Source organism: Ramlibacter sp., from assembly GCF_035655895.1.
In the GTDB taxonomy this organism is placed as follows: Bacteria; Pseudomonadota; Gammaproteobacteria; order Burkholderiales; family Burkholderiaceae_C; genus Ramlibacter.
In genome coordinates this window covers 55,770-167,283 of the sequence record NZ_DASRTN010000011.1, presented here as the reverse complement: position 1 = coordinate 167,283, position 111,514 = coordinate 55,770, and the positions used below count along the sequence as shown (strand labels likewise).

The 111,514-nt window shown below is 68.8% G+C and carries 106 protein-coding genes and 2 tRNA genes (2 of these 108 only partly in view); 65 read left to right on the top strand and 43 right to left on the bottom strand.

Annotated features, from left to right (window positions below; all coding sequences use genetic code 11):
• Window positions 1–633, top strand: partial view of an MFS transporter gene (locus VFE82_RS13185; RefSeq protein WP_325000778.1) — the 3' portion only. It extends 537 nt beyond the left edge of the window; only the last 633 of its 1,170 coding nucleotides appear in the window; the start codon falls outside the window, past its left edge; the stop codon is at window positions 631–633.
• On the opposite strand, the gene VFE82_RS13180 is transcribed toward VFE82_RS13185, so the two are convergent.
• The gene (locus VFE82_RS13180; protein ID WP_325000777.1) at window positions 621–1,484 is read right to left on the bottom strand and encodes a TIGR00730 family Rossman fold protein; all 864 of its coding nucleotides are present in this window, start codon (window positions 1,482–1,484) and stop codon (window positions 621–623) included. The two genes, VFE82_RS13185 and VFE82_RS13180, sit on opposite strands and share 13 nt — an antisense overlap.
• Window positions 1,485–1,564: 80 nt before the next feature.
• On the opposite strand from VFE82_RS13180, the gene VFE82_RS13175 reads away from it, so the two are divergent.
• Window positions 1,565–2,239: a hypothetical protein gene (locus tag VFE82_RS13175; RefSeq protein WP_325000776.1), complete on the top strand. Its 675-nt coding sequence runs from the start codon at window positions 1,565–1,567 to the stop codon at window positions 2,237–2,239.
• On the opposite strand, the gene VFE82_RS13170 is transcribed toward VFE82_RS13175, so the two are convergent.
• From VFE82_RS13170 to efp, 3 genes are read right to left on the bottom strand one after another with little or no spacing between them, the layout of a single operon-like run.
• Window positions 2,233–3,120, bottom strand: a complete 888-nt coding sequence (locus VFE82_RS13170) for an AEC family transporter (protein ID WP_325000775.1) — start codon at window positions 3,118–3,120, stop codon at window positions 2,233–2,235. The two genes, VFE82_RS13175 and VFE82_RS13170, sit on opposite strands and share 7 nt — an antisense overlap.
• Complete coding sequence (locus VFE82_RS13165; RefSeq protein ID WP_325000774.1) at window positions 3,120–3,923, bottom strand: heme-dependent oxidative N-demethylase subunit alpha family protein; 804 nt, start codon at window positions 3,921–3,923, stop codon at window positions 3,120–3,122. The genes VFE82_RS13170 and VFE82_RS13165 overlap by 1 nt, the downstream gene beginning before the upstream one ends.
• Before the next feature lie 58 nt (window positions 3,924–3,981).
• On the bottom strand, window positions 3,982–4,536 hold the full coding sequence (efp, locus tag VFE82_RS13160; protein WP_325000773.1) for an elongation factor P: 555 nt from the start codon (window positions 4,534–4,536) through the stop codon (window positions 3,982–3,984).
• A 179-nt stretch (window positions 4,537–4,715) separates the two neighbouring features.
• Here efp and VFE82_RS13155 point away from each other — a divergent pair, with 179 nt between their 5' ends.
• Both VFE82_RS13155 and VFE82_RS13150 read left to right on the top strand, forming a co-directional pair.
• Entirely contained in the window at window positions 4,716–6,341 is a 1,626-nt protein-coding gene (locus VFE82_RS13155; RefSeq protein WP_325000772.1) for a phosphoethanolamine--lipid A transferase, read from the top strand.
• Entirely contained in the window at window positions 6,338–7,027 is a 690-nt protein-coding gene (locus tag VFE82_RS13150; RefSeq protein ID WP_325000771.1) for a phosphatase PAP2 family protein, read from the top strand. The genes VFE82_RS13155 and VFE82_RS13150 overlap by 4 nt, the downstream gene beginning before the upstream one ends.
• 5 nt (window positions 7,028–7,032) lie before the next feature.
• On the opposite strand, the gene earP is transcribed toward VFE82_RS13150, so the two are convergent.
• On the bottom strand, window positions 7,033–8,073 hold the full coding sequence (earP, locus tag VFE82_RS13145; protein ID WP_325000770.1) for an elongation factor P maturation arginine rhamnosyltransferase EarP: 1,041 nt from the start codon (window positions 8,071–8,073) through the stop codon (window positions 7,033–7,035).
• A 23-nt stretch (window positions 8,074–8,096) separates the two neighbouring features.
• Between earP and uvrC the strand changes: the two genes are divergently transcribed.
• The 4 genes from uvrC to VFE82_RS13125 are packed head-to-tail and all read left to right on the top strand — an operon-like array spanning window position 8,097 to window position 12,304.
• Window positions 8,097–10,319, top strand: coding sequence for an excinuclease ABC subunit UvrC (gene uvrC, locus VFE82_RS13140; RefSeq protein WP_325000769.1), 2,223 nt, complete (start codon window positions 8,097–8,099; stop codon window positions 10,317–10,319).
• Complete coding sequence (locus VFE82_RS13135) at window positions 10,306–10,785, top strand: hypothetical protein (RefSeq protein ID WP_325000768.1); 480 nt, start codon at window positions 10,306–10,308, stop codon at window positions 10,783–10,785. Before uvrC ends, VFE82_RS13135 begins: the two co-directional genes overlap by 14 nt.
• A 44-nt stretch (window positions 10,786–10,829) precedes the next feature.
• Window positions 10,830–11,396 (top strand): CDP-diacylglycerol--glycerol-3-phosphate 3-phosphatidyltransferase, encoded by a 567-nt coding sequence (gene pgsA / locus VFE82_RS13130; protein ID WP_325000767.1) that lies wholly within the window; start codon window positions 10,830–10,832, stop codon window positions 11,394–11,396.
• Window positions 11,397–11,401: 5 nt separating this feature from the next.
• On the top strand, window positions 11,402–12,304 hold the full coding sequence (locus VFE82_RS13125) for a DMT family transporter (RefSeq protein ID WP_325000766.1): 903 nt from the start codon (window positions 11,402–11,404) through the stop codon (window positions 12,302–12,304).
• Here VFE82_RS13125 and VFE82_RS13120 read toward each other — a convergent pair.
• Window positions 12,258–13,223 carry a LysR substrate-binding domain-containing protein gene (locus tag VFE82_RS13120; RefSeq protein ID WP_325000765.1) on the bottom strand — a complete coding sequence of 322 codons (966 nt, stop codon included), beginning with the start codon at window positions 13,221–13,223 and terminating at the stop codon, window positions 12,258–12,260. The two genes, VFE82_RS13125 and VFE82_RS13120, sit on opposite strands and share 47 nt — an antisense overlap.
• 59 nt (window positions 13,224–13,282) lie before the next feature.
• Between VFE82_RS13120 and VFE82_RS13115 the strand changes: the two genes are divergently transcribed.
• The 8 genes from VFE82_RS13115 (at window position 13,283) to VFE82_RS13080 (ending at window position 19,938) form a co-directional block, all read left to right on the top strand.
• Entirely contained in the window at window positions 13,283–14,182 is a 900-nt protein-coding gene (locus VFE82_RS13115; protein ID WP_325000764.1) for an alpha/beta hydrolase, read from the top strand.
• On the top strand, window positions 14,179–15,264 hold the full coding sequence (locus VFE82_RS13110) for a tartrate dehydrogenase (protein WP_325000763.1): 1,086 nt from the start codon (window positions 14,179–14,181) through the stop codon (window positions 15,262–15,264). Before VFE82_RS13115 ends, VFE82_RS13110 begins: the two co-directional genes overlap by 4 nt.
• A 343-nt stretch (window positions 15,265–15,607) precedes the next feature.
• Window positions 15,608–15,880: an HU family DNA-binding protein gene (locus VFE82_RS13105; RefSeq protein ID WP_013901776.1), complete on the top strand. Its 273-nt coding sequence runs from the start codon at window positions 15,608–15,610 to the stop codon at window positions 15,878–15,880.
• 17 nt (window positions 15,881–15,897) lie between these two features.
• A tRNA-Val gene (locus VFE82_RS13100) sits at window positions 15,898–15,973 on the top strand.
• Window positions 15,974–16,046: 73 nt separating this feature from the next.
• Window positions 16,047–17,966 carry a SurA N-terminal domain-containing protein gene (locus VFE82_RS13095; RefSeq protein WP_325000762.1) on the top strand — a complete coding sequence of 640 codons (1,920 nt, stop codon included), beginning with the start codon at window positions 16,047–16,049 and terminating at the stop codon, window positions 17,964–17,966.
• 44 nt (window positions 17,967–18,010) lie between these two features.
• A tRNA-His gene (locus VFE82_RS13090) sits at window positions 18,011–18,086 on the top strand.
• Between the two features lie 103 nt (window positions 18,087–18,189).
• The gene (locus VFE82_RS13085; RefSeq protein ID WP_325000761.1) at window positions 18,190–19,395 is read left to right on the top strand and encodes a DUF6538 domain-containing protein; all 1,206 of its coding nucleotides are present in this window, start codon (window positions 18,190–18,192) and stop codon (window positions 19,393–19,395) included.
• Between the two features lie 6 nt (window positions 19,396–19,401).
• Window positions 19,402–19,938, top strand: a complete 537-nt coding sequence (locus VFE82_RS13080) for a hypothetical protein (RefSeq protein ID WP_325000760.1) — start codon at window positions 19,402–19,404, stop codon at window positions 19,936–19,938.
• A gap of 91 nt (window positions 19,939–20,029) precedes the next feature.
• Here VFE82_RS13080 and VFE82_RS13075 read toward each other — a convergent pair whose 3' ends face one another.
• Complete coding sequence (locus VFE82_RS13075) at window positions 20,030–20,602, bottom strand: hypothetical protein (RefSeq protein ID WP_325000759.1); 573 nt, start codon at window positions 20,600–20,602, stop codon at window positions 20,030–20,032.
• A gap of 1,242 nt (window positions 20,603–21,844) precedes the next feature.
• Between VFE82_RS13075 and VFE82_RS13070 the strand changes: the two genes are divergently transcribed.
• Window positions 21,845–23,350 (top strand): DUF3987 domain-containing protein, encoded by a 1,506-nt coding sequence (locus VFE82_RS13070; protein WP_325000758.1) that lies wholly within the window; start codon window positions 21,845–21,847, stop codon window positions 23,348–23,350.
• 129 nt (window positions 23,351–23,479) lie between these two features.
• Here the strand turns inward: VFE82_RS13070 and VFE82_RS13065 are convergent, their stop codons facing one another.
• Window positions 23,480–24,256: a hypothetical protein gene (locus VFE82_RS13065; protein ID WP_325000757.1), complete on the bottom strand. Its 777-nt coding sequence runs from the start codon at window positions 24,254–24,256 to the stop codon at window positions 23,480–23,482.
• Between the two features lie 647 nt (window positions 24,257–24,903).
• On the opposite strand from VFE82_RS13065, the gene VFE82_RS13060 reads away from it, so the two are divergent.
• The 5 genes from VFE82_RS13060 (at window position 24,904) to VFE82_RS13040 (ending at window position 33,121) form a co-directional block, all read left to right on the top strand.
• Window positions 24,904–26,490: a class I SAM-dependent DNA methyltransferase gene (locus VFE82_RS13060; RefSeq protein WP_325000756.1), complete on the top strand. Its 1,587-nt coding sequence runs from the start codon at window positions 24,904–24,906 to the stop codon at window positions 26,488–26,490.
• On the top strand, window positions 26,480–27,817 hold the full coding sequence (locus VFE82_RS13055) for a restriction endonuclease subunit S (protein ID WP_325000755.1): 1,338 nt from the start codon (window positions 26,480–26,482) through the stop codon (window positions 27,815–27,817). Before VFE82_RS13060 ends, VFE82_RS13055 begins: the two co-directional genes overlap by 11 nt.
• Entirely contained in the window at window positions 27,814–31,029 is a 3,216-nt protein-coding gene (locus tag VFE82_RS13050) for a type I restriction endonuclease subunit R (RefSeq protein ID WP_325000754.1), read from the top strand. Before VFE82_RS13055 ends, VFE82_RS13050 begins: the two co-directional genes overlap by 4 nt.
• A gap of 423 nt (window positions 31,030–31,452) precedes the next feature.
• The gene (locus VFE82_RS13045; protein WP_325000753.1) at window positions 31,453–32,055 is read left to right on the top strand and encodes a hypothetical protein; all 603 of its coding nucleotides are present in this window, start codon (window positions 31,453–31,455) and stop codon (window positions 32,053–32,055) included.
• Window positions 32,018–33,121, top strand: coding sequence for an ImmA/IrrE family metallo-endopeptidase (locus tag VFE82_RS13040; RefSeq protein ID WP_325000752.1), 1,104 nt, complete (start codon window positions 32,018–32,020; stop codon window positions 33,119–33,121). The genes VFE82_RS13045 and VFE82_RS13040 overlap by 38 nt, the downstream gene beginning before the upstream one ends.
• A 25-nt stretch (window positions 33,122–33,146) precedes the next feature.
• Here the strand turns inward: VFE82_RS13040 and VFE82_RS13035 are convergent, their stop codons facing one another.
• From VFE82_RS13035 to VFE82_RS13020, 4 genes are all read right to left on the bottom strand, one after another.
• Entirely contained in the window at window positions 33,147–33,809 is a 663-nt protein-coding gene (locus VFE82_RS13035; protein ID WP_325000751.1) for an NADAR family protein, read from the bottom strand.
• Complete coding sequence (locus VFE82_RS13030) at window positions 33,775–34,776, bottom strand: phosphoribosyltransferase-like protein (RefSeq protein WP_325000750.1); 1,002 nt, start codon at window positions 34,774–34,776, stop codon at window positions 33,775–33,777. Before VFE82_RS13030 ends, VFE82_RS13035 begins: the two co-directional genes overlap by 35 nt.
• Window positions 34,777–35,195: 419 nt before the next feature.
• Window positions 35,196–35,903 (bottom strand): SOS response-associated peptidase, encoded by a 708-nt coding sequence (locus VFE82_RS13025; RefSeq protein WP_325000749.1) that lies wholly within the window; start codon window positions 35,901–35,903, stop codon window positions 35,196–35,198.
• A gap of 171 nt (window positions 35,904–36,074) precedes the next feature.
• Window positions 36,075–37,421 (bottom strand): MFS transporter, encoded by a 1,347-nt coding sequence (locus VFE82_RS13020; protein WP_325000748.1) that lies wholly within the window; start codon window positions 37,419–37,421, stop codon window positions 36,075–36,077.
• Window positions 37,422–37,635: 214 nt separating this feature from the next.
• Here VFE82_RS13020 and cyoA point away from each other — a divergent pair, with 214 nt between their 5' ends.
• The 7 genes from cyoA to VFE82_RS12985 are packed head-to-tail and all read left to right on the top strand — an operon-like array spanning window position 37,636 to window position 44,328.
• Window positions 37,636–38,610: a ubiquinol oxidase subunit II gene (gene cyoA, locus VFE82_RS13015; RefSeq protein WP_414708764.1), complete on the top strand. Its 975-nt coding sequence runs from the start codon at window positions 37,636–37,638 to the stop codon at window positions 38,608–38,610.
• A gap of 53 nt (window positions 38,611–38,663) precedes the next feature.
• Window positions 38,664–40,655, top strand: a complete 1,992-nt coding sequence (gene cyoB, locus VFE82_RS13010; RefSeq protein ID WP_325000746.1) for a cytochrome o ubiquinol oxidase subunit I — start codon at window positions 38,664–38,666, stop codon at window positions 40,653–40,655.
• A gap of 13 nt (window positions 40,656–40,668) precedes the next feature.
• A complete protein-coding gene (gene cyoC / locus VFE82_RS13005) occupies window positions 40,669–41,292 on the top strand; it encodes a cytochrome o ubiquinol oxidase subunit III (protein ID WP_325000745.1) in 624 nt (207 codons plus the stop codon).
• Entirely contained in the window at window positions 41,289–41,705 is a 417-nt protein-coding gene (gene cyoD / locus VFE82_RS13000) for a cytochrome o ubiquinol oxidase subunit IV (RefSeq protein ID WP_325000744.1), read from the top strand. Before cyoC ends, cyoD begins: the two co-directional genes overlap by 4 nt.
• Before the next feature lie 14 nt (window positions 41,706–41,719).
• The gene (locus VFE82_RS12995) at window positions 41,720–42,481 is read left to right on the top strand and encodes an SURF1 family protein (protein ID WP_325000743.1); all 762 of its coding nucleotides are present in this window, start codon (window positions 41,720–41,722) and stop codon (window positions 42,479–42,481) included.
• On the top strand, window positions 42,462–43,802 hold the full coding sequence (locus tag VFE82_RS12990) for an ATP-binding protein (protein WP_325000742.1): 1,341 nt from the start codon (window positions 42,462–42,464) through the stop codon (window positions 43,800–43,802). Before VFE82_RS12995 ends, VFE82_RS12990 begins: the two co-directional genes overlap by 20 nt.
• Window positions 43,792–44,328, top strand: coding sequence for a response regulator transcription factor (locus tag VFE82_RS12985; protein WP_325000741.1), 537 nt, complete (start codon window positions 43,792–43,794; stop codon window positions 44,326–44,328). The genes VFE82_RS12990 and VFE82_RS12985 overlap by 11 nt, the downstream gene beginning before the upstream one ends.
• A gap of 27 nt (window positions 44,329–44,355) precedes the next feature.
• Here the strand turns inward: VFE82_RS12985 and VFE82_RS12980 are convergent, their stop codons facing one another.
• Window positions 44,356–45,333 (bottom strand): NADPH:quinone oxidoreductase family protein, encoded by a 978-nt coding sequence (locus VFE82_RS12980; protein ID WP_325000740.1) that lies wholly within the window; start codon window positions 45,331–45,333, stop codon window positions 44,356–44,358.
• A 103-nt stretch (window positions 45,334–45,436) separates the two neighbouring features.
• Between VFE82_RS12980 and surE the strand changes: the two genes are divergently transcribed.
• The 5 genes from surE to VFE82_RS12955 are packed head-to-tail and all read left to right on the top strand — an operon-like array spanning window position 45,437 to window position 49,734.
• On the top strand, window positions 45,437–46,201 hold the full coding sequence (gene surE / locus VFE82_RS12975; RefSeq protein WP_325000739.1) for a 5'/3'-nucleotidase SurE: 765 nt from the start codon (window positions 45,437–45,439) through the stop codon (window positions 46,199–46,201).
• On the top strand, window positions 46,198–46,971 hold the full coding sequence (locus VFE82_RS12970) for a protein-L-isoaspartate(D-aspartate) O-methyltransferase (protein ID WP_325000738.1): 774 nt from the start codon (window positions 46,198–46,200) through the stop codon (window positions 46,969–46,971). Before surE ends, VFE82_RS12970 begins: the two co-directional genes overlap by 4 nt.
• 14 nt (window positions 46,972–46,985) lie before the next feature.
• On the top strand, window positions 46,986–47,930 hold the full coding sequence (locus tag VFE82_RS12965) for a peptidoglycan DD-metalloendopeptidase family protein (protein WP_325000737.1): 945 nt from the start codon (window positions 46,986–46,988) through the stop codon (window positions 47,928–47,930).
• Between the two features lie 2 nt (window positions 47,931–47,932).
• Window positions 47,933–48,931 carry an RNA polymerase sigma factor RpoS gene (gene rpoS, locus VFE82_RS12960; RefSeq protein ID WP_325000736.1) on the top strand — a complete coding sequence of 333 codons (999 nt, stop codon included), beginning with the start codon at window positions 47,933–47,935 and terminating at the stop codon, window positions 48,929–48,931.
• A gap of 17 nt (window positions 48,932–48,948) precedes the next feature.
• Window positions 48,949–49,734, top strand: coding sequence for a 3'-5' exonuclease (locus VFE82_RS12955; RefSeq protein ID WP_325000735.1), 786 nt, complete (start codon window positions 48,949–48,951; stop codon window positions 49,732–49,734).
• A 27-nt stretch (window positions 49,735–49,761) separates the two neighbouring features.
• Here the strand turns inward: VFE82_RS12955 and VFE82_RS12950 are convergent, their stop codons facing one another.
• Window positions 49,762–50,178: a VOC family protein gene (locus tag VFE82_RS12950; protein ID WP_325000734.1), complete on the bottom strand. Its 417-nt coding sequence runs from the start codon at window positions 50,176–50,178 to the stop codon at window positions 49,762–49,764.
• A gap of 48 nt (window positions 50,179–50,226) precedes the next feature.
• Here VFE82_RS12950 and rlmD point away from each other — a divergent pair, with 48 nt between their 5' ends.
• Window positions 50,227–51,621 (top strand): 23S rRNA (uracil(1939)-C(5))-methyltransferase RlmD, encoded by a 1,395-nt coding sequence (gene rlmD / locus VFE82_RS12945; RefSeq protein WP_325000733.1) that lies wholly within the window; start codon window positions 50,227–50,229, stop codon window positions 51,619–51,621.
• Window positions 51,622–51,757: 136 nt separating this feature from the next.
• Here rlmD and VFE82_RS12940 read toward each other — a convergent pair whose 3' ends face one another.
• The gene (locus tag VFE82_RS12940) at window positions 51,758–52,450 is read right to left on the bottom strand and encodes a Bax inhibitor-1/YccA family protein (RefSeq protein WP_325000732.1); all 693 of its coding nucleotides are present in this window, start codon (window positions 52,448–52,450) and stop codon (window positions 51,758–51,760) included.
• Window positions 52,451–52,575: 125 nt separating this feature from the next.
• Here VFE82_RS12940 and VFE82_RS12935 point away from each other — a divergent pair, with 125 nt between their 5' ends.
• Entirely contained in the window at window positions 52,576–52,983 is a 408-nt protein-coding gene (locus VFE82_RS12935; protein WP_325000731.1) for a heme-binding protein, read from the top strand.
• Between the two features lies 1 nt (window position 52,984).
• On the opposite strand, the gene hemP is transcribed toward VFE82_RS12935, so the two are convergent.
• From hemP to ppsR, 12 genes are all read right to left on the bottom strand, one after another.
• Window positions 52,985–53,179, bottom strand: coding sequence for a hemin uptake protein HemP (hemP, locus tag VFE82_RS12930; RefSeq protein ID WP_325000730.1), 195 nt, complete (start codon window positions 53,177–53,179; stop codon window positions 52,985–52,987).
• A complete protein-coding gene (locus VFE82_RS12925) occupies window positions 53,176–53,589 on the bottom strand; it encodes a biopolymer transporter ExbD (protein WP_325000729.1) in 414 nt (137 codons plus the stop codon). The genes hemP and VFE82_RS12925 overlap by 4 nt, the downstream gene beginning before the upstream one ends.
• Before the next feature lie 4 nt (window positions 53,590–53,593).
• Complete coding sequence (locus VFE82_RS12920) at window positions 53,594–54,304, bottom strand: MotA/TolQ/ExbB proton channel family protein (RefSeq protein ID WP_325000728.1); 711 nt, start codon at window positions 54,302–54,304, stop codon at window positions 53,594–53,596.
• A gap of 10 nt (window positions 54,305–54,314) precedes the next feature.
• On the bottom strand, window positions 54,315–55,019 hold the full coding sequence (locus VFE82_RS12915) for an energy transducer TonB (protein WP_414708763.1): 705 nt from the start codon (window positions 55,017–55,019) through the stop codon (window positions 54,315–54,317).
• 93 nt (window positions 55,020–55,112) lie between these two features.
• Complete coding sequence (locus tag VFE82_RS12910; protein WP_325000726.1) at window positions 55,113–55,349, bottom strand: (2Fe-2S)-binding protein; 237 nt, start codon at window positions 55,347–55,349, stop codon at window positions 55,113–55,115.
• An 80-nt stretch (window positions 55,350–55,429) separates the two neighbouring features.
• Window positions 55,430–56,503, bottom strand: coding sequence for an alpha-hydroxy acid oxidase (locus VFE82_RS12905; protein WP_325000725.1), 1,074 nt, complete (start codon window positions 56,501–56,503; stop codon window positions 55,430–55,432).
• The gene (locus VFE82_RS12900; protein WP_325000724.1) at window positions 56,500–57,174 is read right to left on the bottom strand and encodes a Fe2+-dependent dioxygenase; all 675 of its coding nucleotides are present in this window, start codon (window positions 57,172–57,174) and stop codon (window positions 56,500–56,502) included. The genes VFE82_RS12905 and VFE82_RS12900 overlap by 4 nt, the downstream gene beginning before the upstream one ends.
• Before the next feature lie 13 nt (window positions 57,175–57,187).
• Window positions 57,188–59,521 (bottom strand): TonB-dependent siderophore receptor, encoded by a 2,334-nt coding sequence (locus VFE82_RS12895; protein ID WP_325000723.1) that lies wholly within the window; start codon window positions 59,519–59,521, stop codon window positions 57,188–57,190.
• Window positions 59,522–60,051: 530 nt separating this feature from the next.
• The gene (bfr, locus tag VFE82_RS12890; RefSeq protein ID WP_325000722.1) at window positions 60,052–60,528 is read right to left on the bottom strand and encodes a bacterioferritin; all 477 of its coding nucleotides are present in this window, start codon (window positions 60,526–60,528) and stop codon (window positions 60,052–60,054) included.
• A gap of 103 nt (window positions 60,529–60,631) precedes the next feature.
• Window positions 60,632–62,197: an alkyl hydroperoxide reductase subunit F gene (gene ahpF / locus VFE82_RS12885; protein WP_325000721.1), complete on the bottom strand. Its 1,566-nt coding sequence runs from the start codon at window positions 62,195–62,197 to the stop codon at window positions 60,632–60,634.
• An 88-nt stretch (window positions 62,198–62,285) separates the two neighbouring features.
• Window positions 62,286–62,858 carry an alkyl hydroperoxide reductase subunit C gene (gene ahpC / locus VFE82_RS12880; RefSeq protein WP_325000720.1) on the bottom strand — a complete coding sequence of 191 codons (573 nt, stop codon included), beginning with the start codon at window positions 62,856–62,858 and terminating at the stop codon, window positions 62,286–62,288.
• Window positions 62,859–63,038: 180 nt separating this feature from the next.
• Window positions 63,039–63,860: a posphoenolpyruvate synthetase regulatory kinase/phosphorylase PpsR gene (ppsR, locus tag VFE82_RS12875; RefSeq protein WP_325000719.1), complete on the bottom strand. Its 822-nt coding sequence runs from the start codon at window positions 63,858–63,860 to the stop codon at window positions 63,039–63,041.
• Window positions 63,861–64,047: 187 nt separating this feature from the next.
• Between ppsR and ppsA the strand changes: the two genes are divergently transcribed.
• The 7 genes from ppsA (at window position 64,048) to rplI (ending at window position 70,510) form a co-directional block, all read left to right on the top strand.
• Window positions 64,048–66,441: a phosphoenolpyruvate synthase gene (gene ppsA / locus VFE82_RS12870; RefSeq protein ID WP_325000718.1), complete on the top strand. Its 2,394-nt coding sequence runs from the start codon at window positions 64,048–64,050 to the stop codon at window positions 66,439–66,441.
• Window positions 66,442–66,507: 66 nt separating this feature from the next.
• On the top strand, window positions 66,508–68,571 hold the full coding sequence (locus VFE82_RS12865) for a VC_2705 family sodium/solute symporter (protein ID WP_325000717.1): 2,064 nt from the start codon (window positions 66,508–66,510) through the stop codon (window positions 68,569–68,571).
• A 46-nt stretch (window positions 68,572–68,617) separates the two neighbouring features.
• Complete coding sequence (locus tag VFE82_RS12860; RefSeq protein WP_325000716.1) at window positions 68,618–68,962, top strand: DUF4212 domain-containing protein; 345 nt, start codon at window positions 68,618–68,620, stop codon at window positions 68,960–68,962.
• Window positions 68,963–69,066: 104 nt separating this feature from the next.
• Window positions 69,067–69,432 carry a 30S ribosomal protein S6 gene (gene rpsF / locus VFE82_RS12855; RefSeq protein WP_325000715.1) on the top strand — a complete coding sequence of 122 codons (366 nt, stop codon included), beginning with the start codon at window positions 69,067–69,069 and terminating at the stop codon, window positions 69,430–69,432.
• Between the two features lie 28 nt (window positions 69,433–69,460).
• The gene (gene priB, locus VFE82_RS12850) at window positions 69,461–69,748 is read left to right on the top strand and encodes a primosomal replication protein N (protein ID WP_325000714.1); all 288 of its coding nucleotides are present in this window, start codon (window positions 69,461–69,463) and stop codon (window positions 69,746–69,748) included.
• A gap of 12 nt (window positions 69,749–69,760) precedes the next feature.
• On the top strand, window positions 69,761–70,042 hold the full coding sequence (gene rpsR / locus VFE82_RS12845; RefSeq protein WP_325000713.1) for a 30S ribosomal protein S18: 282 nt from the start codon (window positions 69,761–69,763) through the stop codon (window positions 70,040–70,042).
• A gap of 15 nt (window positions 70,043–70,057) precedes the next feature.
• A complete protein-coding gene (rplI, locus tag VFE82_RS12840; protein ID WP_325000712.1) occupies window positions 70,058–70,510 on the top strand; it encodes a 50S ribosomal protein L9 in 453 nt (150 codons plus the stop codon).
• Between the two features lie 287 nt (window positions 70,511–70,797).
• Here the strand turns inward: rplI and VFE82_RS12835 are convergent, their stop codons facing one another.
• Window positions 70,798–73,035, bottom strand: a complete 2,238-nt coding sequence (locus tag VFE82_RS12835; protein WP_325000711.1) for a trehalose-6-phosphate synthase — start codon at window positions 73,033–73,035, stop codon at window positions 70,798–70,800.
• Window positions 73,036–73,228: 193 nt separating this feature from the next.
• On the opposite strand from VFE82_RS12835, the gene dnaB reads away from it, so the two are divergent.
• Window positions 73,229–74,641: a replicative DNA helicase gene (gene dnaB, locus VFE82_RS12830; RefSeq protein WP_325000710.1), complete on the top strand. Its 1,413-nt coding sequence runs from the start codon at window positions 73,229–73,231 to the stop codon at window positions 74,639–74,641.
• 10 nt (window positions 74,642–74,651) lie between these two features.
• Here the strand turns inward: dnaB and VFE82_RS12825 are convergent, their stop codons facing one another.
• The 5 genes from VFE82_RS12825 to VFE82_RS12805 form a co-directional block, all read right to left on the bottom strand.
• Window positions 74,652–75,875 carry a DUF3443 family protein gene (locus VFE82_RS12825; protein ID WP_325000709.1) on the bottom strand — a complete coding sequence of 408 codons (1,224 nt, stop codon included), beginning with the start codon at window positions 75,873–75,875 and terminating at the stop codon, window positions 74,652–74,654.
• The gene (locus tag VFE82_RS12820; protein WP_325000708.1) at window positions 75,872–76,309 is read right to left on the bottom strand and encodes a DUF2844 domain-containing protein; all 438 of its coding nucleotides are present in this window, start codon (window positions 76,307–76,309) and stop codon (window positions 75,872–75,874) included. The genes VFE82_RS12825 and VFE82_RS12820 overlap by 4 nt, the downstream gene beginning before the upstream one ends.
• Before the next feature lie 61 nt (window positions 76,310–76,370).
• Entirely contained in the window at window positions 76,371–78,044 is a 1,674-nt protein-coding gene (locus VFE82_RS12815; protein ID WP_325000707.1) for a PhoH family protein, read from the bottom strand.
• A gap of 184 nt (window positions 78,045–78,228) precedes the next feature.
• Window positions 78,229–78,705 (bottom strand): peroxiredoxin, encoded by a 477-nt coding sequence (locus tag VFE82_RS12810; RefSeq protein ID WP_325000706.1) that lies wholly within the window; start codon window positions 78,703–78,705, stop codon window positions 78,229–78,231.
• Window positions 78,706–78,806: 101 nt separating this feature from the next.
• Window positions 78,807–79,184 (bottom strand): Mth938-like domain-containing protein, encoded by a 378-nt coding sequence (locus VFE82_RS12805; RefSeq protein WP_325000705.1) that lies wholly within the window; start codon window positions 79,182–79,184, stop codon window positions 78,807–78,809.
• 115 nt (window positions 79,185–79,299) lie between these two features.
• Here VFE82_RS12805 and VFE82_RS12800 point away from each other — a divergent pair, with 115 nt between their 5' ends.
• From VFE82_RS12800 to VFE82_RS12770, 7 genes are all read left to right on the top strand, one after another.
• Complete coding sequence (locus tag VFE82_RS12800; RefSeq protein ID WP_325000704.1) at window positions 79,300–80,526, top strand: pyridoxal phosphate-dependent aminotransferase; 1,227 nt, start codon at window positions 79,300–79,302, stop codon at window positions 80,524–80,526.
• A gap of 82 nt (window positions 80,527–80,608) precedes the next feature.
• Window positions 80,609–81,919: a homoserine dehydrogenase gene (locus VFE82_RS12795; RefSeq protein ID WP_325000703.1), complete on the top strand. Its 1,311-nt coding sequence runs from the start codon at window positions 80,609–80,611 to the stop codon at window positions 81,917–81,919.
• The gene (gene thrC / locus VFE82_RS12790) at window positions 81,919–83,334 is read left to right on the top strand and encodes a threonine synthase (protein ID WP_325000702.1); all 1,416 of its coding nucleotides are present in this window, start codon (window positions 81,919–81,921) and stop codon (window positions 83,332–83,334) included. Before VFE82_RS12795 ends, thrC begins: the two co-directional genes overlap by 1 nt.
• 7 nt (window positions 83,335–83,341) lie before the next feature.
• Window positions 83,342–83,875, top strand: coding sequence for a molybdopterin-guanine dinucleotide biosynthesis protein B (mobB, locus tag VFE82_RS12785; RefSeq protein WP_325000701.1), 534 nt, complete (start codon window positions 83,342–83,344; stop codon window positions 83,873–83,875).
• Window positions 83,872–85,095: a gephyrin-like molybdotransferase Glp gene (glp, locus tag VFE82_RS12780; RefSeq protein WP_325000700.1), complete on the top strand. Its 1,224-nt coding sequence runs from the start codon at window positions 83,872–83,874 to the stop codon at window positions 85,093–85,095. The genes mobB and glp overlap by 4 nt, the downstream gene beginning before the upstream one ends.
• Window positions 85,092–85,343 carry a MoaD/ThiS family protein gene (locus tag VFE82_RS12775; protein WP_325000699.1) on the top strand — a complete coding sequence of 84 codons (252 nt, stop codon included), beginning with the start codon at window positions 85,092–85,094 and terminating at the stop codon, window positions 85,341–85,343. The genes glp and VFE82_RS12775 overlap by 4 nt, the downstream gene beginning before the upstream one ends.
• A gap of 1 nt (window position 85,344) precedes the next feature.
• Window positions 85,345–85,836 (top strand): molybdenum cofactor biosynthesis protein MoaE, encoded by a 492-nt coding sequence (locus VFE82_RS12770; protein ID WP_325000698.1) that lies wholly within the window; start codon window positions 85,345–85,347, stop codon window positions 85,834–85,836.
• On the opposite strand, the gene VFE82_RS12765 is transcribed toward VFE82_RS12770, so the two are convergent.
• Window positions 85,837–86,352, bottom strand: a complete 516-nt coding sequence (locus tag VFE82_RS12765) for a MarR family transcriptional regulator (protein WP_325000697.1) — start codon at window positions 86,350–86,352, stop codon at window positions 85,837–85,839.
• Window positions 86,353–86,424: 72 nt separating this feature from the next.
• Here VFE82_RS12765 and VFE82_RS12760 point away from each other — a divergent pair, with 72 nt between their 5' ends.
• Window positions 86,425–87,423, top strand: a complete 999-nt coding sequence (locus VFE82_RS12760) for a tripartite tricarboxylate transporter substrate binding protein (protein WP_414708762.1) — start codon at window positions 86,425–86,427, stop codon at window positions 87,421–87,423.
• 13 nt (window positions 87,424–87,436) lie between these two features.
• The gene (locus tag VFE82_RS12755; protein WP_325000695.1) at window positions 87,437–88,684 is read left to right on the top strand and encodes a flavin-dependent oxidoreductase; all 1,248 of its coding nucleotides are present in this window, start codon (window positions 87,437–87,439) and stop codon (window positions 88,682–88,684) included.
• Here the strand turns inward: VFE82_RS12755 and VFE82_RS12750 are convergent.
• Window positions 88,681–89,250, bottom strand: a complete 570-nt coding sequence (locus tag VFE82_RS12750) for a hypothetical protein (protein WP_325000694.1) — start codon at window positions 89,248–89,250, stop codon at window positions 88,681–88,683. The two genes, VFE82_RS12755 and VFE82_RS12750, sit on opposite strands and share 4 nt — an antisense overlap.
• Before the next feature lie 102 nt (window positions 89,251–89,352).
• Between VFE82_RS12750 and clpB the strand changes: the two genes are divergently transcribed.
• The 4 genes from clpB to VFE82_RS12730 all read left to right on the top strand — a co-directional run bounded on the left by clpB (window position 89,353) and on the right by VFE82_RS12730 (window position 93,786).
• The gene (gene clpB / locus VFE82_RS12745; protein WP_325000693.1) at window positions 89,353–91,974 is read left to right on the top strand and encodes an ATP-dependent chaperone ClpB; all 2,622 of its coding nucleotides are present in this window, start codon (window positions 89,353–89,355) and stop codon (window positions 91,972–91,974) included.
• 176 nt (window positions 91,975–92,150) lie between these two features.
• Entirely contained in the window at window positions 92,151–92,426 is a 276-nt protein-coding gene (locus VFE82_RS12740; protein ID WP_325000692.1) for a hypothetical protein, read from the top strand.
• A gap of 35 nt (window positions 92,427–92,461) precedes the next feature.
• Window positions 92,462–93,442: an MDR family oxidoreductase gene (locus tag VFE82_RS12735; RefSeq protein ID WP_325000691.1), complete on the top strand. Its 981-nt coding sequence runs from the start codon at window positions 92,462–92,464 to the stop codon at window positions 93,440–93,442.
• 95 nt (window positions 93,443–93,537) lie between these two features.
• The gene (locus VFE82_RS12730) at window positions 93,538–93,786 is read left to right on the top strand and encodes a hypothetical protein (RefSeq protein ID WP_325000690.1); all 249 of its coding nucleotides are present in this window, start codon (window positions 93,538–93,540) and stop codon (window positions 93,784–93,786) included.
• 8 nt (window positions 93,787–93,794) lie between these two features.
• On the opposite strand, the gene VFE82_RS12725 is transcribed toward VFE82_RS12730, so the two are convergent.
• Entirely contained in the window at window positions 93,795–94,214 is a 420-nt protein-coding gene (locus VFE82_RS12725; RefSeq protein WP_325000689.1) for a J domain-containing protein, read from the bottom strand.
• A 177-nt stretch (window positions 94,215–94,391) separates the two neighbouring features.
• On the opposite strand from VFE82_RS12725, the gene VFE82_RS12720 reads away from it, so the two are divergent.
• The 4 genes from VFE82_RS12720 to VFE82_RS12705 all read left to right on the top strand — a co-directional run bounded on the left by VFE82_RS12720 (window position 94,392) and on the right by VFE82_RS12705 (window position 101,176).
• Complete coding sequence (locus tag VFE82_RS12720; RefSeq protein WP_325000688.1) at window positions 94,392–96,386, top strand: S9 family peptidase; 1,995 nt, start codon at window positions 94,392–94,394, stop codon at window positions 96,384–96,386.
• Window positions 96,387–96,464: 78 nt separating this feature from the next.
• Complete coding sequence (locus tag VFE82_RS12715) at window positions 96,465–98,357, top strand: TonB-dependent receptor plug domain-containing protein (RefSeq protein WP_325000687.1); 1,893 nt, start codon at window positions 96,465–96,467, stop codon at window positions 98,355–98,357.
• A 6-nt stretch (window positions 98,358–98,363) separates the two neighbouring features.
• A complete protein-coding gene (locus VFE82_RS12710; protein WP_325000686.1) occupies window positions 98,364–98,933 on the top strand; it encodes a YfiR family protein in 570 nt (189 codons plus the stop codon).
• Window positions 98,930–101,176, top strand: coding sequence for an ATP-binding protein (locus tag VFE82_RS12705; RefSeq protein ID WP_325000685.1), 2,247 nt, complete (start codon window positions 98,930–98,932; stop codon window positions 101,174–101,176). Before VFE82_RS12710 ends, VFE82_RS12705 begins: the two co-directional genes overlap by 4 nt.
• Window positions 101,177–101,237: 61 nt before the next feature.
• Here VFE82_RS12705 and VFE82_RS12700 read toward each other — a convergent pair whose 3' ends face one another.
• Both VFE82_RS12700 and VFE82_RS12695 read right to left on the bottom strand, forming a co-directional pair.
• Entirely contained in the window at window positions 101,238–101,696 is a 459-nt protein-coding gene (locus tag VFE82_RS12700; RefSeq protein WP_325000684.1) for an NUDIX domain-containing protein, read from the bottom strand.
• Window positions 101,693–102,541, bottom strand: coding sequence for a helix-turn-helix transcriptional regulator (locus tag VFE82_RS12695; protein ID WP_325000683.1), 849 nt, complete (start codon window positions 102,539–102,541; stop codon window positions 101,693–101,695). Before VFE82_RS12695 ends, VFE82_RS12700 begins: the two co-directional genes overlap by 4 nt.
• A gap of 71 nt (window positions 102,542–102,612) precedes the next feature.
• Between VFE82_RS12695 and VFE82_RS12690 the strand changes: the two genes are divergently transcribed.
• The 3 genes from VFE82_RS12690 to VFE82_RS12680 are packed head-to-tail and all read left to right on the top strand — an operon-like array spanning window position 102,613 to window position 106,472.
• A complete protein-coding gene (locus VFE82_RS12690) occupies window positions 102,613–103,842 on the top strand; it encodes an MFS transporter (RefSeq protein ID WP_325000682.1) in 1,230 nt (409 codons plus the stop codon).
• A gap of 55 nt (window positions 103,843–103,897) precedes the next feature.
• Window positions 103,898–105,727: an AAA family ATPase gene (locus tag VFE82_RS12685; protein ID WP_325000681.1), complete on the top strand. Its 1,830-nt coding sequence runs from the start codon at window positions 103,898–103,900 to the stop codon at window positions 105,725–105,727.
• Window position 105,728: 1 nt separating this feature from the next.
• Window positions 105,729–106,472, top strand: coding sequence for a general secretion pathway protein GspB (locus VFE82_RS12680; protein ID WP_325000680.1), 744 nt, complete (start codon window positions 105,729–105,731; stop codon window positions 106,470–106,472).
• Between the two features lie 6 nt (window positions 106,473–106,478).
• On the opposite strand, the gene VFE82_RS12675 is transcribed toward VFE82_RS12680, so the two are convergent.
• Window positions 106,479–107,168 carry a hypothetical protein gene (locus tag VFE82_RS12675; protein WP_325000679.1) on the bottom strand — a complete coding sequence of 230 codons (690 nt, stop codon included), beginning with the start codon at window positions 107,166–107,168 and terminating at the stop codon, window positions 106,479–106,481.
• Between the two features lie 198 nt (window positions 107,169–107,366).
• Here VFE82_RS12675 and VFE82_RS12670 point away from each other — a divergent pair, with 198 nt between their 5' ends.
• Window positions 107,367–107,885 carry a polymer-forming cytoskeletal protein gene (locus VFE82_RS12670; protein WP_325000678.1) on the top strand — a complete coding sequence of 173 codons (519 nt, stop codon included), beginning with the start codon at window positions 107,367–107,369 and terminating at the stop codon, window positions 107,883–107,885.
• A 49-nt stretch (window positions 107,886–107,934) separates the two neighbouring features.
• Here VFE82_RS12670 and VFE82_RS12665 read toward each other — a convergent pair whose 3' ends face one another.
• The 4 genes in view from VFE82_RS12665 to VFE82_RS12650 are tightly spaced (at most 56 nt apart) and all read right to left on the bottom strand, a layout consistent with a single transcriptional unit that may run on beyond the window.
• Window positions 107,935–108,813, bottom strand: coding sequence for a sugar phosphate isomerase/epimerase family protein (locus VFE82_RS12665; protein ID WP_325000677.1), 879 nt, complete (start codon window positions 108,811–108,813; stop codon window positions 107,935–107,937).
• 5 nt (window positions 108,814–108,818) lie between these two features.
• Entirely contained in the window at window positions 108,819–110,003 is a 1,185-nt protein-coding gene (locus tag VFE82_RS12660; RefSeq protein ID WP_325000676.1) for a dihydrodipicolinate synthase family protein, read from the bottom strand.
• Window positions 110,004–110,013: 10 nt separating this feature from the next.
• Window positions 110,014–111,177: a Gfo/Idh/MocA family oxidoreductase gene (locus tag VFE82_RS12655; RefSeq protein WP_325000675.1), complete on the bottom strand. Its 1,164-nt coding sequence runs from the start codon at window positions 111,175–111,177 to the stop codon at window positions 110,014–110,016.
• 56 nt (window positions 111,178–111,233) lie between these two features.
• Window positions 111,234–111,514 carry the 3' portion of a tripartite tricarboxylate transporter substrate binding protein gene (locus VFE82_RS12650; RefSeq protein ID WP_325000674.1) on the bottom strand. Its footprint extends 691 nt past the window's final position, so only the last 281 of its 972 coding nucleotides appear in the window; the start codon falls outside the window, past its right edge; it ends in the stop codon at window positions 111,234–111,236.

Here is a 111,514-nt window from a genome sequence, read left to right as displayed (position 1 = left end):
CGGGGGGCCAAGGAGCTGCCGCCGGTGCAGGTGCCGCCCGGGAGCCGGCCGGGCACCGCCTGGGACCTGCTTGGCGAGCCCATGTTCCGGCGCCTGCTGCTGGTGAACTGGCTGCTGTCGTCGTGCTGGGACGTGCACACCTTCGTGGTCCCGGTGCTCGGCCACGAGCGCGGTCTGTCGGCCTCGGTGATCGGCTCCATCCTGGGCGCCTTCGCCATCGCGGCGGTCTCGGTGCGCCTGGTGATGCCGATCATGGCCGCGCGGCTGAAGGAGTGGGCGGTGATCATGGCCTCCATGGCCGCGACGGCGCTGCTGTTCACCGCCTATCCGCTGCTGCACGCACCGCTGGCGATGGGCGCGTGTTCGGTCCTGCTCGGGGTGGCGCTGGGAACGGTCCAGCCGATGATCATGAGCACGCTGCACCAGATCACGCCCGAGCACCGCCACGGGCAGGCCGTCGGGCTGCGGCTGATGGCGATCAACGCGTCGAGCGTGGCGATGCCGATGCTGTTCGGCGCGGCCGGCGCGGTCATCGGCATCGCCGGCGTGTTCTGGACCGTCGCGGCCGTGGTGGCCGGCGGCACCCGGCTGGCCTCAGGGCTGCGCGAGGCCGACGCCGCTCACAGCCGGTAGAACGCCTTGATGATGTCCCAGGCCGCCTGGGGCTCGTCGGCGTACTGGAACAGGTCCAGGTCGGCCGGCGAGATGACGCCCTCGTCCATCAGGGCCTCGAAGTTGACGACCTTCTTCCAGTAGTCCGAGCCGAACAGCACGATCGGCACCTGCCGTGCCTTGCGTGTCTGCACCAGCGTGATGACCTCGAACAGCTCGTCGAGGGTGCCGAAGCCGCCCGGAAACGCCACCAGCGCCTTGGCCCGCATCATGAAGTGCATCTTGCGCAGGGCGAAGTAGTGGAACTTGAACGACAGTGCCGGCGTCACGTACGGGTTGGCCGCCTCTTCCATCGGCAGCGCGATCGACAGGCCGACGCTGACGCCGTCGCCTTCGTAGGCGCCGCGGTTGGCCGCCTGCATGATGCCCGGTCCGCCGCCCGTGCAGATGAACAGCATGTCGCGCGGCTCCTTGCCCTTGCTGTACTCGGCCACCAGCTTGCCGAACGCGCGCGCCTTCTCGTAGTAGCGGGCGTTGCGGGCCAGGGCGCGGGCCCGCCGGATCACCGCCTCGTCGCCGCCGGCCTCGGCCGCGGTGACCAGCGCGGCGGCTTCCTCTTCGCTGCGGAACCGCGCGCTGCCGAACACCACGATGGTGTTCTCGATGCCGTGGGCCTGCTGCTCCAGGTCGGGCTTGAGCAGCTCCAGCTGGAAGCGGATGCCGCGGGTTTCGCGGCGCAGCAGGAATTCCGGGTCGGCGAAGGCCAGGCGGCTGGCATCGCGATCCAGCGGCAGCCCGGCGTCCGAATGCGACTGGAGCGTGGCCCAGGCGTCGGCCAGGCGTTGGTCGTGGATGTTGCGGTTCGAAGACATGGGGGCATTTTGACGGCAACGCGGGACTTTCCGGCGTTATCCTTCCGCCGGGCCAAGAACAACAACGAGGGGCGAGCTTCATGGAGCTGAGCGAGCCGCGGTTCCACGTCGTGCTGGACGGTCGACAGGTCGGCCCCTACGACCGCCGCACGATCGTCGGCATGCGCATCCGCAAGACGCTATCGAGTGCCGACGTGCTGCTCGGCGCCGACGGCGCGCGCCTGACCGTCGCCGACCTGATCGGCCGCTGGCCGCGCAGCCGCGATTTCAACCCCACCCGCAGCGGCAGCTACTCGATCGTGCACGCCACCTACCCGGCGAGCGTGCGGTCGGTGCAGGGTCGGGGCCTTGCCATCCCGCCTTTCCGGGGCGAGGTCGAGGCCCGCGTTCAGGCCGACGTGCTGCGCATCGCCGGCCGCTTCCGCCAGGGGCTGCGCTGGCGCGACGACCGCGTCAAGCTTCCCTTGCACGACATCGTCCATGCCGGGCTGCACGGCTCGGAGGTCGAACTCGGGCTGCGGGTGGCCGGCGAATCCGAGCCGCAGCGGCTGCGGCTGGAGCTGTTCACCCCGGAACTCGCCGGCGAGATGGTCGACTGGCTGCCCAATGCAGCGCCGTGGCCCGCCCGCAGCCAGGCCGCCGCACCGGTCGCGCCCGGCCAGGTCGGGCCGGTCATGCTGTGGCTGTCCGTGGCCGGCGGGATCCTGGCCGTCGGCCTGGTCCTGCTGGTCCTGCTGGTGCGCCGCGCCTACTGATCTCCCAGCGCGAGGGCCAGGGCGAGCGGCACGAAAATCACGGCCAGCGCATTGCCCAGCAGGATCATCGCCGCGACCCGCTCGGGTTCCTGCCGGTAGCGTTCGGCCAGCAGGAACTGCATCACTGCCGGCGGCAGGGCGCCGAACAGGATCAGCTGCTGGCGAGTCGGCCCGGTCAGCCCGAGCGCCCAGGCCAGGAGGAGTGCCAGCGCGAGCCCGATCGCGGGCCGCGCGAACGCGCCCAGGAGCCCGCGCGGCACGTCCTGCGGCTGCAGCGCGGTGAGCCGCACGCCGAGGGCGAAGAGCATCAGCGGCAGCATGGCCTCGCCCATCAGCCGCATGCCCGTCATGAGCAGGTCCGGCGGCCGCACGCCGGTCGCGGCGCTGGCGAACCCGAGGGCGGCCGAGAGCATGAGCGGGCTGAGCAGCAGGTCGCGCGTGCGTGCGTGCGCGCTGGTGATCCGTGCGCCGATGGAGAAGTGCAGCAGGTTGCTCACCGAGAACAACGCCACGGCCGCCCCGAAGTGCGAGGGGCCGAACGCGAGCAGGGCGAGCGGCAGGCCCATGTTGCCGCAGTTGTTGAACATCACCACCGGCACCAGGCTGCGCGGCTGGGTGCCCGTGGCGCGCGAGAGGGCCCAGGCGGCAGCGCCGCTGCCCAGGATCAGCATCGCGCCCGCGGCGAGCAGCGGCCCGTGGTCCTGCAGCTGGAACTCCTTGGCGGCCAGCGCGGTGTACACCAGGAATGGCGACATCACGTCGAGCACGATGCGGTTGAACCCGCCCAGGTCCGGCCGCGCCCGCCGTGCATAGGCGAACCCCACTGCGACGATGAAGAACACCGGCACGATCACCTGCGCGATGCGCAGCAGCAGCTCCATCAGGCAGTTCGCGCGGCCAGCCACTGCAGCAGCGGCTCGCGGGCGTCCTCCAGGCCCTTGTAGCGCAGCACCTCGGGGCTCATCGAGGCGAGGCCGGCCTGGAGCAACTGCGCCTTGCGTGCGGTGTCGACGGCCACCGCGAGCGGCTCGAGCATCACGCGGATCGTGAACACCGCCTGCCGGGTGCCCCGCCCGACCGGGAAGAAGGTCTGGCGTTCGGCCCGCAGGAAGCAGGCATTGGCGAAGGCCTCCACATCGGCGGTGTCCGGCCACGGCGTGCGGGGTTGACGGCGCGGATGCTGGTCATGCCGCCCCGACGGACTGATGGTCCACACGTGCCGCTCCCAGCGCTCGCCGGACGTCGCCAGCGACACGAGCTGGCGACCGGCGCCGATCAGCAGCCGGTTGTCGGCCACCGGCCGGTGCACCGAGGCGAAGTCGAGCCCGAGCTTGTCCTCCGGCGACCAGTGCGACGGCAGGCACACGCACAGCCAGGGCAGGGTGCCCGTGTCCCCATCGAGCACGGCGAGGTCTTCCTCGACCGCGAGTTCGGGAAACACGGTGGCGGGCGAGTCCGGCACGCCGTCCAGTGCAGCCTGGTCGCGCACGGCGGCCAGGGCGGGCGCTGGATCGAAGCCGGCGACGGCCAGGCGCGCGGTGCCGCCCTGCAGCACCTGCCGCTTCTCCCGGGCGATCGCGCTGTCCGCACGCAGCGGCGTCAGGTGACGGTCGGCGACGGCGAGCCGTCGCAGCCCGGGCTGCATCCGGAAGGGCGAGGCGATCAGCTCGAAGTCGAAGTCCACGGTGGGCCAAGAAAAAAGGCTCCTTGCGGAGCCTGGGTCGCACTCGGATCGCGGGCGATCAGACGCGGCGGCGGTACTCGCCGGTGCGCGTGTCGATCTCGACCTTGTCGCCCTGGGCCACGAAGATCGGCACGCCGATCTCGAAGCCGGTGGAGATCTTGGCGGGCTTGAGCACCTTGCCGGAGGTGTCGCCCTTGACGGCGGGCTCGGTCCAGGTGATCTCGCGCTCGACGCTGGTGGGCAGTTCCACCGAGATCGCCTTGCCTTCGTAGAACACCACCTCGGCGGGCATGCCTTCCTCGAGGTAGTTCAGGGCGTCGCCCATGTTCTCGGCCTCGACCTCGTACTGGTTGTACTCGCCGTCCATCCAGACGTACATCGGGTCCGCGAAGTACGAGTACGTGCAGTCCTTCTTGTCCAGGACGATCTGGTCCATCTTGTCGTCGGCCTTGAAGACGACCTCGGTGCCCTGGTTGGACAGCAGGCTCTTGAGCTTCATGCGGACGGTGGCGGCGTTGCGGCCGCCGCGGGCGTATTCGGTCTTCAGGACGACCCAGGGGGCGCCGTTCTGCATGATGACGTTGCCGGCGCGGATTTCTTGAGCGATTTTCATCGGTACGGGGTGCGAAGGTAGGCCACCGGAGGGCGGCGGTAGGCCGGCACAGGAGCGGCGGAACGCGCAAGAGGCCAGGGACCCGGTCGACTCGCGCAAAGCCCGGTATTTTAGCGGCTTTCTGGAGGTGGCCTGCCGGGTTCAGCTTCCCTTAAGGAGGGGTGGGGGATGCTCGGTCGATGCCACTTCGCCGTCCCGCGCTGCACACCGAGACCCTCGTCTTCCTGTGCGCCCTGTACCTGCTCGCGGCCTGCAACCTGCCGTTCTGGCGGGCGGTGGTCGCCGGGCGCTCGTGGACTGCGCCCGGCACCCTGTCGCTGCTGGCGTCGCTGTCCTGCTCGTTCGTGGGCTTGTACGTCGCCGCGGGTTGCGCCCTGGCCACGCGGTGGACGGTGCGTCCCCTGCTGTCGGCGCTGGTGCTGGTCTCGGCCGCGCTGTCGTACTACATCGACCGCTACCACGTGTTCTTCGACCGCAACATGCTGCGCAACGTGCTGGCCACCAACGTGGGCGAAGCGCGGGAGTTGCTCGGCTGGCAGTTCGCGGCCCACATGCTGCTGCTCGGCGCGCTGCCGGCCGCACTGCTGTGGTGGCCCCGGCTGACCAGGCGTGCGCTGGGCCGTGCCGTGCTGGCGCGCGCGGGGTGGATGGCGGGCGGCCTGCTGGTGGCGATGCTGGCGCTGCTGCCGGTGTTCGCCGACTTCGCTTCGGTGATGCGCAACCACCGCGAGCTGCGGCACCTGCTCACGCCTGGCAACGCCATCGCCGCGGCCGTCGGGACGGCGTTCGCCCACGGCGGGCGGCCCGACCACCTCACCCCCATCGGACAGGACGCCCGTCCCGGTCCCGGCTGGGAAGCCCGGCGGCGCACCCTGTTCGTGCTGGTCGTGGGCGAGACGGCCCGGGCGCAGAACTTCTCCCTGAACGGCTACGGCCGCGACACCAATCCGGAGCTCGCGCGGCGCGGGGTGGTGAATTTCCCGCACGCGACGGCGTGCGGCACGTCGACCGAGGTCTCGCTGCCGTGCATGTTCTCGCCCTACGGCCGCCACGACTACGACGAGGGCCGGATCCTTTCGCACGAGTCGTTGCTGCACGTCCTGCACCATGCCGGCATGCAGGTGCTCTGGCGCGACAACCAGTCCGGCTGCAAGGGCGTCTGCGCCGGCCTGCCGCTGCAGGAAATGGCGCGCACCGTCTCCGCCGAGCGCTGTCCCGACGGGCAATGCCCCGACGAGGTGCTCCTCGAAGGACTGGACCAGGCGGCGACCGACGCCCGCGGCAACGTGTTCGTGGTGCTGCACCAGCTGGGCAGCCACGGTCCGGCGTACCACAGGCGGTACCCGCCCGCGTTCAAGCGCTTCGTCCCCGCCTGCGAGCAGGACGAGCTGCGCCGCTGCAGCACGTCCGAGATCGTCAACGCCTACGACAACACGCTGCTGTACACCGACCACGTGCTGGGCCGGCTGATCGACCTGCTGCGCCAGCAGCAAAGCTACGACACGGCAATGCTCTACGTGTCCGACCATGGCGAGTCGCTCGGCGAATCCGGGCTCTACCTGCACGGGGTCCCGTATGCGATCGCGCCGGACGTCCAGAAGCACGTGCCGATGGTCGCCTGGCTGTCGCCATCGTTCGCCCGCAGCGCCGGGCTGGACACGGACTGCCTGCGGGGCCGCGCCGACCAGCCGGTGAGCCACGACAACCTGTTCCATTCCATCCTCGGCGTGCTGGACGTCGAGACCGGCGTGTACGACCCGGCGCGCGACCTCTTCCGCCCGTGCCGCCGCCCGCCGCCCGCATGACCGCGGTCCTGACGGTGGTCCGCCCCCGCAGCGCATGGGCGTCGGTGCTGCTGGGCCTGGTGCTGGTGGCGGCCTGGGATGCCAGCGGCCTGGACCTGCCGCTGGCCCGGCTGGCGGGCGATCTCCACGGCTTTCCGCTGCGGGATCACTGGCTGTTCACCACGGTGTTGCATGCCGGCGGCAAGGCGGTCGCCTGGGCGGTGCTGACCTGGCTGCTGCTGGGGATCCGCTGGCCCAGCGGTGTGCTGCTGTCCCTGCCGGTGGTGCGACGGGTCTGGCTGGCGGCCGCCACGCTGGGGGCCATGCTCCTGGTGACCCTCCTCAAGCACGGCAGCACGAGCAGCTGCCCGTGGGACATGGTCGAGTTCGGTGGGCTGGCGCACTGGGGCCCGCACTGGTTCTGGTGGCGGCACGACGGCGGACCGGGCCAGTGTTTCCCGGCCGGCCATGCCTCGGCCGGTTTCGCCTGGGTCGCCGGCTACTTCGCCTTTCGCGATCTCCGCCCGGGGCTTGCCAGGGCCTGGCTGGCCATTGCGCTCACCGCGGGCACGCTGCTCGCGCTGGGCCAGCAGGTGCGGGGCGCGCATTTCGCGAGCCATTCACTCTGGACGGCGTGGCTGTGCTGGGCCTGGGCGTGGGCCTGCAGCGGCTGGCTGCGGCCCGGGGCCGTCGTGCGGCTGGCCTGACCGGCTCAGCCGGCGGCCACGAACCGCATCAGCTGGGTGGTCAGATCGTCCTGCTGCAGCAGGCGCTGCAACGCCGCGCTGGCGGCCGGGCGCCAGCCTTCGATGTCCAGATGCGGCAGGGCGCCACCGTCGTTCCAGGCCTGGTGGAAGGCGCGCAGCCCGGGCGGGGCGTCCATCCAGTCCAGGAAGGCCTGCAGCTTGGCGCGGTGGGCGCCGTCTTCCTGCGGGTAGATGTTCCAGACGGCGGGCACCCCGGCCCAGAGGGCACGGACGATGGAGTCTTCGCCACGGACGAAGTTGAGGTCGCAGGCCCAGAGCAGGTGGTCGAACTCGCGCTGGGGTACCAGGGGCAGCCGGTCGATCGACAGGGTGCCCGTCGGGTGGCCCCGGTCGAGCCACGCTTGCACTGCCGCCGCCGCCCGTCCCGCCGTCACCAGCAGGCGGGTGGGCCGCGGATCGGCGGCCAGATCGGCGAGCAGCGTCGTCAGACCCGGCGGTTCGTAGCAGAAGAGGCTCAGCACGCGCTCGCCCGCGAAGGGGATGCCCATCGCCGACAGCCAGGCCGACCGGTCGAAGCGGCTTCGCCTGGCAGGCAGGTCGGGCTCGCGCAACAGGCCGCCGGTGCGCGCGGTGAATCCCGGATAGAAGAACCGCTTGACCAGGCCCTGGCCGGCGCCCGACAGGACGGGGGAGGGCAGGCCGTGGCAACGCTCGGCCCAGGGTTCGGCGGAGAGGTACTCGAGGTTGATCCAGGCGGGCGCGCGGCCGGCCTTCGCCTGCGACGCCATGCCGGCCACGAAGACCTGGTCGAGCTCGCAGCCGAAGGCCTCCACGACGACGTCGCCGGGGGCCTCGGTCGCGGGGGCGGTCCATGGGAGCACCTGCACCCCGGGCGCCCCCGCGGGGGCCAGCCAGGCCAGCGCACCGGGCGCGTCGACCCACAGCCGGACGGTTTCGCCGCGGCCGGCCAGATCGGCGGCCAGGCGCCAGCACACGCCGATGTCCCCGTGGTTGTCGATGACCTTGCAGAAGATGTCCCAGCGCATGGTGCCGGGATAATACGCAGCCTATGTCTTCCGACCGTGCAGTGCATTCCGACCAGCTGCTGGCCGAGGTGGCCGCGCTGCCCCAGCTGCCCGGCGTCTACCGCTACTTTGATGCCGAGGGCGGCGTGCTCTACGTGGGCAAGGCCCGCAACCTGAAGAAGCGCGTCTCGAGCTACTTCCAGAAGAACCACGGCGGCACCCGCATCGGCCACATGATCTCGCGCATCGCGCGCATGGAGACCACGGTCGTGCGGTCCGAGGCCGAGGCGCTGCTGCTCGAGAACAACCTGATCAAGGCGCTCAACCCGAAGTTCAACATCCTCTTCCGGGACGACAAGAGCTATCCCTACCTCAAGATCCACGGGGCGCCCGACAAGGTGGGCTTCGACGACGGGCAGGCCGGCGGGGCGCACTCGGCCGCCGTGTTTCCACGCGTGGCGTACTACCGCGGCGCGGTCGACCGCAAGCACCGGTATTTCGGCCCGTACCCGAGCGCCTGGGCCGTGAAGGAGTCGATCCAGCTGCTGCAGAAGGTGTTCCGCCTGCGCACCTGTGAGGACACCGTGTTCGCCAACCGCACGCGGCCCTGCCTGCTCTACCAGATCAAGCGCTGCTCCGGGCCGTGCGTCAACCTGGTGTCGGCCGACGACTACCGGCACGACGTGAAGAACGCCGAGGCCTTCCTGCGCGGTGACACGCAGGCGGTGCTGTCCGAGCTGGAGTCCCGCATGCTCGGGCATGCCGAACGGCTCGAGTTCGAGCAGGCCGCCGAGCTGCGCAACCAGATGGCCGCCTTGTCCAAGGTGCTGCACCAGCAGTCGGTCGACACCGGCTCCGACAAGGATGCCGACATCCTGGCCGTCAAGGTGCAGGGCGGCAAGGCTTGCGTCAACCTGGCCATGGTCCGTGGCGGCCGCCACCTGGGTGACCGTGCCTATTTCCCGACCCACGTCGAGGACGCGACGGTGGTGCAGGACTTCGACGACTCCCAGGACCAGGCGCCGCCGCAACCGGTCGAGGTGCAGGTGCTCGAGGCGTTCATCGCGCAGCACTACATCGGGGTGCCGGTGCCGCCGGCACTGATCACCAGCGTGCCGATCGCCCGCGAGCTGGTCGAGGCGCTCACCGAGCAGACCGGAGTGAAGATCAGCGCGGTGCACAACCCGCGCGAGCAGCGCCGGCTGTGGCTGGAGATGGCCGAGAAGAACGCGGCAATCCAGCTGGCGCGCCTGCTGGCAGAGGAGGGGTCGCAACAGGCGCGCACCCGTGCGCTGGTCGAGGCGCTCGACCTCGCGCCCGACGACCTCGAAGGCTTCCGGGTCGAGTGCTTCGACATCTCGCACACCGCCGGCGAGGCGACGCAGGCGTCGTGCGTGGTGTTCCACCACCATCGGATGCAGAACGCCGAATACCGCCGCTACAACATCGAAGGCATCACGCCGGGTGACGACTACGCGGCGATGCGGCAGGTGCTCACGCGCCGCTACGCGCGGCTGGCGGTGGCGGGGCGCGACTCGCCGGAAGCGTCGCCGCCCGCGGGCGCGCCGGGGCCGGACGGCCAGGCGGTCGATCCGGAGACGGCCGCCGAGGCTGTGGCAGACGTGCCGCCCGCCGGCACGCCATCGGACGACATCCGGACCGCCGACCTTCGGTCGACCGTCGAGTGCTCCGCGGAGAGCCAGACCCAGGACGTGCAAGTGACGGGCAGTGCCTCGGCCGACTCGGCAGCGGCGGCTGCGCCGTCCGCGGCCGGCGAGCCGGCGCCGCCGAAGAAATCTGCGCGTGGGGGCGCCACCCGCCTGCCGGACCTGGTGCTGGTCGACGGCGGCCGCGGGCAGGTCAGCATGGCCCGGGAGGTGTTCGCCGAGCTCGGTCTGGACCTGTCGGTCATCGTCGGCGTCGAGAAGGGCGAGGGTCGCCGGGTCGGCCTGGAGGAACTGGTGTTCGCCGACGGCCGCGACAAGGTCTACCTCGGCAAGGATTCCGCCGCGCTGATGCTGGTGGCCCAGATCCGCGACGAGGCGCACCGGTTCGCCATCACCGGAATGCGGGCCCGGCGCGCCAAGGTGCGCGTCGGCGGCAGCAAGCTGGAGGAGATCCCGGGCATCGGCGCCAAGAAACGGGCGCGGCTGCTCCAGCGGTTCGGCGGCATCCGGGGCGTGGCCTCTGCCGGCGTGGACGACATCGCCGCGGTCGAAGGCATCGGCCGCGACCTGGCAGAGGAGATCTACCGTGCGCTTCACTAGTGTCGTGCCGCTGCTGGCGGCGGCCTTGCTGGGTGCCTGCAGCACGCCGGTCGGCCCACCCGGCGGCCCGGGCGCGCCGGCCTCCGTTGCGGGTCTGGGACTTCCAGCAGGGGCGGCCTCCGCCGGCCCGTCCCGCAACTGGCAGGAGTACAGGTTGCGGGCCGCCCGGCGCATCCACGAGACCAGCGCCGGTGAAACCTTTGCCGGGCCGCTGCCCGATCCGCTGCAATCGATCCCGGTGCTGCAGGTGCAGCTCCATCGCGACGGCAGCATCCGGGACATCCTGGTCCTGCGCGTGCCGGGGCAGTCGCCGCAAACCGTGGACATGGCCATCCGCGCGATCCGCCGCGCCGCGCCGTTCGAGCCGGTCGCGCACCTGCCGCGCCCCTGGCAGTTCAGCGAGACGTTCCTCTACGACGCCAGCCTGCGCTTCCAGCTGCGCACGCTGGTCGAGGCGGCTCCCTGACCGCATCGCACGACGCGTCCTGCCGCCGTGCCAGAATCGCGCCCATGTTTTTCACAGTTCCGACGGTCCTGACCTGGACGCGCATCGTCGCGATTCCCTTGATCGTCGGCGTGTTCTACCTGGGGCTGCCGCACCCGGTGCAGAACCTGGTGGCCACCACCATGTTCATCGCCTTCGCCCTGACCGACTGGCTCGACGGGTTCCTGGCGCGGCGGCTGAACCAGACGTCGGCGTTCGGGGCCTTCCTGGATCCGGTGGCCGACAAGTTCCTCGTCTGCGCCTCGCTGCTGGTGCTGGTGCACCTGGGCCGTGCCGACGTGTTCGTGGCGCTGATCATCATCGGCCGCGAGATCGCGATCTCGGCGCTGCGCGAATGGATGGCCCAGATCGGGGCCTCGCGCAGCGTGGCGGTGCACATGCTGGGGAAGGTCAAGACCACCGTGCAGATGGTGGCGATCCCGTTCCTGCTGTTCGACGGCCACCTGTTCGGCCTGATCGACACCGGCCTGTGGGGCCACTGGCTGATCTGGATCTCCGCGATCCTGACCGTGTGGTCGATGGTGTACTACCTGCAGAAGGCCTTGCCGGAAATCCGCAAGCGGGTGAAGTAGGCGCGATGGCCTCCACCTCCCGCCAGGACGCGCTGGTGCGGGCCATGCCCGCCGTCTTCGTGCTGATCTGGAGCACCGGCTTCATCGTCGCGCGCTACGGCATGCCGCATGCGCCGCCGATGAAATTCCTGGCGATGCGCTACGCGTGCTCGGTGGCCGCCTTCCTGGTCTGGGCAGCGCTCGCGCGGGCTGCCTGGCCACGCGAGCGCCGCCAATGGGCGCACCTCGCGGTCACCGGCATCTTCATGCACGCGGGCTACCTGGGCGGCGTGTGGGCGGCCGTCAAGATCGGCATGGGCGCCGGCCTCGCCGCGCTCGTGGTCGGCTTGCAACCCGTCCTCACGGCATTGTGGGTCTCCATGCAGGGCGGCGCCGTGGCACGCCGGCAGTGGGTGGGCCTGGCGCTCGGGCTGACCGGACTGGTGCTCGTGGTCTGGCAGAAGCTGGGGCAGGGCGAGGTGCACGTGCAGAACATGCTCTACGCCGTCATCGCCCTGCTGTCGATCACCGCAGGCACCCTGTACCAGAAGCTGTTCGTCGCGCCCTGCGACGTGCGCACCGCCAACCTGGTGCAGCTGGCGGCGGCCCTGGTCGTGACGCTGCCGCTCGCGCTGCTGGAGTCGGAGACCGTCCGCTGGGCCCTGGCCGGCGGCGGCCTGAACCTCGAACTGGCCGGCGCACTGGCCTGGTCGGTCCTCGGCCTGACCTTGGGCGGCAGCTCGCTGCTGTACGTGCTGATCCAGCGCGGGGCCGCCACCACGGTGACCAGCCTGATGTACCTGGTGCCACCGACCACCGCGGTGATGGCCTGGGCGCTGTTCGGCGAGCCGATCACCCTGCTCGTGGTCGCCGGCGTGGCGTTCACCGCCGCGGGCGTGAGCCTGGTCGTGCGGCCGGCAAGGGCGTGACCTTCCAGGGTTCGTTGCGGAACCGCTCGAGCAGGAAGTCCACCAGCAGCCGGATGCGCTTGGGCGTCGATGGCGTGTGCGGCGCGAGCCAGTGGATGTCGGCATCCACCATCGCGTAGCCGGGGAGCACGCGTACCAGCTGGCCCCTCGCCAGCGGACCCGCGATGTCCCAGAGGCTGCGCAGCATGATGCCGTGCCCGGCCAGGCACCAGTCGCGCACCAGTTCGCCCGAGTTGCTGGACAGCCGGCCTCCCACCCGCACGCGCACCTCGCCGCGGTCCCGCTCGCGCTGCAGCCGCCAGGTGTCGAACTGCTCGTGTTCCTGCACCACCAGGCAGTCGTGGGCGGCCAGTTCCTCGATGGTCGTCGGCGTTCCGCGTCGACGCAGGTAGTCGGGCGACGCGACCAGCACCCGCTGGTTGCGCGCCAGCCGGCGCTCGGTCCATTCGCGCGCCTGCCGGCCCCGCACGCTCCACAGCCAGACGGCGCCGTCCAGGCCTTCGAGTGCCAGGTCGGGCAGTTGCTCGGTGAGACGCAGCTGCACCTCCAGCTGGGGATGCCGGACCTGGAAATCAGCCACCGCGGGGCCGAGCCACGCGCGCCCGAAACCGAAGGTCGCGGCCAGCCGGATGCGGCCGACCGGCTCCTGCTGGCGCTCCTGCAGCTCGGCCTCCATCGCCTCGAAGCCGGCCAGCAATCCGAGGCCGCGCTCGCACAGCGTCTCGCCATCGGCGGTGGGCACCACACGACGGGTGGTCCGCTGGAACAGCTTGAACCCCAGGCGCGCCTCGAGCGCGGCCAGCCGCTTGGTGACCACGGACGGCACGACGCCGGCCGACGCCGCGGCCGCCGCAAGGCTCCCGTGCTCGCGGATGGCCAGCAGCAGTTCGAGGTCGGATCGGTCGAGGTGCGGCTTCATTGATTCCAATGTGGAAAGAATCGCTTGCCGGATTATTGCTTGTTGGGATGAAGGGCGCGATGCAGAATGCCGCCATGCTGGACGGCTTCGAAACACTGCGGCTCGAGCGCGACGGGGTGGCGCTGAACGTGCGCCGTGCGGGCGCAGGCGCGCCATTGCTGCTGCTGCACGGCCACCCGCAGACCCACGCGATGTGGCACCGGGTCGCGCCGCAGCTGGCGCACGACTTCTCCGTGGTGCTGATGGACCTGCGCGGCTACGGCGACTCCGGCCGGCCCGTGCCCGGCGAGCACTCGGCGGCCTACGCCAAGCGCGAGATGGCCGCCGACGCCGCGGCGGTCATGCGGCAGCTCGGTCACGAGCGCTTCCAGGTGCTGGCCCATGACCGTGGCGCACGCGTCGCGCACCGCCTGGCGCTCGACCACCCGGCCGCAGTCGAGCGGCTGATGCTGCTGGACATCGCGCCGACGCTGGCCATGTACCGCCAGACCACGGACGCCTTCGCCCGCGCGTACTGGCACTGGTTCTTCCTGATCCAGCCGCCGCCGCTGCCCGAGGCGTTGATTGGTTCGGACCCCGGCCGCTACGTGCGCAGCGTCATGGGGGCGCGCCACGCCGGCCTGCAGGCGTTCGCGCCCGAGGCGCTGTCCGAGTACGAGCGTTGCGCTGCAATCGCCGGCACGGCCGACGCCATCTGCGCCGACTACCGGGCCTCGGCGGGCATCGACCTGCAGCACGACCAGGCCGACCTCGACGCCGGCCGGCGCATCACTCAGCCGCTGCGCGTGCTCTGGGGCGAGCACGGCACCGTGGGCCGCTGCTTCGACGTGCCGGCGATCTGGCGGCCCTACACCGCCGACCTGACCGCCCGCAGCCTGCCGTGCGGCCACTACATCGCGGAAGAGGCCCCGGCCCTTCTGCTGGACGAAACCTCCAATTTCTTCAGGAAGCAAGCATGAGCAAGAAACGCATCGCAGTCATCGCCGGCGACGGCATCGGCAAGGAAGTCATGCCCGAGGGCGTGCGCGTCATGGAGGCAGCGGCCAGCAGGTTCGGCATCGACCTGGCGTTCGACCACTTCGACTTCGCCAGCTGGGAATACTGCGAGAAGCATGGGCAGTACATGCCCGAGAACTGGAAGGACCTGGTGGGTGGCCACGACGCGCTGTTCTTCGGGGCCGTGGGGTGGCCGGAGAAGATTCCGGACCACGTGTCGCTGTGGCAGTCGCTGCTGCTGTTCCGCCGCGAGTTCGACCAGTACGTGAACCTGCGTCCTGCCCGCCTCATGCCCGGCATCATCGCGCCGGTGGTGCGCCGCGACGGCAGCCGGCGGCAGCCGGGCGAGATCGACATGTACATCGTGCGCGAGAACACCGAGGGCGAGTATTCCAGCATCGGCGGCCGCATGTATCCCGGCACCGAACGCGAGATCGTGATGCAGGAGACGGTGATGTCCCGGCACGGCGTCGACCGGGTGCTCAAGTTCGCCTTCGAGCTGGCCCAGTCACGGCCCAAGAAGCACCTGACCAGTGCGACCAAGTCCAACGGCATCGCGATCACCATGCCTTACTGGGACGAGCGCGTCGCCGAGATGGCCAAGGCCTATCCGGGCGTGAAGACCGACAAGTTCCACATCGACATCCTCACCGCGCATTTCGTGCAGCGCCCCGACTTCTTCGACGTGGTCGTGGCCAGCAACCTGTTCGGCGACATCCTGAGCGACCTGGGGCCCGCGTGCACCGGCACCATCGGGATCGCGCCGAGCGCCAACCTGAATCCGGACCGCCGGTTCCCCTCGCTGTTCGAGCCGGTGCACGGCTCGGCGCCCGACATCTACGGCAAGAACATCGCCAACCCGATTGGCCAGATCTGGTGCGGCGCGATGATGCTGGAGTTCCTCGGCCACAAGGACGCGCACGATGCGGTGCTGGCCGCGATCGAGAAGGTGCTCGATCCGACATCGGGCGCTCCTCGCACGCCCGACATCGGTGGCAAGGCATCGACCACGGACCTCGGGAAGGCGATCGCCTCGGCGCTCTGAGGCCGTTCATGCTGCGGCGCACGCGCCGCAGCATCCCCGTGCATCGCACCGGCAGGCGCACTCGTCGCCTCCGTGACAAAGTAGCGGTGACGGCGGTGCAGGAAGCTGCGCCCCCTCGAAACAAGGCTGCACGCGCCCTGGCGGCCTGTTGTAAACCTGTCAGTCTTATTGACACGTCTGGACGCGATAGCTCTAATCGGCGCCAGTGGCTCACGGCCGCTGAACAAAAAAGTCTCCCCTGATCCTGGTCTCGGGCACCCGCGTGGCGTGCTTCAGGTGCGGGAGACAATCATTTTTCTGAAGAGACGTTCCGTCCATTTCTTTCTCTCAACGAGGGGCTCTTGTGAACAAAACCGAACTGATCGAGCACATCGCCAAACACGCCGACATCTCCAAGGCGGCGGCGACGCGCGCGCTGGAATCGATGATCGGCGCCGTGAAGACGACGCTGAAGAAAGGCGGCTCCGTGTCGCTCGTGGGATTCGGCACCTTTGCCGTGGGCAAGCGCGCCGCGCGCAGCGGCCGCAATCCGCGCACCGGCGCACAGATTAAAATCAAGGCTGCCAAGGTGCCCAAGTTCCGTCCTGGCAAGGCGCTGAAGGATGCGCTGAACTGAGACGGGGCCTGTCGGTGGGGTGCTTAGCTCAGCTGGTAGAGCGGCGCCCTTACAAGGCGTAGGTCGGCGGTTCGATCCCGTCAGCACCCACCAACCCTGCGAAGGCGAACGGATGTTCGCCTTTTGTGTTTCTAGGCCCCGAGTGGTTTATTCGTGAGAGTCGCGCATGTTTGATTTCGTCCGCAGGCACAACCGGGTGATGCAGTTCCTGCTGTTCCTGCTCATCGTCCCGTCATTCCTGCTGTTCGGGGTGGAAGGCTACAACCGGATGCAGGAGAAGGGCCCCTCCGTCGCCAAGGTGGACGGACACGCCATCACCCAGGCCGACTGGGACGCCGAGCACAGGCGCGAGGTCGACAGGCTGCGCCAGCAGATGCCGACGCTGGACATCAAGCTGCTCGATTCGCCCGAGGCACGCTACGGCACGCTGGAGCGCATGGTCCGCGACCGCGTGCTCGCTGCCGCCGCCGCGAAGTCGCGGCTGACCGCCAGCGACCAGCGGCTGGCGCGCGAGTTGCAGTCCAACGAGGTGATCGCCTCGCTGCGCGGCCCCGACGGCCGGCTCGACATGGATCGCTACAAGCAGCTGGTCGGCGCCCAGGGCATGACCCCGCAGATGTTCGAGGAGCAGGTCCGCCACGACATCGCCACCCGGCAGGTGCTGCTCGGGCTGGCCGGCACCTCGTTCGCACCCCCGGAGCAGGCCGGCGTCGCGCTCGGCGCCTTCTTCGGCCGGCGCGAGATCCAGGTCGGCCGCTTCGACGCGGCGGACTACGCCGCCCAGGTGAACCCCACCGATGCCGAACTGGAGGCGTTCTACAAGGACAACGCGCAGCTGTTCCAGGCACCCGAGCAGGCCAGCATCGAGTATGTGGTGCTCGACCTCGACACCGTGCGCAAGACGCTCAGCCTGAACGAGCAGGACCTGCAGACGTACTACAAGGAGAATGCCGCCCGCCTGGCCGGCCAGGAGGAGCGCCGCACCAGCCACATCCTGCTGTCGGTGCCCAAGGACGCGCCCGCGGCGGAGAAGGACAAAGCCAAGGCCCGCGCGCAGGAACTGCTGGAGGCGGTGCGCAAGGCGCCGCAGTCCTTCGGCGATCTGGCGCGCAAGAACTCGCAGGACACCGTGTCGGCAGCCAACGGCGGCGACCTGGACTGGTCGGCCCGCGGCGGCTATGCCAGCAAGGCGCTCGAGGACGCGGTGTTCGGCCTGAAGAAGGGCGAGTCGGCCGTGGTCGAGACCGAGTACGGCTGGCACGTGGTGATGGTCACCGACGTGCGCGCGCCGCAGCAGCGCAGCTTCGAGCAGATGCGTCCCGAGCTGGAGGCCGAGGTGCGCAAGCAGCAGGCCCAGCGCAAGTTCGCGGAGTCGGCCGACGCCTTCAGCAATGCGGTCTACGAGGCCGCGGACGGCTACAAATCCGTCGCCGAGCGCTTCAAGGTGGACGTGCGCACCGCCCAGAACGTCACCCGCACGCCCGCGCCGGGTGCTGCCGGCGTGCTTGCGAACCCCAAGTTCCTGTCCGTGCTGTTCTCGCCGGACAGCATCGAGAAGAAGCGCAACACCGAGGCCGTGGAAGTCGCGCCCGGCCAGCTGGTGTCGGGCCGGGTCGTGCAGTACAGCCCCTCGCGCACCCGTGCCTTCGCCGAGGTGAAGGACGACGTGCGCCAGCGCGTGGCCGCCCAGCGCGCCGCCGACCTGGCCAAGAAGGATGGCGAGGCCAAGCTGGCCGCCTGGAAGGCCAATCCGGCCGCCGCGGTGCTCTCGCCCAAGGTGGTGGTGTCCCGCGAGGATCCGGCGCGCCAGCCGCAGCCGGTGGTGGAAGCCGCGCTGCGCACCGACGCTTCGGCGCTTCCGGCGTTCACCGGGGTCGACATGGGGCTGGGCGGTTACGCCATCGTCAAGGTCAACCAGGCGTTGCCGCGCCAGGCGGCCGATCCGGCGCAGGCCAAGCAGGACCTCATGCAGTACACGCGGGCCTGGAGCGGCGCCGAGGCACAGGCGTACTACGCCGTGCTCAAGGATCGCTTCAAGGCCCAGATCCTGGTGGCCAAGCCGGCTGCGTCTTCGGAGCAGCGCTGATCGCAGGCATCTCTCGGCCGCGGCTATAATCGCGGTCTTCGACGGTGGCTGTAGCTCAGTTGGTAGAGTCCCAGATTGTGATTCTGGTCGTCGTGGGTTCGAGTCCCATCAGCCACCCCACCGAACCCTCAAATCCTCGTCAAGTGCTTGTTTTCTAAGGGAAACAAGCACTTTTCGCAGGAGGCTTCCGCAGCCGTTGCTACACGGTCTGTCACACACCCTTGTGGAGCAGACCCTGAAGCAGATTTCCGAACACATCTTCGCCCGCGGCAAGCACGACACTCTGTACGTGCGCCGGCGCATCCCTGCCGCCATCCGCGCGGCCTACCCCCCGAAGAAAGAGTGCGTGACGCGCAGCCTGCGCACCACGGACCTTCGCGAAGCGAAGCGGCGTGCGACTGCCGCCCTGGCGCTCATCGACGCGGAATTCCAGGCTCACCGAGAAAAGCTGGACCTCGCCCGCTCGTCGATGTACGCGAAGCGGATCGGCAAGCTGGACGACGCGCAGCTCGAAGGCATCGCGCGCCACTGGGTGCACCAGGTGTTGACCAGCGACGAACACCGGCGCCAGGAAGGCATGGACGACGAGGAGTTCGAAGAACTCGGAAGCCAGCTGACGGGACAGCGGGCAGAACTTGGACGCATGCTGGCCCAGGGCAAGTCGCTGGACGTACTCCCTGCCCTGCACGGATTCCTGCACCTCTGCGGGCTCGACTTCGATCCGAGCCATGACGAGGCAAAGCGCGCCTGTTACGCGTTTCTCCGCGCGGCAGTTCGCACGCTGGACCATCAGCTCGCGCGTCAACGCGGCGACATGGTCGACACCAATGCAGTCGCTCCTGAATCCACTCACCCGCTCCAGGCCGTGTTTCCGGAGCGGGCACCGCCGGACCGGAAGGCACCGAACTGGGAGCGAGTGTTCGAAACCTGGCGCGACTACGTCGAGAACCGGCCGAAGTCCACGATGATCGCCTCGCAAACGCCTTGGCGTGATCTGCCGCACTTTGCTGAAGGTAAAGGCGTTCGCTTGCCGGGCGCTGTCACTCCGGAGCTCATGACCGAGTTCATGGGGTACCAACAGGAACGCGGGCTGAAGGTGAAGACGATGAACGAGCGTCTTCGCAAGATCAAGGCGATCTACGCAATCGCCGTCGGGAAGCTCCTGCTCAAGATCAATCCCGCCAAGGACACGCTCGGATTCAAGGAAAACGGCGTGAAAAAGCGGCGCAAGCGCCGCCTTCCCTTTGACGCACAGGACCTCAAGGTGATCTTCGGCTCAGAGGTGTACACGCAGCACAGGCGCTCAAGGGGCCGGTCAGGAGAGGCGACCTACTGGATCCCGGTGATGATGTTCTACACCGGTGCACGACCGGAGGAGATCGCGGGACTCGCCCTCAAAGACCTCCGCCGGCATCCCGAGTTGGGCTGACACTTGGTGCTGCAGGACCGCCCCAGTGACGAAGATCGTGACCTCTTCGAGCAAAGCGAAGCGGACGGTGACGTGCCGGAAAGCCACCGACGCACGCTCAAGAACGCGGCTTCGCAACGGCTGGTGCCCGTGCCAAAGCAACTCATCGACCTGGGATTGCTGCGGTACGTCGAGTGGGTGCAGGCGCAAGGCGCCACCGTGCTCTTCCCGACCCTGACAAAAGACTGGCACGGAAAGCTGTCCGGCTCCTTTTCCAAGTTCTTCGGGCGATACAAGCGGACGCTGGGGATCAGGGACAGCCGAAAGGTTCTCTACAGCTTTCGCCACTGCATGAAGGACTTGCTGGAAGCTGCCGCCGTCCCGTCCAAGTACCTGCAGCGTGTCTTGGGCCACACCACGGGCGACGGAGCCACCACTGACGGCTATGGGTCGGACTTGCCTTTCGACCTGGTGGTCGAACACTTCTCGCGAATTCAGTTCCCATCAATCCCGGCGCTTCCCTGGGAGCCTGGTCGCGGCTCTGTGCGCTTGTCCGCAGAATAGACATCACACCGCAAGCCCGAGGCAAAGGAAAAGGCCCCGCCGGACGGCGGGGCCAAAGAAGGGAAGGAGCTGAGGGGCTGGGCCCGCGGCGCTACCACGGTTGACAGAGCGTCACCGTGAGCGACTTCAGCCTCTGCGATTCGGGCAGCATGAGCAAGGACCAGGCGTCCGAGCCGCTCAGCACCTGGCGCAGCTTGCCCATTGCATCAACGACTTCCCTGGCCGCCAGCCGGCGCTGGCCGGCGAGCTCAGACAGGAGTTCCTTGAACCCGCGCACCGGCACGGTGGGCGCCATGCGCGGCTGCTGCTGGTTGACCAACTGCGCGCACAGCCTACAGTCTGCCGTCGCGATCTCCAGGGCCTCCAGGTCCGAGCGGCCAGCGAGGTCCAGGACCGTCACAACCGCATGGCCGTCGACGTGCAGGACTAGGAGGCCAGCTGCGCTGCTGTCGCCGACGGGGATCGATGTCGCCCAGAAGGCCGCCGGATAGCGCATGCGCCCCACCAAGTCCAGGACTGCCACGGGCACGGGCTGAACCAGCGCCTCGAGCGAAGCCACTTCGGCCGCACTGGAGATCAGTGTCGACCAGCGAGATTGACCAGCCCAGGCCTCGTCGCAAATCGGGTTCGCGGCATCGTGGGACCACAACATTTGGAGCGTCATTCAGTTTTCCTCTGCGCGACACATGTCGCGGTGCGTGTAGACACGCAGTTGAAAAACAGTGACTGCCTCGATGTGGCGCTGGGAAGAATACGGTTCGAGCGCTCCGGAGCAAGGCCACGAGCACTACTTCGAACTGGACGCTATTTTACGGTTTTCGTCATGCACGCGCTGAGCGCGTACGCGATGACCGACCTTCACGAAGAGGCTTGACGCACGAAGCGCGTGACGTTTGTATACTGAATCAGTCACGTCGCCTCCGCAAATGAAATCGAGCGCTGAACTTGTTGCCTGGGTGCAGGACCTTTACTTGGCCATGCATTTCCCCGAGTTCGATCAGCACTGGCAGAACCCTTTGGAGACCGACGATGACAACAACTGACTTACGGCTGCTCGCGCAGTCGCTGTGCGGGGTCGGGCTAGCATGCCTCACGATGGCCATCGCACTTTTTCTGGACGACCGGGACGAGTAGTCCCGCACCGCTCGGCCGCCCATGCGTGGCCAAGTCCCTCCCGGCTCGGGAGATTGCAAATCAAACGTTTTTTGGAAAGATCAACATGCACATGCCCTTCTGGGAATTCGTGATGACCGATAACCCCGACCTCGGACGCATCCTTGACCATGCGGGGCATTCCGCCTGGGATGCCCCGTGCGGCGGCACCTGGTCCTCGTCCGATCCGTTCGGGATCTAAGCCCGGCACTCGGTTCCCTTGGGGCCCTGGGGCAATATCTGCCTCAGGGCCTTTCCTTTTGGCGCTTCGCCGCCGCGGAGCTACGCGGTCGCGATCTTCTACGCGGCGGAACTACACGCTCGACTCGTTCCTCTGAGTCCCGGCGATCTGCCGATCGCCTTGCCCTCGAACCGTTTGGTTCGGGGCTTTTTTTTGCGTTGGGCGTTTGGGTCAGATCTCTGCCCAAGTGAGGACCGCCGTGCGGGTGGGTTGCGCGAATCGCGCGACGCGAGACTACTTTCGCGCGATTCGCGCAGGGGGTGACAGGCTGAAGCGTCCCCGGCTCCGGCTCCGGCTCCGGCTCCGGCTCCGGCTCCGTCAATCTAGTCCGTTCCGGCCGGCGACGCAGTTATGGGCGCTCGAAATTTCCATTCGCTAAAGGAGCCTCGCCGTAGCGGATGGAAAGGGGCCGGGCACGCAAGTGCCGCCGAATTACCAGGCGCTATAGGCGAATCTCCCCGGCGCGGCTCAGGCCTAGCCGGTGGGGAGTTCCCCACTTCAACCTGGAAATCGATGAACGCTCTCAACAAGATCCTTGCCGCCCTCAGCGGCGCCAACCACCCCGCAATCCCGGCAGCGAAAGCCGTCATGGAAGCGGTCAAACGCCGCCTTCGCGCTCGCCAGACCAAGCCCGCGGTCACCCAGCAGGCCAATGCGCCCCTTCTGCAGTTGGCAAGGCCGGAAAGCCGCGAAACTCCACGCGAGCCCATGGTGGTCAAGAAGGCCAGCGCGTCCCCTCCGCGGCCGGCGGAGCTGGAAAGCCGCGAGCCCTCGCGCGCACAGTGGCAACATGTCGTCGAGCGCGCGGCGGAGCGGATCGCGAACAAGGAGTCCGACGCTGCTCCCGCCTATCCTGTCGATGCGCTCGGCGACTTGGCCGACGTGGTCAAGATCGTTGCAAGCCAGGCCCAACTTGAACAGGCACTGCCCGCTCAAGCCTTCCTCGCCGCAGCTTCGCTCCTGACCGCGGCTGTGTATAAGGTCGAATCACTGACCGGACCCAAGCCGCTGAACCTCTACTTCCTGACCGAGGCCAGTTCGGGCGATGGCAAGACCACCGGAGAGAACATCGCGCTGGCGCCCGTCATCAGCTGGGAAAAGGCCCATCCGGATCGCCGCCTTCTCCTTCGCGACGGCACGGTGCCTGCCATCTTGCGCGACCTCGGCAAGGTCCAGTATGGGGTTCTGGGCTTCATGTCCAGCGAAGGCGGCGTGTTCTTCGGCAGCTACTCGTTCAAGGGCGAGAACAAGCTGTCGACTGGAGCGACCTTGAACGCTCTGTGGGATTCGGGCGAGCTCTCGTATTCGAGGGTCACGTCGGGAGAGAACGTCCACCTGTACGACCGTCACCTGGTTATGTCGCTGGCCGCGCAACCCCGCGCAACCGGCGCCATCATTTGCGATCAACTCCTGGCAGATGTCGGCTTCCTTCCGCGACTTCTGTATGCCATCCCTCCGGAGTCAAAGCCGCGCCTGGGACGTGCATTCAACCTGGCAACGAACGAGTCCATGCTCGCCTACTGCGCCCGTGCCGCGTCCCTCCTCTCTCTCCTCAGTGAAGAACGCGAGCTGCAGGTGCTCTCCCTGGAGCCGGACGCACGAGAGTTCCTGGTCCGTGCCTTCGAAGGCTACGAATACGAGGCCAAGAAGGGTTCCATGCAGCACATCCGCCCTTTCGCTATCCGGGCGACGGAGCAAGTCTGTCGCCTTTCAGGCGTGCTCGCGGCCTGGGGTGGTCGATCGTCCGTGTGCCTGCGCGACGTTTCGTCCGCCAAGCAGCTGGTGGACTACTCGCTTGCCTGCTGGTCCCACGCGCTCGTCACTGCGCCGGACGCCATGAAGGACGAAGCGGCCCTGCGGATCGTGACGTACATGGCGGAGCACGGCGGCACCATGAGCGACAAGCTCAACCTCGGGCCGGAACCGCGAAAGGCGGAGGGCCGGCGCGCGGCTCTCGACCTGCTCATGCACCTCGGCTTGGTCCGCCAAGTCGGCCGCCGCTTCGAGCTGATCCCGTAATTCCGTGACTTGCGGCCCCGGGGGGCCGCGATTCGCGCGACGCACGTGTGTGTCGCGCGAATCGCCCCGGCCACCCGTGCAGCAGCCCACTAGAACAACAAGGCGAGGCTGCGCGTCTCGCCATCCAGATCACAGCCCTCTGTTCGGTTGAGGGCTTCGATCGCCACACATAGCACGAGACGCCCTTGCAGCCGGCGGCTGCATGATGCAAGCGCGGTGAAGCTGCGCGCGGTCCACCGCGTATCCGTCGCCGTCGGACTCCACGACCTCCGCCCAGGTTCGGGCATATCGCTCGCATGTAGTCGTCCCTTCCGAAATGACCCACAGCCACCTGGTCCTGGGCGTGAGCAGAGGAAGGATTGAACGCATTTTGGCCATCAGTTCTCGTCTTCCCTTCGAGGTGATCTCCACCTCAATGCACACCGTGGTCTCGATGCCGTTCTGGTCAATGTGCCGCACCAGGAGATCCGGCCGTGCAGCGGCATCGATGCTGCGCAGCTCACGATCGCCCTTGAGACGGCGCAGGCTCGGCAGGTCGGTCTGCAGGCGCGCCACAGCTTCTCGCTGGACGGCGACTTCATGCGCAAGTCGGGACAGCGTGAGCCGCTCGGGATGTGTCAAGTAGCTCACTCGCCGGCGCAAAGCGAACTCGCCCAGCCTCACCCCCGCGGCGGTGAGCGCCCAAACGGCAACCGCGGACATGGGGACAGCTACCCGCCGGAGAAGTCCGGCCCGCTGCAGCCGCGCGCAAATCCCCCTGGCCTTCACCCGTAGCACCTCCCGCAAGATCGCTTCCGTGCTGTGGCCCATCACGGCCAGCCAGGCGCAAACCAACTGCGCCTTCTCTTGCGCGCGTTCTTGCGGCGTCTGGTCTTCGAGGCTGTCGCGGGGGCACTTTGGGCGCATGGCGTGTCGGTCTTGGTTGTGATCAGCCGTGTAGCGCTGCGGGCGCCCGTGCGGCACCACATGCGCGCGTACATTCGCGTTACATGCGCACCTGCGCGCGCAGTCTCCGGGTTGGACTTGGGATCCCCGGGGTACCGCCGACTCGCCGCAAAGCGGCGACCGCGCTAGGGCGCGGCGGGGTCGGCTCGGGCCTGGACGGCCCGCCCCCTGCTTGCGCGGCCTGCCGCTTCGCGGCCGGGTCCCCGGCGCGCCGTGTCTGTCGCGGCCTGCACGGCCACCGACCGCTTGCGCTCAGCCACCGCCCCGGGGACCCGGCCGCTGCCGGGGCCGGGGCTTCGCCCCCACGGAGCCGACCCGCGGTGGGCCGCGGGCCACTCCGCCCTGCGGGCTCCGTTTCGTGCACCGCGGCGCCCCCACGCTCCGGGACCGTGGGCGGTCCCGGAGTGGGCCGCTGTCGCGACCCACCGCTTCGCGGCTTTACGCCGGCCTGCCGGCCCGCGTTTGGGCCCGCCCTGGGGGTCGGGCGCATGCCCGCTCCTGGTACAGGAGCGGGCATCTACCAGACCATGGTTCCGCATCTGGCAGTTATCCTGTCGAGCTAAATCGCCGGTGTTCTGTCCGGACAAGATCTTGAGAAGTTTGCAGGGATGAACCAGGACCTAAAAAAGACCCTTTGGGCGGCCGCCGACAAGCTGCGCTCCTCGATGGATGCCGCCGAGTACAAACACATTGTCCTCGGCCTCATATTCCTCAAGTACATCTCAGACGCATTTGACGAGCGACGGGCCCAACTCCAGGCCGCGTTTGCGGACCCGTCTACCGACCTCCACCTGCCCGACGCGGAGGACCACGCCGAGGCCTTGGAGGAGCGGGACTACTACACGATGGCCAACGTCTTCTGGGTACCGGCGCCGGCGCGCTGGGAGTCCATTCGCGCCCAGGCCAAGCAGGCCGACATCGGGGTCCGCATCGACGCCGCGCTGGAAGCCATCGAGGCGGACAACCCGCGCCTGAAAGGCATCCTGGACAAGCGCTTCGGCCGGACGCAGCTCGAACCCGGCCGCCTGGGCGAACTGGTAGACCTGATTTCGGCCATCGGCTTCGGCGAAGGGCATCACGCCAAGGACCTGCTCGGCGAGGTCTACGAGTACTTCCTGGGTCAGTTCGCCAGCGCCGAGGGGAAGAAGGGCGGACAGTTCTACACGCCGGCATCGGTGGTGAAGGTGCTGGTCGAGGTGCTGGCCCCGCACCAGGGCCGTGTCTATGACCCCTGTTGCGGCTCGGGTGGCATGTTCGTGCAGAGCGAAAAATTCATCGAGGCGCACGGCGGCAAGGCCGACGACATTAGCATCTACGGCCAGGAGTCGAATCCCACCACCTGGCGTTTGGCGCAAATGAACCTCGCGATCCGCGGCTTTGCCGCCGACCTGGGCAAGGAGCCAGCCGACACCTTTCACCGCGACCAGCATCCGGACCTGCGTGCCGACTATGTGCTGGCAAACCCGCACTTCAATGACAGCCAATGGGGTGGCGATCGCCTGACGGAGGACCGCCGCTGGGCGTACGGCGCGCCGCCGGCGGGCAACGCGAACTACGCCTGGCTACAGCACGTCCTGCACCACCTGAGCCCACGCGGCCAAGCCGGCGTGGTGCTGGCCAACGGCAGCATGAGCGGCAACCAGAACAACGAGGGTGCCATCCGCAAGGCGATGGTCGAAGCCGACTTGATCGACGTCATGGTGGCGCTTCCGCCGCAGCTTTTCTTCAACACACAGATCCCTGCCTGCCTCTGGTTCCTGTCCAAGGACAAGAGCGGTGCCGCCGTCCCAGGCAGCAGGATGGGCCGCGACCGGCGCGGCGAAGTGCTCTTTATCGACGCCCGCAAGCTCGGTCGCATGGCTACGCGCGTTAACCGCGTGTTCGATGACCACGACGTGGCGAAGATCGCGGCCACCGTGCACCGCTGGCGCGCCGATGGTGAGGATGGTTCCGACGAGTCGTATGCGGACGTTCCCGGCTTCTGCCGCGCCGCGAAGCTGGCCGAGGTTGCCGAGCACGGTCACGTGCTAACACCAGGGCGCTATGTGGGCTCAGAGGCCGCCGAGGACGACGACGAAGCGTTCAACGAGAAGATGGAGCGGCTGACCACGGAGCTGGCCGAGCAGATGGCTAAGGGGGCGGAGCTGGATGCCGTGATTCGGGAGAAACTAGGAGCCATGGGCTATGCAGTCTGAGTTGCCCTGGTTCAAGCTCGAGGACGTCGTTGAGGACATCGTGGACCGGCGCGGGGTTACCCCGTTAAAGCTCGGCGGAGACTTCACCTCAATGGGACACAGAGTTGTTTCTGCGAAGCTTGTAAAGGGCGGGCGCGTTCAACTCGATGCGGATGAGGCGCGCTTTGTCGATGAACGCCTCTATAGGAAGTGGATGCGCACGCCACTTCGTCGGGGCGACGTCATCATGACGTCGGAAGCTCCCTTGGGCGAAGTGGCTTTCCTCGGAGAGGACGTCGATTGGGTACTGGGGCAGCGGCTATTCGCAATTCGCCCCCAGGCAGGTCGTCTGCACGGCCGCTTTCTGTACTACGCGCTGCAGAGTGACAAAGTCCGAGCTGACATACTCGGTCGCGCCTCCGGTACGACCGTACAGGGAATTCGACAGGCAGAACTGCGCCTTGTTCAAGTGCCGGTGCCCGAGTTCCACAAGCAGGTCGAAATCTCCGAGTTGCTGGGAGTCTTAGACGACCGAATCGACCTGCTGCGCGAAGCCAACATCACTCTCGAATCCATCGCGCAAGCCCTGTTCAAGAGCTGGTTCGTCGACTTCGAACCCGTACGCGCTAAGGCAGAAGACCGCGAGCCGGAAGGGATGGACGCCGCCACGGCGGCGCTGTTCCCTGCCCATTTCGAGGAATCGGCTTTAGGCTTGATTCCGAAAGGGTGGAGTTACCGTCCCGCAGAGCAGTTGTTCGATGTTGGTATCGGGAAGACGCCGCCGCGAAAAGAGCCGCAGTGGTTTTCAGAGGGCGACGGCGACGTCCGCTGGCTATCCATCAAGGACATGGGCGACGAAGGCGCAATAGCGAGCAGGAGCTCAGAGTTCCTGTCACACGAGGCGGTGTCGAAGTTCAATGTGCGCATCGTCCCGAGTCGTACAGTGCTAGTGAGTTTCAAGCTAACGGTGGGGAGGCTCTCAATCACCGACGGCCCCATGTGCACGAACGAAGCTATCGCGCATTTCAAAGCCCGCGGGGACTCCCCGCCATTCACGTACCTGTATTGCTACCTCAAGGCGTTCGACTTTCGGACCTTGGGCAGTACGTCCTCCATTGCAGACGCGACGAATTCAAAGGCGGTGAAGGCGCTACCAGTGTTGGTCCCGTCGAGGGAGTTAGTTGCGGCATTCCACAGCGCAGTGAACGCGCTGTTCGAAAGAATGTACGTGCAGAAGGTGCACTGGCGTACGCTCGAAGACCTTCGAGGCACCCTGCTGCCCGGCCTCATTTCCGGCAAGCTCCGCCTCGCAGACGCCCACTCTCGACTTGAAGAGGCCACCGCATGAGCGGCATCAGCGAGGACGCTGTCGAACAGGCCATGCTCGAATGGCTCTCTGGCCTGGGTTGGTCTACTGCCCACGGCCCCGACATCTCCCCGCCTGACGCTAGGAGCGCGGGCACCGAGCGCGCCAACTACCGCGAGGTTGCGCTGCCCGGCCGGCTGCGCGAGGCCATCACACGGCTGAATCCGCACATCCCGCCCGGGGCCCGCGACGACGCGCTGCGCCGTGTGCTCAACCCCAACGTTCCGGGCTTGGCCAACGCCAACCGTCAGGTGCACCGCTGGCTCGTTGACGGTGTGCCCGTGGAGTTCCAGAAGGACGGCGATACACGCGGGGACCGCGTGCGGCTGCTGGACTTCGCCGACGTGTCGGCCAACGACTGGCTTGCGGTCAACCAGTTCAGCGTGCAGGGACCGAAAGTCACACGCCGGCCTGACGTGGTGCTGTTCGTGAACGGCCTGCCTTTGGTGGTCGTCGAACTGAAGAACCCTGGCGACGAGGACGCCGACATCTGGGCGGCCTGGAACCAGCTCCAAGCCTACCAGCAGGACATCCCCGACCTGTTCCACGCCAACGCGCTGCAGGTCATCAGCGACGGCATCCAGGCTCGCATGGGCTCGCTCACAAGCGACCGCGAGCGCTTCATGGCCTGGCGCACCATCGATGGCGTGGCCACTGATCCGCTCGGCGCGATGCGCGAGCTGGAGACGCTGGTGCTGGGCCTGTGCCAGCGCGAGCTGCTGCTGGAGTACTTGCGCCACTTCATCCTATTCGAGGACGATGGCCGCTTGGTAAAGAAGGTGGCGGGCTACCATCAGTTCCACGCCGTGCGGGCCGTGGTGCAGAGCGTGCTGAGGGCCTCAGCCCCGGGCGGCACCCGCAAGGGCGGCGTGGTGTGGCACACCCAGGGCGCAGGCAAGAGCATCGAGATGACCTGCTTGGCCGGCGCGCTGATGGCACACCCGGGCATGGGCAACCCAACGCTGCTGGTGGTGACCGACCGCAACGACTTGGACAACCAGCTCTTTGGCGTGTTCGCCGCCGCCAGCGAGATGCTTCGCGAGACGCCCGCGCAGGCCGACACCCGGCCCGAACTGCGCCGGCTGCTGGCCAACCGTCCCTCGGGCGGCATCATCTTCACGACGATCCAGAAGTTCACACCGGGCGAGGACGAGGACACCTTCCCCGTGCTCTCCGACCGGCGCAACATCGTCGTCATTTGCGACGAGGCGCATCGGAGTCAGTACGGCTTCGGGGCCCGGCTGACGCCGCCAGCTCCGCCGGCGGTGAGTTCACAACCCGCGCAGTTCGTCCCCGGATCGGTCGGTCCCTTGGCCACCGGCGACGAGTCGCAGGCGGCCGCGCAGGGGTATGCGGCAGCAGCCAGCCGCATGCAGGTGGGCTACGCCCAGCACCTTCGCGATGCTCTCCCTGGCGCGACCTTCGTGGCGTTCACCGGAACTCCGGTGAGCTTGGACGACCGTGACACGCGTGCAGTGTTCGGAGACTACGTCCACATTTACGACATCGAGCAGGCGGTGCGCGACGGCGCAACCGTGCCCATCTACTACGAAAGCCGCCTCGCTAGGCTGGAGCTGAAGGAGGCGGACGCGACAGCTTTGGACAGCGAAGTCGATGAACTGGCTGAGGACGAGGAAAGCGACGCCGCCAAGGTGGCGAAGCTGCGCCGCTGGGCGGCGCTGGAGCAATTGGTCGGAGCGCCGCCGCGCATCCAGAAAGTAGCGGCCGACATCGTGGCCCACTTCGAGAACCGCCTGACAGCCATGGACGGCAAGGCCATGGTTGTGGCAATGAGCCGCGACATCTGCGTGCACCTGTACAACGCCATCGTCGCCCTGCGGCCAGACTGGCACAGCGACGACCCGATGCAGGGCGCGATCAAAGTGGTGATGACGGGCTCGGCCTCGGACAAGGCGTTGCTGAAGCCGCACATCTACCCCAAGGACGTGCGCAAGCGACTGGAGACGCGCTTCAAGAACCCGGCCGAGCCGTTCAAGCTGGTGATCGTCCGCGACATGTGGCTAACAGGCTTCGATGCGCCTTGTCTGCACACGATGTATGCGGACAAGCCGATGCGCGGGCACAACCTGATGCAGGCTATCGCTCGGGTGAACCGCGTCTTCAAGGACAAGCCCGGCGGCCTGGTGGTTGACTACATCGGCATCGCTAACGAGCTGAAAGCGGCGCTGGCCGCATACACGCAGGCGCACGGCCGCGGCAAGCCGACCATCGACGCGCACGAGGCGCTGGCCGTGCTGCAGGAGCAGATGGACGTGCTGCACGACATGCTGCACGGCGTCGAGTACGGCGATTTCCGCAGCAAGGCCTGGCAGCTGTTGCCGGCAGTGGCCAACCACGTGTTGGGTCTGGACGACGGCAAGAAGCGCTTCGCGGACGGGGTGCTGGCCGCGAGCAAGGCCTTTGCCCTGTGCTGCACGCTGGATGACGCCCTGGTGTGGCGCGACGAACTGGCCTTCCTGCAGGCAGTCAAGGCGGCGCTGACCAAGCACGCCGGCACAGACAAGAAGCTGACAGACGAGCAGAAAGAACACGCGTTGCGGCAGATCATCAGCCGCGCCGTCGTCAGCGATGAGGTTATCGACATCTTCTCCGCCGCCGGCCTGAAGCGGCCCGACATCGGGGTTCTGTCCGAAGAGTTCCTGGAAGACGTGCGCCACATGAAAGAGCGCAACCTGGCCGTCGAACTGCTGGAGCGGCTGCTGAAGGGGGAGATCAAATCGCGCTTCAAGACCAACGTGGTACAGAGCGCCAAGTTCTCCGAACTGCTTCAACAGAGCCTGACCCGTTACCGGAACCGCGCCGTCGAGACGGCCCAGGTCATCGAAGAACTGATCGAGATGGCCAAGAAGTTTCAGGAAGCCGCCCAGCGCGGCGAGAGCCTGGGCCTGAACCACGACGAACTGGCCTTCTACGACGCCTTGGCCACCAACGAGGCGGCGGTGCGCGACCTGGGCGACGAGACGCTGAAGAAGATCGCGGTCGAACTGACCCAGAACCTGCGCAAGTCGGTCACGGTGGACTGGGCCAAGCGCGAGACGGTCCGCGCCAAGCTGCGCGTGATGGTCAAGACCCTGCTGCGCCGGTACAAGTATCCGCCGGACCGGCAGGAGGAGGCGACGGAGACCGTGCTCAGACAGGCGGAGTCGCTGTCGGCCGAGTGGGTGTCGGCGTGACGCGCACATCGCAGCAAAGAAAAAGCCCCGAGAGGCGCGTAGCCGGCTCGGGGCTGGTATCAAGAGGAACTAATCGTCTGGCGTTGACCGCTGAACGGACCCAGCGCCCACTGGAGGTTCTTGCTACGTGTTTTCGTTCTGCCGTGTAGCTCAGTTGGTGTTCAAATCCACGCCCTCTCGGGCGACACCCTTACGGGCGCTACGAGGCGCTACGCATCTCGTAACTCAAGTATACCGTTCAGCCCGCTCTGGGCGGCAGCAGGCCAGCGAGCTGAAGGTAGCCGTCGCTGACTACTTCGCAGGCCGATTAAGGACTTCCGCCGCCGCAAGGCCGTTGCCGAAATAGAACAAGGAATAATTTTCCGTTGGAAACGGCGCAAATCGTGCTATTGTTGAGCCTCGAAAGGACTCACCATGGTCGTGATGACAGCTGCCCAGGCGGAATCGTTCTTTGGCCCGTATTTCGACATCCTGCGCCGCGTGGTTCGCGAGGCGTGGGATGACTGGAAGACAAATCCACTGGCGCCCCAGGTGCAGCACAAGCGTGTCCGAGCTTCGTGCGTGTGGAACCAGTTCATCGCCGGGGCGAAGCGCGCATTCAGCGAAGACAGCAACGTGCGGGTCGAGACCATGCGGGAGTGGGAGGGTCTGCTCTTCCACAACAAGGTGTTCGTGAGGTTCAAGAAGGCATCGAAAGCTCTCTTGTCCCGCAACTACCCCACGCCCCTGGCCCTCGCGTATCACGATCAACAGAATGATCTCTTCGGCTCCGGCGTGAAGCGGCTGGAGCTGGTCTACGTGTTGGACGAGTCCGAAACCGAATTGGAGCGTATCTGCCTCGTGCAGCGCCATCGCGAATACATCGCTTGGCACCTGGACCTGCTGGGTGGCGGTGACGACCGGCAGGAGGTGCTGCCGTTTGCGCCGCAAGCGCCCGCTGGCCCGTCGGTGGCGAAACGCGTGCTGAAGTCAAAAAGGAGCAAAGAAAATGGTGGCGGCAAACACGGCACGGGTGGAGGAGCGTAGCGAAGCGTTCCGACATGAGTTGTTAGGCGTCCGTCGGCGGATGCTCGGCCTGAGCCAAGCGGAAGTCGCCGAGCGCGCCGGTATCAGCCAGGCTTCCTACTCCAAGTTGGAACAGGGGCTGAAGCCGATAACCGAGGCAACCCTGGCGCAGTTCTCGAATGTCTTGAGCTGCCCACGCAGCTTTTTCTTTCAACCGGAGCGAGAGTACGGGCCGCCGATGAGCGCCCATCCCATGTACCGCAAGCGCGCCTCCGTCGGACAGAAGGTGCTGGACAAGCTGATCGCGGAGTTCAACGTGCGCATTGCGCACACGCGAACGCTCCTGCGGAGTGTCGACTTCGAGCCGGAGCTGACCCTGCCAGCCTGCGATCCCGACGACTTCAGTGGCGGGGCGGCGGAAGTCGCAGGTGCGGTGCGGCGTGCTTGGTATCTGCCTCGGGGACCCGTTGCCTCTGTGACCGAGTGCTTGGAGCGCGCGGGGTGCATTGTCATGCGCTGCGACATGGACCAGGCCAAGATTGACGCGGCTAGCTACCGCGTGCCGGGGCTGCCGCCGATCATCTTCGTGAACAGCGCTCTCCCAGGCGATCGACTTCGCTTCACGCTTGCTCACGAACTCGGCCACCTGGTCATGCATGCCTATCCCTCGCCTGAGATGGAGCAGCAGGCCGACGCATTTGCGTCGGCGTTCCTGATGCCAGCCGACGACATCCGGCCGGAGCTCTCGGGTCTCACGCTTGCGAAGGCGGCCGCGATGAAGCCGATCTGGAAAGTGTCGATTGGCGCACTTGTGTACCGCGCTTCCGACCTCGAGGCCATTCGGCCAACACAGGTGGAGTACTTGTGGAAGGTGCGCGCCGCAAAAGGCTGGAGCACGCGCGAGCCCGTGGCGTTCGACATCCCGGTGGAGGAACCCACTTTGGTGCCTGGCCTTTTCGAGCACAGTCTGGAAGAAGGAGGCCTGTCGCTCGAAGAGCTTGGCCAGGTGCTGCACATGAACCTCGACGAGTTGCAGCGCCTCTATCAGCTACAGCCGGCGCAGCCGCGGCTTCGCCGGGTTAAATGAGCCCGTCCGCGACGCGCCGAAGAGATTACGTGAACAGCGGCGGTTGTTCCCGCTTCACCTCGATGTCGTGGTTGGAAGGGCCGCCGGTCGAGATTGGCTGAATCGGTCTCCCGAGCAAAAGGAAATCAGGGATGCTCAGGGGAAGCACTGTTTTCAACTCCCCCTTTGCATCGCCCCTAAGCTTTTCTCTGAGTTCCATCAGGAGCCGGCCTAAGACGTTCTCCCCGACCAAACATGCTTCGTCTGCAGAGAGCTTAGCCCCCCAGTAGGCATCCTTCCTGGATCGCTCCACGATGGGCAGTTCGCCAGTAGATAGCAGCAGTCGACCGAACGTCTCGTAGTTCTGTGCAAGCTTTACGCGTAAACACCAACGCATCACCTTCGCACGCACTTGATCCCAGTCCGAACGAGTGTGCTCTCGATGCGGCTTGCTCTTCATCTTTGCGGTCATTGGGCTCGTCTGCTCAATGATTTCGCGTTGCACGTGCGGAAGGTGCGGGAAACGGCAGCACTGATACAACGCCTCTGATGTCAGGATCCGCACCCCGTTTACCCGCAGGGGGTAGCCGGATGCCATGTTCGACAACCCGCCGAAGTCCTCCTTCGTGCGGTAAACCACCACCACCTGGTCAGCCGCGTAGGTACGGAGGCTCTCAGAAATCAATGTCGTCCCAGTCGAAGTGACCATAGGTCTTTCGTGGCAACAGCGGGTACCAGTCAAGTGCACCCGATGTGCCTTCAAGCTTGCCCCACCAGAGTGCCAGGGGACAGTTGTTCGGGCAGTTCCTGTAAGTAACGTAGGTTGCACCGAACCCCACCCCGAACGGGCCGCAGCCCAGGGGGCGGATGAAGGCTTTCGGATTGTTTACCTGCGACAGGATTTTGACGCCGGCAATGAGCAGTTCGCTTTCGAGGAGCTGGCGACCTTGCTCCGAGGTGAACACCCCGACGGGGCCGCCCGGAACTCTAAGAACCAAGGGGTTCTTCTTCTCTGCCGCGACGTACTCTTGTACAGCTTTGACGTTCGGAACGACGGCCGGCCACAGAACGCCAGAAACGTCCTTCCGATTTTTCTGGTTCTCGATCTCGGCGCACCGCCACCACCGGAAGGTGATCTGCTTTTTCGCATCCCTTGCTGCCTGCGGCAGCTGCTTTTGGCCCTGCCAATACTGTCCGCTGGTATGGAAGGCCATCAAGATCACGTTAACGTGCGCTTGGCCTGGCGCAGCATTAGCAATCCAGTCCCGCAGGTCCGTTGCGACCCTGCCGCCGGTGAACAGGATGTCATCCAAGTAGATGTAGTCGCGACCTCCACCGCAGTCCTTCAACTTCAGGCCGAGAGCCGACTGCAGGGCAGAGTCGAACAAGGCCAGCATCTCCTTTTGGCTCTTCCCGTTTTTCTGAATCTTCAGGAAGTTGGCTTTGGCCCAGTAGGACTTCGGGTCCCCTCCTGTAAGGTCCTTATTCGTCACCAGCATCGTGAGGAACTTCATCACGTCGTCCTTGGTGACGAAGCATTCCTTCATGACATGGTCGACTTCCCGCAGAAAGTCTAGTTGTGTCGCTTTGGTGAACTGAGATGCCCACTTGTCGACGTGCTCAGGCGTTGCCTTGATCTCCCCTTCGTACGTCTTGATGGTGTCCGCGATGGACATGCACAGCTGATCGCGCTCCGTCATGGTCCCCCCAAAACGCTCATGGTACTCAGCTGTAACAACCTGGCAACCTGGAAATCGCTGGCACCCGGCCCGGTGTCGCCGCCGACGAGCCTGTTACACTGACTGCAGCACAGACGCGTGGGGCAGGCCGAAAAAAAGGCTTGAAGCTCCTGAGGGCGCCGAGTGGCCAATGGTCTCCCATCAGCCACCCCAGTTTTCCCGGCAGCTGCCAAGTGCCGGATCCGTCAGGGCCCCTTCCGGGGCCTTTCGTTTTTCTTCGGCCTGTCGGGGGCGCCGGCGACGAGGCCCACGAGCGATGGACGATGAGGTCCTTCCCGCCCCGTTGACCGGGGCGGCTGCCGTCGGCAGGAGCCCGGCTCGGCCGATTTCCGGCCCCGCAATCCTGGTGGGCCAGCTCAGAACAGCGTCCCGGACGACGGCTTCGGCGGTCGCACGGTTCGCACGCTGCTGGCCTTGGGCGCGCGCGGCGGCAGGGGCGAGGGTGTCGCCACCAGCGGCCTGTGCCACTGCCGCAGGTAGGCGGGCGCGTCCTGCACCCGGCAGGTCAGCCAGTTCCCATAGTCCTCGGGATCGAGGATGACGACCATGCGCTTCTCATCCTCGGGTCGTTGGAAGCGCCGCATCAGCGGATGCGTGTCGGCGTTGACGGTCAGCATGGCGAAGCTGAACACCTCGCGGCCGTCCGGATGCCGCCACTGGCGGTAGATGCCGGCGACCCCGAACGGCACGAAACCTTCCTGGTGGATGGCCCAACGGACGGACTGGCCCGTTTCCCAGTTCGGCTCATAGAGCGCCTCACAGGGGATGACGCAGCGCCACCCACGGGCCCACGACTCGCGGAAGCTGGGCAGCCGTTGCACCGTTTCGCTGCGGGCGTTGTAGGTGCGCCGGCCGAACGCCAGCTCCGTGGCGAAATCCGGCAGCAGCCCGAAGATGCCGTCGTCCACGATGCGCTCGAAGCCCGAGCCATCCTCCGCCAGCCGGATGAAAGGGGCCAGCCCCAGCGGCCAGGTGTCCACAGGCTCGTCGTCGCGGTCGCGTGTCACCCCGAAGAACGCGAGCAGCCGGTCCCGGCGGCTGACGGGGATGTAGTTCGAGCACATGGCGCGCATCGTACCCACGGGGCTGCTGCCACGTCGCTCTCGCAGTCCGCAGTGCGGCGCGGAGCGGACGGCCTGCGGCGTGAACGGCCTGTCGGCCTGCCCCGGATGGTGGCGCGGCGGACGCGGCCACCCGCCTGGAAGGAGCGGGCGGCCCCGATCGCAGGCGGGCGTTCAGTCGCGCAGCGACAGCAGCCGGTTGGTGCGCAACGCCACCAGGGTGCAGACCGCGCCCGACAGCAGGTACAGGCTCACCGCGCCCAGGCCGAAACGGGCCGACAGGGCCAGGGCCACCAGCGGTGCGAATGCCGCGCCGATCAGCCAGGCCAGGTCGGCCGTCAAGGCCGCGCCGGTGTAGCGCAGCCGCGGAGCGAAGTTCGACGTCACCGAGCCTGCGGACTGGCCGTACGACAGGCCCAGCAGCACGAAGCCGATCAGGATGAAGGCGTCCTGCGCCAGCTCGCTGCCGCCCAGCAGCCAGGGCGTGGCCAGGCTGAAGACGCCGATCGCGATGGCCAGCGTGCCCAGCGTGTTGCGGCGGCCGATGCGGTCGGCCAGCACGCCCGACAGCGGAACCGCCACCGCGCCCAGCACGGCGCCGAGCAGCTCGACGCGCAGGAAGCCGCCGATCTCCTGCTGGTCGTAGAGGTTCACCCAGGACAGCGGGAAGATCGTGACCAGGTGGAACAGGGCGTAGGAGGCGAGGGCGGCGAAGGCGCCGATGAAGACGTTGTGACCCTGGGTGGCGAACAGTTCGCGCACGCCACACGGCTCCAGTTCGGCTGCCTGCAGCCCGCGCTCGTACTCGTGCGTGACGACCAGGCGCAGGCGGGCGAACAGCGCCACCACGTTGATGGCAAAGGCGGCGAAGAAGGGATAGCGCCAGCCCCAGGTCAGGAAGTCGGTGGCCGAGAGGCTGTTCCAGACATAGGCGAACACGCCGCTGGCGACCAGGAAGCCGACGGGCGCACCCAGCTGGCCCATCATCGCGTACCAGCCGCGCCGGTTCTCGGGCGCGTTCAGCGCCAGCAGCGACGGCAGGCCGTCCCACGAAGCGCCCAGTGCCAGGCCCTGGCCGATGCGGCACAAGGTCAGCAGGGCGATGGCGGCGGCGCCGGCGGTGGCGTAGCCCGGCAGCAGCGCCATCGAGACCGTCGAGCTGCCCAGCAGGAACAGCGCGACCGTCAGCTTCACCCCGCGGCCGAAGCGCCGCTGGATCGCCATGCCCGCCAGGGTGCCCAGCGGACGCACGACAAAGGCCAGCGCGAACAGCGCGAAAGCCCACAGCGTGCCTTCGAGCCGGTCGGCGAAGGGGAAGAACACGGCGGGGAACACCAGGACCGAGGCGATGCCGTAGACGAAGAAGTCGAAGTACTCGGATGCGCGTCCGATCACCACGCCGACCGCGATGTCGCCCGGGGCGAGCCGCGCTTCATCGGCAGAGTTCCCGGGGTTGGCGCCATGGGCGCCGGCGGACGTGTGGAGCGTGGAGTGGAGGGGGGCGGTGCCGGCAGGTGACATGGGGTGTGGCGGAGGCGGACGGCTGGGGGACTGGGACAATTTGTCCAATCGTTGATTTGCGTCAAGAAGGATACATTGACCATCGCCGCGCAACAGGTGTTTTCCCTGGGCGTGGGCCAGCACGATGACATTCCCCGCATTCCGTCACAAGGCGATCCGGCACACCGGGTTCGCTGCCCTCGGCCTGTCGCTCGCGGGCTGCAACACGATCGTGATGAAGCCGCACGGCGACATCGCGGTCCAGCAGGCGCAGCTGATCGTGACGTCCACCTTCCTGATGCTGCTGATCATCGTGCCGGTGATCGCGCTGACCCTGTTCTTCGCCTTCCGCTACCGGCAATCGAACACCGAGGCCACCTACGCCCCGGACTGGGACCATTCCACCCGGCTCGAGCTGATCATCTGGGGTGCGCCGCTCTTGATCATCATCGCGCTGGGCGCCATCACCTGGATCAGCACCCACAAGCTGGACCCGTACCGCCCCCTCGAGCGGATCGACGCGCAGCGGGCCTTGCCGGCCTCGGTCAGGCCGCTGGTGGTGAACGTGGTGGCGATGGACTGGAAGTGGCTGTTCGTGCTGCCCGAGCAGGGCGTGGCCACGGTCAACGAACTGGCTGCACCGGTCGACAGGCCGATCGAGTTCCGCATCACGGCCTCGAGCGTGATGAACACGTTCTACGTTCCCGCCCTGGCCGGGATGGTCTACGCCATGCCCGGGATGGAGACCCGGCTGAACGCGGTCATCAACCGGGCCGGCGTGTACGACGGGCTGTCGGCCAACTACAGCGGTGCAGGCTTCTCGGACATGCGCTTCAAGTTCCACGGCATGACCGACGCCGGTTTCGCCGCTTGGGTGGAGGCGCACCGCGCGGCAGCCGAGCCGCTCACGCGCGAGGCCTACCTGAAGCTGGAGCAGCCCAGCCAGCGCGAGCCGGTGCGCCGCTTCGCCTCGGTGGACCCCGGCCTGTGGGACGCCATCGTCAACCGCTGCGTCGACGGCAAGAAGATGTGCATGCACCAGATGATGGAAATCGACGCGGCCGGCGGCGCCGGCAAGGGTGGCGTGGACGGCCTCACGCAGCAGGACTGGAACGGCGCGCCGCGCAGTGTCGTCTCCGCGCTGTGCACGCCGGCCAACCCGCTCGGACTGCCCGTCGCGCTGGCCCCGCAGCCGGCCGTCGCCAACTGAATGGAACCCGGGCGGCCCCGCCGATGCGGACCGCCAATGCCTGAGACCCTCGAATGCCCGACCTGAGACAACTGATCCTCGGCCGCCTCACCTCGGAGGCGATCCCCTACCACGAGCCGATCCTGCTCGCCACCTTCGCGATGGTGGTGCTGGGTGGCGCGGTGGTGCTGGGCGTGCTGACCCGGCTGCGCCTGTGGGGGCCCCTGTGGCGCGACTGGTTCTGCAGCATCGACCACAAGAGGATCGGCATCATGTACATGGTGCTCGGACTGGTGATGCTGCTGCGCGGCTTCGCCGATGCGATCATGATGCGCGCCCAGCAGGCGATCGCCTTCGGCGGCAACGAGGGCTTCCTGCCGCCGCACCACTACGACCAGATCTTCACCGCCCATGGCGTGATCATGATCTTCTTCGTGGCCATGCCGCTGGTCACCGGTTTCATGAACTACGTCGTGCCGCTGCAGATCGGTGCGCGCGACGTGGCGTTCCCGTTCCTCAACAACTTCAGCTTCTGGATGACCACCGGAGGCGCCGTCCTGGTGATGGCGTCGCTGTTCGTGGGCGAGTTCGCACGCACCGGCTGGCTGGCCTATCCGCCGCTCTCGGGCATCCTGCAGAGCCCGGACGTGGGGGTGGACTACTACCTGTGGTCGCTGCAGATCGCGGGGGTGGGCACGACGCTCTCGGGCATCAACCTGGTGGCCACCATCATCAAGATGCGGGCGCCCGGCATGACGATGATGAAGATGCCGGTGTTCACCTGGACCGCGCTGTGCACCAACGTGCTGATCGTGGCGACCTTCCCGGTGCTGGCCGCCGCACTGGCGCTGCTCACGGCCGACCGCTACCTGGGCACCAACTTCTTCACGACGGACCTCGGCGGCAACCCGATGCTGTACGTGAACCTGATCTGGATCTGGGGCCACCCGGAGGTCTACATCCTGATCCTGCCGATCTTCGGCATCTTCTCCGAAGTGGTGGCCACGTTCAGCCGCAAGCGCCTGTTCGGCTACGCGTCGATGGTGTACGCCACCGTGGTGATCACGATCCTGTCGTACCTGGTGTGGCTGCACCACTTCTTCACCATGGGTTCGGGCGCCAGCGTGAACTCGTTCTTCGGGATCACCACGATGATCATCTCGATCCCGACCGGGGCCAAGATCTTCAACTGGCTGTTCACGATGTACCGCGGCCGCATCCGCTTCGAGGTGCCGATGCTGTGGACCGTGGGCTTCATGGTCACCTTCGTCATCGGCGGGATGACCGGCGTGCTGCTGGCGGTGCCCCCGGCCGACTTCGTGCTGCACAACAGCCTGTTCCTGATCGCGCACTTCCACAACGTGATCATCGGCGGCGTGGTGTTCGGCATCTTCGCCGGCATCAACTACTGGTTCCCCAAGGCCTTCGGCTACAAGCTCGACGAGTTCTGGGGGAAGGCGTCGTTCTGGTTCTGGCTGGTGGGCTTCTGGGTCACGTTCACGCCGCTGTACGTGCTGGGGCTGATGGGCGTCACGCGCCGGATGAACCACTTCGACGACGAGACGCTGCGTCCCTGGATGTGGATCTCCGCGTTCGGCGCGTGCCTGATCGCCCTGGGCATCGCCTGCCTGCTGATCCAGCTGGTGGTGAGCTACCGGCGGCGCGAGCAGCTGCGCGACGTGACCGGGGATCCCTGGGATGGCCGCACGCTGGAATGGTCGACTGCCTCGCCGCCGCCCGACTACAACTTCGCGTTCACGCCCGTGGTGCACGACAACGATGCCTGGCACGACATGAAGCAGCGCGGCGCGCAGCGCCCGACCACCGGGTTCCGGCCGATCCACATGCCCAGGAACACCGCCGCCGGCTTCGTGATCGCGATGATCGCCACCGCGCTCGGCTTCGCGCTGATCTGGCACATGTGGCTGGTGGCGGGCATCACCTTCGTGGCGATGCTGGCAGCGTCGATCGTGCACACGTTCAACTACGACCGCGACTTCCACATCCCCGCCGACGAGGTGGGCCGCAGCGAGGCCGCACGCACGCGTGCCCTGGCGGGCGCCTGACGAGGACCTCCACATGGCTTCCACGACCACCCTGACCGCCGGGCCGGCCCCGGTCTTCTACGACAGCGGCGAGCACCACCCGCAGCAGGGCACCCTGCTGGGGTTCTGGCTCTACCTGATGAGCGACTGCCTCATCTTCGCGGTGCTGTTCGCCACCTACGCCGTGCTCGGGCGCAGCTACGCCGCCGGTCCGTCCGGGGCCGACCTGTTCGACCTGCCGCTGGTCGCGCTGAACACCGCGCTGCTGCTGTTCTCGTCGATCACCTACGGCTTCGGGATGATCGCCATGCAGCATGGCCGCAAGGCACAGCTGCTTGGCTGGCTGGCCATCACCGGCCTGCTGGGCCTCGGCTTCCTGGGCATCGAGGTCTACGAGTTCTCGCACCTGATCCACGAGGGCGCGGGGCCGCAGCGCAGCGCGTTCCTGTCCAGCTTCTTCACCCTGGTGGGCACGCACGGCCTGCACGTCACCTTCGGCTGCCTCTGGCTGGCCACGCTGATGGTGCAGGTGGTCCGGACCGGCCTGACGCGCGAGAACAAGCGGCGGCTGGTCTGCCTGTCGATGTTCTGGCACTTCCTGGACGTCATCTGGATCGGCGTCTTCACCTTCGTCTACCTGATGGGAGTGCTGCGATGAGCGCTGCACACGACGCGCACGACGCGCACGGGGCGCACGGCGCGCACGCGGCCGGGCACGACAGCCACGACGACATCGGCTACCACGCCACCGTCAGGGGGTACGTCACCGGCTTCCTGCTGTCGGTGGTGCTCACCGCGATTCCGTTCTGGCTGGTGATGGGCAAGGTGCTGCCGTCGGCCAATGCCACGGCCCTGGTCATCCTGGGGTTCGCCGCCGTGCAGATGGTGGTGCACATGGTGTACTTCCTGCACCTGAACGCCCGCGTCGAGGGCGGCTGGTCGCTGCTCGCACTGCTGTTCACCGTGGCCCTGGTGGTGATCATGCTGGCCGGCTCGATCTGGGTCATGTACCACATGAACGCCAACATGATGCCCACGGTGGATCCCAAGGCCATGCGGCACATGCCCTGAGCATGGAAGGGGAGGTGCCGCGTCCCCGGTCCACGGTCCTGGTGGCCGTGCTGGTGGTGCTCGCGGCGCTGGCCTGCGCCGGCTTCGTGGCGCTCGGGGTCTGGCAGCTGCAGCGGCTCGCCTGGAAGGAGTCGCTGGTCGCCAGGATCGAGCGCCAGCTGAAGGCCGATCCGGTGCCGTCCCCCGGTCCAGTGCAATGGTCAGCGCTGTCGCGGGAGGCCGACGAGTACCGGCGCCTGCGCCTGCAGGGCCGGTTCGCGCACGACCGGCAGGTGCTGGTGCGCGCCAGCACCGAGCTGGGCGCGGGCTACTGGGTGCTGACGCCGATGCAGCTGCGTGAGGGCGCGTGGGTGCTCGTCAACCGCGGCTTCGTGCCGCCGGAGCTGCGGGACCGGGTGCCGCGCGGCGAGGAGGTCCAGCTGCTCACCGGGCTGCTGCGCTTCAGCGAGCCGGGTGGCAGCCTGCTGCAGGCCAACGACCCGGCCCAGGGCCGGTGGTACTCGCGCGACGTGGCGGCCATCGCGGCGGCCCAGCGTCTGGCCGGGCCGGTCGCTCCCTACTTCGTCGACGCCGAGCGGACCGCGGCCACCACGGTCGACACCTGGCCGCGACCGGGCCTGACCGTGCTCCGGTTCAGCAACAACCACCTGGGCTACGCCGCGACGTGGTTCGCCCTGGCCGCGATAATGGCCGGCGCCCTCGGCTACCTCGTGGTGGACGAGCGGCGGCAACGCCGCCTGGCCGGAGCCCCACCCCTTGTCGACCGACAGCCCTGACCTCCAGCACCCGCCGCTCGGCGAGGTGGCCAAGCTGCCCGAGGCGGTCGCCGGGCGCAAGAACCTGCTGCAGCTGGTCGAGCTGCGCTGGATCGCGGTGGCGGGCCAGCTGGCCACCATCCTGGTGGTGCAGTTCCTGCTCGACGTGCCGCTGCCACTGCGCGAGATGCTCACGCTGCTGGCCGTGCTGGCATTGTTCAACCTGGCCAGCCGCCTGCGCACCCGGCTGCCGCTCCCGATCGACAACCTCGAGCTGTTCGGCGGCCTGCTGGTCGATGTCGCGGTCCTCACGGGCCAGCTCTACTACGCTGGGGGCATCAGCAATCCGTTCATCTTCCTGTACCTGCTGCAGGTGGCGGTCGCCTCGGTGCTGCTGCGGCCGGTCTTCATCTGGGCCGTGGTGGGCTGCACCAGCCTCGGGTTCATCGCGCTGACCCGGTGGAACCTGCCGCTCGCGCTGCCGGGGCTCGGCGGCCCGACGTTGTCGCCGCAGTACGTGGGCGGGCTGCTGGTGTGCTTCATGCTGAACGCCTTGCTGCTGGTGGTCTTCATCGGCCGCATCGGCCGCAACCTGCGCCAGCGCGACGCCAGCCTGGCGCGGCTGCGCCAGCGCGCGGTGGAAGAGGAGCACATCGTGCGCATGGGCCTGCTGGCATCCGGTGCTGCCCATGAGCTGGGCACGCCGCTGGCGACGCTGTCCGTGATCCTCGGCGACTGGGCACGGATGGCACCGTTCGCCGCCGAGCCCGATCTGCGCGAGGACCTGGAAGAAATGCAGCGGCAGATCGAGCGCTGCAAGGCCATCGTCGGCGGCATCCTGATGTCCTCAGGCAAGACCCGCGCCGAGGCGCCCGTGGAGACGCCGCTGCGGACGTTCCTGCAAAGCCTGGTCGAAGACTGGCGGCGCACCCGGCCCGGCGCCGTGCTGCTGTTCGAGCGGCTCGAGTTGCCCGACGTGGCGATCATCTCGGACGAGTCGCTCAAGCAGATGGTGGACAACGTGCTCGACAACGCGCACGAGGCAGCGCCGGACGCCCCTGTCCGGCTGCAGGCCGGCTGCGTCGAGGACGCGCTGGTGCTGACGGTGCAGGACCGCGGGCCGGGCTTCGACACGCAGACCCTGGACCGGATCGGAACGCCCTACCAGTCGAGCAAGGGCAAGCCCGGGCGTGGTCTGGGGCTGTTCCTGGCCTTCAACGTCGCGCGCACGCTCGGCGGCGGCATCACGGCACGCAATCGCCCCGAGGGTGGCGCGGAGGTGTCCATCACCTTGCCGCTGCCGGCGCTGACCCGCGACACCCGGACCCAGGATGGACGCTGAACGCCAGTTGCTGGTCGTCGAGGACGACGACGCCTTCGCCAGGACCTTGCAGCGCTCGTTCGAGCGGCGCGGCTACCAGGTGCTGCGGGCGCCGGGCCTGGAAGAAGTGCGTGCGCTGCTCGGGGCGCACGCGCCGGGCTATGCGGTGGTGGACCTGAAGCTGGCCGGCGGGGCCTCGGGCCTGGCCTGCGTGCAGCACCTGCACGAGCACGATCCGGACATGGTGATCGTGGTGCTCACCGGCTACGCGAGCATCGCCACGGCGGTCGAGGCGATCAAGCTGGGCGCCCGCCACTACCTGGCCAAGCCGGCGAACACCGACGACATCGAGGCCGCCTTCGCGCGGGCCGAGGGCGACGCCGAAGTCGGCCTGACCGAGCGGCAGACCTCGATCAAGACGCTGGAGTGGGAGCGCATCCACGAAGTGCTGGCCGAGACCGGTTTCAACATCTCGGAGACCGCCCGGCGCCTGGGCATGCACCGGCGCACGCTCGCGCGCAAGCTGGAAAAGCAGCGCGTGAAGTGAGCGGCACGCGACCCGGCCGCGCCGGCGTCAGTCGTTGACCATCACCAGCTTGCCCTTGACCCCGCGCGAGCCCATGTGGGTGTAGGCGGCCTTCAGCTCGGCCATGGGCATGGTGCGGTCGATGACCGGCTTGACCTTGCCCTGCGCGTACCACTGCGCCAGCTCGCCCATCATCGCGGCGTTCGCCTTGGGCTCGCGGCGGGCGAAGTCGCCCCAGAACACGCCCACGATGGACGCGCCCTTGAGCAGCGCCAGGTTCAGGGGCAGCGAGGGGATCGGGCCGGAGGCGAAGCCGACCACCAGGTAGCGGCCGCGCCAGGCGATCGAGCGGAACGCCGGTTCGGCGAAGTCGCCGCCGACCGGGTCGTAGATCACGTCCGGCCCCTTGCCGCCGGTGGCTTCCTTGATGGCATCGCGCAGGTTGCCCTGGCTGTAGTTGATGGTCGCGTCGGCGCCGATCGACTTGCACAGCGCGCACTTCTCGTCGGTCGAGGCGGCCGCGATCACCCGGGCGCCGACGGCCTTGGCGATCTGGATCGCCGCCGTCCCCACCCCGCCGGCGGCGCCCAGCACCAGCACGGTCTCGCCGGCCTTCAGCTGCGCGCGGTCGACCAGTGCATGGTGCGAGGTGGCGTAGATCATGATGAACGCCGCCGCGTCGACCGGCGGGAAGCCCGGCGGCAGCGGCATGCACAGCGCGGCCGGCGCCAGGGTGTGCGTGCCGAAGCCGCCGGTGCCCGAGAGGCAGGCCACGCTCTGGCCCACCTTGGGCTGCGTCACGCCTTCGCCGACCGCCTCGACGACGCCGGCGTACTCGGAGCCCGGCACGAAGGGCAGGGCGGGCTTGTGCTGGTACTTGTTCTGGACGATCAGCAGGTCCGGGAAGTTGAGGCTGGCGGCCTGGATGCGCACCAGCACCTCGCCGGCCTTGGGCTGCGGGGTGGGCAGCTCCTTCCATTGCAGCGCGTCGACGCCGACGGGGTTCTCGCAGAGCCAGGCATGCATGGGAATCTCCAACGCGGAAAGCGCAGGATGATAGGACCCGCTGCGTGCGCCGCAATGTCCCAGCGGTGACCGCAGCCCTACAATCCCGGCTGGTCACGCCTGCATGAAGATCCTGCTCTCCAACGACGACGGCTACCAGGCGCCCGGCCTGCTGGCCCTGCACGACGCCCTGAAGGACCTCGCCGAGGTGGAAGTGGTGGCGCCGGAGCACAACAACAGCGCGAAATCGAACGCGCTCACCCTGCATTCCCCGCTGTACGTGCACGACGCCGCCAACGGCGTGCGGTACGTCAACGGCACGCCCGCCGACTGCGTGCACATCGCGCTGACCGGCGTGCTGGGCTACCGGCCCGACCTGGTGGTCAGCGGCATCAACAACGGCGCCAACATGGGCGACGACACCATCTACTCGGGCACCGTGGGCGCCGCGATGGAGGGATTCCTGTTCGGCATCCCGGCCATCGCCTTCTCGCAGGTGGAGAAGGGCTGGGCCCACCTGGACGCTGCCGCCCGGCGCGCCCGCGAACTGGTGCGGCAGGTGCTGGCGCAAGGCCTGGACCCTGAGCGTCCGTTCCTCCTCAACGTCAACATCCCCAACCGACGGCTCGAGGAACTGGGGCCGTTCGAGGTGTGCCGCCTCGGACGCCGCCATGCAGCCGAGAAGGTGATCGCGCAGCCGAGCCCGCATGGCACCACCATGTACTGGATCGGCGGCGCTGGCCTGCCGAAGGACGGTGCCGACGGCACCGACTTCCACGCCACGGCGCAGGGGCGCGTGTCGATCACGCCGCTGCACGTGGACCTGACCGACCATCGCGGCATGCCCGACTGGGCCGCGCGCGTCGGCCGGTTCACGGAGGCGCAGTGAACCGGCGTCCGGGATTCCCTGCGCGGCTCGATCGTGGCACGCCCGCGCCGGGCAGCCGCGACCAGGCCCGTTCCGCCGGCCCGCGCACGCCCGCTCCCGCGCCCATCGCCCCCGTGCAGGGGCTGGGCCTGGATTCGCACGCGGTGCGCGCGCGCATGGTGTCGCGCATCGCCGCGCAGGGCGTGCAGGACCCGAGGGTGCTGGCCGCGCTCGGCGCGGTGGAGCGCCACCGCTTCGTCGACAGCGCCCTGGTGAACCAGGCCTACGAAGACACCAGCCTGCCGATCGGGCTGGGACAGACGATCTCCAAGCCGAGCGTCGTCGCCCGCATGGTCGAGTTGCTGCTGGGCGGATCTGCGGGGAAGCTGGGGCGCATCCTGGAGATCGGCACCGGCTGCGGCTACCAGGCGACCGTGCTGGCGCAAGTGGCCACGGAGGTCTACAGCATCGAGCGCCTGCGCGGCCTGCACGACAAGGCCCGGGACAATCTGCGCCCGCTGCGGCTGCCGAACGTGCACCTGCTGTTCGGCGACGGCATGCAGGGTTTCGCCAAGGGCGCGCCCTACGCGGGCATCATCGCCGCAGCGGGAGGCGATGCCGTGCCGCAGGCGTGGCTGGATCAGCTGGCGGTGGGGGGGCGCCTGGTGGCCCCGACGGTGATGCCGGATGGACGGCAGGCGCTGGTGCTCCTCGAAAAGACGGCGCGCGAGGTGCGGCAGAGCATTCTTGAGACTGTGCACTTTGTCCCCCTAAAATCCGGCATCGCTTGAAGGAACGACACAAGATGACAGGCATGTCCGGGCGCGGCTGCAGGGGAGCCGCGCTGTTGCTGGTGGCGCTGGTGCTGGCCGGCTGCGCGTCGAAGACGCGCGCCCCGGCGCCAGTCGAGGACCGCAGCAACAACTCGCGGGCGCCTGTCGCCGCGGTGGCCAGCGCCACCGAACCGATGCGCCCGCTGCCGGGTGCCGAGAACGCGGGCAAGCCCGGCCACTACACGGTGCGCCCGGGCGACACCATCATCCGCATCGCGATGGAGCATGGCCAGTCCTGGCGTGACGTGGCCCGCTGGAACGGCCTGGACAACCCCAACGTGATCGAGGTCGGCCAGGTGCTGCGGGTCGTGCCGCCGGCCGAAACCGTGGTGGCCCGGCCGATCGCCTCGCCGGCGATCGCCGCGTCGGCCGTGCCGGCGCCGGCGGCCAGCGCGGCCGCCAGTGCACCGCTGGCTCCGGCATCGGCTGCCTCCGCGCCCGTGGTCGCCGCCAGCGCGCCGCGCGGCGCCGTCGCGTCCGCGCCGCTCCCGCCGGCCAGCCAGCCGGTGACCAGCGCCCCTGCCGCGCCGGCGTCCCCGGACGACGACATCCCGTGGGCCTGGCCGACCGCCGGCCAGCCCGGCGTGCTGGCCCCGTTCGACGAGGTGCGCAACAAGGGGCTGGACATCGGCGGCAAGCTGGGCGATCCGGTGCTCGCCGCCGCCGACGGACGCGTGGTCTATGCCGGCGCGGGCCTGCGCGGCTACGGCAACCTGATCATCCTCAAGCACAACAACACCTATCTCACGGCCTACGCGCACAACCACAGCCTGCTGGTCAAGGAGGACCAGGTCGTGCGCAGGGGCCAGAAGATCGCCGAGATGGGCTCCAGCGACGCCGACCGCGTCAAGCTGCATTTCGAGATCCGCCGGCAGGGCAAGCCGGTCGATCCCGCCCGTTTCCTGCCCCCGAGGTAAGCATGGCCCGCAAGCGCAACGGACACGGCAGATCGCCAGATCCGGGCGCGGTGGGAGAAGGCGCGCCGCCGGAGTCGTCCGGGGCGCCATCAGCGCCGGAGCCGTCGGCCCGCGACCTGGGGGCCGACCTGGCGGGCGAATCGAGCGACACCCTCACGCTGTACCTGCGGGAGATCCGGCGCACGGAGCTGTTCACGCCGCAGGAGGAGTTCGAGACCGCCACGCGCGCCAGGGCCGGTGACTTCGAGGCGCGCCAGTCGATGATCGAGCACAACCTGCGGCTGGTGGTCAGCATCGCCAAGGGCTATCTCGGACGCGGCGTGCCGCTGTCCGACCTGATCGAGGAAGGCAACCTCGGCCTGATGCATGCGATCGACAAGTTCGAGCCCGAGCGCGGCTTCCGGTTTTCCACCTACGCCACCTGGTGGATCCGCCAGTCGGTCGAGCGGGCGGTGATGAACCAGGGCCGCGTGATCCGCCTTCCGGTGCACGTGGTGCGCGAACTGCAGCAGGTGCTGCGGGCCCGTCGCACCCTCGAGAACGATCCTGCGTTCCAGGCGTCGCGCTCGGGGATGGGTGCCGAGGGCGTGCGGGTCGAGGACGTCGCCGCGCTGCTCGGGCGCAACGTCCAGGAGGTCTCGGACCTGCTGGCGTTCGCGGAAACGCCCCGCTCGCTCGACGCGGCGATCGACCGCTCCGAGGACGAGTACACGCTGGGCGACTCGCTGGCCGACGACCAGGCCGCCGACCCGACCGGCATCACGCAGAACCACGAGGTCGAGCGGCTGCTGGCCACCTGGGTCGACACCCTGTCCAACCGGGAGAAGGAAGTGCTGGAAGGCCGCTTCGGCCTGCACGACCGGGAGCCCGAGACGCTGGAGGTGCTCAGCGACCGTCTCGGCCTCACGCGCGAGCGCGTGCGGCAGATCCAGAACGAGGCGCTGCTGAAGCTGCGGCGCCACATGGTGCGCAACGGCATCAACAAGGAAGCGCTGTTCTGATCGGCTAGAGTCGGGCGATGACCTGGCCTGTTCTCGTCTTCGACATCGAGTCCATTCCCGACGTGGCGGGGCTGCGGCTGCTGCGCGGGGCGCCGGCCGAACAGACCGACGCGCAGGTCTGGGAAAGCTGGTGCCTGGAGCGCAAGGAGAAGGGGCAGGGCGATTTCGCGCCGCTGCACCTGCAGCGCGTGCTGGTCATCAGCTGCGTCTTCCGCAGCGGCGAGGGCTTGCGCATCCACTCGTTCGTCGATCGCGACGGCGCCAGCGAAGGCAAGGTGGTCCAGAGCTTTTTCAGCAGCATCGAGAAGCACGTGCCGCAGCTGGTGAGCTGGAACGGCGGCGGCTTCGACCTGCCGGTGCTGCATTACCGCGGCCTGCGGCACGGGGTGGTCGCCGACAAGTACTGGGACCTCGGCGACGATGACCGCGAGTTCAAGTGGAACAACTACATCAGCCGCTACCACATGCGCCACCTGGACCTGATGGACCTGCTGGCGATGTACCAGCCACGTGCCAGCGCGCCGCTGGACGCGATGGCCAAGCTGTGCGGCTTTCCCGGCAAGCTGGGCATGGACGGCAGCCAGGTCTACCCGGCCTATCTCGATGGCAAGCTGGAGGACATCCGTCGCTACTGCGAGACCGACGTGATGAACACCTACCTGCTGTACTGCCGCTACCAGAAGATGCGTGCCGGCCTGACGGAGGCCGAGTACACCCAGGAGATCGCCCTGGTGAAGGACACGCTGGCGGGCCTTGCCGGCATGGAGCCGCACTGGCGCGAGTACCTGGACGCCTGGGTCTGACGCGGCCCGGCGCGGCCTGACGCGCGTTCAGGCCGACGGCTGCAGGATCTCGTCGTAGCCGCGGCCGCAGAACTGCAGCAGGTCGATGCCATGGCCGAACGGATCGGCCAGGTTGGCCATGCGCCCCCAGCGCCGCTCCTGCACCGGCCGCTCCAGCGTGGCGCCCAGCGCCAGCAGCCGCTGCAGCACCGGCTCAAGTTCCTCGACGACGAAATCCAGGTGCACGGGCGTCCAGTGCCGGCCGTAGTCGCGCCGCTGCGGATGGCTCGCGCCGAGCGGCGCTGTCCCCGCGGCGTTGGCCAGCAGGTCGATCGCGCTGCCGCCGCCCAGCAGCTCCGCCCAGTCGTCGCCCAGTCGGCGGCCGAGCCGCAGGCCCAGACCCTCGGTGTAGAACGCGATGGCGCGCGGGAGGTCGGCGACGTCGATGCAGATGCGGATGTCCATGCAGGCTCCCGGTCGGAAGGGGGCAGTATGGCCTGAGACAATCGGGGCATGACAGACAGGACAGAAGGCGCGGCGGCGATCCCCGAGGGATGGCTGGCCGTCGACGCGCTCGACATCGAGGCGCAAGGCGTGGCCCGGCGGCCCGACGGCAAGGTGGTGTTCATCGACGGCGCGCTGCCGACCGAGCTGGTCAGCGCGAACGTGACCCGGCGCAAGAACAACTGGGAGCAGGCGGCCCTCACTGCCGTGCACCGCGAGTCGTCGCAGCGCGTGCGGCCGCGCTGCCCGCACTTCGGCCTGCACGAGGGGGCCTGCGGCGGCTGCAAGATGCAGCACCTGCATCCGGCGGCCCAGGTGGCCGTCAAGCAGCGGGTGCTGGAGGACAACCTCTGGCACCTGGGCAAGGTGCGCCCGGAGATGGTGCTGCGCCCGATCGAGGGGCCGGCCTGGAACTACCGCTGGCGCGCGCGCTTCTCGGTGCGGCACGTGCGCAAGAAGGGCGCGGTGCTGGTCGGCTTCCACGAGCGCAAGAGCCGGTACGTGGCCGACATCCGCGAATGCCATGTCGTGCCCAAGTCTGTGAGCGACCTGCTGCTGCCGCTGCGTGCGCTGATCGGTTCGATGGATGCCATCGAGACCTGTCCGCAGATCGAGCTGGCCTGTGGCGACGAGGTCATCGCGCTGGTGCTGCGCCACCTGGAGCCGCTCAGCCAGGGCGACCTGGCCCGCCTGCGGGCGTTCGCGCAGCAGCACGCCGGCGTGCAATGGTGGCTGCAGCCCAAGGGGCCGGACACGGTGCACCTGCTCGACGAGGGCGGTCCGCAGCTGGCCTATGCGCTGCCGGAGTTCGGACTGGAGATGCCGTTCCGTCCGACCGACTTCACCCAGGTCAATCCGCACATCAACCGGGTCCTGGTCGTGCGGGCGCTGCGCCTGCTGCAGGTGCAGCCGCAGGAGCGGGTGATCGACTGGTTCTGCGGACTGGGCAACTTCACGCTGCCGCTGGCCACGCAGGCGCGCGAGGTGCTGGGCATCGAAGGCAGCGAGGCGCTGGTCGCGCGCTCCCGCGAGAACCTCGAGCGCAACCGGCTGCGTCGCCCGCTGGCACCAACGCGCTTCGTGGCCCGCAACCTGTTCGAGATGACGCCGCACATGCTGGTGGCCGATGGCCAGGCCGACAAATGGCTGGTCGATCCGCCGCGCGAAGGCGCCTTTGCGCTGGCCAAGGCGCTGGCCGACGTGCACCAGGACCCGGCGCTGGCCGGTGGCTGGGCACCGCCGCGCCGCATCGTCTATGTCAGCTGCAATCCGGCCACGCTCGCGCGGGACGCCGGCCTGCTGGTCCACCAGGCGGGGTACCGCTGCACAGCGGCCGGCGTCGTCAACATGTTCCCGCACACGGCCCACGTCGAGAGCATCGCGGTCTTCGAGAAGGACGGCTGAGGAACGTCACGCGCGTCGGCGGCGATGGGCTCCCGGGCCCGAGACCGCACCGCCGGTCGCCGCGCAGGCGCGCCCGCACGGGAAAGAGAAAGGGGCCCCGCAGGGCCCCCTTTCAGCTGGTCGAGGCGCGTGCCGCTCAGTCGTTGCTGCCGCCGGCGATGCCCAGCAGGGCCAGCAGGCTCTGGAACACGTTGAAGATGTCCAGGTAGAGCGCAAGCGTCGCGCTGATGTAGTTGGTCTCGCCGCCGTCCACGATGCGCTTGAGGTCGTACAGCATGAAGGCGCTGAAGATGCCGATGGCCATCACGCTGATCACCATCATGCCGACCGTCGAGCCGACGAAGACGTTGATGATCGCGCCGATCATCAGCGCCAGGGCGCCCACGAACAGGAACTTGCCAAGGCCGGACAGGTCCCGCTTGATCACCGTGGACAGGCTGGCCATCACGAAGAACACGCCGGCCGTGCCGCCGAATGCCGTCATGATCAGGCTCGGCCCGTTGCGGAAGCCCAGCACCATGGCGATCAGGCGCGAGAGCATCAGGCCCATGAAGAACGTGAATGCGAGCAGCACCGGGACGCCGGCGGCAGAGTTCTTCGTCTTCTCGATCGCGAACATGAAGCCGAAGGCGCCGGCCAGGAAGACGATCAGGCCCAGGCCGCCGGACAGGCCGCGGGTGATGCCGGTCGCCACGCCCAGCCAGGCGCCCAGCACGGTGGGCACGAGACTCAGGGCCAGGAGCCAGTAGGTGTTGCGCAGGACCCGATTGCGCTCCTGCGTGGACGGCAGGGCGTAGCCATGATGGGCGGTGGTGACTTGATCGTTCATACCAAAGCTCCTTTCGGTGAACGGGATGTTAGAGGAAAAGATTCTAGTTTGGTTCCCAGGCAGCTCGGCCGAAGAGTTCGGCCGAGGTCAGCCGTTATGCTGGCGCCTTTTCCCGCCACTGCACCATGAAGACCAAACCTGTCCTGGACCTCGCCGACGTCAAGAAGATCGCCGCTGCCGCGGAAGCGGAAGCAGCGAAGAACGGCTGGGCCGTCACCATCGCCATCGTCGACGACGGCGGCCACCTGCTCTGGCTGCAGCGCCTGGACAACGCAGCGCCGATCTCGGCGCACATCGCACCCGCCAAGGCCAACACGGCCGCCGTGGGCCGGCGCGAGAGCCGGCTGTACGAGGAGATGATCAATGGCGGCCGGGTGTCCTTCCTGAGCGCGCCCGACCTGAAGGGCCTGCTCGAAGGGGGCGTGCCGATCGTCAAGGACGGCCAGTGCCTCGGTGCCGTCGGCGTGAGCGGCGTGAAATCGACCGAAGACGCCCAGATCGCCCGCGCGGGCATCGCCGCGATCGGCCTCTGAGCTACTTGGTGAGGATGAGCTTGCCCAGGCGGGTGGCTTGCAGCCGGTAGACCTCGCCGTTGTGGCGGATCTCGACGCAGCGGCCACCCTGCAGCAGGGTGGCGCTGTCCACCGGCGGTCGGCCAGGCTCCGACCTGGGCGCCGGCCGGCTCGCGGCAGGCTGCGGTTGGCGCTGGCTGGCGCCGTCGCTGGTCATGGGGTGCGCGGTTCGGTGATGAAGCCGATCTTGCGCAGGCCGGCCTGCTGCGCCTCGGCCATGGCCTGCGCCACCTTCTCGTAGCGCACCGACTTGTCGCCGCGGATGTGCAGCTCCGGCTGCGGGGTGCGGGCGGCTTCGACCTTCAGCAACGCGGGCAGCTCGGTGTCGGCGACCTGCCGCTCGTTCCAATAGTAGGTGCCCTGCGCATCGACCGAGAGCCGGACCGTCTCGGGTTTCGTGTCCTGCGGCTGGCTGCTCGCCCGCGGCAGGTCGATCTCGACCGAATGCTTCATCACCGGCACGGTGACGATGAAGATGATCAGCAGGACCAGCATGACGTCCACCAGGGGCGTCATGTTGATCTCGTTCATCACCTCGTCGGTGTCTTCCTGGGTGCCGAACGCCATGGCATCAGCCCTTCTTCATCGAGACGACGTTGGCGCCGCCGCTGGCCGACACGCGTGCGCCTGTGAGGAAGTAGGCATGCAGGTCGTGCGCGAAGCGGTTGAGCTTCATGATCACCCCCTTGTTGCCACGCACCAGCGCGTTGTAGCCCAGCACCGCCGGGATCGCCACGGCCAGGCCCAGGGCCGTCATGACCAGCGTCTCACCCACGGGGCCCGCCACCTTGTCGATGGTGGCCTGGCCGGCCGCGCTGATGGACAGCAGCGCGTGGTAGATGCCCCAGACGGTGCCGAACAGGCCCACGAACGGCGCCGTCGAGCCCACCGAGGCCAGCACCGCCAGGCCCGACTGCATGCGGGCGGTCGACTCGTCGATCGAATTGCGCAGGCTGCGGGTGAGCCACTCGCTGGCGCCCATCTGGTCGTGCAGCTGCGGCTGCGCGTGGTGGTGGGCGGTGGCCTCGCGTCCGTCGATGGCGAGGGCGCGGAAGGGATTGGACGGGTCGGTGCCCAGCTTGTTCACGCCCTCCGCGAAGTCGGCGCTGTGCCAGAAGCCTTCGGTCTGCCGCGCCTGCGCGGCGTGGCGACGCAGGTTCAGCGCCTTGATGATGATGACCATCCAGGAGGCGACCGACATCCCGAGCAGCAGGATGGCGACGCCGCGGGTGACGACGTCACCCTGGTTCCACAGGTTCAGGAGGCCGAGTTGGGATTCCATGGTCTTGTTCTCACTCAAGGACGAAATTGATCGGAACCCGGAACCACATGGTTTCGGGCACGCCGCCGCGGCGGCCGGGCACGTAGCGCCACTTCAGCACCGTGTTGACGGCCGCCTGGTCGAGCCGCTCGAAGCCGCTGGACTCCGCCACCTCGGCCTTCTGCGCGGTGCCGTCGGTCCCGATCAGCACCCGCACGATGACCTTGCCCTGCTCGCCGAGCCGCTTGCTCATGGGCGGATAGGCGGGCTTGGGGTTCTGCAGGTAGTCGGCGTCGGTGGAGGGCAGTTCGACCCGTGCCGGCGCCAGCGCCGGGGCGGGTGCCGGCGAAGGCGCCACGGGGGCGGCCACCGGTGGTGCCGGCGGCTGGGGTGTGCTGACCCCGACCGGAGCGGCCGGCACCGGCGTCGGATCCGGTGTCGCCACCGGCTGCGGCGCCGGTGTGGGCGCGGGGCGCTTTGGCGCCGCCTGCACCTTGCGCGGCGGCGGGGTGGGCTCGACCCGCACGGGGGGCGGCGGAGGCGCCGGCGGGGGCGGCGTCTCGACGGGCGGCGGTGCCGAGATGATCTCGGTCAGGATGGCGGCCGGCACGATCACTTCGGCAGTCCGCCGCAGGAGCCCGCTCTGCAGGGCCCAGAGGGCCGCCACGTGCAGCAGCAGCACTCCGCCGGCGATGGCGGTGTTGCGGTTCAGGAGGGCGGGGGACAAGAGCGGCAGTCGAGGATGGGAGGGCAGGCGCGAACGGGATGCGCCGACGTCGGGATCAGCTGCGCAGGACCCAGCCTGCGGCACCGAGCACGAACAGGAGGGTCAGCACGAGGAAGAGGAGCGAGCCCATTCGCTGGATCCTCCGGCGGTCTCGGTACGCAGCAGGGCGACCGGAGCGGTCTGGCTGCACTGCGAGACGATGTCGCGCGCGCAGCCTTCGCAGCGGCCGCACTGGGTGGCCACCCCGAGCTCGAACTGGATGTCGTCGAAGTTCATCCCGGCGCGCGCATGGCGGGAGATCTCTCGGTCGGACACGCGGCGGCAGACGCAGACGATCATGGTGGGAAGCGCAGGGCTCTGAACGGATGCGCGGAGTATAAATGAGAATCGCTCGCATTCGCAAGCCATTCCGCGAAACTTCAGGGGAACAGCAGACCGGACGAGGTGCCTGCCGGCGTTGCCGCGCCGCTGAGGGCCAGGGCTGCCTCGAACTCGTCGCGCAGCAGCCGCAGGACGTGGGCCACCCCTTGTGCGCCGGCGCTGGCCAGCCCGACGGCGAGGGGCCGCCCGATCAGCACCGCGCTCGCGCCGAGCGCCAGGGCTTTCAGCACGTCGGTGCCGCGGCGGATCCCGCCATCCACCAGCACTGGCACCCGGCCCTCGACCGCGCCCACCACCGCGGGCAGGGCGGCGGCCGTGGCGGGCAGGCCGTCCAGGGTGCGTCCGCCGTGGTTCGACACCACGAGCCCGTGAACCCCGCAGCCAATCGCCTGGCGGGCGTCCGCCGGATGCAGGATGCCCTTGAGGAAGACCGGCAGGCGGGTCTGGGACAGCAGCCATTCCACCTCCGCCCAGGTCGGCGCCCGGGCGAGCAACGCGGCCAGGCCCTCGGGCGCAGCGGCGGGCGCGGCCAGATTGGCCGCGGCCAGGCCCGGTGGCAGGCGGAAGCCGGCCTGCCGTTCGAGGTCCCGCACGCCGTTCACCGGGGCGTCGACCGTGACCACCAGCGCCTCGAAGCCGGCGGCCTCGGCGCGCCGCACCAGCTCGAGCGTGTGGCTGCGGTCGTGCTGGAAGTAGAGCTGGAACCAGAGCGGCCCGCGGTCCGCGTCTGCCACGACCGCAGCCGCAACCCGCTCCAGCGGCGTGTTGCTCAAGGTGCTGAGGATGAAGCCGGCCTGCTGCGCCGAAGCCGCGACGGCCGATGCCAGTTCGCCGTCGGGATGGAACAGCCGCTGGTGCGCGACCGGACCGAGCAGGATGGGGTGGGCGAGTTCGCGGCCGGCCAGCGTGGTGCGTGTGTGCGATCCGGCCAGCGGCCCCAGCACGCGCGGCCACAGCCGCAGCGCGTCCCAGCCCTCGCGGTTGGCACGGTGCGTGATGCCGTCGCCGGCCACGCTGTCGAGGTAGGCGATGGCGTTCGCGTCGAGCGCGGCCCGCGCGCGGCGGTCGTGGTCGGCCAGGCAGACGGGCGGGCTCGACGCTGCGCTGCTCACGTCTGCGCCCACATCCGCAGCAGGTTGTGGTACGTCCCCATGAGCGCGATCGTCGCCGGCGACTCGCCCTGTTCGCGCAGCATCATCAGCGCGTCGTCGAGTTCGAGCAGCAACTGGCGCTGTTCCGGGCTGCGCACCATGCTCTCGATCCAGAAGAAGGAGGCAAGCCGTTCGCCGCGCGTGACCGGCAGGACTTCGTGCACGCTGGTGCCGGGATACAGGACCGCATGGCCCGCCTCCAGCTTCACCGACCGGTTCCCGCCGGGCTCGCGGATCACGAGCTCACCGCCGTCGTAGCTCGCCGGATCGGAGAGGAACACGGTGCAGGACAGATCCGTGCGCACGCGCGTCACCGGGTCGGCGAAACGCACGGCGTTGTCCACGTGCGGACCGTAATGGTTGGTGGCGCCCGTGTACCGGTTGAAGCGCGGCGGGAAGATGCGCAAGGGCAGGGCTGCCGCCAAGAAGCGCGGCGCACGCTCCAGGGCGCGGGTGACCAGCTCCTGCAGGGCAAGCGAGGCTCCGGAGGCAGGATCGAGCTGCTCGTTGTGCTTGGCCTGCACGGCCTGCGCGCCGGCGCTGCCGCGCCCGTCCTGCCACTGGGCCCCGTCGAGCAGCGCGCGGGCGCGCGCCAGCTCGTCGGCGGTCAGCAGCGGGAAGGTGAGCAGCACGGCGCGCCGGTGGTCAGAACTTCGTGGTCAGCCCGACCTGCACCAGGCGGCCGGCGCCCGGCACGTAGTGACCGCGGTACAGCGCGTCGGCATACAGCTTGTCGGCCACGTTCATCACGTTGGCCTTCACGCTCACCTGCTCGCTGAAGCGGTACTCGGCCATCAGGTCGGCGGTGGCGAAGCCCGGCGCCTCCCAGGCGGGAGCCGTGACGTCGGCCGGTGCCTGCTTGCTGCGGAAGTTCACCCCGGCACCGACGCGCAGTTGCGGCGTGAGCTGGTAGGTGTTCCAGATCGTGCCGCTGTGGCGCGGGCTCAGGCCCGGACGGTCGCCTTCGCGGTTGCCGACGGTGCCCTGGGTGCAGTTCCCGGTGGTGGGGCAGGGCGCGGCGGCGTCCACTTTCGCGATCGGCATCCACATGTAGGAGCCGTAGACCTCCCACTTGGGCGTCAGGCGGCCGGTGAGATCGAGCTCGAAGCCGGCGGTGTGCCGCTTGCCCGAGAGCAGCAGCCGGGTCGACGCGGTGTCGATGTCCGTGTTGCGCTCGTTCAGCTTGGTCGAGTGGAAGATCGCCATGCGCGTGGTGAAGCGGCGGTCGGCCGTGTCGATCTTGGCGCCCAGCTCGATGTTGCGGCTCTCCTCGGGCGGCGTGTTCGCGCTCTGCGCGTTGAAGGAGTAGGTGTCCCCCGACGTGTTGAACGAGGTGCCGTACGAGAAGTGGAACGACTGCAGGTCGTTCGGCTGGAACAGCACGCCGACCCGCTTGCTCCACTCGGAGATCTTCTGCTGGTAGCGCGTGGTGGTCAGCGGACCGGGTGCGTTGTTCGGGATGTTGAACTGGTCGTAGCTGCCGTCCAGGTTGTCGTAGCGCAGGCCGCCGAGCAGCTTCCAGGCGGGCGCGATCTGCACCAGGTCCTGTGCGTAGACGCCATAGCCCTTGGCGACGAAGCCGCTGGCGTCACGCAGCACGCGCGTGGGCTCGGCGACGCTGGCGCCGTCGTCCGGACGGCCGGCCGTGGTGGGCGGCTTGAGCAGGTCGATGCCGCCCTGTGCGGCGCTGCGGCTGGCCTGCAGCGTCTTCTCCTCGCGGGCGATGTCCACGCCGGTCTGCAGCTCGTGCTGCAGGCCGAACGCCTTGAACTTCTTGGACAGGTCGCTCTGGGCATGCAGCGTGTCGACGTCCTGGATCTTCAGGTTGGTGCCGCGGGTGAACACCGTGCCGGGGCCGAAGGTGGCCAGGTCGACTGCGCGGCCGCCGGGCTGCTGGTTGTTGGCGGCGAAGCGGATGGCGCTGGCACGCAGATCGCGCTGGAAGCTGCCCTTGCGCAGCTGGCTGCGCAACTCGCTGCCGTCGTCGAACCGGTGGACATGGGCGACACCGACCATCTTGGCCAGGCCGGCGTTGTAGTCGCTCGCCATGCCGAAGTAGTCGGTCGGCTTGAGGCCGGTGATGATGGTGTTGGACGCCGACGTGTCGGATGCCCTCGGCCTGATCCACGGGATGCCGTAGTTGATCCCGTTGTCGTTGTTCAGGTAGTAGGCGTTGACCAGGAATTCGTCGCGCAGGCCGATGCCCCAGCGGAACGCGCCGGCCACCCCCTCCTTGTCGATGCTGCTCCCCGAGCCGTTGTTGTCGGCGCGTGTGCGCATCACGTTCAGCCGGACGGCGGCATCCTGGCCGACCTGGCGGTTGAAGTCGCCCGTCACGCGGCCATAGTCGTGGTTGCCGACGATGGTCGTGATCTCGTTCTCGTTGATCAGGCGCGGCACCTTGCTTACCTGGTTGACGGCACCGCCGGTCGAGCCTCGCCCGAACAGCATCGAGGCCGAACCACGCAGCAGCTCGATCCGGTCGTTGTTGAAGGTGTCGCGGTCGTAGAAGGCGGGATCGCGCATCCCGTCGAGGAAGATGTCGCCGGTGCCGGCCAGGGAGAAGCCGCGCAGGCGGATGTCCTCTTCGCCGCCCTCGGCCGCCATGAAGCTGATGCCGCCCGTGTTGCGCAGCACGTCCTTCATCGTCTCCAGGTTGCGGTCGTCGATCAGCTTCTCGGTCACGACGGTGATCGACTGCGGGATGTCACGCAGTTGCTGCGTGCCCTTGCCGATCGTCGTGGTGGTCGCGCGCACCGAGTCCTTGCCTTCGGGCGCCTCGGCCTTTTCCTTGACCACCACCTGCGGCAGGCTGCGGCCCGCCTGTTCGGTGGGCGGCGTGCCCTGCGCGAGGCTGCCGAACGAGGCTGCCAGCATCATGGCGCCGAGCGGCAGGAGGGCCGGGTTGGCGCCGCCGGTGCGCGCCTCCAGGGATGCGGCCGGAGCCGCCGGGGTAGTTTCTTTGTCGTGTTGTGCCAAGGGAAGCTCCAGCACACCGGGCGATGCCGACGGTGCTTGTCGAGGCTGGCTGGCGCGAGGCTGGCTTGCCGGTTGGAAAAAGGGTCCACTGCGGAGTTTACACGCAAATGAGAATCCATCTCATTTAGAATGCATCCGCGTCCGACTGGGGCACGCGCTGGCGCCCACAGGGCTGCTCTCGGCACCTCTGCCTGATGGCATGCCATGGCGCGGCACGAGGGGCGTCACGCCTGATCGCGATGCTGCGAGAGGCATCGACGCGATCGGACACGGCATGCCGATCCGACGAGGACGCGAGGAGAGCGTGGGGTGACGGTGCGTCTCCTCAGGGAAAGGCCGCGTGCCCGGGCTCGGCATCTGGGAACGGCCTTCCGAAATAGCGGATCGTTGCTGGAGAACCTGGCCAAGCGCCGGCCAGGTGGGCCGTTCAGCGCGCGCATCCGCAACCGGGCCGCATCCGCACCCGTCGCATTGCGTCACGGGCGGTGTCCGATGCGGGCGGCGTCCTCAGGCGTGTCCGCCGCGGAAACTCAGTCCGGCTCGCCCATGGCGGACTGCATGTAGTTCTGCAGCCCGATCTTGGCCAGCAGGTCGAGCTGGGTCTCCAGGAAGTCGATGTGTTCCTCGGTGTCCTGCAGGATGTCCTTCAGGATCTCGCGCGAGACGTAGTCCTGCGCCTGTTCGCACACGGCGATGCCGGCCTTGACCGTGGCCTGCGCGGCGCGCTCGCTCTGCAGGTCGCCGTTGAGGATCTCGGGGATGTCCTCGCCCACGAGCAGCTTGCCCAGGTCCTGCAGGTTGGGCAGGCCGTCCAGCATCAGGATGCGCTCCATCAGCCGGTCGGCATGCTTCATCTCCCCGATGGACTCCTCGTATTCCTTCTTCGCCAGCTTGTCCAGGCCCCAGTGCTTCAGGATGCGGTAGTGCAGGAAGTACTGGTTGGTGGCGGTGAGTTCGTTCTTCAGCTGCGCCTGCAGGTGCTGGACGACTTGGGGATTGCCTTGCATGGGCGGTGCTCCATCGGTTCTTCTTCGGGGCGATTGTGGATCAAAAAGCAGGGCCCGCCGCGCGGCGATCGCCGCGGGCGGGCCCTGCACGGCACGGCCTCGGTCAGGCCGGCGCCGAGGTGCGGATCAGGTGGTCGAACGCGCCGAGTGCCGCCTTCGCCCCATCGCCGGCGGCGATGATGATCTGCTTGAACGGCACGGTGGTCGCATCGCCAGCGGCGAACACGCCCGGCACCGACGTCTGGCCCTTGGCGTCCACGATGATCTCGCCGTGGCGCGACAGCTCCAGGGTCCCCTTCAGCCACTCGGTGTTGGGCACCAGGCCGATCTGCACGAACACGCCTTCCAGCTCGATGCGCCGGTCCTCGCCACTTGCGCGGTCCTTGTAGACCAGGCCGTTGACCTTCTGGCCGTCGCCGGTCACCTCGGTCGTCTGCGCGTTCAGGATCGTGGTGACGTTCGGCAGCGAGGCGAGCTTGCGCTGCAGCACGGCGTCGGCCCGGAGCTGGTCCGCGAACTCGAGCAGCGTGACGTGGCCGACGATGCCGGCCAGGTCGATCGCCGCCTCGACCCCCGAGTTGCCGCCGCCGATCACCGCCACGCGCTTGCCCTTGAACAGCGGGCCGTCGCAGTGCGGGCAGTAGGCCACGCCCTTGTTGCGGTACTGCTGCTCACCCGGCACACCCAGCTGGCGCCAGCGGGCGCCGGTCGACAGGATCACGCTGCGCGCCTTGAGCGCGGCGCCGTTCTCCAGCTCGACCTCGATCAGGTCGGCACCGGGCTTGAGCGCCTTGGCACGCTGCAGGTTCATGATGTCCACGTCGTAGTGGCGCACGTGCTCCTCGAGGGCGAGGGCGAACTTGGGTCCCTCGGTCTCCTTGACGGACACGAAGTTCTCGATGCCCAGGGTGTCGAGCACCTGGCCGCCAAAGCGCTCCGACGCGACGCCGGTGCGGATGCCCTTGCGCGCGGCATACACCGCGGCTGCGGCGCCCGCGGGGCCGCCGCCGACGATCAGCACGTCGAACGGATCCTTCGCAGCGATCTTCTTGGCTTCACGCTCGGTGCCGCTGGCATCGACCTTGGCGAGGATTTCCTCCAGGCTCATGCGGCCGGTGCCGAACATCGTGCCGTTCAGGAACACGGTCGGCACGCCCATGATCTGGCGCTGCTCGATCTCGTCCTGGAACAGGCTGCCCTCGACCATCGTGGTCTTGATGCGCGGGTTCTGGACAGCCATCAGGTTCAAGGCCTGCACCACGTCCGGGCAGTTGTGGCACGTGAGCGAGACGTAGACCTCGAACTCCAGATCCTGGTCGAGCGCGCGGATCTGCTCGAGCACGTCCTGTTCCACCTTCGGCGGGTAACCGCCGATCTGCAGCAGCGCGAGCACCAGCGAGGTGAACTCGTGGCCCATCGGCAGCCCGGCGAAGCGCGGGCCATGGTTCTCGCCGGGCCGGTTGACCGCGAACGAGGGGGTGCGGTGCGGGCCGCCCGGCTCGCGCGTCTCGGTCACGCGCACCAGCGGCGAGGCTTCGGCGATGTCACGCAGCAGGGCCTGCATCTCGCGGGAGGCCGGCGTGTCGTCGAGGACGGCGGTGATCTCCACCGGCTGCGAGATGCGTTGCAGGTAGGCGGCGAGCTGGGCTTTGAGGCTGGCGTCGAGCATGGTTCGGATCCCTGGATGTCGAGTTCGAGAAACAGCAAGGCCCGGGGCGCAGGGCGCACCCGGGCCTTGACGGTGCGGGTGTGCCGGCTTAGATCTTGCCGACCAGGTCGAGCGAGGGCTTCAGCGTCTCGGCGCCTTCGCTCCACTTGGCGGGGCAGACCTCGCCCGGGTGCGCGGCGATGTACTGCGCGGCCTTCACGCGGCGCAGCGTTTCCTTGGCGTCACGGCCGATGCCGTTGTCGTGCACCTCGATGGTCTTGATGCGACCCTCGGGATCGATCACGAACGTGCCGCGCAGCGCCAGGCCGGTGTCCTCGCCCTCGGTGATCAGCACCTGGAAGAAACGGGCCAGCTGGTGGCTCGGGTCGCCGATCAGCGGGTACTGCACCTTCTTGATGGTGTCCGAGGTGTCGTGCCAGGCCTTGTGGGTGAAGTGGGTGTCGGTGGACACGCCGTAGATCTCCACGCCCAGCTTCTTGAATTCGGCGTAGTTGTCGGCCAGATCGCCCAGCTCGGTCGGGCACACGAAGGTGAAGTCGGCCGGGTAGAACACGACCACCGACCACTTGCCCTTGAGGGAATCCTGGCTCACCGGCACGAACTTGCCGTTGTGGTAGGCCGTGGCCTGGAAGGGAGGGACTTGCTGGTTGATCAGGGACATGGTGTTTCCTCTCGAGTAGTGGCGAAGAAGTGCAAACGCGGACCAGAGATTAGGCCCGCCGGCGCAATTGATCCAATTTATTGGTTCAATGCGATGCATCGCCTGTGGCTATCGGCGGCGAAACCGCAGTGCCACGGGCGGTGCTGGGGACTGGCAAGCGCGGCGACGCCATGCCAGACATCAGTATTCCAGCCGTTCCGGCCGGATCTCCTGCAGGATGGTGGTGGCGATCTCCTCGATGGACTTGGTCGTGGTCGACAGCCACCGGATGCCGGCGCGCCGCATCATGGCTTCCGCCTCGGCCACCTCCGTGCGGCAGTTCTCCAGGGCCGCGTAGCGCGACTGGGGGCGACGCTCGTTGCGGATCTCCGCCAGCCGCTCGGGCTGGATGGTCAGGCCGAAGATCTTCTTGCGGTGCGGCACCAGCGCCGGCGGCAGCTGCTGCCGCTCGAAATCCTCGGGGATCAGCGGGTAGTTGGCCGCCTTCAGTCCGTGCTGCATGGCCAGGTAGAGCGAGGTGGGTGTCTTGCCGCTGCGGCTGACGCCCACCAGGATGACGTCGGCCTGCTCCAGGTCGCGGTTGCTCTGGCCGTCGTCGTGCGCCAGGCTGAAATTGATCGCCTCGATCCGGTCGTGGTACTCCTTGCTCTTGCTCACGTCGGAAAAGCGGCCCACGCGGTGGTTCGACTTCATGCCCAGTTCGATCTCCAGCGGGCGCACGAAGGTGCCGAACATGTCCAGCAGCATGCCCCGGCAGCCTTCCTCGATCACCTGCAGGATCTCCACGTTGACCAGCGTGGTGAACACGATGGGCTTGCGGCCTTCGAGCTCTGCCGTGTGGTTGACCTGCCGCACCACCTGGTGCGCCTTGTCGACCGTGTCGATGAAGGGCAGGCGCACGTGGCGCGGCTTGAACTCGAACTGCGCCAGGATGGCATTGCCGAACGTCTCGGCGGTGATGCCGGTGCCGTCGGAGATGAAGAACACGGTGCGGGAGTGCATGGCCACGGGGGAACTTTCAGTCGTGCTGCAAGGCCACGGACAGCCCCGCTTGCCTACAATGGCCGGCAATTATCTGACGCCTGTCCATGTCCGCCTCCGGCCCATTCGAACAACACCAAAGCCCGCCGGCTGGACAGCGCCCGCGCCCCTCGCGCGCAGACCCGGTTTCAACTTCTGGAGCTTCCCCATGTCTGCACTCTTCAACGCGACCGCCCTGGTCGTTCCGTTTGAGAACCTGAGAATGTCCGACGTCGAGGCGGTCGGCGGCAAGAACGCCAGCCTCGGCGAGATGATCTCGCAGCTGCCCCAGGGCGTGCGCGTGCCCACCGGCTTCGCCACCACCGCCCACGCGTTCCGCCAGTTCCTCGCGCATGACGGCCTCGACAAGCGCATCCAGGCGCGCCTGGAGACGCTGGACACCGAGGATGTCCGCGCGCTGGCGGCGGCCGGGGCCGAGATCCGCGGCTGGGTCGAAGCCCAACCGTTCCCGGCCGACCTGGAACGCGAGATCCGCGCTGCCTTCGAGACGCTCCAGGGCGGCAATGCGCAGGCCAGCTTTGCCGTGCGCTCGTCGGCCACCGCCGAAGACCTGCCCGATGCGTCGTTCGCCGGCCAGCAGGAAACCTTCCTGAACGTGGTCGGCATCGACGACGTGCTGCACAAGATAAAGGAGGTGTTCGCCTCCCTCTACAACGACCGCGCCATCAGCTACCGCGTCCACAAGGGCTTCACCCACGCCGAGGTCGCGCTGTCGGCCGGCGTGCAGCGGATGGTGCGCAGCGACCTGGGCGCCGCCGGCGTCATGTTCACCATCGACACCGAGTCGGGGTTCCCCGACGTCGTCTTCATCACCTCCAGCTACGGCCTGGGTGAGACGGTGGTGCAGGGCGCGGTGAACCCGGACGAGTTCTACGTGCACAAGCCGATGCTGGAAGCCGGCAAGCGCGCAGTGATCCGGCGCAACCTCGGCTCCAAACTGATCCAGATGGTGTTCGGCAGCGCCGAGGAGAAGCGCGCCACCGGCAAGCTGGTCAAGACGATCGACGTCCCGCTGGAGCAGCGCAACCGCTATTCCCTCACCGACGCCGATGTCGAGCAGCTCGCCCGGTACGCCTTGGTGATCGAGAAGCACTACGGCCGCCCGATGGACATCGAGTGGGGCAAGGACGGCCTGGACGGCCAGCTCTACATCCTGCAGGCCCGCCCGGAGACGGTGAAGAGCCAGGAGCAGGGCAAGGCCGAGATGCGCTACAAGCTCAAGGGCAAGGGCAGCGTCCTGGCCGAGGGCCGGGCCATCGGCCAGAAGATCGGCACCGGTCCCGTCCGGCTGGTGCACAACATCTCCGAGATGGACAAGGTCCAGGCCGGCGACGTGCTCGTGACCGACATGACCGATCCGAACTGGGAACCGGTGATGAAGCGCGCCAGCGCCATCGTGACCAACCGCGGCGGCCGCACCTGCCATGCCGCGATCATCGCGCGCGAGCTCGGCATCCCGGCGGTGGTGGGCTGCGGCGACGCCACCGCGCTGCTGAAGGACGGCACGCTGGTCACCGTCAGCTGCGCCGAAGGCGACACCGGCTTCATCTACGACGGCCTGCTCGAGACCGAGGTGAGCGAAGTCCAGCGCGGCGAGATGCCCGACATCCCGGTCAAGATGACGATGAACGTCGGCAATCCCCAGCTGGCGTTCGACTTCGCGCAGCTGCCCAACCACGGGGTCGGCCTGGCGCGGCTCGAGTTCATCATCAACAACAACATCGGCGTCCACCCGAAGGCCATCCTGGACTACCCCAACGTCGATGGCGACCTGAAGAAGGCGGTCGAGTCGGTGGCCCGCGGCCACGCCTCGCCGCGTGCCTTCTACGTGGACAAGGTGGCCGAAGGCGTGGCCACCATCGCGGCGGCGTTCTGGCCCAAGCCGGTGATCGTGCGGCTCTCCGACTTCAAGAGCAACGAGTACCGCAAGCTGATCGGCGGATCCCGCTACGAGCCCGAGGAAGAGAACCCGATGCTCGGCTTCCGCGGAGCCGCGCGCTACCTGAGCGAGGACTTCCGCGAGGCCTTCGCCATGGAGTGCGAGGCGCTCCAGCGCGTGCGCCGGGAGATGGGCCTGACCAACGTCGAGATCATGGTGCCGTTCGTGCGCACGCTGGGACAGGCCGAGCGCGTCACCCAGCTGCTGGCGCAGCAGGGCCTCCAGCGCGGCCAGGACGGCCTGCGCCTGATCATGATGTGCGAGGTGCCCAGCAACGCGATCCTGGCCGATGAGTTCCTGGAGTTCTTCGACGGCTTCTCCGTCGGCTCCAACGATCTCACCCAGCTGACCCTCGGCCTGGACCGCGACTCGGGGCTGGAGCTGCTGGCGGCCGACTTCGACGAACGCGACCCGGCGGTCAAGGCGATGCTCAGCCGTGCAATCCAGGCCTGCCGCAAGCAGGGCAAGTACGTCGGCATCTGCGGGCAGGGCCCCAGCGACCACCCGGACTTTGCGCAATGGCTGGCGGACCAGGGCATCACCTCGATCTCGCTCAATCCGGACAGCGTGATCGCCACCTGGCAGCAGCTGGCCGCGCGCTGACGCCGCGAGCATTCCCTGGCTGCCTTCGGGCCGGATGAGATGATCCGGACCGGAGGCTCGACACGGATGGCTGACACCGACCCCCAGCGCGCCGGCTACGAACGGCGGTTGGGCCGCATCCTGGGGCTGTACATCCTCGGGTTGTGCAGCGTGCTGCTGCTGCTCGGCTGGGCCGAGCAGCGGGGGCTTGGCCGCCAGTGGCTCGGGCCGCTGCTGCTGTTCGCCACCGTCATGGTCTACGCGGCCATCGGCATCTGGGGCCGCACCACGGTCCCGGTCGAGTACTACGTCGCGGGCCGCCGCATCCCCCCGCTCTACAACGGAATGGCGACCGCCGCGGACTGGATGAGCGCGGCGTCGTTCATCAGCCTGGCCGGCGGCCTGTACCTCCAGGGGTTCACCGGGACGCCGGGCCACCCCGGCGGGCTGGCGTACGTGCTGGGCTGGACCGGCGGCTTCTGCCTGGTGGCCCTGCTGGTCGCGCCGTACCTGCGCAGCCTCCAGCTGTACACACTGCCCGACTACTTCCAGCTGCGCTATGGCGGCGCGTGGCCGCGTCGGCTGGCGGCGCTGGGCGCCATCGCCTGCTCGTTCACCTACGTGGTCGCGCAAATCTACGGCATCGGCCTGATCGCTTCGCGGCTGACCGGCGTGCAGTTCGAGATCGGCATTCTGCTCGGCCTGGGCGGGGTGCTGCTGTGCTCCTTCCTCGGGGGCATGCGCGCGGTGACCTGGACGCAGGTGGCGCAGTACGTGATCCTGCTGCTGGCCTTCCTGATCCCAGTGTCCTGGCTGGCGTACAAGCAGCTGGGCAACCCGCTGGCGCCGCTGGTGGCGGGCAAGCAGCTGGAGAAGATCGAGGACATCGAGCGCCGGCTGGTCGATGCACCCGACGAGAAGCAGGTCCAGGCCGAGTACCTGCGGCGCGCCGATCGCTACCAGGCGTGGCTGGCCGACATCGATGCGTCGCTGGAGCGCGAACGGGCCGCCGCCCAGGACCGCGTCCGCCGCCTGAAGCGCGAGGGCGCCGATTCGGCCCTCATCGTCGCGGCCCATCGGGAACTGGCCGCCTTGCCCAAGGACGCGCAGGCCGCGCGCGAGGCCTGGACGCGCGCCCTGCACGAGAGCCTGGAGCGGGCCCGACCGCTCACCGGGCTGCCGTTGCATGGGCGCCCCTTCGCCGGCGATCCCGACGGCACCGTCGCCGAGCAGGAGGCGTTCTCGTCCACCCGGCGCAACTTCCTGGCCTTGATGTTCGTCCTGATGGCGGGCACGGCCGGCCTGCCGCACCTGCTGACGCGCTTCTACACCACCACCGGCGTGCCACAGACGCGCGAATCGGTCGCCTGGGCACTCTTCTTCATCTCGCTGCTCTACCTGAGCGTGCCGGCACTGGCGGTGCTGGTGAAATTCGAGGTGATGCAGCACCTGGTCGGCAGCCGCTTCGACGCGCTCCCCACCTGGATCGTGCAGTGGGCCCGGGTCGATCCGGGGCTCGTGTCGGTGAGCGACGTCAATGGCGACGGACGGGTGCAATTCGGCGAGATCCGGCTCGGCGCCGACGTGATCATGCTGGCCACTCCCGAGATCGGCGGCCTGCCTTACGTGGTGTCGGCGCTGGTGGCGGCGGGTGGCCTCGCCGCGGCCCTGTCCACCGCCGACGGTCTGCTGCTGACGATCAGCAATGCGATGGTGCGCGACCTCTACAGCCAGGATGTCGCCAACCGCATGGCCGCGGAGCAGCGGGTCATCCTGTCCAAGTTCGCGCTGCTGTCCGTGGCCCTGCTGGCCGCCCTGGTCGCGGCGCTCAAGCCGGCCGACATCCTGCCGCTCGTGTCCGCGTCGTTCTCGCTGGCGGCCGCCACGTTCGTGCCGGCCCTCGTGCTGGGCATCTTCTGGCGCGGCTCGACCCGGGCCGGCGCGGTCGTGGGGATGGCCGCCGGCCTCGGCGTGACGGTCTACTACCTCGCCCTGAATGCGCCCTGGTTGCGGGCATTCCTCGGCCTGCAGGGCGCCAGTTCGCTGTGGTTCGGGATCGTGCCCGTCTGCGCCGGCGTGTTCGGCGTGGCCCTGGGTGTCGCCGCGACCGTCCTCGTCAGCCTGGTCACCCGGCAGGGCGAGGCGGGCTGATGCCCCGGCCACCATGCGCGGGACGATCGGCCGCTACCATCGGGCCGTGAACGCCGTGCCGCCGTCCGGTCCGCCGCTGCCTGCGCCGCTGCCTCGCGCTTACTGGCGCCGCACGCTGCGTGCCACCGCACTTCTGCTGGCCGTGTGGTTCGCCGTCACGTTCGTGATCGCGTTCTTCGCCCGCGACCTGCAGTTCCACGTGTTCGGCTGGCCATTCAGCTTCTGGGTGGGCGCACAGGGCGGACTGGCGGTCTACGTGGGCATCACCTGGTGGTACGCCCGGACGATGCGCCGGCTCGACCGCGAGCACGGCATCGGGGAGGACGGTCTGCCGCTCCATGCGGCCGAGCCGCAGGAGGGAATGGGCAGGCCCGGCGGCGGCATCGTATAATCGCGGGCTTGCCTTGCCGCACCCCGTCTTGACGCCGGGGGCGGCTGCCACTGCCGGCACCCTGGTGAGAGCTCGGGTTGCGGCGCCATCCTCAAGGAGAGTCCATGCGTCATTATGAAATCGTGCTGCTGATCCACCCGGACCAGAGCGAGCAGGTTCCGGCCATGCTGGAGCGTTACAAGGGCATGATCACCGCCGGCGGCGGCAAGGTGCACCGTGTCGAGGACTGGGGCCGCCGCCAGCTGGCCTACCAGATCAACAAGCTCGCCAAGGCGCACTACCTGTGCGTGAACATCGAGGCCGACCAGAACGTGATGGGCGAACTCGAGCACGCCTTCCGCTTCAACGACGCCGTGCTGCGCCACCTGACGGTGCAGAAGAAGAAGGCCGAGACCGGCCCGTCGTCGATGATGAAGACGGTCGAGCGCGAGGAAGCTCGCAAGGCCCAGCAGGCGGAGTACCAGTCGTAAGACGCTCGCCGTTGCGGCACGCTCCGAGGTGAACCAGGTCGCGCTGACGGCGCGCATCACCGAGGCCAGCGCACTGCGCTACACGCCCGCCGGCCTGCCGGCACTGGATTTCCGGCTCGAACACGAATCGGAAATCCGCGAGGCGGGGCAGTTGCGGCAGGTCAAGGCGGCGGTCCGCGCGGTGGTGATCGGCAGCCTGGCGGAGACCATCGTCCGCCAGCCGATCGGCAGCCTCTGGACCTTCACCGGCTTCCTGGCGACCCCGCGCAACGGCAAGCACTCCGTGCTCCACATCCAATCGTTCGAATCAGCGTAAAGAGGCACACACATGGCCACGTTCAAGAAATTCAACAAGGACAAGCGTCCGAAGCGCAACACCCAGTCGCTGCTGTTCAAGCGCAAGCGCTTCTGCCGCTTCACCGTCGCCGGCGTCGAGGAAATCGACTACAAGGACGTCGACACCCTGCGCGACTTCATCTCCGAGAATGGCAAGATCATCCCGGCGCGCCTGACCGGCACGCGCGCGATCTACCAGCGCCAGCTCAACACCGCCATCAAGCGCGCGCGCTTCCTGGCCATGGTCCCGTACAGCGACCAGCACCGCATCTAAGAGGAGCCGAGAACCATGCAAGTCATTCTTCTCGACAAGGTCGTGAACCTGGGCGGTCTCGGTGAGATCGTCAAGGTCAAGGACGGCTACGCCCGCAACTTCCTGATCCCGACGGGCCGCGCCCGCCGCGCCACCGAAGCCAACAAGGCCGAGTTCGAAGCCAAGCGCGCCGAGCTGGAGAAGGCCGCGGCCGCCAAGCTGGCCGAGTCGCAGGCGCAAGGCGAGAAGCTCGCCGGCACCACCCTCAAGCTGACCCAGAAAGCGGGCGTCGACGGCCGCCTGTTCGGCTCGGTCACCAACTTCGACATCGCCGAAGAACTGGGCCGCCAGGGCTACAAGGTCGCCAAGTCGCAGGTGCGCATGCCCAACGGCCCGATCAAGACCGTCGGTGACTCCACCGTCAGCGTCGCGCTCCACACCGACGTCGTGGTGGACATCAACGTCACCGTGTACGGCGAGACGGCGTAAGCACGTTCCCTGGTTCGGGGCGGGCTGCCCGCAGCCTGCCCCCCCAAAGCAGAAGACCGGCCGCGTGCCGGTCTTCTGCTTTGCGGGCCACGGAGAGAACCAGGCCCGCGGAGGTCCGCACGCGCCCGGCCGAAGGGTGGATGAGCGGGCCCCTTCAATGGGCGGCGGCGCGGGCTGTGGCACGTCGGTCCGACCTCACGGATGGCACCTGCCTTGGCGTCGATCGATCGGTGTGGCGGCTCCACCCGGGCCTGCGGAGGCGGTCGACCCGCGGGCCGGCGACCGCTCTATTCGCCGGCGTGGCGTTGGACCCGCAGTGAAACGCGCTCGCGCAGCCGCCACCGCGCCGCGTCCGTCAGCATGCGGCCCGCCCATCGGTACACATTGAACTCGCGCACGGTGCTGCGTAGGTTGGCCATGCGCTCGCGCTGTTCGGCCGCGGGCATGGTGAGGGCGCGGTGCAGCGCGTCGGCCACTTCCTCGACGTGGTAGGGGTTGACGATCAGGGCTTCCGGCATGTCGCGTGCCGCGCCGGCGAACCGGCTGAGGATCAGGACACCCTGTTCGTCGTCGCGCGCAGCGACGAATTCCTTGCACACGAGGTTCATGCCGTCATGCAGGCTGGTGACCAGGCAGGCGTCGGCCGCGCGGTACAGCCGGTTGACGGCATCGTGTTCGTGGTGTTCCGCCAGCAGCCGCACCACGTCGCGGCCGCCGGTGGCAAAGCGCTGGTTGATCCGCTGCGCGACCTGCTGGATGCGCTGCTGGAAGGCCTGGTATTCCTCCAGGGTGGCGCGGGTGGGCGCCGCGACCTGCACGAAGGTGAATCGGTCGCGCCATTGCGGATACTTCTCCAGCAGCCGCTCCACCGCGTGCAGGCGCTCCAGGATGCCCTTGGTGTAGTCGAACCGGTCCACGCCGACGGCGAGCTGGTGGTCGCGCGGAATCCCGAGCTGCTCGCCGACCTGGCGGCGGCAGTCGGCCGGAGACGGCCAGTGCTGCGCGGCCTGTGGCGTGGGCCACTCGATGGAGATGGGGTAGGCCTCGACGAAGGTCTGCTCCCCGCGGAACGAGATGGCCGAATGCTCGTGTTCGATGCGCGCCTCGAGGTAGCGGTCGACGGCATCGATGAAGTTCTTGCAGTGGAACGGCGTGTGGAAGCCCAGGATGGTGCTGCCCAGCATTCCTTCGAGGATCTCGGCGCGCCACGGGCAGATGCCGAACGACTCCGGATTGGGCCAGGGGATGTGCCAGAACGTGAGGATGGTCGCGCGCGGCAGCTTGCGACGCACCATCGCCGGCAGCAGCGCGAAGTGGTAGTCCTGCACGAGGACGACCGGGTCGTCGCCCCGGGCCTCCGCCACCACCGCGTCGGCGAACCGCTCGTTCACCTCGCGGTAATGCTGCCAGTCGGCTTCGCGGAACACCGGCCGCACGTGCGCCACGTGGCACAGCGGCCAGAGACCTTCGTTGGCGAAACCGTAGTAGTAGCCCTGCTCCTGCTCCGGCGTGAGCCAGATCCGGCGCAGGCGGTACTCGTCCTCGCCCGGCGGCAGCGAGACGTGGTCGCGGCGGTCCACCACGTCGCGGTCGGCCGTGCCGCTGCCATGCGCGATCCAGGTGCCGGAGCAGGCCCGCATCACCGGCTCGACCGCCGTGACGAGGCCGCTGGCCGGGCGCCGCACGGCGACGCTGCCGTCCGGGCGGCGGTCGTGGATGTAGGGCTCGCGGTTGGAGACCACGATGACCTGGTCGCCGCGCAGCTGCGTCTTGAGCAGCGACTGCAGTCGCTGGGCATCCCAGCCGGCCTCGTGCTCCCGGTTGCGCCGGTACTCGTCCTCCAGATCGCGCATGCGCGAACGCAGTTCTTCGGCCAGCGGGGCGAGCTCCGGGGCGGGCGACGAGAGCGGCCGCACCAGCCCTTCGCCGCGCAGGAGGGCGCGCGTGCCCGACACCCAGCCGCGCCAGCTCCACTGCGCCACTGCCATGGTCACCAGCGCCATGATGGCGCCGGTGCCCGCCAGCAGCAGGATCAGGTAGCGGCGGGTGTCCTGGCTGCGGCGCTCGATGAAGCTCAGGTCGTGCATCAGGACGAGGTGGCCGACCGGCCCCGCCTCGGCCTGGATCGCGTGCATGCTCAGGAGCACCGGCCCGCCCTCGATGCGAAGCTCGGGATCGGGCCGACCCGCCACCTCGCCGGCCTCGCCGCACGACAGGTTCGTGGGGAAGCTCGGGGTGCGCACCAGCAGTTGCCCAAGGGGCGAGCACCAGCCGATCGCGACCAGGCGCTCGTCCTGCACCGCGCGGTTGAAGAGGGCCTGCAGTTTGCGCCCCCGGGGGTCCTGCAAGGCTTCCGCGACCGACTCGGAGAGCGCGTTGGCGACGAGCGCGCCACGCATGTTCAGGTCGCGCGCGAACCAGCGCAGCGTGAGCCGGTCCATCACGGGCAGTGCGAGGTAGGCCGCCGCAGTGATCACCAGAACCAGCGGCAGCAGGAAACGGAGCTGGAGATTGAAGGTCTTCATCGACAGGAGGGCGCCGCGGCACGTCGGCCGGGCGTTCGGGGGGTGGACTGTAGCCTGCCTCGGCAGTGAACGGGCGTGATCTCCACAGGCTCCGGAAGTTCCCCCACTGGCTCTGCACTTGTTATCCACAGCGTTGTGCAATGACCCGGTCCGCTCGGCGGCGTACCATTGACCTCCCTTCCGAGCCATCCAGATGTCTGCTGTCCTGAGTCCTGTCGACGACCACTTCCATGGCGACCGCCAGATCGCGCAACTGCGCGTGCCGCCGCATTCGGTCGAGGCCGAATCCAGCGTGCTGGGTGGCCTGCTGCTGGACAACGGCGCCTGGGACCGGGTCGGCGACCTGCTCACCGACGGCGACTTCTACCGTTACGAGCACAAGCTGGTCTACGCTGCCATCGGCGCGCTGATCAACGCCAGCCGTCCGGCCGACGTGATCACGGTGTTCGAGCACCTGCAGAACCTGGGCAAGGCGGAAGAGGTGGGCGGGCTGGCCTACCTGAATTCGCTGGCGCAGTACGTTCCGAGCGCGAGCAACATCCGTCGCTACGCCGAGATCGTGCGCGAGCGCTCGATCCTGCGCAAGCTGGTGTCTGCGTCCGACGAGATCGCCACCGCCGCCTTCAACACGCAAGGCAAGGCCGTCGACCAGATCCTCGACGAGGCCGAGCAGAAGATCTTCAACATCGGCGAGGAAGGCTCGCGGATGAAGCAAGGGTTCCAGGGCATGGACAGCCTGGTGGTGGAGCTGCTGGACCGGGTCCAGGAGATGGCCGACAACCCGAACGACATCACGGGCGTGCCCACCGGCTTCCACGACCTCGACCGCATGACCTCGGGCATGCAGGCCGGCGACATGATCGTGCTGGCGGCCCGGCCGTCGATGGGCAAGACGGCGTTCGCGATCAACATCGCCGAGCATGTGGCGCTGAACGAAGGCCTGCCGGTCGCGGTGTTCTCGATGGAAATGGGTGCGTCGCAGCTGGCAGTGCGGATCGTGGGCTCGATCGGCCGCATCGACCAGGGCCACTTGCGGACCGGCAAGCTCAACGACGACGAATGGCCCCGCCTGACGGAGGCGATCGAGAAGCTCCGCAACGTCTCGTTGCACATCGACGAGACGCCCGGCCTCACCGTGAGCGAACTGCGCGCGAACGCACGGCGGCTGGCGCGCCAGTGCGGCGGCAAGCTGGGCCTCATCGTGATCGACTACCTGCAGCTGATGAGCGTGTCGTCGGGCATGAGTGACGAGAACCGCGCCACGGCCGTGGGCGAGATCTCGCGCGGCCTCAAGATGCTGGCCAAGGAATTGGGCTGTCCGGTGATCGCGCTGTCGCAGTTGTCGCGCGGCGTGGAATCGCGCACCGACAAGCGCCCGATGATGAGCGACCTGCGCGAGTCGGGCGCCATCGAGCAGGACGCCGACGTGATCATGTTCATCTACCGCGACGACTACTACAACAAGGACTCCAAGGAGCCCGGTGTCGCCGAGATCATCATCAGCAAGCAGCGCAACGGCCCCACCGGGACCGTCAAGCTCGCGTTCCTGAAGCCGCTGACGAAATTCGAGTCGCTCGCCAGCGGCGGCGGCATGGACGACTTCTGAGGCGCCGCTCTCAGTAGGCCCAGAAGGGGCCCGGTCCCGCGCTGGTGCCGGCGCCCGAGATCGCCACGTAGACGCTGCGGCCGAAGAAGAACGGCAGACCCCAGTCGAAGCTCTGTGTCAACGACCCTGCGCTGCCCGCGACGTTGGCCGCGGCCGTGTTGGCCGTCAGCGCGCCGACGCTTTCGATGGTGAAGTCGATCGCCCTGGACGTTCCGTTCGCCCCGATCTGCGTCGCATTCAGCGCCAGGGTGCTCGTCGGGCAATAGAAGTCCGGGTTCGGCGAGCAGTTCGGAATGCCCGGGTCTGCGAAGAACAGGCCGTTCGAGCCGCTGTCCAGGAAGCTCTTGGGATAGGTCACGCCGTTGTAGACCGTGGTGAAGAAGCCCTGTGCGTCCGCCGTCAGCACCGTGGCGCTTCCCAGCTGGTTGTTCGGCTGCGTGTCGATGCCCAGGACCAGCGAACCCGTGACGACCGCTGCGCCACCGGTCGGCACGGGAGGAAGCACGACGACCACGCCGTTGTTGTCGGTGGGAAGCCGCGACACCGGGTTCGTCACCTGCGAGGCGACCGGCAACCTCGTCGCCGTGCAGGCGTTGCCGGAGCAACCGTAGTAGACCCCGGTGAGCGTGGTCGCGCAGCTCGTGCCGCAGTCTTGCTCGCGCAGCCCGACCCCCAGGATTCCGTTGATGCCGGAGGAGGCGCCCAGGTTGGCGCCGGTTCCACTGCAGGCTGCCGGCGGCACGGGCAGTTGCCCGTCGGCAATGACCTGGATCGGAACGCTGGGGGCGGTGAGAGTCGCCAGGCGGACGTCGGCGCGACGCACGCCGCCCCACGTGAAGCCGCTGGCGAACTGGGCGCATTCGCCCACGGGATCGCTGGAAGCGTTCGTCACCCGGGGGAGCGTGACGCCCGACAGTGCCGACGCCGAGAGCCGAAGGCCGTTCGAGCCGGTGTCAACGATCACGCGGTCGACGTCGACACAGGTCGAGGTGCCGGGCTCGCAGATGGTCACCGTCACGAACGGTGAATTGAACGCGGAACCGTCGGTGCCGCGGTCCACGCGGATCGCCAGCACGTTGCCGCCGGGGATCGACGGGCCTGCGACGGTGTTCGTGTTCTGCAGCCGCGTGGGGGCGGGGCTTCCTCCACCGCCACCACCGCAGCCGGCCAGGAACGTGAACAGAAGGAAGGCGGGCAGCCAGGAGGCGAACCGGAGGAGTTGGGGTCGTGTCACGGAAGGGTGCGTGGATCGAATCCGACGGGCAATTGTGCGGGCAGCCAGGCGCGGCCCTGGAAGGCTCCCATGCGGCCGGCGGACATGACGACCAGATCGGGGCGCGAGATGCTGAGGGCGGAGGTGCGACCGCGCGATCCGTCCTGCGCCTGGGTCAGCGCCGAGAACGACGGCCCGAGCAGTGCCCGCAGGTCCGGCAGGAAGGGGCCGGACCAGGTCACCGCGAAGACGGTGCCGTGCAGGTCGGCGAATTCATGCACGGTCGTGCCCGTGTCCAGTTCGTGCTGCTGGTGCAGGTAGTCGGCGCCCGTGGCCGGATGCTCCTGCGTGAGCGCTGCACGCGTGTCGGGGGCGCTGGCCTCCAGGCGCGATCCGAGCGAGGCGCCCGCGGAGCCGGCGCAGGCCAGCAGGGCGGTGGCGAGAAGGGTCTTCATGCAGGTCTCCGGTGCGGGTCCTGGTGGGAGCCCGCACCGGTGCTCAGGTTCCCGGCGCCGGCTACAGCACTTCGCTGGCGAAGTCGGCCAGGCGTGAGCGTTCGCCGCGCGCCAGGGTGATGTGGCCGCTGTGGGGCCAGCCCTTGAACTTGTCGACGGCGAAGGTGAGTCCGGACGAGCCTTCGGTGAGGTAGGGCGTGTCGATCTGCGCCAGGTTGCCCATGCAGATGATCTTGGTGCCGGGACCCGCGCGGGTGATCAGTGTCTTCATCTGCTTGGGCGTGAGGTTCTGCGCCTCGTCCAGGATGACGTACTTGTTCAGGAACGTGCGTCCGCGCATGAAGTTCATGCTCTTGATCTTGATCTTGCTGCGGATCAGCTCGTTGGTCGCCGCGCGGCCCCATTCACCCGCACCGGTGTCGGTCTTGCCCAGCACCTCGAGGTTGTCGTCGAGCGCACCCATCCAGGGCCCCATCTTCTCTTCCTCGGTGCCCGGCAGGAAGCCGATGTCCTCACCCACGCTGACCGTGGCGCGCGTCATGATGATCTCGGTGTAGCGACGCTCGTCGAGCACCTGCGTCAGGCCCGCTGCCAGGGCCATCAGCGTCTTGCCGGTGCCCGCCGTGCCCGTGAGCGACACGAAGTCGACCTCCGGGTCCATCAGCAGATTCATCGCGAAGTTCTGCTCGCGGTTGCGAGTGGTGACGCCCCAGACCGCGTTCTTCAGATGACCATAGTCCTTGAGCGTGCGCAGCACCGCGGTCTTGCCGCGGATCTCGGTCACGCGTGCATAGAGGCTGGGCTCGCCCGGCGCTTCGAAGTACACGAACTGGTTGATCATCAGGCTGGGCACGACCGGGCCGGTGACCCGGTAGAAGGTGTGCTGCCCACTCTGCCAGCTCTCGACCGTCTTGCCGTGCTTGGCCCAGAAGTCGGCTGGCAGCGCGAGCGCGCCCGAGTACATCAGGTCGAGGTCGTCCAGCGTCTTGTCGTTGCGGTAGTCCTCGGTCTTGAGTCCCAGTGCGCGCGCCTTGACGCGCATGTTGATGTCCTTGGACACCAGCACGACGTCGCGCGGTGCGTGCTGCTCGCGCAGCGCCTGCACCACGCCCAGGATCTGGTTGTCGGCCTTGCCCTGGGGCAGGCTGGAGGGCAGATGGTTGGCCAGCGCCTGGGTCTGGAAGAACAGGCAGCCGCCGGCCTCGCCGTGGCCCGTGGTGTCGAGCTTCAACCCGGCACCGATGTCCGCGCCCTGCGCGCCGGCCAGCTGGTCGAGCGAGCGGCTGGCCTGGCGCGCGTTGCGGGCGACCTCGGTGGTGCCCTTCTTGTGCCCGTCGAGCTCTTCCAGCACGATCATCGGCAGGAAGATGTCATGCTCCTCGAAGCGGAACAGGCACATCGGATCGTGCATCAGCACGTTGGTGTCGAGCACGAACAGCTTGCTCGGGCCGGTCGACTTGGGCTTGCGGCGGGGCGCGGGTTCCGTGGCGGCGGCGCGGCGGCGGGCCGCCGGCTTCTCGGCTGCGGGGGCCTCGTCCACGTAGGCCAGCGGCGGCTCGAGCTCGCCGCCGGTCCTCGGGTCGAAGTCCTCGACCTGCGGCCGTTCAGCGACGACCGCTTCCGCGCCGGGCGACTCCGATTTTCGCGCTGCCTTGTGCGAGGACCGGGCCGGAGCATCGTAGGCCTCGGTCGGGAGCAGGGCGGCGCGTTTCGTGGGAGCGGGGGGCAGCGGCATAGGGCAGGGGAGTCCCGGATGAGAGGGTCATCAAACGAAAAAGCCGCCAGGCGAGCCGGGCGGCTTGTTCTTCGTGTGCGGTGACGACGCAGAGCGCCGAGATCAACAGCATGAATTCATGATACACGACGCCCCTGGCGCCCCGATGTCGGCCGGCAGCGTGTTGCTACCAGACGTCACGGCGTCATGCAGCCTTCTTCAGCAGCTTCACGGCCTTGAGCACGTCGTCCACGTGGCCGGGAACCTTCAGGCCGCGCCACTCCTGCTTGAGGATGCCGTCGGCGCCGATGAGGAAGGTGCTGCGCTCGATGCCCTTGACCTTCTTGCCGTACATGATCTTGTTCTTGACCACGCCGAACATGTGGCACATCTTTTCTTCGGTGTCCGCGATCAGTTCGAAGGGCAGCTCCAGCTTGGCCTTGAAGTCGTCGTGCGACTTCATGTTGTCACGCGAGACGCCGAACACGGTGGCGCCCGCCTTCACGAAGTCCTTGTACTTGTCACGGAACTGCATGGCCTCGGTCGTGCAGCCCGGGGTGTTGTCCTTCGGATAGAAGTACAACACCAGGATATGCCCCAGATGCGAGGTATTGCTGACCTTGAGGCCGCCCGTGGCGTTCGCTTCGAATTCGGGGATGGGCTTGTTGACAACGATCGCCATGGATTTTTTGCTCGTGTGACAGGGGTTGCTCGTTGCTGGACCGTCGCGCTAAGTCGGCCGCAATATGTAATTTTACCCCAATCCCCCTCCAGCAGGGCCGCTCAGCCCGGCGGTTCCAGGAGCAGCGCGACAGCGACGTGGCGCCCCTCGTGAGCGAGGATGTTGTAGGTGCGGCAGGCCGCCGCGGTGTCCATCGTTTCCAGGCCGATCCCGCCGTCAAGCAGGGGACGCAGCCAGGCGGTTTTCGGGAAACGGATGCGGCTGCCGCTGCCGAAGATCACGACTTCGGGACGCAGCTCGGCCAGCTTGGCGAAGTGCTCGGCACCCAGCTCCTCGAAGCGCTGCGCGGGCCAATCGATGCGCTCGCCACGCGAGCCGATGATCACACTGTGCGTGATCTTCTCCGTGTTCACGCCGACCCAGCCCGGGCCATGCCCGGTGATGGCCTGCACGTCGATGCGGTCGGGCTGGAGCTTCATGGGTGCACAGAGGGGGGAAGGGATGTGGGGCCGCGCAGGGCGCAGCGAGTGGCCCAGCGGAACTATGGTCAAATTATAGGTTTTCACCCTTGAAGATGCCGCTGCAGGAGGGGCTTTGAAGACCGTCCAGAAATCCGCCAAGCTGGCCAACGTCCTGTACGACATCCGCGGGCCCATCATGGATGCGGCCCGGCAGATGGAAGAAGAGGGCCACAAGATCATCAAGCTGAACATCGGCAACCTCGCCGTGTTCGGTTTCGATGCGCCCGAAGAGATCCAGCAGGACATGATCCGCAACCTCGGCAACTCCGCCGGGTACTCGGACAGCAAGGGGATCTTCGCCGCCCGCAAGGCAGTGATGCACTACACCCAGCAGCAGGGCATCAAGGGCGTCACGCTCGACGACGTCTACCTGGGCAACGGTGCAAGCGAGCTGATCGCCATGGCGACCAATGCGCTGCTGGACGACGGCGACGAACTGCTGCTGCCTTCCCCCGACTACCCGCTGTGGACGGCGGCCACCAGCCTGTCGGGCGGCACGCCGGTGCACTACCGCTGCGACGAGGCCAACGGCTGGATGCCGGACCTGGACGACATCCGCCGCCAGATCACGCCGCAGACCAAGGGCATCGTCGTCATCAACCCGAACAACCCGACCGGCGCGCTCTACTCGGACGACCTGCTGCGCGCCATCGTCGACATCGCGCGCCAGCACGGCCTGGTGATCCTGGCCGACGAGGTCTACGACAAGGTGCTGTACGACGACGTCCGGCACACCGCGATCGCCAGCCTGTCCGAGGACGTGCTCACGCTCACGTTCAATTCGCTGTCCAAGAGCTACCGCTCCTGTGGCTACCGCGCCGGCTGGCTCGTGGTCTCGGGCGACAAGCGCGCAGCGGCCGACTACATCGAGGGCCTGACCATGCTCTCGAACATGCGGCTGTGCGCCAACGTGCCGGGCCAGTACGCGATCCAGACCGCGCTGGGCGGCTACCAGAGCATCAACGAGCTGATCGCCCCGGGTGGCCGCCTGCGCCGCCAGCGCGATCTCGCCCACGAGCTGATCACCGCCATCCCGGGCGTCACCTGCGTGAAGCCGCGGGCCGCGCTGTACATGTTCCCCCGGCTCGATCCCGCGCTCTATCCGATCCGCGACGACCGCCAGTTCTTCCTCGAGATGCTGCAGGAAACCCGGGTCATGCTGGTCCAGGGGTCGGGGTTCAACTATCCCGACAACCAGCACTTCCGCATCGTCTTCCTGCCGCACGAAGACGACCTGCGCGAAGCGATCGGCCGCATCGCCAGATTCCTCGACAACTACCGCAAGCGCCACAGTTCATGAGCCCCCACGCTCCGCATTCCGTGTCTTCGCTGCCCGCCGGGGCCGCACCTGCCCGCTGCCCCGCGGCTCGCCGGGAGGCAAGATGAAAGCCATCCAGGTCGGCCTGCTGGGCATCGGCACCGTCGGCAGCGGCGTCTTCAACGTCCTGCAGCGCAACCAGCAGGAGATCCAGCGCCGCGCCGGCCGCGGCATCGCCGTCACCATGGTGGCGGACCTGGACACCGCCCGTGCGCAGTCGATCGTCGGCGACGCCGCCCGCGTCGTGAAGGACGCCCGGGAGATCATCGCCAACCCCGACATCGACATCGTGGTGGAGCTGATCGGGGGCTACGGCATCGCGCGGCAGCTGGTCATGGAAGCCATCGCAGCGGGCAAGCACGTGGTCACGGCCAACAAGGCGCTGCTGGCCGTGCATGGCACCGAGATCTTTGCGGCCGCCCACCAGCGTGGCGTGATGGTCGCCTTCGAGGCGGCTGTCGCCGGCGGCATTCCCATCATCAAGGCACTGCGCGAGGGCCTGACGGCCAACCGCATCGAGTGGATCGCCGGCATCATCAACGGCACCACCAACTTCATCCTGTCGGAGATGCGGGACAAGGGCCTGGACTTCGACGTGGTCCTGAAGGAGGCGCAGCGGCTGGGCTACGCGGAAGCGGACCCCACCTTCGACATCGAAGGCGTGGACGCTGCGCACAAGGCCACGATCATGAGCGCGATCGCGTTCGGCATCCCGGTGCAGTTCGGCAAAGCCTACGTGGAGGGCATCACCAGGCTGGGCGCGCAGGACATCCGCTATGCGGAACAGCTGGGCTACCGCATCAAGCTGCTGGGGATCACCAAGCGCACCGCCAAGGGGATCGAGCTGCGCGTGCATCCGAGCCTGGTGCCGGCCAAGCGTCTGCTGGCGAACGTCGAGGGCGCGATGAACGCGGTCGTGGTGCATGGCGACGCCGTCGGCACCACCCTCTACTACGGCAAGGGCGCCGGCAGCGAGCCAACCGCCAGCGCGGTCATCGCCGACCTGGTCGACGTCACGCGCCTGCACACGGTCGACGCGGCGCATCGCGTGCCGCACCTGGCGTTCCAGCCCGACCAGATGAGCGACCAGCCGGTGCTGCCGATGGCCGAGGTCGTGACTAGCTACTACCTGCGGTTGCGGGTGGCCGACCAGGCCGGCGTGCTGGCCGAGGTGACCGGCCTGCTCGCCGCGGCAGGCGTCTCGGTCGACGCGATGCTGCAACGGGAAGCCGGCGAGGGCGAGAAGCAGACCGACCTGATCATCCTCACGCACGACGTGCGCGAGGGCACGATGGACGGCGTGCTGGCCCAGGTGCAGGCCCTTGCGACCGTGCTGGCGCCCATCGTGCGCATCCGCAAGGAAGAGCTGCGCTGATGCGGTACCTGTCGACGCGCGGCCACCCGGACCGCAAGCACTTCTGCGAGATCCTGCTGGAAGGCCTGGCGCCGGACGGCGGCCTGTACCTGCCCGAGCGCTATCCGCAGGTCGATGCGGCCACGCTCTCGCGCTGGCGCGGGCTGTCCTACCACGAGCTCGCGTTCGAGATCCTGTCGCTGTACATCGACGACATCCCGGCCGCCGACCTGCGCGCGCTCTGCGCCCGGACCTACACCGCCGACGTGTTCGGCTCGCCCGAGATCGTCCCGCTCAAGCGGCTGGAGGACGGCCTGGTCCTCGAGGCACTGTCCAACGGCCCGACCCTGGCCTTCAAGGACATGGCCATGCAGCTGCTGGGCAACCTGTTCGAGTACGAGCTGGCGCGGCGCGGCGAGGAGCTGAACATCCTGGGCGCGACGTCGGGTGACACCGGCAGCGCCGCCGAGTACGCCATGCGCGGCAAGAAGGGTGTGCGGGTCTTCATGACATCGCCGCACGGGCGCATGAGCCCGTTCCAGCAGGCGCAGATGTTCAGCCTGCAGGACGCCAACATCCACAACCTGGCCATCCAGGGCGTGTTCGACGACTGCCAGGACATCGTCAAGGCCGTCTCGAACGACCTCGCGTTCAAGCGCCGGTACCGCATCGGCACCGTCAACTCGATCAACTGGGCGCGCCTGGTGGCCCAGGTGGTGTACTACTTCGCCGGTTACTTCCAGGCGACGGCCGGCAACGACCAGCGCGTGAGCTTCGCGGTGCCGTCGGGCAACTTCGGCAACATCTGCGCCGGCCACGTCGCCCGGATGATGGGCCTGCCGATCGAGCGCCTGGTGCTCGCCACCAACGAGAACGACGTCCTCGACGAGTTCTTCCGCACCGGCGTGTACCGGGTGCGCACCGGCGCCGACACGCACGAGACCTCCAGCCCGTCGATGGACATCAGCAAGGCGAGCAATTTCGAGCGTTTCGTGTTTGACCTGCTGGGCCGTGACGGGGGCCGGGTCCGGGCGCTCTTCGGCGACGAGCTGTCGCGCACGGGCCGCTTCGACCTGAGCGCCGATCCTGCGTTCCGTGAGGCGGCCTCCCGCTACGGCTTCGTCAGTGGCCGCAGCACCCATGCCGACCGGCTGGCCACCATCCGCGACACCTGGGAGCGGCTGCATGTGATGATCGACACGCACACCGCAGACGGACTGAAGGTCGCGCGCCAGTTCCTGCAGCCCGGCGTTCCCATGGTCGTGCTGGAAACGGCCCTGCCGGTCAAGTTCGCCGCCACCATCGTCGAGGCGCTCGGCCGCGAGCCGCAGCGCCCCGCCAAGTACGAGGGCATCGAACTGCTGCCCAAGCGCGTCACCGTGCTGCCACCCGACACTGCGCAGGTCCAGGCGTACATCGCCGCCCACTGCGCCTGAGGCCGCCATGAAGGTCGTCGGTTTCGCGGGCTACTCCGGCTCGGGCAAGACCACCCTGGTGGAGCGGGTGATTCCCGCCCTGAAGCTGCGCGGCCTGCGCGTCTCGGTGGTCAAGCACGCGCACCACAACTTCGACATCGACCACCCCGGCAAGGACACCTGGCGCCACCGCGAAGCCGGCGCGTTCGAAGTGGTGGCGGCTTCCAACCGCCGCCTGGCGCTGGTGCGCGAGTTCGAGCAGCCCGCCCAGCTCACCGTCCATCAGTTGCTGGCCGAGCTGTACGAAGGGGTGGACTGGGTGCTGGTGGAAGGCTTCAAGGAGAGCAACCTGCTCAAGGTCGAGGTTTGGCGGCCGCAGGCGAATGGCAACGTGCGCTATCCCGACGACGACTTCATCGTGGCGATCGCCACCGACGCGCCCGGGCAGTTGCCGCAAGCCACCCTTCGGCCGGTGCTGGACCTGAACGACCCCGATGCACTCGCGCAGTGGCTGGTCGACAATGGAGACCGGTTCGAGTACCACCCGGAGATGTACGCGTGAGCTCCCGCCCGCCGCTGCGTTCGCTCGACGACGCCCTCGACGACCTGCTGGGCCGTGCGGCGGCGCTCGGCGCAACGGAGGAGGTCGCGACCTTCGACGCGGACGGACGCGTGCTGGCCGAGGACCTCGTCTCCGCGTTGCAGGTGCCACCGCACGACAACAGCTCGATGGATGGCTACGCCGTCCGGCTGGCCGAGATCGCCGACGAAGGCGTGCCGCTGCCCGTGAGCCAACGCATCGCTGCCGGCCAGCCGGCCCAGCCGTTGCAGCCCGGGACGGCGGCGCGCATCTTCACCGGTGCACCGGTCCCCGCGGGCGCCGACGCGATCGTGATGCAGGAGGACACCGAACTGGCCGATGGCGTCGTGCGCATCCTGCGCGTGCCCGACGCCGGCCAGTGGATCCGGCGCAGCGGCGAGGACGTCACCCGTGGCGCCGTGGTGCTGCGGCAGGGGCAGCGCCTCGGTCCGGCCGCGTGTGGCCTGGCCGCCGGCATCGGCCGGGACCGGGTGCGGGTGGCGCGCCGGCCCCGGGTGGCGCTGTTCTCCACGGGCGACGAACTGGTCATGCCGGGCACGGTGCCGCCCGACCAGATGCGTCCCGGCGCGATCTACAACTCGAACCGCTTCTTCCTGCGTCGCCTGCTCGCCCGCTGCGGCTGCGAGGTCACCGACCTGGGCATCGTGCCCGACCGGCGCGAGGCGACCGTCGAGGCGATGCGGGGCGCCGCGGTCGACCATGACCTCATCCTGACCAGCGGCGGCGTGTCGGTCGGCGAGGAGGACCACGTCAAGCCGGCGGTGCAGGCACTGGGCTCGCTGGACCTCTGGCAGATCGCGATGAAGCCCGGCAAGCCGTTCGCGCACGGCCGGATCGGCGACGCACATTTCATCGGATTGCCCGGCAACCCGGTGTCGAGCTTCGTCACCTTCCTGCTGCTGGTGCGGCCCTTCCTGCTGCGGCTGCAAGGCGCGCAGCGCGTCCTGCCGGCGCCGCTGCTGCTGCCGGCCCACTTCGACTGGCCGCGTCCCGACCGCCGTCGCGAGTTCCTGCGCGTGGCGCGCAACGCGCAAGGCGGCCTCGACCTGTTCGCCAACCAGAGCTCGGGTGTCCTGACGTCCACCGTCTGGGCCGACGGGCTGCTGGACAACCCGCCCGGCCAGGCGATTGCCCACGGCGACCTGGTGCGCTTCCTGCCGTTCGCGGAGCTAGACGCATGAGGGTCACCCTGCGGTATTTCGCTTCGGTCCGCGAGGCGCTGGGCCGCGGCAGCGAGCAGCGCGAGACCGCCGCTTCCACGTTGCGTGCGCTGCGGGAGGAGCTGGTCGCCCTGGGCGAGCCCTACGCGCAGGCGCTCGCGCCGCAGCGCGCGGTGCGGATGGCGCTCGACCAGGTGATGGCCGCGGACGACGCCCCGCTGCGCGAGGGCTGCGAGGTGGCCTTCTTCCCTCCTGTCACGGGCGGCTGAGATGGCGGGCGCGCGCGTGTCGATCCAGACGGACGACTTCGACGTCGCCCGCGAACTCGCGCAACTGCGCCAGGCGGACCACCGCGTGGGGGCCGTCTGCAGCTTCGTCGGCACGGTGCGTGCAGCCAGCCCTGGCGCCAGCGAGACCGTGCTCGACATGGAGCTGGAGCACTACCCCGGGATGACCGAGAAGTCGATCGAGGCGATGATCGAAGAGGCGCACCGACGTTTCGACATCTATGCTGCCCGGGTCGTGCACCGCGTCGGGCTGCTGCGGCCTGGCGAGCAGATCGTGCTGGCGGCTGTCACGTCAGCCCACCGCGGCCAGAGCTTCCAGGCCTGCGAGTTCCTGATGGACTACCTGAAGACGCAGGCACCGTTCTGGAAGAAGGAGCGCACGCCGCAGGGGGCGCGCTGGGTCGACGCGCGGGTGAGCGACGACGCCGCGCTGGCCCGCTGGGGCATTCGCGCCGACAACGGCACGGTGACCTGATCAGGCCCGCGGCTCGGCCGGTGGCACGAAGGCGGCGCGCGCGTGGTCCTCGAGTTCACCGGTCAGCAATTGCAGCAGCTGGAGCAGCTGGTCCTGCTGCTGCGCGTCCAGCGGCCCGAGCAGCCGGCGGTAGGCGCGCTCGGCCGGACGTTGCGCCTGGGCGAGGACCTGCACGCCGGCCGGCGTGAGCGCCACCGACACGTTGCGCTTGCCCTCCTCGGTCTGGCGCTCCACCAGCCCCCGCGTTTCCAGGCCGCGCAGCACCCGCAGGACCGTGACCTTGTCGAAGCCCAGCGCACGGGCGAGGTTGGACTGCCCCAGTCCGGGATGTGCGTCCAGCACCGTCAGCACGCCGAACTGCGCGGGGGTCAGCTGCAGGTCGCGGCACTCGTCCTCGAACACCGCGGCGGAGATCTGGTGTGCGCGCCGAAGCAGGAATCCTGGCCGCGCATAGAGGCGCGACAGGGTGGCGGAAGGCTTCTGGGGCACGTGGGAAAGCTCGACTAGGGAATCCATGGATTGTGCCTCGCGTCCCTGCTGCCCATACTTGTTAGCATGCAAACAATGCGACATCCCACCGATCGGCTGATGCCGCACCGGCGCGCGCTGCTGGGGGCCGCGTTGGCGGGCTCGCTCGCCTCGGCGCTCGGGTGCTGGCCAGCGGGCGCGCTGGCGCAGACGGCGCAACAGGCGGGGCAGGGCGTGCCGCTGCGCCTGATCGTGCCGTTCACGCCGGGCACGGGCATCGACCTCATCGCCCGCACCGTCGGCCCCAAGCTCGGTGAACGGCTGGGCCGTCCGGTGGTGGTCGACAACCGCGCCGGCGCCTCCGGCAACATCGGCACCGAAGCGGTGGTGCGTTCCGCGCCCAACGGCAGCACGCTGCTGGTCAGCGTCAACACGCTGGTGATGAACCGCAGCCTGTATCCGCGGCTGTCCTTCGACCCGGTCAAGGATCTCACGCCGGTGTCGCTCACCAGCTGGGGCCAGCTGCTGCTGGTGGCCAGTCCTGCCGCGCCGTGGCGCACGGCAGCCGACCTGCTGCGCGACGCCAAGGCTCGGCCGGGCCGGATCAACTACGCCAGCCCGGGCGTGGGCACGCCCCACCACCTGTCGATGGAGCTGTTCAAGGCGACCAACAGCCTGTTCCTCACCCACATTCCGTACCGCGGCACCGCGCCCGCCGTGACCGACCTGCTGGGCGGGCAGATCGAGTTGATGTTCCTGCCGATCCACGTGGCCCTGCCGCACGTCAAGGCGGGCAAGCTGGTGGCCCTGGGGATCGGCAGCGACAAGCGCCACCCGCTGCTGCCCCAGGTGCCCACCCTGGCCGAGGCGCGCGCCGGCGACGTCAACGTCGCCATGTGGTACGGCATCTTCGCGCCGCCGGGCACGTCGCCCGACCATGTGTCCCGCCTGAACCGCGAGCTCAAGGACATCCTCTCGCTGCCGGATGTGCGCACGGCCTTCGAGACCCAGGGCATGGATCCGGCCGGCAGCACGCCCGAGGAGTTCCGACGCCTGGTCGAGCAGGACGCCACCCGCTGGGCGACCCTGATCCGCGCGCAGGGCATCACCGCCGAATAGAGGTCGTCCACCGATGCAGATCGCAATCGTCGGCGGCGGCATCGGCGGCCTCGCGCTCGCCCTGTCGCTGCACCAGCGCGGCCTTCGCTGCGCCGTCTATGAATCCGTGCCCCAGGTGCGGGAAGTCGGGGTCGGGATCACCCTGCTGCCGCACGCCATGCGCGAGCTCCAGGCGCTGGGCCTGCACGAGCGCCTCGCCGAGCAGGGGATCGAGAACCTCGAGAGCGTGTTCTTCAACCGCTGGGGTCAGTTCATCTACCGCGAGCCGCGCGGCCGCCACGCCGGCTATCCGCTGCCGGAGGTCGGCATCCACCGCGGCAAGCTGCACCGCGTGCTGTACGACGCGGTCCTCGAGCGCCTGGGGCCGCAGGCGCTGCACCTGGACCACCGCTGCGTCGGGCTGGAGCAGGATGCCGGTGGCGCCACCCTGCAGATGCAGGCGAGCTCGGGTGCCACGACCACTGTCCGCGCCGACGCCGTCGTGGCCTGCGACGGCGTCAATTCGGCCCTGCGCCGCCAGTTCTATCCGCACGAGCAGCTCGCCTTCGCTGGCATCAACACCTGGCGCGGTGTCACGGTGCATCGTCCCATCCTGACCGGCAAGAGCTACCTGCGTATCGGCTCCATCGAGACCGGCAAGATGGTGATCTACCCGATCGTCGACAACGTGGACGGGCAGGGCGGCCAACTGGTGAACTGGGTCGCCGAGATCCAGCGGCCCGGCGCCGCGATGAACGACTGGAACAAGCCCGGCCGTCCGGAGGACTTCCTGGACATCTTCGCGGACTGGCGCTTTGAGTGGCTGGACGTGCCGGCGCTGATCCGCGGCGCGTCGCAGATCTTCGAATACCCGATGGTCGACCGCGACCCGGTCCCGCGCTGGACCTTCGATCGCGTGACCCTGCTCGGCGATGCCGCCCATCCGATGTATCCGCGCGGCTCCAACGGCTCGGCGCAGGCGCTGATCGACGCGCGGGTGCTGGCCGACGAACTGGCCGGAGCCGAGCCGGGGCTGGCGCTGGCGCGCTACCAGGACAAGCGGCTGCAGCCGACGGCGAGGATCGTCCAGACCAACCGCACCGTGCCACCCGACTTCATCATCATGCGCGCCGACGAGCTGAGCGGCGGCAAGCCGTTCGCGGGAAGCGTCGACGACCTGATCAGCCAGGACGAACTGCGGCGCATCTCCGATGACTACAAGCGCGTTGCCGGGTTCTCGCTCGAGAGCCTGCAGCCGACGCCGCCAGCCGCGGCGGGCTAGTTCAGGTAGCGCGGCCGCGAGGCCTCGTCGCCCTCGGCATCCTGCCCGGCCAGCGGCGCGGTGAACGGCTCGCGCCACTGGGCAGTGGCCAGGGCCTGCTCCAGCAGATGCAGCAGCCCCTGCATCAGGCGGGGATCGAGCTCCAGCTGGAAGCCGCGCGGCTTCTCGCCGCCGCGCACCGAGGCGCGCTCGTTCAGCGACAGCCGGGTGCGGCCGTCGGGCAGCGGCGTGGCATCGACGTCGGTGACGAGCAGCGGATCGACGCCCAGCGGGAGTGTCGACTGGTCCTGGTAGGGCGTTTCGAAGTCGGCACGCTGCAGGAATTCCTCCTTGCGGAAGTCCGCCAGCATGCGGCGCAGCTCCTCGTCGGCGCTGTCCAGGGCGGTGCCGGCGGCCTCGAGCTTGAGCAACTGCTCGGTCTGCAGCCGACTGACCAGCGGCCACAGGCCCAGCATGAGTCGGCGCGTGAGCCACAGCCGCATCTCCTCGCCCGCGGTGCTGTTCACCCGCAGCAGGAGGCGGTCCTGTTCGGGCTGGTAGGTCACCGAGAGCTGGTGGATCTGCATGGCGCGTGATTCTAGTCAGCCCTGGGGGCCATGGACCGGCTGGAATTGACCCTTGAAAACCTGTGGCCAAGCCTAAGCTGGGGTCCAACCGGAGATTTCGCCATGCGACTCGACAAACTCACCACCAAGTTCCAGGAGGCCCTGGGGGAGGCCCAGAGCCTCGCACTGGCCAACGACCACGCCTACATCGAACCCGAGCACCTCCTGGTGGCCATGCTGCGCCAGGAGGACGGACCGCGCGCCCTGCTCCAGCGGGCCGGCGTCAACATCCCCGGCCTGCTGGCCGCCGCCGAGACCGCGATGCACAAGCGTCCGCAGGTGCAGGGCCAGGAGCAGGTCCAGGTCGGACGCGAGCTCGTGCCGCTGCTGCAGGCCGCCGAGAAGGAGGGCCTCAAGCGTGGCGACGAATACATTGCCAGCGAACTGTTCCTGCTCGCACTGGCCGACAGCAAGCAGGACATCGGGCGCATCGCCCGCGAGAACGGCCTGTCGCGCAAGTCCTTCGAATCGGCGATCGACGCCGTGCGCGGGGGCCAGAGCGTGGACAGCGCCGAGGCAGAGGGCAAGCGCGAGGCGCTGAAGAAGTACTGCCTGGACCTCACCGAACGCGCCCGGCGCGGCAAGCTCGACCCGGTGATCGGCCGCGACGAGGAAATCCGCCGCGCCATCCAGGTCCTGCAGCGGCGTACCAAGAACAACCCGGTGCTGATCGGCGAGCCGGGTGTCGGCAAGACCGCCATCGTCGAAGGGCTGGCCCAGCGGATCGTTGCGGGCGAGGTGCCCGAGAGCCTGAAGAACAAGCGTGTGTTGTCGCTCGACATGGCTGCACTGCTGGCGGGAGCCAAGTACCGCGGCGAGTTCGAGGAGCGCCTGAAGAACGTGCTGACCGAGCTGGCCAAGGACGAGGGCCAGACCATCGTCTTCATCGACGAGCTGCACACCATGGTGGGCGCCGGCAAGGCCGAGGGCGCGATGGACGCGGGCAACATGCTCAAGCCGGCGCTGGCGCGTGGCGAGCTGCATTGCGTGGGCGCCACGACGCTGGACGAGTACCGCAAGTACATCGAGAAGGACGCCGCGCTCGAGCGCCGCTTCCAGAAGATCCTGGTGGGCGAGCCGACCGTCGAGGCGACCATTGCCATCCTGCGCGGCCTGCAGGAGAAGTACGAGGCGCACCATGGCGTCGACATCACCGACCCCGCCATCGTGGCGGCGGCCGAGCTCTCGCACCGCTACATCACCGACCGCTTCCTGCCGGACAAGGCGATCGACCTGATCGACGAGGCGGCCTCGAAGATCAAGATCGAGATCGACTCCAAGCCCGAGGCGATCGACCGGCTCGATCGCCGCATGATCCAGCTGCAGATCGAGCGCGAGGCGATGAAGAAGGAGACCGACGAGGCGTCCGCCAAGCGCCTGGGCCTGATCGAGGAAGAGATCGGCAAGCTGCGCAAGGAGATCGCCGACCTCGAGGACATCTGGAAGGCCGAGAAGGCCACGGCGCAGGGCAGCGCGCAGATCCGCGAGGAGATGGACCGGGTCAAGTTCCAGATCGAGGAGTTCAAGCGCAAGGCCGACTTCAACAAGGTCGCCGAATTGCAGTACGGCAAGCTGCCCGAACTGGAGCGCAAGCTCAAGGAGGCGCAGGATGCCGAAACCGGCAAGGCCAAGACCGGCAAGCCGCAGCTGCTGCGCACCCAGGTCGGCGCCGAGGAGATTGCCGAAGTGGTGGCGCGCGCCACCGGCATCCCGGTCTCCAAGCTGATGCAGGGCGAGCGCGAGAAGCTGCTGCAGATGGAAGACCGGCTGCACCAGCGCGTGGTGGGCCAGGACGAGGCGATCAGCGCGGTGGCCAACGCCATCCGGCGCTCGCGCTCGGGCCTGGCGGACCCGAACCGGCCGACCGGCTCGTTCCTGTTCCTGGGCCCCACCGGGGTCGGCAAGACCGAGCTGTGCAAGGCGCTGGCGACCTTCCTGTTCGACAGCGAAGAGCACCTGGTGCGCATCGACATGAGCGAGTTCATGGAGAAGCACTCGGTGGCCCGCCTGATCGGCGCGCCGCCCGGCTACGTGGGCTACGAGGAGGGCGGTTACCTGACCGAGGCCGTGCGGCGCAAGCCGTACAGCGTGATCCTGCTCGACGAGGTCGAGAAGGCCCACCACGACGTCTTCAACGTGCTGCTGCAGGTGCTCGACGACGGCCGACTCACCGACGGCCAGGGCCGCACCGTGGACTTCAAGAACACGGTGATCGTGATGACGAGCAACATCGGCTCGCACATGATCCAGGCGATGGTGGGCAAGCCGTACGAGGACGTGAAGGAAGCGGTCTGGGACGAGCTGAAGAACCACTTCCGACCCGAGTTCCTCAACCGGATCGACGAGACGGTCGTGTTCCATGCCCTGGACGCGAAGAACATCGCGCAGATCGCGCAGATCCAGCTGCGGGTGCTGGAGCAGCGGCTGGCCAAGATGGACCTGGCACTGCAGGTTTCGCCGGCCGCGCTGGAAGAACTGGCCAAGGTCGGCTTCGATCCGGTGTTCGGGGCGCGGCCGCTGAAGCGGGCGATCCAGCAGCGCATCGAGAATCCGCTGTCGCGGCTGATCCTCGAAGGCCGCTTCCCGCCCAAGAGCGTGATCCCGGTCGAGGTGGATCCGGTGCGCGAGCCCGGGGTGTTCCACTTCGGCGCCGTCCATCCGGCACCCGAAGAAGCGACTGCCTGATCCGGCCGGTCGCGTGCCAGGTGCGCAGCCGGGCAGCCGCCCGGCAGTCCCTGGGGAATGCCGGCGCCCGCGCGCCGGCAAGGCCGCGGCGCCGAGGCGGCCTCTTGCCCCGGGCGGCCAGGTCCGTGGGCGTCCCGGGCAGAATCGTCCATCAACCCCCTGAGGAGCGCGCGACCATGCCCATCGTCCTGACTTTCCTGCTCCGCCTGCTGCTGGTGGCCGCGGGCCTGGTGGTCGCCGCCGGCGCCCTCGTCGTGACCACGCTGTTGGCGGGCGTCTGGCTTGCGTGGGCCGGCTGGCACCGGCTGACCGGACGTCCGCTGCGTCCGTTCGCGGTGCGCTTCGGCCCACAGCCCGGCTTCGGGTGGCCCGCCCGGCGGCCCGAGGCCGCGGCGCGCGGGAGTGCGCGCGTCGGCCGCGGCGGTGACGTGACCGACGTGGAACCCAAGTGAGCTCCGGCGGCTTGGTGCCCGGCAGAGATCCGCAGATGTTCCCGGCCCTGGTCCTCGAGAAATCGCCCGATTTCAGCGCGTCGGTGCGCGCGGTGGACGACACGTTCCTGCCGGATGGCGACGTCACCGTGGCCATCGAATACTCGACGCTGAACTACAAGGACGCCCTGGCGATCACCAACCGCTCGCCGGTGGTTCGCAGCTGGCCCATGGTGGCGGGCATCGACGGCGCCGGCACCGTGCTCGAGAGCCGCTCGGTCGCATGGAAGCCGGGTGACCAGGTCGTCCTCAACGGCTTCGGCGTGGGCGAGATGCACAAGGGTTGCCTGGCTGGCAAGGCGCGGCTGCGTGGTGAGTGGCTGGTGCGCCGCCCCGCCGCGTTCGACGCCCGGCAGGCCATGGCGATCGGCACGGCCGGCTACACGGCGATGCTGTGCGTGCTGGCGCTCGAGCGGCATGGCCTGCGGGCGGGTGCTGGCGACGTGCTGGTGACCGGTGCGACGGGCGGCGTCGGTTCGGTTGCGGTGGCATTGCTCTCGCGCCTGGGCCACACGGTGGTGGCTGCCACGGGGAAGGCGGCCGAGGCCGACTACCTGCACGCGCTGGGCGCCAGCGCGGTGATCGACCGCGCCGAGCTCGCGGCGGCCGGAAAACCGTTGCAGAAGGAGCGCTGGGCAGGCGTGGTGGACGCGGTCGGCAGCCACACGCTCGCCAATGCCTGCGCCCAGACGCGCTACGGCGGTGCGGTGGCGGCCTGCGGGCTGGCCCAGGGCATGGACCTGCCGCTGACCGTCGCGCCGTTCATCCTGCGCGGCGTCAGCCTGCTCGGGATCGACAGCGTGATGGCGCCGATGCCGCTGCGCGAGCAGGCCTGGGAGCGGCTGGCACGCGACATCGAGCCGGGCCGGCTCGATGCGATGACCACCGAGATCGCGCTGGACGCCGCCGTCGAGCATGCGCAGCGCCTGATGGCTGGCCAGGTGCGCGGCCGGCTGGTGGTCCGCACCGGCGGCTGACCGCCGCGGTTGCGCCTGGTTGCACTGTCGGGATCTTCCCTGTCCGTCGCGCCCGGCTGGGCTGCGTTGTGGAGTCGGAACGCAAGGAAGTTCAGATGCTGGTGCGACACACTCCCATCCCCGCGGTTGAAGCGAAAGCCTTCGAGGCGGCGATCCGCGCCAGCGGTCGCGATCCCGCCGGCTTCAGGGCGCAGATGTACGAGGCGGTGGCGACCGTGGAGGGAGAACTGATGCGACGCGTCCACATCGTGTCGGCATGCGCGGCCGCCCAGTACGACGCCAGCACGGGCAGGGAGTGGACCGAGCACTTCGCGCGCCACCTGGCGCGCGGCTTCTTCGGCTGAGAACGCCTTCAGCGCCCCGAGGCGAGCGCACCGGACTTGGCCGCCAGCGCCTGCGGCGCCGCCGAGGTCTTGTACAGCACGGTCCCGATGGTCAGCATCGTGAATGCGGCGGTGGCCGCGATCAGTCCCCAGGGCCATGCGGCCGCCAGGCGAGAGGGGCGGGCGGCGCTGGCCGCCGCTTCGGCACGCTGCCTGGCGTGCCGGGCCTGCACCCACCGGTCGTAGCTGGCGCGCCGCTCGGGATGCGACAGCACGGCATAGGCCTCGTTGATGCGGGCCATCCGCTGCTGCGCGGCGGGGTCGTCGCCGCAACGATCGGGATGGTGCTTCTGCGCCGCACGGCGGTACGCGCTGCGCAGCGCATCGGCCGTGGCGTCGGGCGCGACGTGCAGGGTGTCGTAGTGGCTGGGCTCGAAGGTCGGCTTCATCGTTGTCGGCTGCACCGCTCGCGGTCCCACGGAAGCTCGTTGCGGCGCTCCTGAAAGTGTAGCTTCGAGAACGTCCGCGGCCAAGCGCCGCGGCGATCGGCGTGGCGCAGGGATGCGCTCCTACAACATCGCGTCTGCCGGCGCACCCCCGGGCACGGCGATTGCCCGAGATGCGGCATGCGACGTCCCTTCGAAATCAACGACCTCGATCTGCACCGCAAGGTGTCCCAACTCGACTGCACTGCTGGCGTGGAGTGCGCCGTCGGCACCGTGCGCGAAGTCGATCGCGAGAACGACAGCCACCGCTCGTCCGTCTGGCTGTTCCCCCTGGATGGCGGGGCGCCCCGCCGCATGACGAACGGACCCTGGCAGGAGTCAAACGCGCGCTGGGCGCCCGCAGGGCGGTGCATCGCGTTCGTGTCGCCGCGCTCGGGATCGATGCAGGCGCACCTCCTGCCGGCCGACGGCGGCGAGGCGCGCGCCTGCGGCGAACTGAAGGGCGTCTCGTCGCTGCGCTGGAGTCCGGACGGCACGAGCCTGCTCGTGACCGCTGCCGTGCCGGTCGATCCGGACCGCAAAGGAGGCCGGGGGGCGCCCGAGCCCACCGAAGGGCCGCAGGTCAAGGTGGAGGTCGCCTGGAAGCTGCCCTACAAGACGGATGGGATGGGGTACATGCTGGGACGCGAGGTGCATCTGTTCCGGCTGGACGTGGCCACCGGTGAGCATCGCCAGCTCACCGACGGCAACTTCGACGTGTTCGGCTTCGACGCCTCCCCGGATGGGCAGCGGATCGCGTTCTGCCGCACGCGCGAGGGCCGCTTCGCGCACCGCACCGACCTCTGGGTGTGCGACGCCGATGGCAGTGGCGCGCGCCGGCTGACCGAGAGCCTGGCCACCGTGTTGCAGCCCGTGTGGTCGCCCGATGGGCGCTGGATCGCCTTCGCCGGGGCGCGGGAGGAGGGGGATGCGCAATCGTCGCTCTACCTGCTCGATGCCCGCGGCGGCGAGTTGCGCCAGCTCGGCGACGAGGATCTGGAGATCGCCGACCCGGGCTCGCTGCACTGGTCCGCGGACGGTGCGCGGCTGGTGTTCACCCGCGCCCGCGCCGGATGCCACGAGGTCTGCAGCATCGGTGCGGACGGCCGCGGCCTGGAGGTGCTGCTCGGTGGCGAGCGTCAGCTCGGCGCCTTCGCCACCAATGGCGCCCGGCTGGCGTTCAGCATCGAGCATCCCTCCCTGCCCAGCGAGGTGTGGACCGCCGATGCGCAGGGCCGCGGCGAGCGGCAGGTCAGCCGCCTCAACCCCTGGTGGGACGAGCGGGTGGCGGTGGCGGCCGAGCGCCGCAGCTTCCAGGTGCCCGACGGCCGCGGCGGCGAGGAGACGATCCACGGATGGCTGATCCGCGCGAAGGGGGCGACGGGACCCGGACCTTTGCTCGACGATGCCCACGGCGGCCCCGCCGCCTATGCGCTGCTCGACTTCGACACCAATGTGTTCTGGCAGGTGCTCTGCTCGCGCGGATGGTCGGTGCTGGCGCTGAACGCGGTCGGTTCGGCCAGCCAGGGTCGCGAGTTCTGCCGGCGCCTGACGGGACGCTGGGGCGAACTGGACCTGCCGCAGCACCAGGCAGCCATCGCGCAGTTGCAGCAGGATGGCGTGTGCGACGACCGCCTAGCGATTTCCGGCAAGTCCTATGGCGGCTTCTTCAGCGCCTGGGCCGTCGGCCACACGGCGATGTTCCGCGCGGCCGTGGTGATGGCGCCGGTGGGCAACCTCGAGACGCACTACGGCACCTCCGACGGCGGCTACTACGCCGATCCGTTCTACCTGGGCAGCTCTCCCCACTTCGACCGCAAGAAGGCCCGGGAGCTGTCGCCCTTGCAGCACATCGAGAAGTCGACCACGCCGGTGCTGTTCATGCACGGCAAGGAGGACGAGCGCTGCCCGCGCTGCCAGTCCGAGGAGATGTTCGTGAGCCTCATGCGTGCCGGCGACACGCCCGCCGAACTGGTCGTCTATCCGGGCGCGGACCACCACTTCCTGGACCAGGGCGCGCCGACCTGCCGGCGCGACGCGGCCCGGCGCATCGTGGCCTGGGTGGAGCGGTGGTGCGGGCCGGACCGGGCGGGCAAGTCGGTGACGGGCCAACCTGCAGCCCAGGAGGCAATGTAGGACAAGGACCACAATTGTCGCGCTAGCCGTCCGCAGCTGTAACAAACCTCTAAGATCGCGCTCCCGAAGGGAACGCCGATGAAGAGTTGCTGGGCCGGGTTGTTGGCCGTTTGTTGTCTGTGGACCGTCGCCGCGCGTGCCGAGGGGCAGCAGGTGGCCTCGGCGGTGGAGCTGGCGGATCTGAGCCTGGAGCAGTTGAGCGCGCTCGAGGTCACCTCCGTGTCGGGCCGCTCCGAAAGCCTGCAGCAGGCGGCGGCTTCCGTCTACGTCATCACCGGGCAGGAGATCCGCCGCTCGGGTGCGCAGTCGCTGCCGCAGGCCCTGCGGCTGGCGCCCAACCTGCAGGTGGCGCAGACCAGCGCCGGCCAGTGGGCCATCAGCGCGCGCGGCTTCAACGATTCGATCTCCAACAAGCTGCTGGTGCTGATCGATGGACGCACGATCTACTCCAGCCTGTTCGCCGGCGTGTTCTGGGATGCGAACGACGTCGTGCTGGAGGACGTCGACCGCATCGAGGTCATTTCCGGACCGGGCGGCACGTTGTGGGGCGCGAACGCGGTCAACGGGGTCATCAACGTCGTCACCCGCCGTGCACGCGAGACCGAGGGCGTGCTCGTGTCCGTCACGCGGTCGGGCGCCGGCGGGCGTGAAGTGGCACGCTGGGGCACGGCCCTGGGCGAGAACGGCAGCATGCGGCTGTACCTGCTCGCGCAGGACCGTGGCAACACGGTCCTGCCCAGCGGGGCCGCCCGCGCGGACGAGAGCCGGCGCGACCAGGGCGGTTTCCGTTCGGACTGGAACTGGGGCGTGTCGTCGCTCACCCTGCAGGGCGACCTCTACCAGGGGGGCGAGCAGCCCGCGAACAACTTCGCCCCGGTGCTGCGCGGCGGCAACCTGCTGGGCCGCTGGAGCAGCACCTTCGCCGACGGCTCCGCGTACAAGGTCCAGGCGTCGTACGACGATGTGGCGCGTGACGACGTGACGCTGTTCCGCACCAAGGCGCGCACCACCGACCTGCAGTTCTCGCACGAAGCGAAGGTTCCGGTCGGCCAGCTGTTGTGGGGTGCCGGCCACCGCGAGACCCGCGACGAGAACCAGCCCACCGCCTCCATCCTGTTCGCCCCGGCTGCACGCACCCTCGGCTGGTCCCACCTGTTCGCGCAATACCAGCGGGCATGGGCCGGCAAGCTGCAGTTGACCGCAGGCACCAAGCTCGAACGCAACAGCTACACCGGGCTGGAGTTCCTGCCGAGCCTGCGGGCAGCCTGGTTCCACACGCCGACGTCCACCACCTGGGCGTCGGTCTCGCGCGCGGTGCGGGCGCCATCCCGGATCGACCGCGACTTCTTCCTGCCGGGGCGGCCGCCGTTCGTGATCGCGGGCGGGCCGAACTTCCGATCCGAGGTCGCCCATGTCTACGAGCTCGGGCACCGGGCGCAGGTCGGCAGCGACTTCAGCTGGTCGGCCACCTTGTTCCGCCAGCAGTTCTCCGGCCTTCGTGCCGGCGTGCCCGGCCAACTCCCGGCCACCGTGGAGAACCTGGTCGAGGGTCCGATCGACGGGCTGGAGGGCTGGGCCCAGTGGCAGGCGACCCGGCACTGGCGCCTGATGGCCGGATACCTGAACTTGCGACAGGACCTGCGCTATGCCCGCGGGCTCAGTCCCGAGACGTCGTCGTTCCCGGGACTGGGCAACGATCCGCACACGCAGTGGTCGCTGCGCTCCAGCCACAACCTGGGCCGCCATGGCGAACTGGACCTGCTGCTGCGCCGCGTGGGCGATCTGCGGGATCCGCAGGTCCCCGGCTACACGGCCGTCGACGCCCAGTTCGCGCTGCAGCTCACGCGGGCCATGCGGATCGCCGTGATCGGGCAGAACCTGTTCGACCCGGGCCATGTCGAATTCAACGCCCCGGCGTCCGCCAGCGTGATCCAGCGACGCCTGATGCTGCGGGTCACCTGGGAGCAGTAGGCCGCCATGGACCGGGCCCCGCAGCCCCCACGATGCTGGCCGGCGGTGCTGCTGCTGGTCGGCTGGCTGCTGGCCGGCTGGCCGGTCGCAGGCGCCCAGGAGCCGGTCCCGGCACGCGAGAGCGCCGTCAAGGCCGCATTCCTCTACAAGTTCGCCGGGTTCGTCGACTGGCCGTCCGGCACCTTCGAACGTCCGGACGCCCCGCTCGTGATCGGCGTGCTGGGCAACGACGCCGTGGCCGCCGACCTGGAGCAGATCGTTGCCGGCCGGACAGTGGAGGGGCGGTCGATCGCCGTGCGCCGGTTGCGCGAACCGGGAGAGGCCGGCCCGTTGCACGTGGTCCTGGTCGGTGCCGGCCGCGAGGGCCGCGTGCGCGAGACGGCCGGCGCGATCGAGGGGCCGGTGCTGGTCGTGACCGAGCAGGAGAACGGCTTGCGCCTGGGCGGCATCCTCAACTTCGTCGCCGAGGGCGGCCGGGTGCGCTTTGCCGCATCGCTGCCGGCTGCCGAAGCGCGCGGGCTGCGCCTGAGCGCGCGGCTGCTCGCGGTCGCCCAGACAGTCGAGCGTGCACGATGAAGCTGCTGCAGACCCGTTCCATCCGCAGCAAGCTGCACGCGATCCTGGCGGCCACGACGCTGACGGCGTTGCTGGTGGCGGCGTCGGCGCTGCTGTTCGTCGAGTTGCGCCGGGAGCTGGACGACACCCGCGACGACCTGGCCACGCAGGCCGATGTGATTGCGCTGGCCAGTTCGCCGGCCCTGACCTTCGGCGACCCGCACGTGGCCGCCGAGAACCTGGCGGTGCTGCGCGCCCGCCGCAACGTCACCGCGGCGGCGCTCTACGACGCCACGGGCGGGCTGTTCGCCACCTACGAGGCCGAGCCGGGTCGCGTCGAGTTCCCCCCGAAGGCGCTGGCGCCGGGCGTGACCGTCAAGGGCGACTGGGCCGTGGCCTGGCGCCCGGTGCTGGCCAACCGCGAGCAGGTGGGCACGGTGTACGTGCAGATGCAGCACGACCGGGTGCAGGCGGCCTTCGCGACCATCGGCATGCTCGTGCTGGTCATGGGGGGCAGCCTGGTGGCCGCGCTGCTGCTGTCCAACCGGCTGCAGCGCGCACTCACCGGCCCGATTCTCGACGTCAGCGAAGTGGCCCGCAAGATCCTGCGCGGCGAGACTGCGGACCTGCGTGCCCGCAAGGTGAGTGAGGACGAGGTGGGCGACCTGGTGGACGCCTTCAACGCCATGCTCGACGAACTCGGGCGGCGGGCGCGCACGCTCGAGGCGGCCAACCAGGCGCTGCGCATGAGCGAGGCGCGCTACCAGCTGGCGGTGCGCGGCTCCAGCGCCGGGCTGTGGGACTGGGACATGCCCGCCGGCACCATGTTCTATTCGCCGCGCTTCAAGGGGCTGCTGGGGTATGCCCAGGACGACTTCCCGGACGTGCCGGGGTCCATCGAGAAGGTGCTGCATCCGGACGATCGCGGCCTCGTCCACGACGGACTGCGCGCGCACCTGCGGCACGGCCAGCCGTTCCAGGTCGAGTGCCGGCTGCGTGACAGCAGCGGTCGCTGGCGCTGGTTCTTCGTAGCGGGAGCGGCACTGCGGGATCCGGCGGGGCAGGCCTTCCGGATGGCGGGCTCGGTGGTCGAGGTGACCGAGCGCAAGGAGGCCGAACGCGTGCTGCAGGATGCCAACCGCGCCAAGGACGAATTCATCGCCACCCTGGCGCACGAGCTGCGCAATCCGCTCGCGCCGATCCGCACCGGGCTCGAGATCCTGAAGAAGGACAAGGCCAACGGGCCGCTCTCCGACCGGACGCGCGCGACGATGGAGCGGCAGCTGACGCACATGATCCGGCTGATCGACGACCTGCTGGACATCTCGCGGATCAACAGCGGCAAGATCCGGCTGGAGATCGCGCGCATTCCCCTGCGCCCGGTGGTGGACAGCGCCCTCGAGATCAGCCGGCCGGCAGTCGCGGCTGCGGGGCACAGCCTGGACGTGGACGTGCCCGAGGACGACATCCACGTGATGGGCGATCCCACGCGCCTCGCGCAGGCGCTGGGCAACCTGCTGAACAACGCGGCCAAGTACACGCCTGCGGGCGGGCGGATCGCGCTGCGCCTGCGCCGCGAGGGCGCCTGGGCGGCGATCGAGGTGGAGGACAACGGCGAGGGCATCCCGCCCGACATGCTGGAGTCCATCTTCTCGCTCTTCGCCCAGGTGCGCAGCAGCATGGACCGTGCCCAGGGCGGCCTGGGGATCGGCTTGTACCTGGTCCGCAGCCTGGTGGCCCTGCATGGCGGCACGGTCGCCGCCCGCAGTCCGGGGCCTGGCCGCGGCAGCGTCTTCACCATGCGCCTGCCGTGCCTGCCGAGCGGCGCCTTGGCGCTCACAGAACCACCTGCGGCTGGGGCAGCCGAGGCACCCAGCGGCCTGAAGGTGCTGCTGGTGGACGACAACGTCGATGCCGCCGAGACACTGGGCCAGGTCCTGGAAATGGCCGACTGCCAGGTGCGCCTCGTGCACGACGGCACGCAGGTGCTGGCAGCGGCCCGCGAGTTCCGGCCCGACGTCGCGCTGCTGGACATCGGCCTGCCGGGCCTGAACGGCTACGAGGTCGCCGCCTTGTTGCGCCGCGAGCCGCAGTTCGCGGGGATGCGGATCATTGCCATCACCGGCTGGGGTGCCGAGCAGGACCGGCGGCGCGCGCAGGAGGCCGGCTTCGACCACCACCTGACCAAGCCGGTGGACTTCTCGGCGCTCGAGCCGCTGCTGCGGCGCGCTTTGCCGCCCGGCGAGACCTCGCCCGCTCGGTGACCGGGTCCGGCGGCTGCGGCGGCGCGCACTGCCAGGCGTGCCGCGCGCAGCGGCGGTGTGCTCAGTCCGGCGACACCAGCGCCGCGAGCCGGTCGAGAAACGGCCGTTGCGCGTCGAGCAGCTTGGCCTGCGCCAGGTCCAGGTCGAACCAGGCGACGCGGTCCACCTCCGCAAACCGTTGCCGCCGCCCGGACCTGGGCGGCCACTCCAGCTCGAATTCGTTGGAGCGCAGCATCGCCGGGTCGAAGTCGCCCTCGAGGGCCCAGCCGAGCACGCGCTTGCCGCCGCGCTGGCGCACCTCGCCCAGTGGCTGCACCTCGCCTTGCGGTGCCATGCCGGTCTCCTCGGCGAATTCGCGGCGCGCGGCCGCCAGCGCGTCCTCGTCCGGCTGCACCTCGCCCTTGGGCAGGGTCCAGGCGCCGTCGTCGCGCCGTGCCCAGAACGGCCCGCCCGGGTGGGCCAGCAGCACCTGGAGGCCACCCGGGCCGCGCCGGTACAGCAGCAGGCCGGCGCTCGTCATGACGCGCTCCCGCCATCCGGGGAACGCCGGCGGGCCTGGAAAGCGCGGGGCGGCTGCCCCATCGCCGCCTTGAACATCGCGCTGAACGCGCTCTCGCTCGCATAGCCCGTCGCGGCGGCCACGCGGCCGACCGGCAGTCCCTGGGCCAGCAGCGGCAGCGCGTGGGCGAGCACCGCCTGCTGGCGCCACTGCTGGTAGCCGGTGCCCAGTTCGGCCTGGAACAGGCGCGCCATCGTGCGCTCGCTGGCACCGACGTCGGCCGCCCAGCCGGCCAGGCTGGCCCGCTGGCCCGGCGAGCGCAGCACCGCTTCGCACAGCGCGCGCAGCCGCTTGTCGCCGCCGGGTGGCGGCAGCGGCACGCCCAGCGGCTGCGCCGCCGCATGGCGCAATTCCTCCAGCACGACCTGCACCAGCAGGCGTTCGCGGGCCCGGGACGCTGCCGCCTCGTCGAGCGCGCCGACCAGCTCCCGCAGCAGCGGCGAGACGACGATCACGCGGCAGCCCTCCCAACCTGCCGGCGTGACGCCGGCGTGCAGGTACAGGGTGCGGAACTCCGCGCGCTCGAGTACGTGGACCGCGTGGCGCGCACCCGGCGCGATCCAGACCGCGCGCGACGGCGGGACGATGTAGGTGACTTCGTCCGCGTGGCCGGTGCGATCGAACGCGGTGACCTGCAGCACGCCGCTCGCGCAGTAGGCCAGCTGCGCCCAGGCATGGCGGTGCGGCTCGAAATGGGCGTCGGCCGGCAGGTGCCGGGTGCGCAGGCGCACCGCGCGCCCGGGGGTGGGCTCGAAACTGCCGGTGTCGCCCACCGGCAGGTGCAGTCGGGCGGGGCGGTGCGGCATGGCGTCGATTTTGGCCGGAAATCGACGGAAGCTGGCGTTCCGTCGCAATCCGGCATGGCTAGCATTGCCGCATGCAGACCGCCACCGCCACGCTGTCCCCCAACCTGCGGCAGGAGGCCGGCGTCATCGGGCTGGTCGGCCTGGCGCACCTCATCAGCCATTTCAGCCAGTTGCTGCTGGCGCCGCTGTTCCCCTGGCTGAAGGAGGCGTTCGGCGTGGGCTACACCGAGCTGGGCTTCCTGATGACGATCTTCTTCGTCACGTCGTGTGCGGTGCAGACCGCATCGGGCTTCCTGGTCGACCGGCACGGTCCGCGCCCGGTGCTGTTCGGCGGACTGGCCCTGGTCGGCCTGGCCGCGTTCGGCTTCGCCGCGAGCACCAGCTACTGGATGATGGCCGCCTTCTCCCTGGTCGCAGGCGTGGGCAATGGCGTGTTCCACCCGGTCGACTACACGCTCCTGAACCGCAAGATCAGCGCGGCCCGGCTCGGACACGCCTACAGCGTCCACGGCATCACCGGCAGCCTCGGATGGGCGCTCGCACCGGCGCTGGTGGTGCCGATCGCCATGGCGGCGTCGTGGCGCGCGGCGCTCGCCACTGCCGGCGGCCTCGCCTGGCTGGTGCTGCTGGTGCTCTGGCTGCAGCGCGATCGGCTGGCCTTGCCGCGCAGCGCCCCCAAGGTCGCCGACAGCCCGACCGCCAGCGGGCCGGCGCTGGACTTCCTGCGGATCCCGGCGGTCTGGATGTGTTTCGCCTTCTTCTTCGTCTACGCCATGGTGCTGAGCGTGGTGCAGGCGTTCGCCCCCGAAGCCGCCCGGCACCTGCACGACGTGCCGGTGGCGCTGGCCGCGATGTGCCTGACGGTCTACATGGTCTGCAGCGCCGGGGGCATGGTGCTGGGCGGGTTCCTCGCGAAGGATCCGAGCCGCTGCGAGCGCATCGTGGGCCTGGCGTTCGGCGGCGCCGCCGTCGTGGCCCTGGTGATCGGGCTGGCGCCGGTGCCGGCCGCCTCGGTCCCGTTCCTGTTCGGGGTGATGGGATTCGCCAGCGGGCTCTCGGGCCCGTCGCGCGATCTCCTAGTCAAGCGGTCCACGCCCGAACACGCCACCGGCCGGGTGTACGGCGTCGTGTACTCGGGGCTGGACATCGGGCAGGCGTTCGCGCCGCTGGTGTTCGGCCGGCTGATGGACCACGGCCAGTACACCGGCGTGTGGATCGGGCTGGTGATCACCCAGTTGCTGCTGATCACGAGCGCCTTCAACGTGCGGCGCGCCCGCCGCACCGGCCTGTCTCCCGCCTGACCCGCAGGCCCGGCGCGGCGCGCCGGCCGCCGCGTCACGGTTATCCTTGCGGCCCATGTACGCGCCGTATTTCGGGTTGTCGCAGGAGCCGTTCTCGATCGCGCCGGATCCGCGCTACCTGTTCATGAGCGAGCGCCACCGCGAGGCGCTCGCCCACCTGCTGTACGGCCTCGGGGCCGGCGGCGGCTTCGTGCTGCTGACCGGCGAGATCGGCACCGGCAAGACCACGGTGTGCCGCTGCTTCCTGGACCAGATCCCGGACAGCTGCAACGTCGCCTACATCTTCAATCCGAAGCTCACCGCCACCGAGCTGCTGCAGTCGGTCTGCGACGAGTTCCGCATCGCCGTGCCGCCGCACGAAGGTGGTCCGCGCACGGTCAAGGACTACCTCGATCCGCTCAACGCGTTCCTGCTCGATGCGCACGCGCGCGGCCGCAACAGCGTGCTCATCATCGACGAGGCGCAGAACCTGTCCGAGGACGTGCTGGAGCAGCTTCGCCTGCTGACCAACCTGGAGACCAACGAGCGCAAGCTGCTGCAGATCATCCTGATCGGCCAGCCGGAGCTGCGCTCGGTGCTAGCCCGCCCCGGCCTGGAGCAGCTGGCCCAGCGCGTGATCGCGCGCTACCACCTGGACGCCCTCAGCCGACAGGAGACAGGGCAGTACGTGCGCCACCGCCTGGAGGTCGCCGGCCTGGCGCGCGCGCTGCCGTTCGAGCGCCGGGCACTGGACCGGGTGCACCGGCTCACCAGGGGCGTGCCACGGCGCATCAACCTGCTGTGCGACCGCGCACTGCTGGGGGCCTTCGCACGCAGCGAAGCCGCGGTCACGCCACGGATCATCGACCAGGCCGCGCGCGAGGTGTTCCCGCGGCCGGCGACGAGCGCTGGGGCACGGCCTGCCGCGCGCCCGGCCTTCATGCTGGCCCTGGGCGTGGTCGCGGGTGGCGCGCTGGTGCAGGCGGGCAACCGCTGGCTGGATGCGCGACCGGGCCCGTCCCCGCGGGTCGCCGCCGCGTCGGGTTCGGCGTCGATGGTTCCAGGGCCGCGCGCGCCGGTCGTGGCGTCGCCGGGTTCGCCGGCGGCGTCGAGTGCCACGACTGCGATCGCGTCCGCTGCATCCGCTGCCGCGGCCCGTTCCGCGCCGCCAGCCGCTTCGGCCGCTTCGGCGGCACCGCCGCCAGCCGCCGCGTCCAGTGCCGTCGCCGCTGCCAGCGCCGCCGGTGCCGCCAGCATGCCGGCATCGCCGGTCTCCGCCGCGTCCGCGCTGCCGGCCGCAACCGCGCCGCTGGCGTCGTCGAGCGCGCCGGCCACGCTGCTGCGCGACGAGCGACAGGCCTGGCGCGAGCTGGCCCGTGCCTGGAAGGTCGAGGTGGGGCCGGGCGAGCCCTGCAAGGCGCTGGCGCAGGAATCCCTGCAGTGCTTCTCGCGGATCCTGTCGCTGTCGCTGATCCGCCAGCTCGATCGGCCCGGCATCGTCACGCTGGACCGCGAGCGCGGAACGCCTTCCTACGCGCTGCTCGTCTCGCTCGGCGACAAGTCGGCCACGCTGGAGTCCGGGGGCAGCCGCCAGACGGTGACGCTGGCCGCGCTGGCTTCGCGCTGGAACGGCGAGTGGTCCTCCCTGTGGCGCGCGCCACCGGGCCTCGACCGGCAGGCGCCGGAGCGCGAGACGCCGGAGCTCGTGCGCTGGGTGGGAGAGCAGCTCGGGCCGGTGCCGGCCGCAAGCCCCGACGCGCCGCGGCCTCCTGCGCTGGCCGTGCGGATCCGCAATTTCCAGTTGTCCCAGGGACTGCCCGTCGACGGGCTGCTCGGGCCGCTGACGTTCATGCAACTCAACCGCACTGCGGGCGTTGACGAGCCGCGCCTGCGCGCGTCTCCCTGACATGTCCTACATCCTCGACGCCCTGCGCAAGGCCGACGCACAGCGGGAGCGCAGCCGCGCACCCGGACTGCATGCGCACACGGCCCCCGCCGAAGCGGATGATGCGCGCCGCGACCTGCTGCGCTCACCCCTGGTCTGGGGGCTGGTCGCGGCGGGCCTGGCCTCGCTGGTGGCGGTCGGATGGACGCTGCGCGGCTCCGCACCGCCGGCGGCGCCGGCCCCGGTCCCGCAAGCGGCACCGGCCAGCATTCCCGGCGCCGGTGCGCCCTCCGGGGCGGGAACGGTGCCCCAGGCCGCCGCACCGGTGCCCGCGCCGGCCATCGAGCCGCCACCGCCTGCGCCGGTCGCGCGTGCCGAGCCCCGGGAGCCGGCCACGGGCACGCTGCCGGGTCCACAGGCGCGCCGGTCGACGCCGGTCGCGGCGGCCACGGGGCAGGGGGGGGCGTCGGCAAGCGGTCAGCGCCAGGCGAGCCCGGCGGCCCCGGGCGCGACCACGGGCAGCACAGCCTCCGCGGCCGCAGCCACGGGCGTCGGCCAGCCTGGTGCCGCCGCCCCCGCCGGCGCGCCGGCCCTCGCCATCACGGGGGGCGTCTACTCGCAGGCCGCCGCGCAGCGCATGCTGATCGTCAACGGCCAGGTCGTGGGCGAGGGTGCCGAGGCAGCGCCCGGGGTGCGGATCGAGCAGATCCGCCCGCAGCAGGCGGTGCTGAGCTGGCAGGGCCAGCGCTGGACGGTGCGCTACTGAGCGCGTTCAGTGAACGGGCGGCTGGAACACCGACCAGTGCCCGTCGCGGAACAGGTACAGCGCCGACGACACGCGCATGCGCGAGGCGGCTGCATAGATGGCGGCGGCGCTGAACCTCAGGGCTGCCACGGCGTCCGGATCCCGTGCAGGGGCGTAGAGCAGCCCGCCGCGCTGCGGCACCGCGACCACCAGGCCACCCGGATGCCGCGCCTCCAGGCCTTGCCAGAAAGGTCGGTCGAGCATGTAGCTGCTGTTCAGGTCGTCGGCCCGCCCCAGCACCTGGGTCAGCCCGGCCTGCCAGGGCCGCGTGGTCGGCTCGCCGTAGACGCGGCGCAGGTTGGAGACGGCGAGCTGCACCGCCTGTTCCGGCTCCAGGCGCAGCCGGTCGAGATCCTCGGGCGACGCACTCTGCAATTGGGTGCTGCTGTCAAACACCAGCCGGATGTGCATGTCGCCGACGTAGCGGAACCAGCTCGTCTCCAGCTCGACTTCGCTGCCGTCGGGCAGCTGCGCGCGCAGCGTGCCGTAGGGCTGAAGCACCTCTTCGGACTGGTTGACGCCCGCCGACTCGCGCAGCACGGCGATGAGGTTCGACGCGCGCGTGTCGAAGGCATCCTGCGGCAGACCCTGGGCCAGCGCGGCGCCCGCGGTCGTGAGAAGCGCGAGGCCGGCTGCGGCCCAGGCGCGTGCGTTCATGGGAGTCCCTTTCCTGTGTGCAGCTCATCGTGCACGCGCGCCCGGGACGCATCAATCGCTGTTACACGCGCTGTGGCCGCTCGGCCGCAATGCTGCGGCATGTAAACGGTTACCGAACTTGCGCGGTTGGGGATGCGTGTAAGCGAGCTCGTCCATAGCATCCGAGACTCTTCAACACACCACTGACGAGGCACGGAAATGGCACTGCAGTCCCCCTTCTTCAACAGCAACAAGCGTGACGACACCACGGTGCGCCCGAACACCCCCAATGGCGCCGCGCTGTCCGCCGCCGCCACCGCGCCGGTCGCGCCCGTCGCCGCGGCTGCTGCTCCCATCCAGGAAGGCGAAGCCAAGCTGACCGTCGGCCCGAACATCAAGCTCAAGGGCGTCGAGATCACCGACTGCGACACGCTCGTGGTCGAGGGCTCGGTCGAGGCCACGATGGACTCGCGCATGATCCAGATCTCCGAGCGCGGCTCGTTCAAGGGCTCCGCCGAGATCGACGTGGCCGAGATCCGCGGCTCGTTCGACGGCAACCTGACCGTGCGCCAGAAGCTGGTGATCTACTCGACCGGCAAGGTCACCGGCCGCATCCGCTACGGCAAGGTCGTGATCGAAGAAGGCGGCCAGCTGTCCGGCGAGATCGAGTTCGGTGCCTCCGCCTCTGCCGCCACCAGCGCCGCGCGGCCGGCCGTCGCCAAGCTGCAGGTCGCCTGAGCGGCATCTCGCGGGCAGCACGCAAGGTGCTGTCCCCGTCGGCGCGGCGCTAGACCGCGCTGCGGTGGCGGGCGATGCAGGTGTCCAGCACCTCGGACGCATCGCGCTGCCACCAGTTCCCGGTGGAGAAGATCTCCACCTCGCTGTAGCCGGCGAACCCCTGGCTCTCGACCCAGCCGCGGATGCGCGGGATGTCGATGACGCCGTCGCCCATCATCCCCCGATCGTTGAGCAGGTCCTGCGTCGGCGTGAGCCAGTCGCAGACGTGGAACGCCAGCAGGCGTTCGCGTCCGGCGCGTTCGATCTGCGCCTGCAGCTTGGGATCCCACCACACGTGGTACACGTCCACCGCCACGCCCAGTGCGCCGGAGCGCGACGGATCCAGCTCGTCGCACAAGTCCAGCGCCTGCTCCATCGTGTTCACGCAGGCACGGTCCGCTGCGTACATCGGATGCAGCGGCTCGATGGCCAGCGGCATCTGCACGCTGCGGGCGTAGTCGAGCAGGCGGCCGATGCCGTCGCGCACCTGGGTGCGGGCCAGCCCGATGTCCTTGTGCGCCGCCCGGCCGCCGAGCGCCCCCGGCAGCGCGCCCACCACCAGCACCAGGCAGGTGGCGCCGAGCTCGCGCGCCTCGTCCACCGCGCGCCGGTTGTCGTCGTGCGCCGCTTCCAGTCCGGCCGCATCCACGGCCGGGAACATGCCGCCGCGGCAGTAGCCGGACAACGCCAGGCCGTGCGAGCGGACGAGGCGCGCGACGTTGCCGAGTCCTGCGGCGGCCACCTGGTCGCGCCACGGCGAGACCGCCCGCACGCCGCGCTGCGCGCACAGGTCGAGGATGGCGGGCAGCGGCAGATCCGCGCCGCGGCTCTTGCGCAAGGTGGCCGTGTTGATCGACAGCCAGCGATGGTCCTGCGAGAAGTCGCGCATGGCGGTCACTCCACGCCGTGCAGGGCCAGCAGCGTCTGCATGCGCCGGACCGCCAGCTCGGGCTGCTCCAGCAGGTTGGCCGCGTCCGCCAGCCGGAACAGCTCGGCGAAGTGCACCAGGCTGCGCGCGCTCTGTTGGCCGCCGACCATGGCGAAATGCTTCTGGTGGCCGTTGAGCCAGGCCATGAACACCACGCCGGTCTTGTAGAAGCGGGTCGGCGCCGCGAAGATGTGGCGCGACAACGGCACGGTCGGGCCGAGGATCGTGTGGAAGCGCTCCACGTTGCCCTGGGCCAGTTCGCCCAGCGCGGCGCTGGCCGCCGGGGCGATCGCGTCGAAGATGCCCAGCAGCGCGTCGCTGCGGCCGTGCGTCGGCTCGCTGCCGAAGCCGTCGCCGGCGATCAGCTCGGCATAGTTGAAGTCGTCGCCGGTGTACATGCGCACGCCAGCCGGCAGGCGGCGGCGCATCGCGATCTCCTTGTCCTTGTCGAGCAGGGAGATCTTGATGCCGTCCACCTTGGACGCATGCGCCGCGATGACGCCCAGCGCCGTGTCCATCGCCTGGTCGGCCCGGGCGCTGCCCCAGTAGCCCGCCAGCGCCGGATCGAACATCTCGCCCAGCCAGTGCAGGACCACCGGCTGCCTGGCCTGCGTGAGGATGCGGTCGTACACCCGCTCGTAGTCCGCCGGGCCGCTGGCCACGCGTGCCAGCGCGCGGCTGGCCATGATGATCAGCTTGCCGCCGAGCTTTTCGATCGCGGCCATCTGCTCCTCGTAGGCGCGGATCACGTCGTCGACGCTGCGCGCGTTCTCGGGTGCGAGGTGGTCGGTGCCGCAGCCGCTGGCCACGAGCGCGCCGGGCGTGCCGGCGGCGGCCTCGAGCGAGCGGCGGATCAGCTCCAGCGACGTCGGCCAGTCCAGGCCCATGCCACGCTGGGCGGTGTCCATCGCCTCGGCGACGCCCAGGCCGAGCGACCAGAGGTGGCGCCGGTAGGCGATGGTGGCGTCCCAGTCGATCGCCGACTGCAGCCAGGGATCGATGGCGGCGCGCGGGTCGGCCACCACGTGGGCGGCCGAGTACGCGATCCGGTTGAAGGCGACGCCCGCAGCGGGCCGCACCGGCGTCGTCCCCCGCAGGGCATAGGGCGCCAGCGTGCCGCCGGCGGCGGGAAGGGTGACGGTCAGGGCCATCGGCGGCTCCTCAGACCTGCAGTGCCGGAACGTCGACCCAGCGGCGCTCCTTCCACGATTGCAGCGCTGCCTCGACCAGCTGGACGCCCTTGGCGCCTTCCGGCAGGGTCCAGCGGTAGGGCTCGTTCTCGACCACGTGGCGGATGAAGTGCTCCCACTGGATCTTGAAGCCGTTGTCGTACACCTGCGAGTCGGGCACCTCCTGCCACTGCTCGAAGAAGTTCATGGTTTGCTTGACGTCGGGGTTCCACACCGGCCGCGGCGTGGTGACGCGGCTCTGCGCACGGCACTCCTGCAAGCCGGCCACCGCCGAGCCGTGCGTGCCGTCGACATGGAACGTCACCAGGTCGTCGCGGCGCACGCGCGTGGCCCACGACATGTTCATCTGCGCGACCACCGGCTCGCCGTTGTGGCCGACCAGTTCCGCCATGGCGTAGGCGGCGTCGTCAGCCGTGGCCTTGTACGGCTTGCCGGCTTCGTCCCAGCGCTGCGGGATGTGGGTGGCGCCCAGGCAGGAGATCGACTTGACCTCGCCGAACAGGTTGTCCAGCACGTAGCGCCAGTGGCACATCATGTCCAGGATCATCCCGCCGCCGTCCTCGGACCGGTAGTTCCAGCTCGGACGCTGGATCGGCTGGAGGTCGCCCTCGAACACCCAGTAGCCAAATTCCAGCCGGACGCTGAGCATGCGTCCGAAGAAGCCCGCGCGGCGCAGCATGTCCAGCTTGCGCAGCCCGGGCAGGAACAGCTTGTCCTGCACCGCCCCGTGCTTCAGGCCGGACGCCTGCGCCAGCCGGGCGATCTCGACCGCTTCGTTCAGGTTGGTGGCGATCGGCTTCTCGCAGTAGACGTGCTTGCCGGCCCGCAGGGCCTTGGCCAGCAGCTGGGGGCGCATCTGGGTCGTGCCGGCGTCGAAGAAGACGGTGTCCTGCGGGTTGGCCAGGGCCTTGTCGAGGTCGGTGCCCCAGCGCTCGATCTTCTGCGAGCGGGCGAGCGCCTCCATCTTCTCGGCGTTGCGGCCGATCAGGATCGGATCGGGCATGACCTTGTCGCCGTTGGACAGGGTGACGCCGCCCTGGTTGCGGATGGCGACGATGGAGCGGATCAGGTGCTGGTTCATGCCCATGCGTCCGGTGACGCCGTGCATGATGATTCCGAGACGTTGAGTGGGCATGGCCGTGCCGCCGCCCGCAAGGGCGGCTCCTTTGCTGCTGGTGGGAGAGAGGGACCTTACTTGTGCACTTCGAGGCCGGCGGCCTTCACGAGTGCGGCGTTGCTCGCGACTTCGTCGCGCAGGTAGGCGTCGAACTGCTCGGGCTTGAGCGTCCAGGCATCGGCGCCGAGCGCCGTGAAGCGCTCCTTCACCTCGGGCGTGGCCAGCGCCTTGACGACTTCCTCGTTCAGGCGGTTGACGATGTCCTTCGGCGTCTTGGCCGGCACGAACATGCCGATCCAGAAGTTGAACTCGGAGCCGGGCACGCCGGCCTCGGCGGTGGTCGGCACGTTGGGCA

Coding starts and splice junctions, on each gene's coding strand:
- VFE82_RS13180 (WP_325000777.1), bottom strand. CDS start 1,484: ATGTCTTCGAACCGCAACATCCACGACCAACGCCTGGCCGACGCCTGG.
- VFE82_RS13175 (WP_325000776.1), top strand. CDS start 1,565: ATGGAGCTGAGCGAGCCGCGGTTCCACGTCGTGCTGGACGGTCGACAG.
- VFE82_RS13170 (WP_325000775.1), bottom strand. CDS start 3,120: ATGGAGCTGCTGCTGCGCATCGCGCAGGTGATCGTGCCGGTGTTCTTC.
- efp (WP_325000773.1), bottom strand. CDS start 4,536: ATGAAAATCGCTCAAGAAATCCGCGCCGGCAACGTCATCATGCAGAAC.
- VFE82_RS13155 (WP_325000772.1), top strand. CDS start 4,716: ATGCCACTTCGCCGTCCCGCGCTGCACACCGAGACCCTCGTCTTCCTG.
- VFE82_RS13150 (WP_325000771.1), top strand. CDS start 6,338: ATGACCGCGGTCCTGACGGTGGTCCGCCCCCGCAGCGCATGGGCGTCG.
- earP (WP_325000770.1), bottom strand. CDS start 8,073: ATGCGCTGGGACATCTTCTGCAAGGTCATCGACAACCACGGGGACATC.
- uvrC (WP_325000769.1), top strand. CDS start 8,097: ATGTCTTCCGACCGTGCAGTGCATTCCGACCAGCTGCTGGCCGAGGTG.
- pgsA (WP_325000767.1), top strand. CDS start 10,830: ATGTTTTTCACAGTTCCGACGGTCCTGACCTGGACGCGCATCGTCGCG.
- VFE82_RS13125 (WP_325000766.1), top strand. CDS start 11,402: ATGGCCTCCACCTCCCGCCAGGACGCGCTGGTGCGGGCCATGCCCGCC.
- VFE82_RS13120 (WP_325000765.1), bottom strand. CDS start 13,223: ATGAAGCCGCACCTCGACCGATCCGACCTCGAACTGCTGCTGGCCATC.
- VFE82_RS13115 (WP_325000764.1), top strand. CDS start 13,283: ATGCAGAATGCCGCCATGCTGGACGGCTTCGAAACACTGCGGCTCGAG.
- VFE82_RS13110 (WP_325000763.1), top strand. CDS start 14,179: ATGAGCAAGAAACGCATCGCAGTCATCGCCGGCGACGGCATCGGCAAG.
- VFE82_RS13095 (WP_325000762.1), top strand. CDS start 16,047: ATGTTTGATTTCGTCCGCAGGCACAACCGGGTGATGCAGTTCCTGCTG.
- VFE82_RS13075 (WP_325000759.1), bottom strand. CDS start 20,602: ATGACGCTCCAAATGTTGTGGTCCCACGATGCCGCGAACCCGATTTGC.
- VFE82_RS13070 (WP_325000758.1), top strand. CDS start 21,845: ATGAACGCTCTCAACAAGATCCTTGCCGCCCTCAGCGGCGCCAACCAC.
- VFE82_RS13065 (WP_325000757.1), bottom strand. CDS start 24,256: ATGCGCCCAAAGTGCCCCCGCGACAGCCTCGAAGACCAGACGCCGCAA.
- VFE82_RS13060 (WP_325000756.1), top strand. CDS start 24,904: ATGAACCAGGACCTAAAAAAGACCCTTTGGGCGGCCGCCGACAAGCTG.
- VFE82_RS13055 (WP_325000755.1), top strand. CDS start 26,480: ATGCAGTCTGAGTTGCCCTGGTTCAAGCTCGAGGACGTCGTTGAGGAC.
- VFE82_RS13050 (WP_325000754.1), top strand. CDS start 27,814: ATGAGCGGCATCAGCGAGGACGCTGTCGAACAGGCCATGCTCGAATGG.
- VFE82_RS13045 (WP_325000753.1), top strand. CDS start 31,453: ATGACAGCTGCCCAGGCGGAATCGTTCTTTGGCCCGTATTTCGACATC.
- VFE82_RS13040 (WP_325000752.1), top strand. CDS start 32,018: ATGGTGGCGGCAAACACGGCACGGGTGGAGGAGCGTAGCGAAGCGTTC.
- VFE82_RS13035 (WP_325000751.1), bottom strand. CDS start 33,809: ATGGTCACTTCGACTGGGACGACATTGATTTCTGAGAGCCTCCGTACC.
- VFE82_RS13030 (WP_325000750.1), bottom strand. CDS start 34,776: ATGTCCATCGCGGACACCATCAAGACGTACGAAGGGGAGATCAAGGCA.
- VFE82_RS13025 (WP_325000749.1), bottom strand. CDS start 35,903: ATGTGCTCGAACTACATCCCCGTCAGCCGCCGGGACCGGCTGCTCGCG.
- VFE82_RS13020 (WP_325000748.1), bottom strand. CDS start 37,421: ATGTCACCTGCCGGCACCGCCCCCCTCCACTCCACGCTCCACACGTCC.
- cyoA (WP_414708764.1), top strand. CDS start 37,636: ATGAAGCCGCACGGCGACATCGCGGTCCAGCAGGCGCAGCTGATCGTG.
- cyoB (WP_325000746.1), top strand. CDS start 38,664: ATGCCCGACCTGAGACAACTGATCCTCGGCCGCCTCACCTCGGAGGCG.
- cyoC (WP_325000745.1), top strand. CDS start 40,669: ATGGCTTCCACGACCACCCTGACCGCCGGGCCGGCCCCGGTCTTCTAC.
- cyoD (WP_325000744.1), top strand. CDS start 41,289: ATGAGCGCTGCACACGACGCGCACGACGCGCACGGGGCGCACGGCGCG.
- VFE82_RS12985 (WP_325000741.1), top strand. CDS start 43,792: ATGGACGCTGAACGCCAGTTGCTGGTCGTCGAGGACGACGACGCCTTC.
- VFE82_RS12980 (WP_325000740.1), bottom strand. CDS start 45,333: ATGCATGCCTGGCTCTGCGAGAACCCCGTCGGCGTCGACGCGCTGCAA.
- surE (WP_325000739.1), top strand. CDS start 45,437: ATGAAGATCCTGCTCTCCAACGACGACGGCTACCAGGCGCCCGGCCTG.
- VFE82_RS12965 (WP_325000737.1), top strand. CDS start 46,986: ATGACAGGCATGTCCGGGCGCGGCTGCAGGGGAGCCGCGCTGTTGCTG.
- rpoS (WP_325000736.1), top strand. CDS start 47,933: ATGGCCCGCAAGCGCAACGGACACGGCAGATCGCCAGATCCGGGCGCG.
- VFE82_RS12955 (WP_325000735.1), top strand. CDS start 48,949: ATGACCTGGCCTGTTCTCGTCTTCGACATCGAGTCCATTCCCGACGTG.
- VFE82_RS12950 (WP_325000734.1), bottom strand. CDS start 50,178: ATGGACATCCGCATCTGCATCGACGTCGCCGACCTCCCGCGCGCCATC.
- rlmD (WP_325000733.1), top strand. CDS start 50,227: ATGACAGACAGGACAGAAGGCGCGGCGGCGATCCCCGAGGGATGGCTG.
- VFE82_RS12940 (WP_325000732.1), bottom strand. CDS start 52,450: ATGAACGATCAAGTCACCACCGCCCATCATGGCTACGCCCTGCCGTCC.
- VFE82_RS12935 (WP_325000731.1), top strand. CDS start 52,576: ATGAAGACCAAACCTGTCCTGGACCTCGCCGACGTCAAGAAGATCGCC.
- hemP (WP_325000730.1), bottom strand. CDS start 53,179: ATGACCAGCGACGGCGCCAGCCAGCGCCAACCGCAGCCTGCCGCGAGC.
- VFE82_RS12925 (WP_325000729.1), bottom strand. CDS start 53,589: ATGGCGTTCGGCACCCAGGAAGACACCGACGAGGTGATGAACGAGATC.
- VFE82_RS12920 (WP_325000728.1), bottom strand. CDS start 54,304: ATGGAATCCCAACTCGGCCTCCTGAACCTGTGGAACCAGGGTGACGTC.
- VFE82_RS12910 (WP_325000726.1), bottom strand. CDS start 55,349: ATGATCGTCTGCGTCTGCCGCCGCGTGTCCGACCGAGAGATCTCCCGC.
- bfr (WP_325000722.1), bottom strand. CDS start 60,528: ATGCAAGGCAATCCCCAAGTCGTCCAGCACCTGCAGGCGCAGCTGAAG.
- ahpF (WP_325000721.1), bottom strand. CDS start 62,197: ATGCTCGACGCCAGCCTCAAAGCCCAGCTCGCCGCCTACCTGCAACGC.
- ahpC (WP_325000720.1), bottom strand. CDS start 62,858: ATGTCCCTGATCAACCAGCAAGTCCCTCCCTTCCAGGCCACGGCCTAC.
- ppsR (WP_325000719.1), bottom strand. CDS start 63,860: ATGCACTCCCGCACCGTGTTCTTCATCTCCGACGGCACCGGCATCACC.
- ppsA (WP_325000718.1), top strand. CDS start 64,048: ATGTCTGCACTCTTCAACGCGACCGCCCTGGTCGTTCCGTTTGAGAAC.
- VFE82_RS12865 (WP_325000717.1), top strand. CDS start 66,508: ATGGCTGACACCGACCCCCAGCGCGCCGGCTACGAACGGCGGTTGGGC.
- rpsF (WP_325000715.1), top strand. CDS start 69,067: ATGCGTCATTATGAAATCGTGCTGCTGATCCACCCGGACCAGAGCGAG.
- rpsR (WP_325000713.1), top strand. CDS start 69,761: ATGGCCACGTTCAAGAAATTCAACAAGGACAAGCGTCCGAAGCGCAAC.
- rplI (WP_325000712.1), top strand. CDS start 70,058: ATGCAAGTCATTCTTCTCGACAAGGTCGTGAACCTGGGCGGTCTCGGT.
- VFE82_RS12835 (WP_325000711.1), bottom strand. CDS start 73,035: ATGAAGACCTTCAATCTCCAGCTCCGTTTCCTGCTGCCGCTGGTTCTG.
- dnaB (WP_325000710.1), top strand. CDS start 73,229: ATGTCTGCTGTCCTGAGTCCTGTCGACGACCACTTCCATGGCGACCGC.
- VFE82_RS12820 (WP_325000708.1), bottom strand. CDS start 76,309: ATGAAGACCCTTCTCGCCACCGCCCTGCTGGCCTGCGCCGGCTCCGCG.
- VFE82_RS12815 (WP_325000707.1), bottom strand. CDS start 78,044: ATGCCGCTGCCCCCCGCTCCCACGAAACGCGCCGCCCTGCTCCCGACC.
- VFE82_RS12810 (WP_325000706.1), bottom strand. CDS start 78,705: ATGGCGATCGTTGTCAACAAGCCCATCCCCGAATTCGAAGCGAACGCC.
- VFE82_RS12805 (WP_325000705.1), bottom strand. CDS start 79,184: ATGAAGCTCCAGCCCGACCGCATCGACGTGCAGGCCATCACCGGGCAT.
- VFE82_RS12795 (WP_325000703.1), top strand. CDS start 80,609: ATGAAAGCCATCCAGGTCGGCCTGCTGGGCATCGGCACCGTCGGCAGC.
- thrC (WP_325000702.1), top strand. CDS start 81,919: ATGCGGTACCTGTCGACGCGCGGCCACCCGGACCGCAAGCACTTCTGC.
- mobB (WP_325000701.1), top strand. CDS start 83,342: ATGAAGGTCGTCGGTTTCGCGGGCTACTCCGGCTCGGGCAAGACCACC.
- VFE82_RS12775 (WP_325000699.1), top strand. CDS start 85,092: ATGAGGGTCACCCTGCGGTATTTCGCTTCGGTCCGCGAGGCGCTGGGC.
- VFE82_RS12770 (WP_325000698.1), top strand. CDS start 85,345: ATGGCGGGCGCGCGCGTGTCGATCCAGACGGACGACTTCGACGTCGCC.
- VFE82_RS12765 (WP_325000697.1), bottom strand. CDS start 86,352: ATGGATTCCCTAGTCGAGCTTTCCCACGTGCCCCAGAAGCCTTCCGCC.
- VFE82_RS12760 (WP_414708762.1), top strand. CDS start 86,425: ATGCCGCACCGGCGCGCGCTGCTGGGGGCCGCGTTGGCGGGCTCGCTC.
- VFE82_RS12755 (WP_325000695.1), top strand. CDS start 87,437: ATGCAGATCGCAATCGTCGGCGGCGGCATCGGCGGCCTCGCGCTCGCC.
- VFE82_RS12750 (WP_325000694.1), bottom strand. CDS start 89,250: ATGCAGATCCACCAGCTCTCGGTGACCTACCAGCCCGAACAGGACCGC.
- clpB (WP_325000693.1), top strand. CDS start 89,353: ATGCGACTCGACAAACTCACCACCAAGTTCCAGGAGGCCCTGGGGGAG.
- VFE82_RS12740 (WP_325000692.1), top strand. CDS start 92,151: ATGCCCATCGTCCTGACTTTCCTGCTCCGCCTGCTGCTGGTGGCCGCG.
- VFE82_RS12735 (WP_325000691.1), top strand. CDS start 92,462: ATGTTCCCGGCCCTGGTCCTCGAGAAATCGCCCGATTTCAGCGCGTCG.
- VFE82_RS12730 (WP_325000690.1), top strand. CDS start 93,538: ATGCTGGTGCGACACACTCCCATCCCCGCGGTTGAAGCGAAAGCCTTC.
- VFE82_RS12725 (WP_325000689.1), bottom strand. CDS start 94,214: ATGAAGCCGACCTTCGAGCCCAGCCACTACGACACCCTGCACGTCGCG.
- VFE82_RS12720 (WP_325000688.1), top strand. CDS start 94,392: ATGCGACGTCCCTTCGAAATCAACGACCTCGATCTGCACCGCAAGGTG.
- VFE82_RS12715 (WP_325000687.1), top strand. CDS start 96,465: ATGAAGAGTTGCTGGGCCGGGTTGTTGGCCGTTTGTTGTCTGTGGACC.
- VFE82_RS12710 (WP_325000686.1), top strand. CDS start 98,364: ATGGACCGGGCCCCGCAGCCCCCACGATGCTGGCCGGCGGTGCTGCTG.
- VFE82_RS12705 (WP_325000685.1), top strand. CDS start 98,930: ATGAAGCTGCTGCAGACCCGTTCCATCCGCAGCAAGCTGCACGCGATC.
- VFE82_RS12700 (WP_325000684.1), bottom strand. CDS start 101,696: ATGACGAGCGCCGGCCTGCTGCTGTACCGGCGCGGCCCGGGTGGCCTC.
- VFE82_RS12695 (WP_325000683.1), bottom strand. CDS start 102,541: ATGCCGCACCGCCCCGCCCGACTGCACCTGCCGGTGGGCGACACCGGC.
- VFE82_RS12690 (WP_325000682.1), top strand. CDS start 102,613: ATGCAGACCGCCACCGCCACGCTGTCCCCCAACCTGCGGCAGGAGGCC.
- VFE82_RS12685 (WP_325000681.1), top strand. CDS start 103,898: ATGTACGCGCCGTATTTCGGGTTGTCGCAGGAGCCGTTCTCGATCGCG.
- VFE82_RS12680 (WP_325000680.1), top strand. CDS start 105,729: ATGTCCTACATCCTCGACGCCCTGCGCAAGGCCGACGCACAGCGGGAG.
- VFE82_RS12675 (WP_325000679.1), bottom strand. CDS start 107,168: ATGAACGCACGCGCCTGGGCCGCAGCCGGCCTCGCGCTTCTCACGACC.
- VFE82_RS12670 (WP_325000678.1), top strand. CDS start 107,367: ATGGCACTGCAGTCCCCCTTCTTCAACAGCAACAAGCGTGACGACACC.
- VFE82_RS12665 (WP_325000677.1), bottom strand. CDS start 108,813: ATGCGCGACTTCTCGCAGGACCATCGCTGGCTGTCGATCAACACGGCC.
- VFE82_RS12660 (WP_325000676.1), bottom strand. CDS start 110,003: ATGGCCCTGACCGTCACCCTTCCCGCCGCCGGCGGCACGCTGGCGCCC.
- VFE82_RS12655 (WP_325000675.1), bottom strand. CDS start 111,177: ATGCCCACTCAACGTCTCGGAATCATCATGCACGGCGTCACCGGACGC.